The organism is Pseudomonas sp. FDAARGOS_761 (assembly GCF_013343155.1).
Taxonomy (GTDB): domain Bacteria; phylum Pseudomonadota; class Gammaproteobacteria; order Pseudomonadales; family Pseudomonadaceae; genus Pseudomonas; species Pseudomonas aeruginosa.
In genome coordinates this window covers 3,916,649-4,027,339 of record NZ_CP054572.1, presented here as the reverse complement: position 1 = coordinate 4,027,339, position 110,691 = coordinate 3,916,649, and the positions used below count along the sequence as shown (strand labels likewise).

Genomic DNA, 110,691 nt, shown 5'->3' with positions numbered 1-110,691 from the left:
CGAGGCGCTTCAGGCCCCAGTCGTTCCACATGCGCGAGTGGAGGAAGTACTGGTTGATCGCGATCAGCTCGTTGCCGAGGATCTTGTTGAGGTGCTGGATGACTTTCTTGTCGCCTTTCATGCCGAATCCTGCCGTCGTAGTGGGTGTGATTCGCCAAGTTTGGCCGCGACGAAGCAGGGTGTCAAACCTAAGTTATTGAAATATAAGGGAAAAAGAATATGAATACGAATGTTTTCTTTCCGCGTTCTGCCGCTAAGTCATTGAATTGAAGGCATAAAAAAACCGGGCGCCAGGCCCGGTTCTTCTGAAAGAGGGATAAAAAATATTTTTCAGGCAGCGACGAACGCCGTAGTCCCGAACGCCGGTACCGGCTGGGCACTCTGCAGGTCGTTGAGGGTTTCGCGTACCACCTGCTTGGCCAGGCATGCGCACTTGCCGCACTGGGTACCGACGCCGGTGGCTTCGCGAACCTCACGATAGCTGCAGCAGCCTTCGTAGATGGCATCGCGGATCTGGTTGTCGGTAACACCTTGGCAGAGGCAGACGTACATGGCGATCTGGCTACTGGGAAGTTGAGTTGGAAAAGATACTAATAATAATGAGAATGATTGTCAAAGTTCCCTGGAGCGTTTTAGTCGGGTTTTTTTCGCCCCCCGACAAATGGCTTTGTCGGACAAAGACTTAGCGCCGGCTGGGGCGGGGTGTATGATGGTTGTTTCCCGGGAACGGCGCCCCTGCCATCGAGGCTTCGCGAGGAGCCGGCAGGCTGCGGTGCCGTCCTTCAACCTTCCGCTTAAAGGAGACATGGAATGAGCGTACTCGTAGGTAAGAAAGCGCCTGACTTCAACGTTGCCGCGGTACTGGGCAATGGCGAGATCGTCGAGAGCTTCACCCTGTCCGAGGCCATCAAGGGCAAGTACGGCCTGGTGTTCTTCTATCCGCTGGACTTCACCTTCGTCTGCCCGTCCGAGCTGATCGCCCTGGACCACCGCATCCCGGAATTCCAGGCGCGCAACGTCGAGGTGATCGGCGTTTCCATCGACTCCCACTTCACCCACAACGCCTGGCGCAACACCCCGGTGGACAAGGGCGGCATCGGTGCCGTCAAGTACACCCTGGCGGCCGACACCAAGCACGAGATCGCCAAGGCCTATGACGTCGAGTCCGACGGTGGCGTGGCCTTCCGTGGCGCGTTCCTGATCGACAAGGAAGGCGTTGTGCGCTCGCAGATCGTCAACGACCTGCCGCTGGGCCGCAACATGGACGAGCTGCTGCGTCTGGTCGATGCCCTGCAGTTCCATGAGGAGCACGGTGAAGTCTGCCCGGCCAACTGGAAGAAGGGCGACAAGGGCATGACCGCATCGCCCGAAGGCGTGGCCAAGTACCTGGCCGAGAACGCCAGCAAGCTGTAAGAAGAGCCTGCTTCGCGCGTTGGAAAAAAGCCCCGCTTCGGCGGGGCTTTTTCATGGGTTCGCGGGGGCCGGCAGCCCCATCCCAGGTCACGCGCCTCGCTCCGAAGAGGGGAGATTGCCTGACCGGTCGCGTAGGACGGATAACGTCCTGGCGTTATCCGCCTAAGTGGGCCGAAGCTCAGTCGTCGTCATCCATCCAGCCGCCCATTTCCTTCCAGCGGTTGACGATGCCGCAGAACAGCTCGGCGGTCTTCTCGGTGTCGTAGCGTGCCGAGTGCGCCTCGCGGTTGTCGAACTCCATGCCGGCGGCCTGGCAGGCCTTGGCCAGGACCGTCTGGCCGTAGGCGAGGCCAGCCAGGGTGGCGGTGTCGAAGCTGGAGAAGGGATGGAACGGATTGCGCTTGATCCCGGTACGCGCCACCGCGGCATTGAGGAAACCGAGGTCGAAGCTGCTGTTGTGCCCGACCAGGATCGCCCGCTTGCAGCCATTGGCCTTCAGCGCCTTGCGGATGCCGCGGAAAATCTCGGTGAGTGCCGCTTCCTCCTGCACCGCCATGCGCAGCGGGTGGTCAAGCTTGATGCCGGTGAATTCCAGTGCGGCCGGCTCGATGTTGGCGCCTTCGAAGGGCTCGATGCGGAAGAAGTAGGTGTGTTCCGGGAACAGGAAGCCTTTCTCGTCCATGCCGACGGTGGTCGCGGCGATTTCCAGCAGCGCGTCGGTGGCCGAGTTGAAGCCGCCGGTCTCGACGTCCACCACTACCGGCAGGTAGCCGCGGAAGCGGCGCGCCATCGGATGGCGCGGGCCGCTGGGGAGGCTGCCGTCGAATTCGTCGTCGAAGTTGTCTTCGCTCATGCCCCCGCCTCCAGCAGTTTCCAGCGGAGTGTCTCGCCGGCGCGCAGCGGCACCACGTCGAAGTCGCCGAAGGGGAGGCTGGCGGGCGCCTGCCATTCCTCGCGGACCAGGGTGATCCGGTCGGTGTTGCGCGGCAGGCCATAGAAGTCCGGGCCGTGCAGGCTGGCGAAGCCTTCCAGCTTGTCCAGCGCATTGCGCTGTTCGAAGGCCTCGGCATACAGCTCGATGGCGGCGTAGGCGCTGTAGCAGCCGGCGCAACCGCAGGCGGCTTCCTTGGCGTGGCGGGCGTGCGGCGCCGAGTCGGTGCCGAGGAAGAATTTCGGATTGCCGCTCACCGCGGCGTCCAGCAGGGCTTCCTGGTGGGTGTTGCGCTTGAGGATCGGCAGGCAATAGAAATGCGGGCGGATACCGCCGACCAGCATGTGGTTGCGGTTGTACAGCAGGTGATGGGCGGTAATGGTCGCGCCGACGTTGGCCGGGGCTTCCCGGACGAACTGGGCGGCGTCGCCGGTGGTGATGTGCTCGAAGACCACTTTCAGGGTCGGGAAGCGCTCGACCACCCGGCGCAGGTGCTCGTCGATGAACTGCTTCTCGCGATCGAATACGTCGACCTCGGCGCGGGTCACCTCGCCATGCACCAGCAGCGGCATGCCGACCTCGGCCATCGCCTCGAGCGCTTCGAAGATATTGTCGATGCGGGTCACGCCAGAGTCCGAGTTGGTGGTGGCGCCTGCCGGATAGAGCTTGGCGGCATGCACGAAGCCGCTGGCCTTGGCGGTACGGATTTCCTCGGCGCTGGTGCGGTCGGTGAGGTACAGCACCATCAGCGGCTCGAAGCGGCTGGCGGCGGGACGGGCGGCGAGGATGCGCTGCCGGTAGGCGTCGGCTTCGGCGGCGTTGCGCACCGGCGGTACCAGGTTCGGCATGACGATGGCGCGGCTGAAGGTGCGGGCGGCGTCGCCGACGGTATTGGCCAGCGCGGCACCGTCACGCAGGTGAATGTGCCAGTCGTCGGGGCGCAGGAGGGTGAGACGGTCGGACATGGGGCTTCCAGGACGGGATTTCGTGGGGGGAAATGCTACCGGAAAAGGGGGGGCGGGGCACTCGCTATCAAGTTTTGTCCGGGCCGTCCGATACATCCTTCGTATTTGGACGCTTTCCCGGAGCCCGCCGTCGTGCAGCCGCGCCTTCTTCTATTGCCTTTCCTGCTCAGCAGCCTGCCGGCGCTGGCGGTGACCTTCCAGACGCGGCTGGAGAGCGTCGAGTGGAAGGTCGAAGGCGACCAGTTCGAATGCCGCCTGTCGCAGCCGGTGGCGAATTTCGGGGTCGGCGAGTTCGTCCGGCGTGCCGGCGAGCAGGCGACCTTCCGCCTGAAGCCCGAGGCCCAGTGGCTGGGGCGCGGGTCGGCGACCCTGCTGGCTGCCGCGCCGCCCTGGCGACCGGGACAGGGCGACATCAACCTTGGCCAGGTCAGCATCGGCAGCGGCGAGGTGCCGTTCAACAGCAGCCAGCAACAGGCCGGTCGGTTGCTCACCGGCCTGCTCGAGGGGCGCAGCCCGCTGGTCCGCCATCGCACCTGGCAGGGCGATCGCCTGGAGGTGCGCCTGCTGCCGGCGCGCTTCGCCAGCGTCTACAGCCAGTACCAGGCCTGCATCGCCAAGCTGCTGCCGGTGAACTTCGAGCAGGTCAAGCTGGCCCAGGTCGGCTTCCCCGACGGCGGCACGGCGCTGAACGACGTGGCGCGAGCCAAGCTGGACATCATCCTGCAACTGCTCAAGGCCGATCCGAGCATCAACCGGATCGAACTCGACGGGCACTCCGACAACAGCGGCAACCGCCTGACCAACCGCGACCTGTCGCGCCGCCGCGCGCTGGCGGTGCAGGAGTACCTGAAGAGCAACGGGGTGCCGGAAAGCCAGATCAACGTGCGCTTCTACGGCGAGCGCTACCCGCTGGTGGCCAACAACAGCGCCGCCAACCGTGCGCGCAACCGCCGGGTCACCGTGCACCTGTCGCGCGAGGCGGTGGTCGAGCCGGCGACGGAAGCGCCGAAGGCCGAGGACAAGCCGGCGCCGCCCGCGGCAGAACCTGCCGCACCGAAGCCTCCGGCCGCCTCGCTTCAGGGAAAACCCACGGTTTGAGTCGCGCAAACGATAGAATCTGTCGCTTTTGCGTCTAAAGCTGTCGCCCCTCTGTAATTTCCCGAATGCCCTGCGTAGAATTGTCGCTTTTCGTGACGACCCCCGTGGAGTGATGGCATGGCGGATGTGAAGAAGGTAGTCCTGGCGTATTCCGGCGGCCTGGATACCTCGGTAATTCTGAAGTGGTTGCAAGATACCTATAACTGCGAAGTGGTGACCTTCACCGCCGACCTCGGCCAGGGCGAGGAAGTCGAACCGGCTCGCGCCAAGGCCCGCGCGATGGGCGTCAAGGAAATCTACATCGACGACCTGCGCGAAGAATTCGTCCGCGACTTCGTCTACCCGATGTTCCGCGCCAACACCGTCTACGAAGGCGAGTACCTGCTGGGCACCTCCATCGCTCGTCCGCTGATCGCCAAGCGCCTGATCGAGATCGCCAACGAGACCGGCGCCGACGCCATCTCCCACGGCGCCACCGGCAAGGGCAACGACCAGGTCCGCTTCGAGCTGGGCGCCTACGCGCTGAAGCCCGGCGTCAAGGTGATCGCGCCCTGGCGCGAGTGGGACCTGCTGTCCCGCGAGAAGCTGATGGACTATGCCGAGAAGCACGGCATCCCGATCGAGCGCCACGGCAAGAAGAAGTCGCCGTACTCGATGGACGCCAACCTCCTGCATATCTCCTACGAAGGCGGCGTGCTGGAAGATACCTGGACCGAGCACGAAGAAGACATGTGGAAGTGGACCGCTTCCCCGGAAAACGCGCCGGACACCCCGACCTACATCGAGCTGACCTACCGCAAGGGCGACATCGTCGCCATCGACGGCAAGGACATGACCCCGGCCGAGGTGCTCACCGAGCTGAACCGCGTCGGCGGGATCAACGGCATCGGCCGCCTCGACATCGTCGAGAACCGCTATGTCGGCATGAAGTCCCGTGGCTGCTACGAGACCCCCGGCGGCACCATCATGCTCAAGGCCCACCGCGCCATCGAGTCGATCACCCTGGACCGCGAAGTGGCCCACCTGAAAGACGAGCTGATGCCCAAGTACGCCAGCCTGATCTACACCGGCTACTGGTGGAGCCCGGAGCGCCTGATGCTGCAGCAGATGATCGACGCCTCGCAGGTCAACGTGAACGGCGTAGTGCGCCTGAAGCTGTACAAGGGCAACGTCGTGGTGGTGGGCCGCAAGTCCGACGACTCGCTGTTCGACGCCAACATCGCGACCTTCGAGGAAGACGGCGGCGCCTACAACCAGGCCGATGCCGCGGGCTTCATCAAGCTCAACGCGCTGCGCATGCGCATCGCCGCGAACAAGGGCCGCACGCTGTCCTGACCGACGTGCGCCGCCTGAGATGGAACGAAGAACCCCGGCCATGAGCCGGGGTTCTTCGTTCCTGATTGCTGAAAGCGATAGCCGGGGCCGTTCAGGAAGACTTCTGGATCAGTTCGATCTTGTAGCCGTCCGGGTCGGTCACGAAGGCGATCACGGTGGTACCGTGCTTCATCGGCCCGGCTTCGCGGGTGACCTGGCCGCCGTTGTTGCGGATGTCGTCGCAGGCCTGGTAGGCGTCGTCGACCTCGATGGCGATATGGCCGTAGCCGGTGCCGATCTCGTAGGCATCCACGCCCCAGTTGTGGGTAAGCTCGATCACGGCGGAATCCGCCTCGTTGCCATAGCCGACGAAGGCCAGGGTGAACTGGCCGTCGGGATAGTCGTTCTTCCTGAGCAGGGTCATGCCTAGCACCCGGGTATAGAAATCGATCGAGCGATCGATGTTTCCGACCCGGATCATGGTATGGAGAATGCGCATTTTCATTGCCTCGAGCTTCACGGTCAAAGGCGGATTTTACCATGTGGCCGGCAACCGGCTGCGAGATCGGGATTGTCCCCGTCCCGGCGACCGGCCCTTTGCCGGACTTCCCTTCCTACGGGGCGTTTCGCCTCTTCCCTGGGCCGGCCGTCGATAGCCGGTCGGCCTGCCTCCGCCACCTTCCCGAGCTGCCCGCTGCGTCTCCGAGCGTGCCAGGCGTCCCGCCCCCGGTGACCGGCCGAAAGCTCGCTGCGCCTTCGCCATGAGGTCGGAAAAAAGGGGGGTTGACCTTGCCAAGGTGTCAAGGTCGATAACCGGCCACGGAAGCGGTTTCGTCCAGCCAGGCCACGCAGGCTCAGACCAGGAAGGCATAACAATGAATCTCAGACACTTCATCCGCATCACCGCGACGCTAGGTGTCGCGGCCCTTATCGCTGGCTGCGGGGAATCGGCGCCGCCGGGAGCGGCGAGCGCCCCGCCAAGCGTTCCCGTAGCCGAGGTGGTGGTTCGCCCGGTGACACCCTACGCCGAGTTCACCGGCTCGCTGACCGCTGTCGAGCAGGTAGAACTGCGGCCGCGCGTCGCTGGCTACATCCAGGACGTTACGGTGCCGGAAGGCCGCCTGGTAGAGAAGGGCCAGCAACTGTTCCTCATCGACCCGCGCGTGTTCAAGGCGGCGCAGGATGCCGCCAGGGCGCGCCTGCGCGAGGCCGAGGCCGCGGCGTTGCTGGCGCGCACCGAACACGAGCGAGCCGAGCTGCTGTATGCGCGGAAGGTCGTCGCCCGGGAGCGGCTCGACAGCGCCATCGCCTCGCGCAATGCCAGCAAGGCCCAGGTCGATGCGGCCAGGGCCGCCCTCGACGCGGCGCAACTGGATCTCGGCTTCACGCGGGTGACGGCACCGATCGGCGGGCGTGTCGGGCATATCCAGGTCACCGAGGGCAACTACGTCACCAATGGCGTCACCGCGCTGACCAGCATCGTCTCGGTCGATCCGCTGTACGTGTACTTCGATGTCGACGAGCGCACCTACCTGCAGGCCCTGGCGCCGACCCGCGGCAGGGAAGGCGAGCAGGCCCCCAGGGTCAAGGTGGCGTTGCTCACCGACGAGTCCTATGGACGAAGCAGTCGCCTCGATTTCCTCGCCAATGCCGCCGACCGCGGGACCGGCACGGTCCGGGTTCGGGCGGTGGTCGACAACCCGGACGGGCAACTGACGCCGGGGCTGTTCGCCAAGGTCAGGCTGGAGACCGGCAAGCCTCGCGAGCAGGTGCTGGTCGCCGACCATTCCATCGGCACCGACCAGGGCCGGCGCTATGTGCTGGTCGTCGACGAAGGCAACAAGACCCAGTACCGGCCGGTGGAACTCGGCCCGATGGTCGACGGCCTGCGGGTCGTCCGCCAGGGCCTGCAGCCGGGCGAGCGCATCGTCGTCAAGGGCCTGGTGCGGCCGGACATGCAGATCACGCCGCTCCTTGCGGAAATCGATGGCACGCCCGTCGACCTGTCGAAGACCGTGGGGGCCGCACAATGACATTCCCACGCTTCTTCATCGATAGGCCGATCTTCGCCATCGTTCTTTCGGTGCTGATGATGATCGGAGGCATCGTTTCGTTCTTCCAGTTGCCGCTGAGCGAATACCCGGCGGTGACGCCGCCGACCGTGCAGGTGACCACCGCCTATCCCGGCGCCAACCCCGACGTGATCGCGCAGACGGTGGCGACGCCGCTGGAGCAGGCGATCACCGGGGTCGAGGGGATGCTGTACATGTCCTCGCAGTCGGCCACCGACGGGCGAATGATCCTGACCATCACCTTCGACCAGCACATCGATCCCGACATGGCCCAGATCCAGGTGCAGAACCGGGTCTCGCGGGTGCTCTCGCGCCTGCCCGACGAGGTGCAGCGGCAGGGCGTGGTCACCCAGAAGACCTCGCCGGACATCCTCATGGTGGTGCACCTGCTGTCGCCGGAGCAACGCTACGACCCGCTGTACATCTCGAACTACGCCTACCTCCAGGTGCGCGACGAACTGCTGCGCCTGCCGGGGATCAGCGATGTGGTGGTGTGGGGCGCCGGCGAATACAGCATGCGCCTGTGGCTCGACCCCGACCTGATCGCCGCGCGCGGGCTGACGGCGGGCGAGGTGATCGCCGCGGTTCGCGAGCAGAACGTCCAGGTGGCGGCCGGCGCCGTCGGCCAGGCGCCGGACTCCACCGCGGCCTTCCAGGTCACGGTGAATACCCTCGGGCGCCTGAGCGACGAAGAGCAGTTCGGCGACATCATCGTCCGCACCGGCGCCGACGGCCAGGTGACGCGCCTGCGCGACGTCGCGCGGATCGAGATGGGCGGCGATGCCTATGCGCTGCGCAGCCTGCTGGACGGCGAGCCGGCGGTGGCCTTGCAGATCGTCCAGAGCCCCGGAGCCAACGCGCTGGATACCGCCGAGGCGGTGCGTGCCACCGTGGCGAGGCTCGAAGGCAACTTCCCGGCCGGCCTGAGCGCGCGCATCGCCTACGACCCGACGGTGTTCGTCCGCGCTTCGTTGCAGACCGTGGCCACCACCCTGCTGGAGGCGATCCTGCTGGTCGTGGTGGTGGTGGTGCTGTTCCTGCGTAGCTGGCGTGCTTCGCTGATTCCGCTGATGGCCGTGCCGGTCTCGCTGGTCGGCACCTTCGCCGTCATGCATCTGATGGGTTTCTCGCTGAATACCCTGTCGCTGTTCGGCCTGGTGCTGTCGATCGGCATCGTCGTCGATGACGCCATCGTGGTGGTGGAAAACGTCGAGCGCCACATCGAGAACGGCGAGCCGCCGCTCCAGGCCGCGCGGCGTGCGATGGACGAGGTCACCGGACCGATCATGGCGATCACCTCGGTGCTGGCGGCAGTGTTCATCCCCACGGCCTTTCTCAGTGGCCTGCAGGGCGAGTTCTATCGTCAGTTCGCCCTGACCATCGCCATCTCCACCATCCTGTCGGCGCTCAACTCGCTGACCCTCAGCCCGGCCCTGGCGGGCCTGCTGTTGCGTCCGCGGCCGGCCGGAGATGCGGTGGCGGGGCGCTTCCAGCGACTGCTCCAGGCCCTCGGCCGACCGTTGCGAAATGCCCCCGAGGCCTACGGCAACGCGGTGCGCAAGGTGGTGCGGGTGAGCGGCCTGGCCCTGGTGGTGTATGGGGGCCTGCTTGGCCTGACCTGGGTCGGTTTCCAGGCGGTGCCACCGGGCTTCGTGCCGATGCAGGACAAGTACTATCTGGTCGGCATCGCCCAGTTGCCGAACGGAGCGTCGCTGGAGCGTACCGATGCGGTGGTCAGGCAGATGTCCCGGATCGGCCTCGACGAGCCGGGGGTGGAGAGCGTCGTGGCCTTCCCGGGCCTGTCGGTGAACGGCTTCGTCAACGTGCCGAACGCCGCGGTCATGTTCTTCATGCTCGACCCGTTCGAATCGCGCACCTCCGCCGATCTCGGCGCGCTGGCCATCGCCGGGCGCCTGCAAGCCAAGTTCGCCAGCATTCCCGACGGCTTCCTCGGGGTCTTCCCACCGCCGCCGGTACCGGGGCTGGGAACCATCGGCGGCTTCAAGATGCAGGTCGAGGATCGCGGCGGCGCCGGGCTGGAAGCCCTGGCCAGGCAGACCCAGGTGCTGATGATGAAGGCCACTGAGTCCGGCCAGCTCGGGGGCTTGATGACCAGCTTCGATATCAATGCCCCGCAGCTCGAGGTGGTGGTCGACCGCACCAAGGTGAAGAGCCAGGGCGTTCGCCTGGCCGATGTGTTCGAGGCATTGCAGGTCTACCTCGGCTCGCTGTACATCAACGACTTCAACCGCTTCGGGCGCACCTACAAGGTCACTGCCCAGGCCGATGCGCCGCACCGCATGCAGGCCGAAGCCATCGGGCGCCTGCAGGTACGCAATGCCGCCGGGGCGATGTTGCCACTGTCCTCGTTCGTCACCGTGACGCCCAGCTCCGGTCCCGACCGGGTGATCCACTACAACGGCTATCCGTCGGCCGATATCAGCGGTGGCGCGCTTCCCGGCGTCAGTTCGGGACAGGCGGTGGCGTTGATGGAGCGCCTGGCCGGCGAAGTGCTGCCCGAGGGCATGACCTTCGAATGGACCGACCTGACCTACCAGCAGAAGCTGGCCGGTAACAGCGCGCTGTTCATCTTCCCGCTGTGCGTGCTGCTGGCCTACCTGATCCTCGCCGCGCAGTACAACAGCTGGCTGTTGCCGCTGGCGGTCCTGCTGATCGTGCCGATGTGCCTGCTCAGCGCGATCGCCGGGGTGTGGCTGGTGGGCGGCGACAACAACGTGTTCGTCCAGATCGGGCTGGTGGTGCTGGTCGGCCTGGCGGCGAAGAACGCGATCCTGATCGTCGAGTTCGCCCGCACGCTGGAGGCCGAGGGCGCCCGTGCGCTGGAGGCGGTGGTCGAGGCTTGCCGCCTGCGCCTGCGGCCGATCCTGATGACCTCGCTGGCGTTCATCGCCGGCGTGGTGCCGTTGGTCATGGCCAGCGGCGCCGGAGCGGAAATGCGCCAGGCCATGGGCGTCGCGGTATTCGCCGGGATGCTCGGGGTGACGCTGTTCGGCCTGTTCCTCACGCCAGTGTTCTACGTACTGGTACGGGCACTGGCGGCGCGCCTGGAGCGACGCGCCGGCGGCAGCCTGGCGCATCTGGAGGGAGGCCGTCCATGAAGCCATACCTGCGGTCTTCGTTGAGCGCGCTGATCCTGCTGGGCGGCTGTGCCGCGGTGGGGCCCGACTATGCGCCGCCGAGCGCGTCCGCACCGGCCAGCTTCGGCGCGATGCCGGCGGGTATCGATGGCAGTGGCGTGGAGATCGAGTGGTGGCGCGGGTTCGACGAGCCAGCCCTGGAGTCTCTGATCCAGCGGGCGCTCGCGGCGAACCTCGACATCGCCCTTGCCGGCGCGCGCCTGGACGAAGCGAAGGCGCTGCTGCGCGAGAACCGCGAGGAGTTCCTGCCGCGCGGCGGGCCGGCGTTCGATTACCAGGCCCGGCGGCGCGGCGAGGTGGAAACACCGGCCGGCCAGCAGCGCGACATCGAGACCTATCGCGGCGCGCTGGATGCTTCCTGGGAAATCGACCTGTTCGGCCGGGTGCGGCGCTCGGTGGAGGCCGCCGAGGCGCAGGCGGGTTCGCGCGAGGCCCTGCTGCGCAACGTGCAGGCGAGCGTCGCGGCTACGGTTGCCATGACCTGGTTCCAGCTACAGGGCATCGAGGCCGAACTTGCGGTGGTCCATGACATCGCCGGCAACCAGCGCGACAGCCTGGAGATGGTCGAGCGCCTGGTCAGCGCCGGCTCCGCCCACGAGTTCGACCGGTTGCGCGCCGAAGCGTTATTGCACAACGTCGAGGCGGCCGTGCCCGACCTCGAACGGCGCCGCGCCGCCACCCGCAATGCGCTGGCCGTTCTCCTCGCGGAAGCCCCGCAGGCCTTCAGCCCGCCGGTCGCCCGCGCCTCCGGGGAAAGGCTGACGCTCCGCACCCTCGGGGTCGGCGACCCGGCGGGACTGCTGGCGCGTCGCGCCGACATCGCCGCGGCCGAACGCAACCTGGCGGCCGCGACCGCACGTATCGGCGTCGAGACCGCGGGGCTGTATCCGCAGGTCGAGGTACGCGGCTCGATCGGCCTGGTCGCCGGCAATCTCGATGCTTTGGACGAGAGTGGTACGTCCTTCAACGTCCTGAACCCGGTGATTCGCTGGGCGTTACTCGACCGCGGTCGCGTGCGGGCGCGGATCGCCGCCAGCGAAGCCCGTGCGCAGGAGGCATTGATCCTCTACGACCGGACGGTACTGCGCGCCCTGCAGGAGACCGATGATGCCTTCAACGGCTATGGCGCTGCCGCTGACAGGCTCCGCCTGCGCCTGCTCGAGGCGACGGCCAATCGCGAGGCGGCGCGCCTGGCCCGGGAGCGCTTCGTCCAGGGGGACGGCGAGTACCTGGACGTGCTCGAGGCGGAACGCTCGGACTACCTCAGCCGGCGCGCATTGAGCATCGCGCGCACCGAGCAGCGCCTTGCCGTCGTGGGTATCTACAAGGCGCTGGGGGGTGGCTGGGAGGCCTGCGCGGGGGCGCGGCGCTGTGGTGTGGCTACCGACGATACCTCTCCAGGCGTGGCACGGCAGCGCGACAGTCGCTCCTGATCAGCCGCCGGCCTTCGCTCGACTGCCTGGGTCGAGGGCCGTGCGGCGCGTCCTCCGGTTATTTGGCGAACCCCGGGAGTACGGATTGCCTGGCGCGGATCACTCGTCCCTGTCCGCCTTATCGATAAGTCGGTTCCGAACTCTTTTTCGGTAGTTCATTCAGATGGATGAGTGAAGAGGGCAGATGGAAAGTATCTGCTCGGGAATTCAATGTTCAGAAGAGTGGGGAAGTATTACTTTCTCACTGTTCTTCAGGTACGTTCCGGCTGCCCGCCGTTTCTTATTGGATGAAGTCACTCCTGTGCCTCTGCGCTCGCGCCGCACGGAGAATATCGTCGAGAGGTTCCTCAATGGTGAGTGGAGCTGGCTGACGCGGTATCTCGGTTGTCGGGCGGAGTTGTTCTATATGTTCGAACTTGGCTTTGCTCGTTGTTTTAAGTTTGCGGAATAACCTCTGGAACTATTCATATGAATTTTTGAAAGTTTGGTTTACCTGAGAGATTTATGAGTTGACCTTGTCACGATGGCAGGACTCATGGTTCGCAGGAGTCAACAAACCAGGAGGTTGCGATGTTTTCTTTCCATATTCCGAACATGACCTGCGGCGGTTGTGCCAAGACTGTCACCCGTATCCTCCACGGCGTCGATCCCCAGGCGCGCGTAGAGACCGATCCCCCTCGGCGCGAGGCCAGGGTCGAGAGCACTCTGGACAAGCACGCATTCCTCGAGGCGTTGAGCGAGGCCGGTTATCCGGAGGGCCGTTGAGTGCATGGGCATGACGCAGGCGTAGGGTCGGATAGTAGCGTTTCGCCCAGTGCCGGCAATAGGAAAATGATTTTCATTGAAGTCCGCGTCCATATGCCATCAATGGCGCTTGGCTATTGTGGAAAGAACTCTTTGGAATTTGTAAATCAATATTTCAGTCGGCCGCGAGGTGACAGTTATGTGAACGGCAAGAGGCGCTGACAGGAAACCCTAAAAGTTATTCTCCGATGGATTCGCAGGCCTTTAGCTCGGGGTTTTTCGCAGCGCATAAAGTGTTATCGAAGAGCACCTTTCGGCGAACTCCGTTGTCCGCCGACAAGGCCGCTGCATTGCTTGACCTTGCCACCGTGGCAAGCTTTACGGTCGCCCCGCACAACAACAAAAACAAGGGTGATCCAAATGACTTCAAATCCGTTACAGCAATGCTGCAATTCTTCCTCCGATATGAATATCCGCCCCCAGCGGACAATGTCGGAACCTGCCCGAAATGCATCGGTTCTCCTGGCTGAAGCCTTGAAACCGGGTGCCTCCCTGGACCAGATCACGCTCGCGCTCGAGGCGATTCTCGCGGTCACGGCCAAAGGCCTGGGCGGTGATGCTTCGGCTTACGCGCAGTACCAGGCGTTGCTCCTGGAACTGCACGTAGGCAGCGATCCGCATACGGAGCCGACCCGCCGCTGGATGGCGAGCCAGGTCTACCTGGTCGAGGATCGTTTCGCTCCCGAGCCGGCCGGTTTCAGCGCCGTCCCGGTGGAGGAGTTCCGCAAGAAGGTCGACGCCGAGATCGAGGCGCGCAGCCGGGTGCGCCATCCCATGTCGGTCCACCTGTTCCAGGGCACGCCGCCGGTCGAGGACGTGCACTTCTTCCTGGAACACCATTGGGTCCGTTCCTACAACTTCTACAGTCTCCTGGCGGAGCTGGCCTTCCGCTTCGAAAACATCGAAGACGCCTCGGTGTTCTATCGCAACCTCTACGGCGAGGCCGGGGCGGAGACGCCGGAGCGCTCGCACCCCGCGTTGCTGTCCCACCTGATGACCTACTTCGACATTCCGCTGCGCATCGATTTCCCGGCGCTGCATCCGCTGGAGAAGGCCTACCTCAACAACCGTATCCGTTGCGTGCGGCACACCGATGTCGCCTGGGGCCTTGCGCTCCTGTACGCGGTCGAGTCGGTGAGCTGCGTCAACCACCGGCGCATCTACGAACTCCTGCAGCGCCTGGGCGTGCCCGAGCAACCCAGCGAGTTCCATCGCCTGCACGGCACCCAGGACGAGATCGATACCGAGGAGATGTGGGCGCTGATCGCCAAGTTCGCGCCGAGCGAAGACTTCCAGCGCAAGTTCATGCAGTCGCTGGCGCGCCACTTCGAAATCAACCGGGCCTACTTCGACCTGCTCTGGGAGCAGATGCAGGCGAATTCCCTGACCATGGCCTGATGCCTATCCAGAACAAGAACAAGGAGTACAGGATGAATACCCGCAATTTTTCCCTGCCGCAGTTGCAGAACCTGCCCATCGATGAAGCACGCATCGTTGCCGATGCGCTGGCCGTCCACGCTACTTCCCGCCAGATCGATAGCGCCGCGAGCAAGCTGGCCGCGCTGGCCGAGGCAGGGCTCAAGGGCGACCGCCAGGCCTATGCCGCGTACCAGCAGTTGCTCTACGTCCTTTCGTTGAGCGACGACGTGGCGACCGCCCAGACCCGGCGTTGGCTGGCCCGGGCGATCTATCGCGTCGAAGAGCGTTTCATGCCCGCCGCCGATCTTTCCAGGGCGCTGTCCGAGGAGGATTTCCAGAAGCGTCTCGAACAGGAAATCGCCGCGCAGTCCCGCGAGCGGCACCCGATGTCGCAGTACGTGTTCTCCGGCTCGGCCTCCCGCGCGCAGCTCCAGGTGTTCCTCCGTCACCAGTGGTTCCGCACCTTCCGCCTGTACCGCGATGCGGCCGATCTGTTGGTCAACCTGACCGATGTGGACGAGGCCGCGGCGCTCGCGCGCTACCTCTATGGCGAGTTGGGCGAGGAAGACGAAAAGGGTTCGCATCCGCGCCTGCTGGCCAAGCTGCTCGAAGCCATCGGCCTGGAGGCGGACTTCCAGGCCGTCTCGACGATGCCCGAGGAAATCGCCTACCTGAACAATCGCGCCCGTGCCTTCCGGCATGCCGAGGTCGGTTGGGGGCTGGCGGTGTTCTACATCACCGAACTGGTCGTGCCGGGGAACCACGAAAAGCTCTATCGGGCCCTGCTCCAGGCCGGCCTGAGCGAGGACCAGGCGGAGTACTACAAGGTCCACATCAGCCTCGTACCGCCGCGGGCCAAGCGCGAATGGCAACTCATCGCGCGGCGGATTCCGGACGTGCAGTTCCAGAATGCGTTCCTGACCTCGCTATCGCAGCACTTCCGTGTGGAAAGGGCCTATTACGACGCGATCTGGGAAGAGATGCAGAGCGTCAAGTGACTTCCACCGGGACAAAGCGAGCACTCGAAAATGCCAAGTCACATTACGGAATCCCGTATACACGGGGGCGCCTACTCGTCCCCGGCATTCGCCGCGATCTTTTCCGATACCAACCAGGTGCGGAGGTGGCTGGATGTCGAGCGAGCCTTGGCGGCGACCCAGGCCGAGATGGGCATCATCCCCCACGAGGCGGCGCGGGAGATCGACCGCGCCGCCCAGGTGGAGCGCTTCGACCTCACCCAACTGGGCCGCGAAAGCCTGGAGACAGGGCACCTGCTGGTGCCTACCATCCGCGCCCTGGCGAGGTCGTGCGAGGGTAGCTGGGGGGAGTACGTGCACTATGGCGTGACCACCCAGGACATCCTCGACACCGGGCTGATGCTGCAGGTCAAGGAAGCCTGGGGCCATGCGCTCGGGCTCCTGCACTCGATCCGTGGCCATCTGCTGGCGCTTGCCCTGCGCCACCAGCACACGCCGATGGTTGCACGCACCCACGGGCAGCAGGCGCTGCCCACGACCTTCGGCTACAAGGTCGCCGTCTGGGTGGATGAAATCGACCGTCACCTGGCGCGCTTCGACGAAGCGCGCGAACGCGTCCTGGTCGGCAACCTGACCGGTGCCGTGGGAACCCTGGCGTCGTTCGGCGCCCAGGGCTTCGAGCTACAGCGGCGAACCCTGGCCAGGCTTGGCCTCGGCGCGCCGTCGACCAGTTGGCACAGCGCCCGGGACCGGGTGCTGGAGGTTGCCGGGTTGCTGGTCCAGGTGTCGGTGACGCTGGGCCGGGTGGCGAACGAGATCTACCACCTGCAGCGCAGCGAAATCGACGAGGTACGCGAGGGCAGCCGGCCGGGACAGGTGGGCAGCAGCACCATGCCGCACAAGCGGAACCCGTCGTCGGTCGACCTGGTCAGCGCGCTGTCGCGGCTGGTGCGGGCGCAGATGGTGGCGCTCACCGATGCCGCGTTCCAGTTGCACGAGCGCGACGGCACCGCCTGGCGCATCGAGTGGGCGGCGTTGCCGGAGCTGTTCGTCTACGCCGGCGCCTTGCTGACCCGCATGGAGGCGGTGCTGGCCGAGGGGCTCGAGGTGCGCGAGGAACGCATGCGCACCAACCTCGACCTCCTGGGTGGGCTGATCCTGTCGGAGCGGGTCATGCTCGCGCTGGCGGGGCAGTTCGGCAAGCAGACCGCCCACGAACTGCTCCATGAGATAACCCAGGCCTCCCAGCGGCAGGGCGTTCCGTTCCGCGAGGCGCTGCTCGGGCAGCCAAGGTTGCGCGGCTGTTTCAGCGCCGAGGCGCTCGAAGAACTGCTCGACCCCGTCGGCTACGTCGGCCTCGCCGCGGAGATGGTCGACCTGGTCGCCGGCAAACCACGAACCGGCGCGTCGGGCGACAGGCCCGAAGGCGCCGCCTCTTCCCAAGGAAATACCGGTCAGTCCCAGTACGTGATGGAGGATAGGTGATGGATGCTGAATCGCTGGAAATGCTTGCCCGTTCCTCGTGCACCGCGCATCCGCAGAGCTTCGGCGGCGCACCGGCCGAGTCGTCCTGCAAGCACGAACACAGTCACATCGTTGACTCTAAAACCCATGGCGGCGGCTACGCCGGCCCGGTGAGCCGACGGATCTTCTGTAGCCACTGCCGCCTGCAACGCTGGCTCGACGTGGAAGCGGCGCTGGCGCTGGCGCAGGCCGATGTCGGCGTCATCCCGCCCGAGGCCGCGCTGGAGATCGCGAAGGCCGCCAGGCTTTCGGCCGTCGACCTGCAGCAGATCGCCGAGGGCGTGGCCAGCACCGGGCATTCGCTGATGCCCCTGCTGGGCGCGCTGCAACGGAACTGCAGCCCCAGCGCGCGCGAGTACGTGCATTTCGGCGCGACCACGCAGGATATCCAGGACACCGCGCAGTCCCTGGAAATGCGCGATGTGCTGGATGAAACGGAGCGGGCGCTGGACATCCTCCTGGACCGGCTCTCGGTGCTGGCGAGCGGGACCCGCAATGCGCTGATGGTCGCCAGGACCCACTCGATCCCGGCGTTGCCGACCACCTTCGGGCTGAAGGTGGCCGGCTGGATCGACGAGTTGCTGCGTCACCGCGAACGCCTGGGCGAGGCGCGCAAGCGGATCCTGGTGGTGCAACTGTTCGGCGGCGTGGGCACGATGGCCGCCTTCGGCGACGAGGCCATGCTCCTGCTCGAAAGCTTCGCGCGGCGGCTGTCGCTGGACGTGCCGCTGGCGGGTTGGCACGTGTCCCGCGACCGGGTTACCGAGTTCGTCAGCACCCTGGCCATGGTCACCGCGTCCCTGGCGCGGATCGCCGACGAGATCCGCACCCTGAACCGCTGGGAGATCGGCGAGCTGGAGGTGGGCTGGACGCAGCAGCAGATCGGTAGCAGCACCATGCCCCACAAGCGCAATCCGGAAGGCTGCGAGCAGGTTGTGGTGCTGGCCAGGCTGGCCAAGGCCCAGGTCCTGCTCGCGCTGGACGCCATGATCCTCGAGCACGAGCGGGACTACCGCGGCACGCGCCTGGAATGGTGTGCGGTGGCGGACGTTTCCCACTATGCGCTGATGGCGCTGTCGCTGCTGACCGACACCATCGACGGGCTCACGGTCCACGACGAGACCATGGCGCGGACGGCGAATGCATACAGCGATGCGATCTGTACCGAGGCGTTCGTCTTCGAGATGGCCAAGCAACTGGGCAAGAGCAGCGCTTACGAAATCATCTTCGAGATCACCCAGGCCTGCCAGCGCAAGCGGATTCCGATGCGCCAGGCGCTCGAGTCGGATCCGCGGGTGGGCGCCGTCATGCCGAAGGAAACCCTGGCCAGGCTGTTCGAGCCGCGGAGCCATCTCGGCATGGCCGGGACCATCGTCGACAAGGTGCTGGACAAGGTCGCCAGCCACCACTGAATCACCCGCCGCCAGAGGCGGCGGTACTGCACATCAACGGAGAACAAGAATGACAAAGGCTAACGAGATCGAAACCGCGAAGGTCAAGCAGTTTTCAGCGCGGATCATGGAGGACTACGGCAATACCCTGCGCGGCGCGATGCTCTACATCGGCGACCGCCTGGGGCTGTTCAAGGCGCTCGCCCATGGCCAATGGGTGACCCTGGAGGAGCTGGCGCAGCAGACCGGCTACACCACCCGCTACCTGCGCGAATGGCTGGGCAGCATGGTCACCGGCAACTACCTGGCCTACGATCCGCAGAGCAGGAGCTATCGGTTGCCGGCCGAGTTCGTCCCGGTGCTCGCCGACGAGGACTCGCCTTATTTCGCCGGCGGGATCATCCAGTTGAGCGTGCCCTTCGTGAGCATGGCGCCGAAGATCATCGAGGCCTTCCGCTGCGGCGGCGGTTGCCCCGAGGAATCCTTCCCGCTGGAAACCTGGGAAGGCATGGAGCGCATGACCATGCCCTGGTACAAGCACTTCCTCGTGCAGCACTGGATTCCTTCGCTGGATGGCGTCAAGGAAAAGCTCCAGGCGGGTGGCAGCGTGCTCGATTTCGGCTGCGGCAGCGGGCTGGCCGCGATCATGATGGCCAAGGCGTTCCCCGAAGCCCAGGTCTATGGCTGTGACTTCCACGCGCCGTCCATCGAACGCGCGCGGGCGAACGCCGAGGCTGCGGGGGTCGGCGACCGGGTGCGCTTCGAGGTCAGCGATTCCGATGCGCTGGCGGGCAAGAAGTTCGACTTCGTCACGACCTTCGTGGTCATCCACGACGCGACCGACCCGCAGCAGATGATGAAGGACCTGCGCGAGTCGACCGCCGACGATGGGACCTACCTGATGGTGGAACTCAACCTGTCGCAGGAACTGCACGAGAACATGAACCTGTTCGGTCGCGTGATGTACCCGCAGAGCACGCTGTATTGCATGACCTGTTCGCTGTCCCACGGCGGCGAGGGTCTCGGCGCCTTCATGGGCGAGGACCGCGCGCGGCAGATGGCCGAGGCCGCCGGCTTCAGTCGCTTCCGCAAGGTGCCTTCGGAGTGGCCGCCGCTGCCGGCGCTGTTCGAACTGCGACCCTGAGGGCGTTATCTGGGACGGCCGGGACGGCAACCGTCGGATAGCGGTTGCCGTGGCCGCCGCCCGGCGCGTGCCGGCTGGGCATGGCGGTCTCGGCTCGATCGCACTGGTGTTCAGGCCCGCTTCGGCGGGCTTTTCATGGCCGCCGGAAAAACGAAGCCCCGCCAATTGCGGGGCTTGCTTGCGGTGTGGGCGGCGCTCTCACAGGTCGAAGTCGTAGTCCGACAACTGGCGCTGCAGGCGGCGTTCTTCCAGCAGGTTGTCGATGATGCGACGCTTGGTCAGGTTGGTCTTGGCCACCTCGACGCTGGTTTCCTCGCCGTCATCCTCTTCAACGCCGGCTTCGTCGTCGATCTCGAGTTCTTCTTTGGCTTTTGCCATGACATTCACTCCAACTTATGGGGTGGTAATGGCGCACCTTATAGCGACAAAGCCGTGGCTGGTAAAAAAGATTTTTTCAATCGTAAAGATAGGATTTCGAATAGTTGATCAATCGTCTGAAGTCTTGTGCTTGTATTCGCACAGGTCCTCGATCCGGCAGCTTCCGCATTGCGGCTTGCGCGCCTTGCAGACGTAGCGGCCATGCAGGATCAGCCAGTGGTGGGCATCGAGCAGGTACTCGCGCGGCACGAACTTCAGCAGTTTCTTCTCCACTTCCAGAACGTTCTTTCCCGGTGCTATGCCGGTGCGGTTGGCGACGCGGAAGATATGCGTGTCCACCGCCATGGCCAGTTGCCGGAAGGCGGTATTGAGCACCACGTTGGCGGTCTTGCGGCCAACCCCGGGCAGGGCTTCGAGGTCCTCGCGGTTGTCGGGAACCTGGCCGCCGTGCTTTTCGATGAGGATGCGGCAGGTTTCGATGACGTTCTTCGCCTTGCTGTTGTAGAGGCCGATGGTCTTGATGTACTCCGACAGCCCCTCGACGCCGAGGGCGTGGATCGCCTCGGGGGTGTTGGCCACCGGATAGAGGCGGGCGGTGGCCTTGTTCACCCCGACGTCGGTGGCCTGGGCGGAGAGGATCACCGCGATGAGCAGTTCGAAGGGGGTGGTGTAGGCCAGTTCGGTCCTTGGCTCGGGGTTGTCTTCGTGCAGTCGGCGGAAGATATCCGCGCGCTTGGCGGCATTCATTCAATCACTCCGGTGACGCGGACGCGCTGGCGCTGGGTGGCGGGTACGTCGCCCGCCTGCACCTTGGCGCGTTCCGCCAGGCTTTCATCGATACGGTTCTTCAGGGCGATCAGCAGGCCGAGCATGATGAACGCGCCCGGCGGCAGGATCGCCAGCAGGAAGCCCTGGTACTGCGGGAACGGCTGGATCTTCCAGTCCGCCGCCGCCGGGCCGAACAGCAAGTGCATGTCGGCCAGCAGGGTACCCTGGCCGAGCAGCTCGCGCAGGCCGCCGAGGACCAGCAGGACCAGGGCGAAGCCGAGGCCCATCAGCAGTCCGTCGAAGCTGGCGCGCAGCACGCCGTTCTTCGCCGCGAAGGCCTCGGCGCGGCCGAGGATCACGCAGTTGGTGGTGATCAGCGGGATGAAGATGCCGAGGACCTGGTACAGCTCGTAGGTCCAGGCCTGCATCAGCAGTTCGATGCAGGTGGTCAGCGCGGCGATGATCATGACGAACGCCGGCAGCCGGATCGCCTCGCTCACCGCGCCGCGCACCAACGATACCGCGGCATTGGAGCAGGCCAGCACGAGCATGGTGGCCAGGCCCAGGCCGAGGGCGTTGACCGTCGAGTTGCTGGTGCCCAGCAGCGGGCACAGGCCGAGCAACTGGACCAGACCCGGGTTGTTGCGCCACAGGCCGTTGCGGGCGATCTCGCGGAAATCTTGTTCACTCATGTCCGGCAGCCTCTTCGGGGGCGAGCAGGCGTTCGCGGTTGGCGTCGAAGTAGCGCAGCGCCTTGTGCACGGCGCGGACCACGGCGCGCGGGGTGACGGTGGCGCCGGCGAACTGGTCGAACGTACCGCCGTCCTTCTTCACCGCCCAGCCGGCGTCCGCCGGATCGCCCAGGCTCTTGCCGTCGAAACCGTGCACCCAGGGACTCTTGGCCAGTTCGATGCGGTCGCCGAGGCCGGGGGTTTCCTTGTGCGCGACGACCCGTACGCCGAGCAGCCGGCCCTGGGCGGTGACCCCGACCAGTAGCTGGATGGCGCCGCTGTAGCCATCCGGCGCGCTGGCCTGGAGGATCACTGCGCTGGCCTGGCCGTGCAGGCGGGCGACATAGGCCGGACGCGGCGCATCCAGGCCGAGCAGCTTCGGCGCGAAGGTTGGCACCTGGCTGTCCAGCGGATGGTTGTCGTAGCTGCCCGGCGGCAGCAGTTCCAGCAGGGCGCGGCCGCGCGCCTCGCGCTGGGCTTCGGCGATGCGCGCTTCGGTGAATTGCTGCACCAGTGCTACCAGGCCCACTCCGACCAGGGCGAAGAGCCCGAGCAGGAGGGCGTTGCGCAGCATCGAACGGCGAGTCGCAGCGTCCATCAGTCGCCTGCCTTGAAGCCGCGCTCGGCCTTGCGATGGCCGTAGGTGCGCGGCCGGGTGTAGTAGTCGATGGTCGGCGCCGCCAGGTTCATCAGCAGCACGGCGAACGCCACGCCATCGGGATAGCCGCCCCAGGCGCGGATGACGTAGGTGAGGACGCCGACGCCGAGGCCGAAGACCAGCCGCCCGCGATTGCTGGTGGCGCCGGACACCGGGTCGGTGACGATGAAGAAGGCGCCGAGCATGGTCGCCCCGCTGAACAGATGGAACAGTGGCGAGCCATGGGAATCGGAGCCGGAACCATTCCAGAACAGCAGGCTCATGGCGAACAGGCCGGCGAGCATGCCCAGCGGCGCGTGCCAGGTGAACAGCCGGCGCCAGAGCAGGAACAGGCCGCCGAGGAGGAACGCCAGGTTGACCCACTCGCTGCCGGCGCTACCGAGGTGGCCGAAGGCCGGGTTGCCGGCGAACAGCTCGTCGACGGTCAGGCTGCGGTCGGTCTTCAGCACGTCGAGGGCGGTGGCGTGGGCCCAGGCGTCCGGCCGGCTAGCGAGGCCGAGGAATTCGCGGAGGCTGTCGGGCAGGCCGAGGGCGCTGTCCGGCGAGGGCCAGCGGGTCATTTCCAGGGGAAACGAGACCAGCGCCACGACGTAGCCGAGCATCGCCGGGTTGAACGGATTCTGTCCGAGGCCGCCGTACAGGTGCTTGCCGAATACCAGGGCGAAGAAGGTCGCCACCAGGGTCAGCCACCAGGGGGCGTAGGGCGGCAGGGCGACTGCCAGCAACAGGGCGGTGACCAGTGCGCTGCCGTCCTTGAGGAACACCCCCGGCGGACGTTTGCGCAGGGCCAGCATGGCGGCTTCGCAGGCCAGCGCGACGAGGCTGGCCCAGGCCAGGTTGAGCAGGGTGCCCGGGCCGTACAGCCAGGTCAGCGTCAGCAGGCCGGGGACGCAGGCGCCGAGCACCAGGCGCATGATCGCCGGGGTACGGTTGGAGCCGCGGGCGTGGGGCGAGGTGGGGCGGGGCAGGGCCATGGTCACTCCGTACCGTGTTCGGTCAGGGCGCGCTCGGCGGCGCTCAGGCGCGCGCGGGCGGCGGCGAGTGCGGCGGGGTCGGCGTTCGCCAGGCGTTCGAGCTTCTTCAGGGCGGCGCGGGCGTAGGCCAGCTCGGTCTTCAGCTCGCGGGTGTGCGGGTCGACCGGGCGCTTGTCGATCCGCACCAGCTCCGGCGCCGGCTTGCCGCAGGCGTCCTCGGCGGCATGCAGGTCGCGCTCGGCGGCTTGCAGCTCGCCGCGCAGGCGTTCCAGCTCGCTGTCCATCACCCCGGCCTGCTCGGCCTTCTTCAAGGCCGCGCGCTTGCCGACCAGGGCGATCTTCGCCCGCTTCAGCGCCGCCTGGCCGTCGTCGCGGGGCGCCGCGGGCTTCGGCGCGTGACGCTCGAGGCGGGCCAGGGTGGCTTCGCAACGCTCGACCTCGGCGCGCAGTTCGTCGAGGGTCGCCCGCTGTTCGGCGCCGGGCGCTTCGCCGAAGGCCTTTTCCGAGCGCTTGAGCTGGGCGCGGGCCATGGCGGCCTGGGCCTTGGCCTTCTTCAGTTCGGCTTCGTCGTCGAGCGCGGCAGGCGGTGCGCTGGGTAGGTCGCGCGGCAGGCTGGCTTCGGCATCGGCCAGGGCCTTGTCGGCGGCCTCGGCGGCGGCGCGCAGTTCCGCGACCAGGCCATGCTGTTCCGGGGTGTCGTGGCTGAGCAACTGTTTCTCGGCCTTCTTCAGGGCCACCCGCGCCATGCTCGCTTCGATCTTCAGCCGTTTCAGTCGTTCGCTGCCGCTACCGGCCTGCTTGCGCGCCCTGGCCCGCTCGATCGCCGCCTGCACCGGGTCGACCGCCGTGGCGGGGGCGGCTTCCTCGCGCTCGGCCTGGGCGGCGCGCGCCCGCGCGGCCTTCTCGGCGCGTTGGGCGCGTTCTGCGGCCCGGCGCTCCTCGTCGCGGCGCAGGCGAGCCTGGCGTTGCTCGAAACGCTCACGGGATTGTTCGGCCTTCAGCAACTTCTGCCGCTGCTCGCGGATCTCCGCCTTGGACGCGCGGTAGTACTGCACCAGGGGAATGCTCGACGGGCAGACGTAGGCGCAGGCGCCGCATTCGATGCAATCGAACAGGTTGTGGGCGAGCAATTGCTCGTGCTCGTCGCCCAGGGCGAAGAAATGCAGTTGTTGTGGCAGCAGGCTGACGGGGCAGACCTGGGCGCAGTCGCCGCAGCGGATACAGGGCATGGCCGGCACTGGTTCCGGCAGCTCCGTGGCATCGCCGGCGAGCAGGCAGTTGCAGGTCTTGATCAGCGGCACCGAGAGATCGGGCAGGGCGAAGCCCATCATCGGCCCGCCCATCAGCACGCGTTCCAGGCGTCCCTCGGCGAGGCCGGCGAACGCCAGCAGCTCGTGCACCGGCGTGCCGATCAGCGCCTCGACGTTCATCGGCCGCTCCAGGGCGCCGCCGGCGAGGGTGGTGATCCGCGAGATCAGCGGCCGACCGAGGACGACGGCATCGTGCACGGCGGCCAGGGTGCCGACGTTCTGGCACAGGATGCCGATGTCCGCCGGCAGGCCGTCCGCCGGGACTTCCCTGCCGGTGAGCAACTGGATCAACTGGCGCTCGCCGCCCGAGGGATAGCGGGTCGGCAGGGCGACGATGCGATAGGGCCGTTCACCGAGGGCGGCGCCGAGGGCGGCGATGGCTTCCGGCTTGTCGTCCTCGATGCCGACCAGCACCTCTTCGGGGCGCAGGATCTGCACCAGGATATCGATGCCGCCCAGCACCTGCGTGGCGCGCTCGCGCATGAGCAGGTCGTCGGCGCTGATGTAGGGCTCGCATTCGGCGCCGTTCACCACCAGCGTATGGATCTTTTCCGCCGGGCGCGCGGCGAGCTTGGCCGCGGTGGGGAAGCCGGCGCCGCCGAGACCGCCGATGCCGGCCGCGCGGATGCGTTCGAGCAGCGCCAGCGGGCTTTCGGCGTGGAAGTCCGGGCAGGGATGCAGCTCGGTCCAGCGCTCCAGGCCGTCGCTGGCGATGACGATGGCCGGCGCGGGAAGACCGGAGGCATGCGGATAGGGGTGTGCGCCGATCGCCACCACGGTACCCGAGGTCGGGGCATGCAGCGCGGCGCTGACGGTGCCGTCCGGGAGGGCGATGGTCTGGCCCTTGAGCACGGCCTGGCCGACTTCCACGCAAGGCCGCGCCGGCGCGCCGATGTGCTGGCCGAGCGGCACGATGTAGCGCTGCGCCAGCGGCGCCTGCTGGATCGGCAGGGCGGTGGAGCGCTCCTTGTTGGCCGGCAGGCAGAGGCCGCCGGGGAAGGCGTGCAGGGCGCTCATGCCGCTCGCTCCCGGTCACTGGCGATCAGTCGCGGCGACGGCTGCGGCCATTTCCAGTGGCGCACGTCGTCTGGGGTTTCGCGCATCTCGATGCAGTCCACCGGACAGGGCTCCAGGCACAGGTCGCAACCGGTGCATTCGTCGGCGATCACCGTGTGCATCAGCCGTGCGGCGCCGACGATGGCGTCCACCGGGCAGGCCTGGATGCACTTGGTGCAGCCGATGCATTCGGCCTCGCGGATGTAGGCTACCCGCGGCGGGGTTTCCTCGGCGGCGTCGAGCGGCTCGGGCTCCAGGTCGAGCAGGTCGGCGAGGGCGCGGATGGTCGCTTCGCCGCCCGGCGGGCACTTGTTGATCTTGTCGCCGGCGGCGATCGCCTCGGCGTAGGGCTTGCAGCCGGGGTAGCCACACTGGCCGCACTGGGTCTGCGGCAACAGGGCGTTGACCTGCTCGGCGACCGGGTCGCCCTGGACGCGGAAGCGCACCGCCGCATAGCCGAGCAGCGCACCGCCGGCCAGGCAGATCGGCAGCAGCGCGCCGATCGCCAGGAACACGCCGTTCATGGCCGGACCAACCCGCTGAAGCCCATGAACGCCAGCGACATCAGGCCGGCGGTGATCATGCCGATGGCCGCGCCGCGGAACGGCGCCGGCACGTCGGCGATGGCGATGCGCTCGCGCAGGGCGGCGAACAGCACCAGCACCAGGGAAAAGCCCAGCCCGGCGCCGAAGCCCTGGGTAGTGGCCTGGAGGAAGCCGTATTCAGCCTTGTTGGCGTTGAGCAGGGCGACGCCGAGGACGATGCAATTGGTGGTGATCAGCGGCAGGAAGATGCCGAGCACCCGGTACAGCAGCGGGCTGGTCTTCTTCACCAGCATCTCGGTGAACTGCACCACCACCGCGATCACCAGGATGAAGCCGATGGTGCGCAGGTACTCCAGGTCCAGCGGGCGCAGCACGTAGCGTTGCAGGATATGGCTGCACATCGCCGCCAGGGTCAGGACGAAGGTGGTGGCGAGGGACAGGCCGATGGCCGTCTCGATCTTCCGCGACACGCCCATGAACGGGCACAGGCCGAGGAACTGCACCAGGACAAAGTTGTTGACCAGGATGGCGCTGACCAGGATCAGGGCGAGTTCAGTCATACGCGAAGCATTCGTTGCAGGGCCGGGGCCGTCGGGGGAACCCCCCTATTATCGGGTGGGATTGCCCTGCAAGGCTAGCGCAAACACGTACGAAAGACCGGGAGACGGACTGCCGTTGCGTCTCCCGGGGTCGCGCTCACTGCAACCTGGCCCGCTCCAGCAGCGCCCAGGCCAGGGCGAAGGTCGGTTCGCCATCCTCGCTCTGCTCGCTGGTGCTGACCACGATCCACCGCGCGCCCGCCGGCTTGGCTGCCCACAGGCGGTATTCGCTGCCTGCGGAGCCGCCGTCGTCTTCCTCTACCTTGTAGCGCGCCTCGCCGTCGCCCAGGCGCCTGCTCGCCAGGTCGGTCGGGGGTGGCGCGTCTTGGCGCTGGACCTCCAGTTGGCGTGGGTTGCGCAGCTTGCCGCCTTCGTCGAAGCGGAAGCCCTCGGCGCTGCGCCGCGCGTCGAAGCCGACGGGGCGCTCCACCACCAGGCCGTTCGGGTGGGTCAGAGTCTTGTCGAAGTCCACCCCGGACTCCGCGGTGCAGGCCAGCAGGGCGAGGCTGGCGAGAATCAGGGCGACTGTCTTCATGGGAACCTCATTCCAGGGTCGAGGAAGGTGGCGTAGGCATCGTCGACGAACATCGGCCAGCCCGGCGACAGGTTGTCGTCCCAGGGCCGCGAGGTGTATTCCGAGGCCAGCGCGCGGACATTGTCCCGCGGCCAGTTGCGCGGATTGCCGGCGTAGGCGCGGAGATCGATGGAGGGAAATGCACCGCGGGTCTTCGGCAACTTGCGCAGGTCCTGTTGCGACGCCAGGTTGGCGACGTAGCGGATGTAACGGGCGGTGGCGAAGATGTTGAATTCGTCGGAAGCCAGCAGGGTGGCGACCGCCTTGCGCGACAGGCCGCGGCGCACCGGCTGGCCGAGCAGGTCGGTGAACAGCTCGTACTTGATCGCGGTGGAGACCACCACCTGGCCGAGGCCGATGGAGGTGTTGGCGCTCTTGATGCTGACTGCCGCCTGATAGTCCTTGGCGTCTTCGTCGCGGGTCTGGTCACGCTGCTCGGCGAGGATGATCGCGCCGATCAGTTGCGGCGTCAGGTCGTACTTGCGCGCAGCCGCGGACATGACCTTGGCCCGAGACGGCGGGTTGCCCGGATAGGCGTCGGGGAACAGCGTGCTGATCGGCTGGCCGACCAGCGTCTGTGCCTGGTTCAGCTTGTCTTGCGGCGACAGTTGGCTCAGGTAGGCGCCCAGGTCGCCGAGCGGGTTGCTGTACTTGGTGACGGTCGCCGGGTCCTTGTTGAGCAGCTTGAGCTGGTCGCCGAAGGCAATGGACGGCAGGTCGGTCGGATTGACGCCGGTGGCGCCGACCCCGCTGAACGGACCCTGGATCGCCTGGCTGGCCACCCCGGTGGCACCGGCCGCGGCGAAGCCCAGGCGGCCGGCGGCGTCGGCGAGGTCGGCGCAGATGTCGAAGAAGGTGATGGTGGGGAAGTAGATCCAGTTGTCGGTCTGGGTGCCCAGGGGATTGTTGACCAGGCTGCGGATCAAGGCATTGCGTGCCTGGTAGCGCTGCATGGTGGTGCGCCCGGCGATGCTGGCGACCAGCGAGCGCGCCAGTTCCGGCGGGCCCACCCGCTGGAACAGCTTGATCAGCGAGCCGCTCTTGTCGAGTGCGGCGATGGTCGCATCGGGCACGTTGTCGTTGCGGATCGCGGCGATCACCCGGCCGGCTTCCTGGCGGGTCACCTGCCAGTCGTCCCAGCTATAGGAAATCAGTGACTCGATCAGGTCGCTGGTGGCGGTCATCGGTCTTCCTCCTTGTGAGTTGCCAGGCCCGTCAGGCGGTCCTGGGCGAAAGAGCGGACCCTCCCGGTCCGCCCGTATGCCTGGGCTCAGCGCGCCTCGTTCTTGCCGGGCCGCCGCAGCCAGCGCCACAGGCCGCGCAGCAACAGGCCCAGCGGCAGCAGCACGACGAGGAACGGCAGGCTGTAGGCGAAGAACTTCATCGCGGCGATGGTGCCATCGACAAGGTCGTCGAGCAGTTGCCCGGCGGCCGTGGCGAGCTGGCCGAGGCGGCTGTCCGGCTGCGCCTCGCTGCTGAAGCTCAGGGTCAGCAGGTTGGTGGCGATGCGCCGCTGCTGCTGGGCGCCGGCCTGGGCGTTGTCGGCCAGTTGGGCTTCCACCGCGGCGATTTCCTTGGCCAGGGCCAGCAGGTCGCCGACGCTCATGTCCTTGCGCCCCTGGTATTGCTGCAGGGTCTGGTACTCGCGTTGCAGGCGCTCGCGTTGCTGGCGGGTGTCGGCGACCGCCTGGGCCAGGTCCTCGGCGCGGGTCTGCCGGCTTTCCAGCGTGCCGCCCTCGGCAGCGGCCGCGACCAGCTTCTCCACGCCGTCCGGGACGATGCGCACGGTGAGTTCGGCGTAATGGCCGATACCGCCGCGTTGTTCGATGGCGAGCACGTCGCACTGGCCGAAGCGCTCGCTGTTGCAGGCGTCGCGGCTGGCGGCGAGTTGCGCGTCGATACGCGCGGCGGGAAGGCGGATGCCGACGCGGTGTTCGTAGGCGAGGGCGGTGCCGGGTTTGCCCGTCTCGCCCTGGAAACCGGTATTGCCGGAGACGCTTTCGGCGTGTTCGGCGGAGCATCCGTAGAGCGCCGCCAGCAGGACGCCGGCGGCAAGCTTCCATGCGTTCATTCTATCGAGCCCTCCGTGGCTTCGTGGTCTGCGTTACTTGACGCGCTGGCCCGGCTTGGCACCGCTGTCCGGACTCAGCAGGTAGATCTCCTCGCCACCTGGGCCGGCGGCCAGGACCATGCCCTCGGACACCCCGAACTTCATCTTGCGCGGCGCCAGGTTGGCCACATAGAGCGTCAGGCGGCCTTCCAGGGCGCTCGGGTCGGGATACGCGCTCTTGATCCCGGAGAACACGTTACGCTTCGCGTCGCCGATGTCCAGCGACAGGCGCAGCAGCTTGTCGGCGCCTTCGACGAATTCGCACTTCTCGATCAGGGCGATGCGTAGGTCGACCGCGGCGAAAGCGTCGAAGTCGATCTCCGCGGCGATGGGTTCCTTGACCAGCTCGCCGTTGCCGGCGGGTTGGGATGCGGCGGCGAGGTCTTCCTTGGAGGCTTCGATCATGGCTTCTACTTTCGCGGGCTCGATACGGGTCATCAGGGGCTGGAACGGGTTCAGCTGGTGGTTGGCCAGCAGGGTCCGGTGGTCGGCCCAGGTCAGAGGGGCGACGTTGAGGAAGGCTTCGGCGGCGGCGGCCAGCTTCGGCAGCACCGGCTTGAGGAAGATCACCAACTGGCGGAACAGGTTGATGCCCAGGCCGCAGACGGCCTGGACCTTGTCCTGCTGGCCTTCCTGCTTGGCCAGCGCCCAGGGCGCCTGTTCGGCGATCCAGGCGTTGGCGCGGTCGGCGAGGGCCATGATCTCGCGCATGGCGCGATTGAAGTCGCGGGCCTCATAGGCCTCGGCGATGCCCGGGGCGGCCTCGCGGAAGGCGGCGAGCAGCTCCGGCGCAGGATCGGCGTCGACCAGCACGCCGGCGTTGCCCTTGTGGATGAAGCCGGCGCAGCGGCTGGCGATGTTGACGACCTTGCCGACCAGGTCGGAGTTGACCTTCTGCACGAAGTCCTCGAGGTTCAGGTCGAGGTCCTCGACGCCGCGGCCGAGCTTGGAGGCGTAGTAGTAGCGCAGGTATTCCGGGTCCAGGTGGTCGAGGTAGGTGCGCGCCTTGACGAAGGTGCCGCGCGACTTGGACATCTTCTGGCCGTTCACGGTCAGGTAGCCGTGCACGTTCAGCGCGGTCGGCTTGCGGTAGCCGGCGCCTTCGAGCATGGCCGGCCAGAACAGCGCGTGGAAGTTGACGATGTCCTTGCCGATGAAGTGGTACAGCTCGGCGCTGGAGTCCTTGCCCCAGAACGCGTCGAAGTCCAGCTCGGGACGCCGCGCGCAGAGGTTCTTGAAGCTGGCCATGTAGCCGATCGGCGCGTCCAGCCAGACGTAGAAGTACTTGCCGGGAGCGTCGGGAATCTCGAAGCCGAAGTACGGCGCGTCGCGCGAGATGTCCCACTGCTGGAGGCCGCTGTCCAGCCATTCGGCGAGCTTGTTGGCCACCGACTCCTGAAGGGCGCCGCTGCGGGTCCATTGCTTGAGCATGGCCTCGAAGTCCGGCAGCTTGAAGAAGTAGTGCAGCGATTCCTTTAGCACCGGGGTGGCGCCGGAGATCGCCGATTTCGGGTCCTTCAGTTCGGTCGGGGCGTAGGTCGCGCCGCAGGCCTCGCAGTTGTCGCCGTACTGGTCGGCGGTGCCGCACTTCGGGCAGGTGCCCTTGATGAAGCGGTCGGCGAGGAACATCTGCTTTTCCGGGTCGAAGTACTGGGTCACCGGGCGGGTGTCGATGTGCCCGGCGTCGCGCAGTTTCAGGTAGATCGCGCTGGACAGCTCGCGGTTCTCTTCCGAGTGGGTCGAGTGGTAGTTGTCGAAGTCCACCAGGAAGTCGGCGAAGTCGCCCATGTGCTCGGCGCGCACGGCGTCGATCAGTTGCTCGGAGGTGATGCCCTCGCGCTCGGCGCGGAGCATGATCGCCGAACCGTGGGCGTCGTCGGCGCAGACGTAGACGGCCTGGTTGCCACGCATCTTCTGGAAGCGCACCCACATGTCCGTCTGGATGTACTCCAGCATGTGTCCCAGGTGAATGGAACCGTTGGCGTAGGGGAGGGCGCTGGTAACGAGGATCTTGCGTGGTTCGGACATGGGTTCGGCTTATCGGCTGAGAGCTAAACGGATCGGTCACTATAAAGAAGCGGCGGTTTTTTTTCATCCGCGCGCCACTCGGGTAGGATGACCGGCATCGATTCCCCGCTTAACCCTCAGGAAATCCCCCATGTCCGCTATCACTCGCCAAACGGTGGAAGCCACCCTCCGCCAGTACCAGGACCCCTATCTGAACCAGGACCCCGTCAGCGCCGGCTGCCTGCGCGAGGTGGAGATCCAGGGCGACCGCGTGCGGGTGCGCCTGGAACTGGGGTACGCCGCCGGGCTGTTCAGGAACGGCCTGGCGCAAACCCTGCAAATGGCCCTGGAGGCGCTCGACGGCGTCGCTCGCGCCGAGGTCCGGGTCGACTGCGTGATCCAGCCGCACAAGGCGCAGCCGCAGGTCGAGGTGATGGGCAACGTGAAGAACATCGTCGCGGTGGCTTCCGGCAAGGGCGGCGTCGGCAAGTCCACCACCGCCGCCAACCTGGCCCTGGCCTTGGCCCGCGAGGGTGCGCGGGTGGGCATCCTCGACGCGGACATCTACGGACCCAGCCAGGGCATCATGTTCGGCCTGCCGGAAGGCACCCGGCCGAAGGTCCGTGAGCAGAAGTGGTTCGAGCCCCTGGAGGCGCACGGGGTGCAGGTGATGTCGATGGCCTTCCTCACCGACGACAGCACGCCGGTGGTCTGGCGCGGGCCGATGGTCTCCGGTGCCCTGATCCAACTGATCACCCAGACCGCCTGGGACAACCTCGACTACCTGGTGGTGGACATGCCGCCGGGCACCGGCGACATCCAGCTGACCCTGGCGCAGAAGGTGCCGGTGGCCGGCGCGGTGATCGTCACCACCCCGCAGGACCTGGCGCTGCTCGACGCGAAGAAGGGCGTGGAGATGTTCCGCAAGGTGAACATCCCGGTGCTCGGCGTGGTGGAGAACATGGCGGTGCATATCTGCTCCAACTGCGGCCATGCCGAGCACCTGTTCGGCGAGGGCGGCGGCGAGAAGCTGGCGGCGCAGTTCGGCGTCGAGCTGCTGGCGTCCATGCCGCTGTCGATCGCCATCCGCACCCAGGCCGACAGCGGCCGGCCGACGGTGATCGCCGACCCGGAAAGCCAATTGGCGATGCTCTACCAGGAAATCGCCCGCCATGTCGGCGCGCGCATCGTTCTCAGCGAGCGGGCCAGCGTCGGCCTGCCGAACATCAGCATCAGCGACGACTGAGGCGCTCGGGCAGCCGTCGGCGACGGCTGCCTTTGCCCTGGGGCGGCGGCCCCGGTAAGATTCGCGATCATTTTTCGCAGCTTTCGACAGGACACCCTCCATGACCATCAAATCGGACAAGTGGATTCGCCGCATGGCTCAGGAGCACGGCATGATCGAGCCGTTCGTCGAGCGCCAGGTGCGCGGCGCGGACGACAGCCGGGTGATTTCCTACGGGGTGTCCAGCTACGGCTACGACGTGCGCTGCGCCGCCGAATTCAAGGTGTTCACCAACATCCATTCGGCGGTGGTCGATCCGAAGAACTTCGACGAGAAAAGCTTCGTCGACATCAACAGCGACGTCTGCATCATCCCGCCGAACTCCTTCGCCCTGGCGCGTACTGTCGAGTACTTCCGCATCCCGCGCGACGTCCTGACCATCTGCCTGGGCAAGAGCACCTACGCGCGTTGCGGCATCATCGTCAACGTCACCCCGCTGGAGCCGGAGTGGGAAGGCCATGTGACCCTCGAGTTCTCCAATACCACCAACCTGCCGGCGAAGATCTACGCCAACGAAGGCGTGGCGCAGATGCTCTTCCTGCAATCCGACGAGGCCTGCGAAGTGTCCTATAAGGACCGTGGCGGCAAATACCAGGGCCAGCGCGGCGTGACCCTGCCAAAAGCCTGACGCCAGAGCGTTTCGACACCGGAAACCGGGCCTGGCGCCCGGTTTTTTCATGCCTTTCCGCCAACCCGTCGCTGTCCCCCGCCGGCCGCTCTGGCACGCCTTATCGCGGGCGGGCAGGGGCTTATGCGCAGGCGACCGCCCGTCCTGTGAAATCTGGCAGTTACCGTTAGCTTTCGAATTGGCTAAAAAGTGTTCATCGGCTACGCGTGAACACGGACGCCAATCGTTTGCGCAGGCCGATCTGCAAGACCCACACAAGCCCCTCGCTTGAAGGGGTACGCATCCGCCGTGGCTGGTCCGCGCGGATGGCCGCTGAGTTACTTGTCTGCCGTTCGAACAATAAGAACGAACTCTACGTAATGCCGGGATACCCGTGGCAGCGATAGCTGTTTGCCTGTTCGAAAATTTTTGGGAGGTGTGAAATGCGGCGCGAAAGTCTGTTGGTATCGGTTTGCAAGGGCCTGCGGGTACATGTCGAGCGCGTTGGGCAGGATCCCGGGCGCAGCACGGTGATGCTGGTCAACGGCGCGATGGCGACCACCGCCTCGTTCGCCCGGACCTGCAAGTGCCTGGCCGAACATTTCAACGTGGTGCTGTTCGACCTGCCCTTCGCCGGGCAGTCGCGGCAGCACAACCCGCAGCGCGGGTTGATCACCAAGGACGACGAGGTGGAAATCCTCCTGGCGCTGATCGAGCGCTTCGAGGTCAATCACCTGGTCTCCGCGTCCTGGGGCGGTATCTCCACGCTGCTGGCGCTGTCGCGCAATCCGCGCGGTATCCGCAGCTCGGTGGTGATGGCATTCGCCCCTGGACTGAACCAGGCGATGCTCGACTACGTCGGGCGGGCGCAGGCGCTGATCGAGCTGGACGACAAGTCGGCGATCGGCCATCTGCTCAACGAGACCGTCGGCAAATACCTGCCGCCGCGCCTGAAAGCCAGCAACCATCAGCACATGGCTTCGCTGGCCACCGGCGAATACGAGCAGGCGCGCTTTCACATCGACCAGGTGCTGGCGCTCAACGATCGGGGCTACCTGGCTTGCCTGGAGCGGATCCAGAGCCACGTGCATTTCATCAACGGCAGCTGGGACGAATACACCACCGCCGAGGACGCCCGCCAGTTCCGCGACTACCTGCCGCACTGCAGTTTCTCGCGGGTGGAGGGCACCGGGCATTTCCTCGACCTGGAGTCCAAGCTGGCCGCGGTACGCGTGCACCGCGCCCTGCTCGAGCACCTGCTGAAGCAACCGGAGCCGCAGCGGGCGGAACGCGCGGCGGGATTCCACGAGATGGCCATCGGCTACGCCTGAACCCTTGACCTGCGAAGACCCGGCCTGGCCGGGCTTTGCGGTTGCATAACGCACGGAGTAGCCCCATGCACGCCATCCTCATCGCCATCGGCTCGGCCGGCGACGTATTTCCCTTCATCGGCCTGGCCCGGACCCTGAAACTGCGCGGGCACCGCGTGAGCCTCTGCACCATCCCGGTGTTTCGCGACGCGGTGGAGCAGCACGGCATCGCGTTCGTCCCGCTGAGCGACGAACTGACCTACCGCCGGACCATGGGCGATCCGCGCCTGTGGGACCCCAAGACGTCCTTCGGCGTGCTCTGGCAAGCCATCGCCGGGATGATCGAGCCGGTCTACGAGTACGTCTCGGCGCAGCGCCATGACGACATCGTGGTGGTCGGCTCGCTATGGGCGCTGGGCGCACGCATCGCTCACGAGAAGTACGGGATTCCCTACCTGTCCGCGCAGGTCTCGCCATCGACCCTGTTGTCGGCGCACCTGCCGCCGGTACACCCCAAGTTCAACGTGCCCGAGCAGATGCCGCTGGCGATGCGCAAGCTGCTCTGGCGCTGCATCGAGCGCTTCAAGCTGGATCGCACCTGCGCGCCGGAGATCAACGCGGTGCGCCGCAAGGTCGGCCTGGAAACGCCGGTGAAGCGCATCTTCACCCAATGGATGCATTCGCCGCAGGGCGTGGTCTGCCTGTTCCCGGCCTGGTTCGCGCCGCCCCAGCAGGATTGGCCGCAACCCCTGCACATGACCGGCTTCCCGCTGTTCGACGGCAGTATCCCGGGAACCCCGCTCGACGACGAACTGCAACGCTTTCTCGATCAGGGCAGCCGGCCGCTGGTGTTCACCCAGGGCTCGACCGAACACCTGCAGGGCGACTTCTACGCCATGGCCCTGCGCGCGCTGGAACGCCTCGGCGCGCGTGGGATCTTCCTCACCGGCGCCGGCCAGGAACCGCTGCGCGGCTTGCCGAACCACGTGCTGCAGCGCGCCTACGCGCCACTGGGAGCCTTGCTGCCATCGTGCGCCGGGCTGGTCCATCCGGGCGGTATCGGCGCCATGAGCCTGGCCTTGGCGGCGGGGGTGCCGCAGGTGCTGCTGCCCTGTGCCCACGACCAGTTCGACAATGCTGAACGGCTGGTCCGGCTCGGCTGCGGGATGCGCCTGGGCGTGCCGTTGCGCGAGCAGGAGTTGCGCGGGGCGCTGTGGCGCTTGCTCGAGGACCCGGCCATGGCGGCGGCCTGTCGGCGTTTCATGGAATTGTCACAACCGCACAGTATCGCTTGCGGTAAAGCGGCCCAGGTGGTCGAACGTTGTCATAGGGAGGGGGATGCTCGATGGCTGAAGGCTGCGTCCTGAACGGTGCTGGCATAACAGATAGGGTTGCCATGATTTTGCCGTATCGGCAAGGCTGCGCGCTTGACAGCGTCATACCCCGGGCCAATTCTGCTGTGATGCATTTTATCGATCAGGGCTTACTGCAATGAGGAATGACGGAGGCTTTTTGCTGTGGTGGGACGGTTTGCGTAGCGAGATGCAGCCGATCCACGACAGCCAGGGCGTGTTCGCCGTCCTGGAAAAGGAAGTGCGGCGCCTGGGCTTCGATTACTACGCCTATGGCGTGCGCCACACGATTCCCTTCACCCGGCCGAAGACCGAGGTCCATGGCACCTATCCCAAGGCCTGGCTGGAGCGATACCAGATGCAGAACTACGGGGCCGTGGATCCGGCGATCCTCAACGGCCTGCGCTCCTCGGAAATGGTGGTCTGGAGCGACAGCCTGTTCGACCAGAGCCGGATGCTCTGGAACGAGGCTCGCGATTGGGGCCTCTGTGTCGGCGCGACCCTGCCGATCCGCGCGCCGAACAATTTGCTCAGCGTGCTTTCCGTGGCGCGCGACCAGCAGAACATCTCCAGCTTCGAGCGCGAGGAAATCCGCCTGCGGCTGCGTTGCATGATCGAGTTGCTGACCCAGAAGCTGACCGACCTGGAGCATCCGATGCTGATGTCCAACCCGGTCTGCCTGAGCCATCGCGAACGCGAGATCCTGCAATGGACCGCCGACGGCAAGAGTTCCGGGGAAATCGCCATCATCCTGAGCATCTCCGAGAGCACGGTGAACTTCCACCACAAGAACATCCAGAAGAAGTTCGACGCGCCGAACAAGACGCTGGCTGCTGCCTACGCCGCGGCGCTGGGCCTCATCTGAAGCGCAGGGCGCGCCGGCCGGCGCGCCCTACCAGATCTGGCAGGTTGCCTGCCGTTCATCCTCCTTTAGTCTTCCCCCTCATGTGTGTGCTGGTATGTCCTCCGACTGAGAGGGCCCAGGAGTATCAGGGTAGGGATGCCGCCTTTTTTTTCTCGGCCGGCACGACACGGGGACTTGGTCATGATCGAATTGCTCTCTGAATCGCTGGAAGGGCTTTCCGCCGCCATGATCGCCGAGCTGGGACGCTACCGGCATCAAGTCTTCATCGAGAAGCTGGGCTGGGACGTGGTCTCCACCTCCAGGGTCCGCGACCAGGAATTCGACCAGTTCGACCATCCGCAAACCCGCTACATCGTCGCCATGGGCCGCCAGGGTATCTGCGGTTGTGCCCGCCTGTTGCCGACGACCGACGCCTACCTGCTCAAGGAAGTCTTCGCCTACCTGTGCAGCGAAACCCCGCCCAGCGATCCGTCGGTATGGGAGCTTTCGCGCTACGCCGCCAGCGCGGCGGACGATCCGCAACTGGCGATGAAGATATTCTGGTCCAGCCTGCAATGCGCCTGGTACCTGGGCGCCAGTTCGGTGGTCGCGGTGACCACCACGGCCATGGAGCGCTATTTCGTTCGCAACGGCGTGATCCTCCAGCGCCTCGGCCCGCCGCAGAAGGTCAAGGGCGAGACGCTGGTCGCGATCAGCTTCCCGGCCTACCAGGAGCGCGGCCTGGAGATGCTGCTGCGCTACCACCCGGAATGGCTGCAGGGCGTACCGCTGTCGATGGCGGTGTGAGGTCGTCAGCCGTTTCGCGCACTTTTTTCCGCTTCTCCTGCCGCATGCTCGGCCCGCGCCCCGGCGTCATCGGGCGTTCCCCTGCATTCCGGGATTTGGCCGGGGCTGCGGACTTGCGTAGTCTCTCTGCGGTCCGCCATCCCGAGGAGTCGCCATGCCGAAGTCATTCCGCCATCTCGTCCAGGCCCTGGCCTGCCTTGCGCTGCTGGCCAGCGCCAGCCTCCAGGCGCAGGAGAGCCGCCTCGACCGCATCCTCGAAAGCGGCGTGCTGCGCGTCGCCACCACGGGCGACTACAAGCCCTTCAGCTACCGCACGGAAGAGGGCGGTTACGCCGGTTTCGACGTGGACATGGCGCAGCGCCTGGCCGAGAGCCTGGGGGCCAAGCTGGTAGTGGTGCCGACCAGTTGGCCGAACCTGATGCGCGATTTCGCCGACGACCGCTTCGACATCGCCATGAGCGGCATCTCGATCAACCTGGAGCGCCAGCGCCAGGCGTATTTCTCGATTCCCTACCTGCGCGACGGCAAGACGCCGATCACCCTCTGTAGCGAAGAAGCGCGTTTCCAGACCCTGGAGCAGATCGACCAGCCGGGCGTGACGGCCATCGTCAACCCCGGCGGCACCAACGAGAAGTTCGCCCGGGCGAACCTGAAGAAGGCCCGGATCCTGGTGCATCCGGACAACGTGACGATCTTTCAGCAGATCGTCGACGGCAAGGCTGACCTGATGATGACCGACGCCATCGAGGCCCGCCTGCAGTCGCGTCTGCACCCGGAACTCTGCGCCGTGCATCCGCAGCAACCCTTCGACTTCGCCGAGAAGGCCTACCTGCTGCCGCGCGACGAGGCCTTCAAGCGCTACGTCGACCAGTGGCTGCACATCGCCGAGCAGAGTGGCTTGTTGCGCCAGCGCATGGAGCACTGGCTCGAATACCGCTGGCCCACCGCGCACGGCAAGTAGTACAGGGGCGGCGAGGTTGGCCGCGGGCCCGCGCGGCCTTCCTTGGCGGCGGCAAAAACGTTATGGTCGGCGCCCCATCCTGGTGCCTGGTCCATGCGTTATCTACTGTTCGTCACCGTCCTCTGGGCGTTCTCCTTCAACCTGATCGGCGAGTACCTCGCCGGCCAGGTCGACAGCTACTTCGCCGTGCTTACCCGGGTCCTTCTCGCTGGCCTGGTGTTTCTCCCGCTGACCCGCTGGCGCGGCGTCGAACCGCGTTTCGTCGGCGGGGTGATGCTGGTCGGCGCGCTGCAGTTCGGCATCACCTACGTCTGCCTGTACCTGAGCTTCAACGTGCTGACGGTGCCCGAGGTGCTGCTGTTCACCGTGCTGACGCCGGTCCACGTGGCCCTGTTCGACGACCTGCTCAACCGCCGCTTCAACTTCTGGGCCCTGGCCGCCGCGCTGGTGGCGGTGCTGGGCGCGGCGATCATCCGCTACGACGGGATCACCGGCGAGTTCCTCCAGGGCTTCCTGCTGCTGCAACTGGCCAACGCCACCTTCGCCGCCGGCCAGGTGCTGTACAAGCGCCTGGTGCGCAAGTACCCGTCCGAGCTGCCGCAGCGCCAGCGCTTCGGTTATTTCTTCGTTGGCGCGCTGCTGGTGGCGTTGCCTGCCTGGCTGCTGTTCGGCGATCCGCAGCGCCTGCCGGCCGGCGAGCTGCAATGGGGCGTACTGGTATGGATGGGGCTGCTGGCCACCGCCCTCGGCCAGTTCTGGTGGAACAAGGGCGCCACCGAGGTGGACGCCGGTACCCTGGCGGTGATGAACAACCTGCACGTGCCGGTCGGGTTGCTGCTCAACCTGCTGATCTGGAACCAGCACGCCGACCTGCCGCGCCTGGCCCTGGGCGGCGCGGTGATCGTCGCTTCGCTGTGGGTCAACCGGCTCGGCCGGCGCGAGGTGCGTGCATGAGGATTTCCGGACAGGGCGTGCTGCTGTCGCTGGCCGCCTCGGTGCTGTTCGTTACCCTGCCGGGCTACGTCCACCTGCTGGAGCCGCTGGACAGCCTGCAGGTGGTGGCGCATCGGGTGGTCTGGTCGATCCCGATGGTATTCCTGCTGGTCGTCGCCACCCGCCAGTGGCCGACCCTGCGTGCCGCCTGGCGCCGGCTGTTCGCCGAGCCCTGGCTGCTGGCCTGCTTCCCGCTGACCGCGGCGATGATGCTGCTGCAATGGGGCATCTTCATCTGGGCGCCGTTGGCCGGGAAGACCCTCGAACTGTCGCTGGGCTACTTCCTCCTGCCGCTGGCGATGGTGCTGGTGGGGCGGGTGTTCTACGGCGAGCGCCTGACGCCGCTGCAGGCTATCGCCGTGGCCTGCGCGCTGGCCGGGGTGCTCCACGAGTTCTGGCTGACCCGCGCGTTCTCCTGGGTCTCCCTGGTCACCGCGCTGGGCTATCCCCCGTACTTCATGCTGCGGCGCAGGATGGGCGTGGACGCGCTGTCCGGGTTCGTCTTCGAGATGCTCTTCCTGCTGCCGCTGGCGCTGGCCGCGCTGTACTGGCTGGGCGACGAGAGCCAGGCCTTCCGCGAGGCGCCGCGCCTGTGGCTGCTGCTGCCGATGCTGGGGCTGATCAGCGCGCTGGCCTTCGGCGCGATGATGGCTTCCAGCCGACTGCTGCCGATGGGGCTGTTCGGGATTCTCAGCTACGTCGAACCGGTGCTGCTGTTCCTGGTGGCGGTACTGTTCCTCGGCGAGGCGTTCCGTCCCGAGCAGCTATGGACCTACGCGCCGATCTGGCTGGCGGTGCTGTTGACCGGCTGGGACAGCGCACGCCTGCTGAGGAAACAGGCGCGACGGGGCATCTGAGCGAGCCGCAGGCGCCGGAATCAGCGCTTGCGGGTGCTTTCGACCTGGGCGAGGGTGGTCGGCAGGATGCGCTTGCCGGCCAGGTAGTGGCGTTTCCAGTAGCTGCTGTTGAGGTCGGAGACGCGGACCTTCTTGCCGCGCCGCGGCGCGTGCACGAAGCGGTCGTTGCCGACGTAGATGCCGACGTGGTCGACGCTGCGGCTGCGGATCCGGAAGAACACCAGGTCGCCCGGTTGCAGCTTGCCGCGGGAGACCTTGTTGTTGTCCATGTTGTAGATGGCGCGGGCGGTCCGCGGCAGGTCGACGTCATCGACGTCCTGGAACACATAGTTGACCAGGCCGCTGCAATCGAAGCCTTTCTTCGGCGTGGTGCCGCCCCAGCGGTAGGGGGTGCCGATCATGCTGAAGGCGCGGTCGGTGACTTCGGAAGCGGCGGCCGCGATCACCGAGCGGTTGGCGGACTGGCGGGTACTGACGACCCGGCTGGGCGACAGGGTGGAATTCTTCGACGGCTTGAAGGTGTGGGTGACCTGGTTGGAAGCCAGGCTGGGCGTCGAGAGGGCGGCCAGAAGGGCCGCGAAGCCTACAGACAGGCATGTCAAAAAGGGTGAACGCATTTCGGCATGTCTTCGCGTGCGTGAATAACGGTCCAGGCTTCCGCTGGTTCGTGGTTACTCTCTGTTCATCGGAGTGTCTTCTGGGTGACCGGAACGAGCCCTCCTGACTCTTCCGACCAGGCCGTCAAACGAAACGGCCAACTGCTTCCGGGCCTGGATGCATTCAGGTTGTCCCGGCGATAACGGGCTTCACGAAGGAAAATCGGGGACTCATCGGCGTTCCCAGCGTATTCCCCTACGAAAGCGGCGGCTATTGTGACCTATTTTGACGCCAGCCTTCTGACCATTCGTCGAATGGTCGGTTCCGGATGTGACGCGCCGGTTTCGCCGTGCAAGTGGCGATACTTGCGGGTCCGGCAATGACCTGTTGTTCGCCGTGGCCTTGGAAAGCCTCTGCGCCGGGGGTATGTTCGTGGTCCCCGTACCCGAGTGAAGCCCGTAGAAGCGAGTCCAGATATGACCGAAACAGCCAAGCGTCCCTTGTACGTTCCCCATGCCGGCCCTTCGCTGCTGGAGATGCCGCTGCTGAACAAAGGCAGCGCGTTCAGTACCCAGGAACGCATCGATTTCAACCTGCAGGGCCTGCTGCCGCACAACATCGAGACCATCGAGGAGCAGACCGAGCGCGCCTACAGCCAGTACAACCTGTGCAACACCGATCTGGACCGCCACATCTTCCTGCGCTCGATCCAGGACAACAACGAGACCCTGTTCTTCCGCCTGCTCGAGGAGCACCTGGAAGAAATGATGCCGATCATCTACACCCCCACGGTCGGTCAGGCCTGCCAGGAGTTCTCGAAGATCTACCGGACCCACCGCGGCCTGTTCATCTCCTACCCGGACCGCGAGCGGATCGACGACATCCTGCGCAGCGCCACCAAGAACAACGTGAAGATCGTGGTGGTCACCGACAGCGAGCGGATCCTCGGCCTCGGCGACCAGGGCATCGGCGGGATGGGCATCCCGATCGGCAAGCTGTCGCTGTACACCGCCTGCGGCGGTATCAGCCCGGCCTACACCCTGCCGGTGGTGCTGGACGTCGGCACCAACAACCCGGACCTGCTCAACGACCCGATGTACATGGGCTGGCGCCACGAGCGGGTGAGCGGGGCGCAGTACGAGGAGTTCGTCGACCTGTTCATCCAGGCGATCAAGCGCCGCTGGCCCAACGTCCTGCTGCAATTCGAGGACTTCGCCCAGACCAATGCCATGCCGTTGCTGGAGCGCTACAAGGACGAGCTGTGCTGCTTCAACGACGACATCCAGGGCACCGCCGCGGTGGCCGTGGGCACCCTGCTGGCGGCTTGCAAGGCCAAGGGCGAGAAGCTCAGCGAGCAGACCGTGACCTTCGTCGGCGCCGGCTCCGCCGGTTGCGGCATCGCCGAACAGATCATCGCCGCCATGCAACTGGAGGGCCTGGACGAGGCCCAGGCGCGTCGGCGCATCTTCATGGTCGACCGCTGGGGCCTGCTCACCGACGACATGAGCAACCTGCTCGACTTCCAGCACCGCCTGGCGCAGAAGCGCGCCGACCTCGGTGCCTGGGGCGGCCAGCAGGGCGACGACCTGGCGTTGCTGGAAGTGATCCGCAATGCCCGGCCGACGGTGCTGATCGGCGTCTCCGGGCAGCGCGGGCTGTTTTCCGAAGAGGTCATCCGTGAGCTGCACAGCCATTGCAAGCAGCCGCTGGTGATGCCGCTGTCCAACCCGACCTCGCGGGTCGAGGCGACTCCGCAGGAAATCCTCAACTGGACCGACGGCCAGGCGCTGGTCGCCACCGGTAGCCCGTTCCAACCGGTGCAGGTGGGCGACAAGCGGATTCCCATCGCCCAGTGCAACAACGCCTATATCTTCCCCGGCATCGGCCTGGGGGTGATCGCCGCGCGGGCCAACCGGGTCACCGAAGGCATGCTGATGGCCGCGGCCAACGCCCTGGCCAACTGCTCGCCGATCGTTACCCGGGGCGAGGGCGCCGTGTTGCCGGCGCTGGGTGACATCCGCGAGGTCAGCAAGCGCATCGCCGTCGCCGTGGCCAAGCAGGCCCAGGCCGAGGGCAAGGCCCTGCATACCAGCGACGAGGTATTGAACGACGCCATCGAGGCGAACTTCTGGTTCCCGCGCTACCGTGCCTACCGCCGGACTTCGTTCTGAGGCTTAGCCGCAGGCTGCGCACAAGGGAGAGGCGTTAACCGCCGATATTCCGCGCGATCGGTGCGAGAACGCGAAAAGGCCACCCCGAGGTGGCCTTTTTCGTTGACGGTAGCGCTAGCGCTCAGCGCACATGATCGGGGCGCGTCCGGTGTTCGGCCTGGGTTTCCGGGTTTTCCGCCGCGCGCCGCGCCAGGGCCGGCAGGACATGATCGCGCAGCAGCGGCGCGAGATTGTCCGGCTGCGCTTGGCCGGGGACCAGCCAGGCCAGTTCCTCCAGCTCCGCCTGCGCACAGACGGCGTGGGGCAGGCGGGCGACGTAGATATCGGCATCGACGCGGGTGTTCGCCTCGTTGGCCGCCGGCGCCTGGAAGCTGCCGAGGTGCTCGAAGGTCGAGGCGCCCATCGGCAGGCGCAGTTCCTCCAGCAGTTCGCGCTGTAGCGCGGCGAGGGGCGTTTCGCCCGGCTCGCGCTTGCCGCCCGGGAGCATGAAGGCCTGGGTGCCGCGCTTGCGCACCAGCAGCAGGTTGCCCTGGTCGTCGAACAGGCAGGCGGCGGAAATGCTCAGCAGGTTGTCGGTCATTGCGGGTCGTCCTCGGCGATCACCTGGTAGCGCATCTGTACGATGCCGCTGTTGTAGCCATGTTGTTCCAGCAGTTGCAGGCGCCGCTCGCGGCCGCCGGCGAACAGCGGGATGCCGGCGCCGAGCAGTTGCGGAATGACGCTGACGATCACCTCGTCGAGCAGCCCGGCCGCCAGGCAACTACCGGCCAGGCTGCCGCCGCCGGCCAGCCAGATCCGCCGGCAGCCCTGTTCGCCGAGGCGCGCGAGGCCTTCCTGGGGTGTGACGTGGCGCAACTCGACGCCTTCCGCTGCGCTTTCCTGCGGGTTGCGGGTGAGTACCTGGCAGGGTTTGCCCGGATACGGCCAGTCGCCGAAGCCGCGCACGATATCGTAGGTGCCGCGGCCCATCAGCAGGCCGTCGATGCCCTGGTAGAAGCTCTTGTAGCCGTGGTCGTTGCCGCCCTCGGCGAAACGGTCGAGCCAGTCGACGCTGCCGTCGGGGCGGGCGATGAAACCGTCCAGGCTGGCGGCGACGTAGTAGGTCAGGTGCGGTTTCATGGACGGTTTTCCTCGGTTCAGGCGGTGGCTTCGTCGCTGCGGCTCGGCGCGGCCAGCGCCTCGAACGAGCGGGCCCCGGCGTCACGCCCTTCGAGCATGCCTTGCAGCCCCTGGCGCAGGTCCTGGCCGCTGGGGTGCTGGTAGGCGCCGAGGCCGAACTCCGGCATCACCGCCAGCAGGTAGTCGAACACGTCGCCCTGGATGCGCTCGTAGTCGACCCAGGCGGTGGTGCGGGTGAAGCAGTATATCTCCAGCGGGATGCCCTGGGCGGTCGGCTGCAACTGGCGGACCATGCAGGTCATGTGCGGATGGATGTCCGGGTGGTTCTGCAGGTAGGCGAGGGCGTAGGCGCGGAACGTACCGATGTTGGTCAGCCGGCGGCGGTTGGCGGCCAGCGGGGCGACCCCGCCGTTGGCGGCATTCCACTCCTGCAACTCGGTCTGCTTGCGGGCCATGTATTCGGTGAGCAGGCGCACCTGGCTCAGGCGCCGCTCTTCCTTCTCGTCGAGGAAACGCACCTGGCTGGAGTCGACGTAGATCGCCCGCTTGATCCGCCGTCCGCCGGACTGCTGCATGCCGCGCCAGTTCTTGAACGACTCCGACATCAGGCGCCAGGTCGGCACCGAGACGATGGTCTTGTCGAAGTTCTGCACCTTCACGGTGTACAGGGTGATGTCCACCACGTCGCCGTCGGCGCCGACCTGCGGCATCTCGATCCAGTCGCCGACCCGCAGCATGTCGTTGCTGGTGAGCTGCACGCTGGCGACGAAGGACATCAGGGTGTCCTTGTAGACCAGCAGGAGGACCGCCGACATCGCGCCGAGGCCGGACAGCAGCAGGAGCGGCGAGCGGTCGATGATGATCGAGACGATGATGATCGCGCCGAACACGAACACGGCGATCTTCGCCAGTTGCACGTAGCCCTTGATCGAACGGGTGCGGGCATGCTCGGTACGCGCGTAGATGTCCAGCAGGGCATTCAGCAGCGCGGTGAGGGCGAGGATCAGGAACAGCACGGTGAAGGCCAGTGCCAGGTTGCCGAGGAAGTGCGCGGCCTTGTCCGGCATCTCCGGGATCCATGGCAGGCCGAATTGCACCAGCAGCGAGGGCGTGGTCTGTGCCAGGCGCTGGAACACCTTGTTGCGGATCAGGTCGCCGAGCCAGTGCAGCGCGGGCTGGCGGGCGAGCAGGTTGGCGGCGTAGAGGACGATGTAGCGGGCCACCCGGCCGAGAATCAGGGCGCCCACCAGCAGCAGGCCGAAGGCCAGGCCGGCGTGCAGGATAGGGTGTTGGTCGAGCGCCGACCAGTACCCGGAGAGCTGGTCGAGAAGGGATGTGGAGTCCATGGACAGGCGACTTCCTTTGTTGCGGGCGGGGGGGACGGGCCGGCCCCGCGGTTGAACGGAGATCCCGACGCGGGGGCCGGGAACGCACAAAGGAACCAAGAGTGCCCCATCGGGCGCCGGATCGCATCCCCGACGTGTCTACAAAGGTTTTCCGCCGACGCGCGGGCTCAGCCGGCAAGCTCCTCCAGGGTGCGCCCGCGGGTCTCGATGCCGAAGGCCCAGACCACCAGGGCAGCGACGTCGAAACAGAGGGCGCCGAGGGTGAACACCCCGCCCTGGCCGGTGAGCGGCAGGACCAGCCCGGTGACCAGCGGGCCGAGCAGCGAGCCGATCCGCCCGACCGCCGAGGCGAAGCCCGAGCCGGTGGCGCGCGCGGAGGTCGGATAGAGTTCCGGCGTATAGGTGTAGAGCACCGCCCACATGCCGAACAGGAAGAACTGCATGGCCAGGCCGAAGCCGATCAGCAGCGCCAGGCTGCCGCCGAACACCGCGGTCTGGCCGTAGGCGTAGGCCATCGCGCCACCGCCGAGGAGCATCAGCACGCAGCTCGGCTTGCGACCCCAGCTTTCCACCAGCCAGGCCGCGCAGAGGAAGCCGGGTATCCCGGCCAGCGAGATCAGCACCGTGTAGTACACCGACTGGGTGACGGCGAAGCCGGATTGCTGGAGCAGCGCGCTGAGCCAGGAGGTCAGGCCGTAGAAACCGAGCAGGGCGAAGAACCACAGGCCCCAGACGGTCAGGGTGCGGCGCCGGTAGGCTGGCGACCAGAGTTCGGCGAAGGCGCTGAAGAAGCCCGGACGGCTGCGTTCCCGCTGCGGCTGGCGCAGCGGCGGCGGCAGCTCGGTCAGGCCCAGCGAACGCATCACCCGTGCTTCTATGTCGCGCAATACCCGGTCCGCCTGTTCGCGCCGGCCGGCCTGCTCCAGCCAGCGCGGCGACTCGGGAATCAGGAAGCGGATGGCGAGGACGAACACCGCCGGCAGCGCCAGCACCAGGAAAATGCTGCGCCAGCCGGTCAGCGGCAGGAGGAAGTAGGACAGGCAGCCGGCGGCGACGAAGCCCAGCGGCCAGAAGCCGTCCATCAGCGCAATGTACTTGCCGCGGCGGCTGGCCGGGATCATCTCCGACAGCAGCGACTGGGCGATGGGAAACTCCATCCCCATGCCGATCCCCAGCAATACCCGGTAGAAGGTCAGGCTGCCGAGGTCGCCGGCGGTGGAGCACAGGTAGCTGGCCAGGCCCCAGAGCACGATGCTGGCCTGGAATACCGGCTTGCGCCCGAAGCGGTCGGCGAGCATGCCCGACAGGGCCGCGCCGATCACCATGCCGAAGAAGCTCGAGCTGGCCAGCAGCCCGGCCTGCGCCGAGTCGAGCCCGAACTCGGCTTTGATCGAGCCGAGCAGGAAGGTCATCATCGCCAGGTCCATCGAGTCGAAGAAGAACGCCAGCGCGATGATCACGAAGATCAGTCGGTGATACGGACTCAGCGGCAGCCGTTCGAGGCGTTCGGCGGCGGATGCGGGCGCGTCGGGCATGACCTGGTTCCTCTGGGCGGCGGGCGTCGAACGAGTCTGCGATCGCCGCCCGCGCCGCGCTTGCCTGGCGGCGACCCGGCGTCGAGCCGATTGCGACGCCGGCGCTGGCCGTCGCGCCGCGCGAATAAAGCCTGCGCGCCGGCGCGGCAACCGTTAGGCTATGCACCTGTCCATTTTCACGTGCAATGCCGAGGTCTCCCTTGTTCAGCCAATTTCCCCTCCACGAACGCCTGCTGAAGGCACTGGAAAGCCTGTCCTTCAGCGAGCCGACGCCGGTCCAGGCCGCGGCCATTCCCAAGGCGCTGGAGGGGCACGACCTGCGGGTCACGGCGCAGACCGGCAGCGGCAAGACCGCGGCCTTCCTGCTGCCGCTGCTGCACCGCCTGCTGGCCGAGGACAAGCCGCGCTCCCTGGCGCGCGCGCTGATCCTCCTGCCGACCCGCGAGCTGGCCCAGCAGACCCTCAAGGAAGTCGAGCGCTTCGCCCAGTTCACCTTCATCAAGGCCTGCCTGATCACTGGCGGCGAGGACTTCAAGGTGCAGGGCGCGCGCCTGCGCAAGAACCCGGAGATCATCATCGGCACCCCCGGCCGCCTGCTCGAGCAGCGCAACGCCGGCAACCTGCCGTTGCAGGACATCGAGGTGCTGGTGCTGGACGAGGCCGACCGCATGCTCGACATGGGCTTCGCCGACGACGTGCTGGCCCTGGCCAATGCCTGCCCGGCCGAGCGCCAGACCCTGCTGTTCTCCGCCACCCACAGCGGCGCCGGGTTGAACAAGGTGATCGCCGAGGTGCTGCGCGAGCCGCAAGTGCTGCGCCTGAACCAGGTCGGCGAGCTGAACGAGAACGTCCGCCAGCAGGTCATCACCGCCGACGACGTGGCGCACAAGGAACAGTTGCTGCAATGGCTGCTGAGCAACGAGACCTACACCAAGGCCATCGTCTTCACCAATACCCGGGTCTCCGCCGATCGCCTGACCGGGCGGCTGATCGCCAACCAGCACAAGGTCTTCGTCCTGCATGGCGAGAAGGACCAGAAGGACCGCAAGCTGGCCATCGAGCGCCTGAAGCAGGGCGCGGTGAAGATCCTCGTCGCCACCGACGTCGCCGCACGCGGCCTGGACGTCGAAGGCCTGGACCTGGTGATCAACTTCGACATGCCGCGCAGCGGCGACGAGTACGTGCACCGCATCGGCCGCACCGGTCGCGCCGGCGCCGAGGGCCTGGCGATCTCGCTGATCTGCCATGGCGACTGGAACCTGATGTCGAGCGTCGAACGCTACCTCAAGCAGAACTTCGAACGACGCAACATCAAGGAACTGAAGGCCGCCTACCAGGGGCCGAAGAAACTCAAGGCCTCGGGCAAGGCCGCCGGCAGCAAGAAGAAAAAGCAGGACAGGAAGGGCGCCGCCGCCAAGCCCGCGGCCAAGCGCAAGCCCTCCGCGCGGCCGAAGGCCGGGCCGTCGGCGGTGGTCAGCGCCGACGGCATGGCGCCGCTCAAGCGCAAGAAGCCGACGGCGGAGTGATCGCGCCGGCGTTGGATTGCGGATAACGCCGCTGGCGCTGTCCGCCCCGGGGGACTGCCAGGCCCCGTTCTCAACTCCCCGCCGTCGCGCCCGCCTCGTCGTTGGCCGGCGGCGTGGCGCTCTTCACCAGCGGCGTATCGTAGCTGCTGGCCTCGTAGCTCACGCAATGGCGGATCTGCGGCGGACCGTCGCCGGCATGCAGGGCGGTGACGTTGTCGATGACGATCTTGTCGGCCAGGGTCATGCGGTCGAGCATGCGCAGGTGCTGGATCCAGTTGTCCACCAGGAACAGTTCCTGCCAGACCTCCGGGTTGCTCACGTCGCGGAACAGCGACCAGCGCTCCGCGCCGTTGCGCAGGCGCAGGCGGCGCAGCGGCTGGGCGGCGCGAACGAAGTCGCGGGTGCGCTCGGCGGGAATCCGGTATTCGATGGAGACCAGCACCATGCCCCGCCGCGTGTTGAAGACGAAGCTCGGCTGCCCGGGCATGCTCGCCGGCGCGCGGGAAATACTGGCGGCGTCCATTTCCGGCAGGCGCGAGTTGTACAGGAGGATCACCGAGGCCAGCAGCAGGCAGCCGGCGGCCAGCAGCGCACCGTGCACGGTCATGGTCTCGGCGAGATGGCCCCAGAGGAACGAACCCAGCGCCAGGCCACCGTACAGCGCGGTCTGGTACAACGCCAGGGCGCGCGCCTTGATCCAGTCGGGGACGAGGATCTGCACCGCCGAGTTGTAGGTGGCGAGGGCGCCGATCCAGCAGCCGCCGCCGAGGATCAGCACCGGGAACAGGACCCAGAGGTTGTCTACCAGGCCGAGGGTCAGCAGGATCAGCGCCAGGGTGAAGCCGGCCAGGCTGATCAGCCGGCTGCTGCCGATCCGCTGGCGCAGGCGCGAGACCTGGGTGCTGCCGAGGATCGCGCCGAGGCCGAGGGCGCCGAGCATGTAGCCGTAGATCGCCGCGTCGCCGTCCGGGTTGCGGTGCGCCAGCAGCGGCAGCAGGGCCCAGACCGCGCTGGCGGAGAGGCCGAAGGCGAAGGAGCGCATCATCACCAGGCGGGTGACGGTTGAGTACTGGGTGAAGCGCAGCGCCGCGGTGACGCCTTCGAGGATGCCTTCCGGCGGCAGGCTGCGCTTGGGCACGTCGCGCCGCCACTGCCAGATCGCCCAGATCAGGGCCATGTAGCAGAAGCTGTTGAACAGGAACACCCAGGCCGGTCCCACCGCGCTCAGCAACAGGCCGCCGAGGGCCGGGCCGGCGGCGCGGGCGACGTTGTAGTTGACGCTGTTGAGCAACACCGCGTCGCTGACCATGCGCGCCGGCACCTGCTCGTTGACCGCCGCCTGCCAGGCCGGGATGGTCACCGAGCCGCCGAGGGAGATCCAGAGGATGGAGATGATCAGCAGCACCGGGTCGAGGTAGCCGAGGAAGGCCAGCAGGGTGGCGAACATCGCCCCGGTCATCTCGAAGCTGAGTCCCCAGAGCATGATCTTGCGCCGGTCGTGGTTGTCGGCGATGACCCCGGAGAGGATCGACAGCAGCACCAGCGGCAGCGCCGCGGCGACCTGGATCATCGCCACCATCAGCGGGCTGGCGTGGGCGTCGGTGACCACCCAGGCGGCGGCCACCGACTGGGCCCAGGTGCCGAGGTTGGCGAACAGGTTGCAGATCCAGATGATGCGGAAGGCCTGGATCGAGAACGGCGCCCAGGTGCCGGTGCGTTCTGGCTTGGCCGCTTGGCCTTCGGGTTTGAGGGGCAGGTCGTGCTTGGGCGAAACGGACTGGAGCATCAGATGGGTGCCTTGTATCAGCGTGCCTGATGTCGGGAAAGTCTAGCCGCCTGGCGCCTGGGCGCCATTGATGGCGGTCATGGGGCCGGCCCGGCGTGGATAGACATTGGTCCGATGGCGCTATCGGAGAGTTCCGATGTCCAGGCAGGACAGTGCCCTGGGTGTCCCGCATTGGTAGGCTTGCCGGCACCGAGTCGAGACAAGAGCGAAAAGCCGATGAAGTTGCTGTTGCGTTGCCTGCTGCTGGGGGCGTGGGTCGTCTCGCCGAGCCTGTGGGCCTGGTCCAACCATACGGTGGGCAGCTACCTGGCATTGCGCGAGCTGGCGGCCATCCGCGAGGCGCCGGAAGTCGAGGTGGAGCCGCTGGAGGCGTTCCTCGCCGCCGAGCGCGGCGGACTGGCCGCCCTGCTGGATGAGCAGGAAGCCTACGCCCGTGCGCATATCGGCAACTACCCGGCGCGTCCGGACGCCCTGCGCTTCGCCGCCGAGGGCGAGGCCGGCGACTTGCGCCAGGCGTTCCTCGCGGCGCTGCGGGTCAACCCGGAGATCCGCCTGGCGCTGGCGATCCAGCCGCTTCCCGGGCAGGACCAGCCGCAGCGCCCGCACCTCAAGCCACAGGAGGTGCTGGTGTTCCAGAACCTCTCGCCGTGGACCGCCTGGCGTTTCATCCGCCTGGAGCCCGGCGAGCGAGTCGCGCCCCTGGCAGTGCTGGCCACCGCCGCCGACGAACCGGACTACGGCCACGACATCAACCTGTTCAGCGACAACCCCGGCGAGGCCGGCCAGCGCTACGGCTTCGGCACCCAGCCATTCGGCGACCCGCGCTTCGAGTTCAGCTCCCAGGCGCCGTTCCACATGGGCTTCTACCACGAGGCGGCGGTGATCTACAGCGGCGCGCCGTTCCTCGCCCGGGCCTGGCCGGAATGGCGCGCCTACCAGTACTTCGGCCTGTCCCGCTTCGCCTTCGCCAGCGGTCATCCCTACTGGGGCTACCGGTTCCTTGGCTGGGGCATGCACTACATCCAGGACATCACCCAGCCCTACCACTCCACGCCGCTGCCCGGTGCCAGCCTGGCGGCGATGCTACAGATGGAGGGCAAGGCATTGCTCGGCTACCCGGAGGAAAAACAGGCGGCCATCGAGCGTGTCGCGAACCGCCATACCGCGGTGGAGAAATACCAGTTCGACTGGCTGCGCCAACTGCTCCGCGACGGCCGCCCGCAGCCGATGCTCGACGCCTACGCCGACACCCGCCGCGACGGTGCCTATCCGGCCTATTCGCCGACCTACTTGCGCGAGGTGGTGGCCGCCGAGTCGAACGCCCACGCCGCGGCCTTCGACGCCGCCATCGGCGAATGGCTGGCCGCCCGCCCGGCCTCCGCCGCGCAGGACTTCAGCGAGAGCAACCAGCCACGCCCCGAGGCCCACGACAATGCGGTGCTGAACGCGCAACTGATCGAGCTGATCGGGCATTTCGGCGTGCATAGCCGGAACATCGCTAGGGCGGCGTTGGAGACGGAGGAGGGTGGGGCGAAGGAGTGAGGGGGCGGGCGGATAACCGCGAGCGGTTATTCGCCCTACGGAGCAGGGGCGCTGTCCGGCGTTTCCGGGGTGTGCAGGGCGGCGAACCCGCCCCGCCAGGCGGGTCGATGCCGCGACTCAGTCGCGCAACAGCTCCGCAGGCACCTCGCTGCGCAACATCAACTGGCACTGCTGGCTCTCCGGGTCGAACAGGATCACCGCCTCGCCCCGCCGCAAGGCATGCCGGGCGCGTTCTACACGCACGTCCAGCGGGGTCTCGTCGCCATTGTCGGTGCCTTCGCGGGTGACGAAGTCTTCCAGCAGGTTGTTCAGGGTGTCGGCTTCGAGCAGGTCGTGGGGGATCAGCATGGCGGTACTCCGGTATGGCGGCGAATGCTAGCGCGACGCATCGCGTACTGTCATGCCTGTCGCGAAGGCTGGCCGAGCAGGCGTTCGAGGGTGGCATAGAGTTCCGCCCGGTCCACCGGCTTGCCGAGGTAGGCGTCCATGCCGGCCTCGATTCCGGCCCGGCGGTGTTCGTCGAGGATGTGCGCGGTCAGGGCGACGATCGGGACGCGCGGCCAGCCCTGGGCACGCTCCTCCCGGCGGATCAGGCGGGTCGCCTCGAAGCCGTCCATTTCCGGCATCTCGCCATCCATCAGGATCAACTGGATGCCGTTCGGGTCGCGCAGGTACTCGTCCAGCGCGAGCCGTCCGTTGCCGGTCAGGCGCACCGCGTAGCCGCGCTTGGCGAGGAAGCCGCGCACCACCAGCTGGTTCACCGGGTTGTCCTCGGCGACCAGGATGCATGGGGCGTCCAGGCGTTCGTCCGGGGCCGCCTCGCTGCTCCGCCCTGGCTGTCGGCGCCGCTCCCGGTACAGTTCCAGCAGGGCTTCGCGCAGGGCCTTCACCGCCACCGGCTGGGCCAGGGCCAGCAGGCGCAGGCCTTCGTGCGGCGGCAGGTCCTGGCAGTGCTGCGGCGGGCATAGCAGGAGGATGCGCTGGCCTTGCTCCAGTTGCGCATAGAGGGTGTCCAGCCAGATCGACGGCGGGCCCGGCCAGGGCGCCGCCAGGACCAGCAGGGGCGGTGCGCTGAAGTCCTCCAGGTAGGCGTTCAGCCGTCTCGGCTGCAGGCAGCGTTCGACCCGCAGCCCCCAACGCTCCAGCAATGCCTGCAGGCAGTCCAGGGTCAGGTTGTCCTCGCTGGCCAGCAGGGCCGGACGGTGTTGCAGCAGTTGCGCCAGTTCGTCCGCTTCGCCGGCGTCGAGGGCGGGGCTGAGCGGCAGGTCGACGCTGAACCGGGTGCCCTTGCCCGGCTCGCTGCTCACCTCGATGCGCCCGCCCATCATCTGCACCAGCTCGCGGCTGATCGCCAGGCCCAGGCCGCTGCCGCCGTAGCGGCGGGTGGTGCTGGAGTCGGCCTGGGAGAAGGATTCGAACAGGGTCTTCTGCGCCTGGGCGGATATCCCGATGCCGCTGTCGCTGATGCTGTACAGCAGGCGCTCGCGTCCGCCCTCGTCGAAGCGCCGCTGCACGCGCACGGCGACATGGCCTTCGGCGGTGAACTTGAGGGCGTTGCTGAGCAGGTTCATCAGTACCTGGCGCAACCGCGTCGGGTCGCCGTTGAGGCGGCGCGGCACGCCCCTGTCCAGGCCGAGATGCAGGCGCAGGCGTTTTTCCACGGCCTGGGCGCTGAACAGCGCCAGGGTGTCGGAGAGCAGTTCCTCCAGGTCGAAGTCGATGCGCTCCAGGTGCAGCTTGCCGGACTCGATGCGAGCGTAGTCGAGGATATCGTTGATCACCGACATCAGCGCGCTGCCGGAGCTGGCGATGGTCTCCACGTAGGCCGCCTGGCCGCGATCCAGCGGGGTGTCGCGGAGCAGTTGCAGCATGCCCAGCACGCCGTTCAGCGGGGTGCGGATCTCATGGCTCATCTTCGCCAGGAAGCGGCTCTTCGCCTCGTTCTCCACCCGCGCCTGCTCGGCCGCCTGGCGCGAGCGGAAGCCTTCCTCCTTGAGCGCATTGATGCGGTCGGCGAGGCCGATGGACAGGGTCACCAGTTCCACGGTCATGCCGATCTTGACCACGCTGCTGCCGAACAGGCCGAACAGTTCGAAGCCCAGCGAGGCGGCGGTGGTGACCAGGAACGACAGCAGCAGCGCGCCCCAGGCCAGGATGTAGTAGAGGCCGTAGCGCAGGCCCTGGCGCCAGACGTGGACGCCGGCCAGCAGCAGGCTGAGGGATACCAGCATCACCGTCAGGCTGGCGAGGACGTTCCAGGCGCGCAGCCCCACCAGCGGCTCGCTGGCCAACAGGACCACGCAGGCCAGCAGCAGGCCGCGGAGGAAGCGGTCGAGGCGCGGGAAGTCGCGGCGGGTGTAGAGGTAGCCGCGGCTGAACTGGATCGACACCAGGCAGCTCAGGTACATCAGCAGGTAGATGCCGGCCGACTCCAGCGCCACGTGTCCGGGCAGCAGCTTGAACAGCAGGCCGTCGAAGCTGGCGGAAAACAGGCCGAGGCTGAGGTTGTACAGCAGGTACCAGGCGTAGGTGGCCTCGCGCAGCGAGACGAAGAGGAACAGGTTGTAGCAGAACAACCCGAACAGCACCCCGTAGAAGGCCCCGTTGAAGCCCATCAGGGTTTCCTGGCTGGCCGCGCTGGCCGCGTAGGTGCTGAAGTACAGCGGCACGTAGACGGTGCTGCTGCTCTGCACGCGCAGCAGCAGGGTGCTCTCGCCGGGCGGCAGTCGCAGCGGGAACCAGAAGTTGCGCACCTGCACCGGGCGCTGGGAGAAGGCGAACAGGTCGCCGCTCTCCTGCTGTTCGATGCGCCCATCGGCGGTTAGCAGGTAGACCTTGAGGTCGTCCAGCAGCGGGTAGTTGACCTCCAGGAAACCGGCCAGGTCGGCGCCGTTGCGGTTGTCCAGGCGCACCCTGAACCACCAGGCCGCGGCGTTCTTGCCGAAGTTCGCGTGGTCGCCGCGCAGGGCGGTGAAGGCCTGGGCCGGCAAGGCGAGGATGTCGCCCAGGCGCGCCTTGCCGCCGGCGTCGCGGTAGTACTCGGCGTATGCGCCCAGGGACAGGCGCAGGTCCTCTCCGTCCAGCGGTGCGGGCGGCTGCGCCCGGGCCGGCAGCGCGCAGCAGAGCAACAGCAGGACCAGGCAGAGTCGGGACATGCAACTACTCCATGGACACGAGTCGGCACGCATGATGCTACGGAGGAAATGAGACAGGCGAGGGAACCTGCCATCAGCCTAGCAGTTGGCTGGAGAGGAGGGCGGCCTCCCCGGGGGCGGGGAGGCCGGCGCGGGCTCAGCCCTTGTCGCTGTTGTTGCTGCTGTCGAGCACTTCGTCCACCGGCGGGACGTGGGTGCAGCTTTCCATGTGCACCGGATGCTCGAGCTGCTTGTTGAAGCGTTCCAGCGAGGTTTCCCGGGGCTTGGCGTCGCTGGCGAAGACCGGCGGGCTGAGGATGTAGGCAGTGAGCAGGCGGCTCAGCGCGGCGAGGCTGTCGATGTGCGTGCGCTCGTAGCCGTGGGTGGCGTCGCAGCCGAACGCCAGCAGCGCGGCGCGGGTGTCGTGGCCGGCGGCGATCGCCGACTGCGCGTCGCTGTGGTAGTAGCGGAACAGGTCGCGGCGCAGGGCGATGTCGTGGCGCTCGCCGAGCCGCAGCAGGTGCCGCGACAGATGGAAGTCGTAGGGCCCGCCGGAGTCCTGCATGGCCACGCTGACGCTGTGCTCGTTGGAATTCTGGCCTTCGGCCACCGGGGCGATGTCGATGCCGACGAACTCGCTGACGTCCCAGGGCAGGGCGCCGGCGGCGCCGGAGCCGACTTCCTCGGTGATGGTGAACAGCGGGTGGCAGTCGATCGGCGGCTCCTGCCCGCTTTCCTTGACCGCCTTCAGCGCCGCCAGCAGCGCCGCGACCCCGGCCTTGTCGTCCAGGTGGCGGGCGCTGATATGGCCGCTCTCGGTGAACTCCGGCAGCGGATCGAAGGCCACGTAGTCACCCACCGAGATGCCCAGGCTCTCGCTGTCGGCGCGACTGGCGGTATAGGCGTCGAGACGCAGCTCGATGTTGTCCCAGCTGATCTTCAGGTTGTCCACCTCGGTATTGAAGGCGTGGCCCGAAGCCAGCAGCGGCAGCACGCTGCCACGGAACACGCCCTGTTCGGTGAACACCGTGACCCGGCTACCCTCGGCGAAGCGGCTCGACCAGCAGCCTACCGGGGCCAGGCCGAGGCGGCCGTTGGGCTTGATCTCGCGGACCAGCGCGCCGATCGTGTCGAGGTGCGCGGAAACCGCCCGGTCGGGGGTATTCAGGCGGCCCTGGAGGGTCGCCCGGATGGTTCCCCGGCGAGTCATCTCGAAGGGCACGCCAAGTTCGTCGAGCTGCTCGGCGACATAGCGCACGATGGTATCGGTGAAGCCGGTGGGGCTGGGGATGGCGAGCATCTCCAGCAGCACCCGTTGCAGGTAGTTGAGGTCCGGTTGTGGCAGAGGGGTCATGAAGGCACCTCGCGGCTGAGGGGGAAGAGAAGATCGACGAAGCGTTCGGCGGTCGGCTGCGGCTCGTGGTTGGCCAGGCCGGCGCGCTCGTTGGCTTCGATGATCACGTAGTCGGGCTGGTCGGCGGCCTCGACCAGGAAGTCCAGGCCCACCACCGGTATTTCCAGGGCCCGCGCGGCCTGGATCGCGGCCTCGCGGAGGGCCGGATGGAGGGCGTCGGTGACGTCCTCGAGGATGCCGCCGGTGTGCAGGTTGGCGGTGCGCCGCACGGCCAGGTGTTCGCCGCTGGGCAGCACGTCGTCGTAGCCATAGCCGGCGGCCCGCAGGGTGCGCTCGGTCTCGTGGTCGAGCGGGATGCGGCTTTCCCCGCCGGTGGCGGCCTGGCGCCGGCGGCTCTGCGCCTCGATCAGCTCGCGGATGCTGTGCCGGCCGTCGCCGATCACCGCGGCGGGACGACGGATGGCGGCGGCCACCACCTCGTAGCCGATCACCAGCACGCGCAGGTCGTGGCCGGCGTGGTAGCTCTCCAGCAGCACGCGCGAATCGAAATGGCGGGCGGCCTCGATGGCCTCCTCGACCTCTTCCGCGGTGCGCAGGTCCACCGCCACGCCCTGGCCCTGCTCGCCGTCCACCGGCTTGACCACCAGCGAACCGTGCTCGGCGAGGAACGCGGCGTTTTCCTCCGCGCTGCCGGCCAGGCGCTGCTGCGGCTGGCGCAGGCCGGCGTGCTGCAGGGCGCGGTGGGTGAGGACCTTGTCCTGGCAGAGGGTCATGCTCACCGCCGTGGTCAGGTCGGAGAGCGATTCACGGCAGCGGATCTGCCGGCCGCCCTGGGTCAGGGTGAACAGGCCGCCCTCGGCGTCGTCGACGCGCACCTCGATGCCGCGCCGGTGGGCCTCGTCGACGATGATCCGGGCGTAGGGGTTGAGGTCTTCCTCCGGGCCGGGGCCGAGGAACAGCGACTGGTTGATGCCGTTCTTGCGCTTGATGGTGAAGGTCGCCAGTTCGCGGAAGCCGAGCTTGCGGTAGAGCGCCTTGGCCTGCTGGTTGTTGTGCAGCACCGAGAGGTCGAGGTAGGCCAGTTCGCGGCTCATGAAGTGCTCGACCAGGTGCCGCACCAACGCCTCGCCGACGCCCGGCCGGCTGCATTGCGGGTCCACCGCCAGGCACCAGAGGCTGGAGCCGCCCTCCGGGTCCTGGAACGCCTTGGCGTGGTTGAGGCCCATCACCGTGCCTACCGCGACGCCAGTGTCGGCGTCCTCGGCCAGCCAGTAGATCGGCCCGCCCTGGTGGCGCGGGCTGAGGCGCTCGGTCTGCACCGGAAGCATGCCGCGCGCCAGGTACAGGCGGTTGATCGCCGCCCAGTCCTCCTCGGTATGTACCCGGCGGATGCGGAAACCGCGTGGCGGACGGCGCGCCGGGCGGTAGTCGGTGAACCACAGGCGCAGGGTATCCGAGGGATCGAGGAAGAGCTGCTGCGGGGCGTGGGCCAGGACCTGCTGCGGCGCCGCCACGTAGAGCGCGATGTCGCGTTCGCCGGGGGCTTCCTGCAACAGGTCGCGGGCCAGTTCCTCGGCGTCCGGGTAGGTCTGCCCGATCAGCAGGCGGCCCCAGCCGCAGTGGATGCTCAGCGGTTTCTCGGTGGGCTCGCTGTGATCTTCGGCGAGACGCGCCTGCAGGCGTTCGTAGGTGGGCGCCTGGATACGTTGCAGGCGCTGGTTGTGCGGGTGAGGCAGATGCAAGTGGCCTTTCATGATCGCTCCTGGTTCGGGCCCCTGCGTTGGGGGCCCATTTTCAAAGTCCCTGTTCGCTGAGCCAGAGGTTGAGGGCGGCCAGCTGCCACAGCTTGGAGCCGCGCAGCGGTGTGAGGTCGCCGTCCGGATCGCTCAGCAGGCGATCGAATATCGCCGGCTGGAACAGGCCGCGGTCCTGGCTCGGGTCGAGCAGCAGTTCGCGTACCCATTCGCGGGTGCGGCCCTGCAGGTGCTTGAGACCGGGCACCGGGAAGTAGCCCTTGGGCCGGTCGATGACTTCGCTGGGAATTACCTTGCGCGCGGCGCCCTTGAGCACCTGCTTGCCGCCGTCGCCGAGCTTGAAGCGGGCGGGAATGCGCGCCGACAGCTCGGCCAGGCGGTAGTCGAGGAACGGCACGCGGGCTTCCAGGCCCCAGGCCATGGTCATGTTGTCGACCCGCTTGACCGGGTCGTCGACCAGCATGATCGTGCTGTCCAGGCGCAGCGCCTTGTCCACCGCGGCCTCGGCGCCGGGGCTGGCGAAGTGGTCGCGGACGAAGCGCCCGGCGACGTCCTCGACGCGGAAGCGCTCACCGACGGTGGCCAGGTATTCCTCGTGGTCGCGGTCGAAGAACGCCGCGCGGTACGCGGCGAAGGCGTCGTCGGCGCCATCCACCTTCGGATACCAGTGGTAGCCGGCGAACAGCTCGTCGGCGCCCTGGCCGCTCTGCACCACCTTGCAGTGCTTCGAGACTTCCCGCGCGAGCAGGTAGAAGGCGATGCAGTCGTGGCTGACCATCGGCTCGCTCATGGCGCGGAAGGCCGCCGGCAACTGCTCGATCACTTCGTGCTCGCCGATGCGCAGGCGATGGTGGCGGGTGTGATAGCGCTCGGCGATCAGGTCGGAATACTGGAACTCGTCGCCGCGCTCGCCGCCGGCATCCTCGAAGCCGATGGAGAAGGTCAGCAGGTTGTCCACCCCGGCTTCGTGCAGCAGGCCCACCAGCAGGCTCGAATCGACCCCGCCGGAGAGCAGCACGCCGACCTCGCGGGCGGCGCGCTGGCGGATCGCCACCGCTTCGCGGAGGCCGTCGAGGACGCGCTCCTGCCAGTCGTCGAGCGTCAGCTCGCGCTCGTCCGGGCGCGGGCCGTAGTCCAGCGTCCACCAGGTGCGCTGCTCGCAGCTTCCGTCGAGGTCGACGCTCATCCAGGTCGCCGGCGGCAGCTTCTTCACGCCCTCCAGCAAGGTGTGCGGGGCGGGAACCACGGCGTGGAAGTTGAGGTAGAAATTCAGCGCCTGCGGATCGAGGTCGCTGGCGATGTCGCCGCCCTTGAGCAGGGCCGGCAGGCTCGAGGCGAAGCGCAGGCGCGAGCGGTCGAGGCTGTAGTAGAGCGGCTTGATGCCGAGGCGGTCACGGGCCAGGAACAGCCGCTGGCGATCGCGCTCCCAGACGGCGAAGGCGAACATCCCATTGAGCCGGGGCAATAAATCGGCGCCCCAGGCATGGTACCCCTTCAAGAGAACTTCGGTGTCGCCGCCGGAGAAGAACCGATAGCCAAGGCTTTCCAGTTCGCCACGCAGTTCGGGGTAGTTGTAGATGGCGCCATTGAACACCATGGCCAGGCCGAGATCGGGATCGATCATCGGTTGGCCGGAAGCTTCCGCCAGGTCCATGATCTTCAGCCGTCGATGTCCGAGGGCGATCGGGCCCTGGGCGTGGAAGCCCCAGGCGTCGGGGCCGCGAGGGGCCAGGTGGTGGGTGATGCGTTCGACCGCTGCGAGGTCGGCTGCCTGGTTGTCGAAACGAAACTCTCCTGATATGCCGCACATATTCCTTACCGGTTCTCCGTTGGGGAAGTGGGTTACGTACTCCTTCCGGGTACATGACTTACCTAACAGAGGACCGTTACAGTTGGAAGGAGTTCTATACGATTTTTCCGGGCCTATCAGGACCCTTAACGAAGAATTTATTATGGTTGAAAGTAATAAGACCGCTGCCGATACCTATTCGCTCGCTATTTTCCGCGCCATCCGCCGTCTCCAGCAGGCCGCCGAAATCCACTCCAAGCGTCTCAGCCGATACGGTGGCCTGACCCCGCTGCAATTGCTGATCCTGCATGTCCTGGCGGTGGAGGGAGAACTGACCGCGACGCAACTGGCCAAGCTGGTCAGCCTGTCCCAGGCATCGCTCTCCGGCGTGCTCGACCGCCTCGAAGGACGCGGCCTGCTCTATCGTCGGCGCGACGAACAGGACCGGCGCAAGTCCTGGCTGCACCTCGACCCGGCCGGCCACGAAGCCCTGGCGGAGGCGCCGCCGCTATTGCCGGAGTACGTGATCGAGCGCTTCGCCGCGTTGCCCGAGTGGGAGCGCCACGGCCTGCTGGCCGCGCTGCTGCGCGCGGCCGACCTGTTCGGCCTGCCGGAAGAGGACGTCGAAGAAGAGTGAGGGCGCCAGGTTCGCTACGAAAGACAGTCGCGTCGGCGGTCTTTACCTGGCGAACCTGCCGATGCCTTGCCGGTGCAGGCTGGTGGACAAGCGCGTTGTACGCCATGGCGTGACCTCCGCGTAGGGCGGATAACGCCGTCGGCGTTATCCGCCGACCCAGCGATATCCGCCCGACGACATGGCATGACCGTCGAGCAGGGCGCATGACGCCGCTTCCCCGGTGCCCCGGCCGCCGAGGAAAGCTACCCGCCGTAGAGCTTCTGCGCCGCCAGGGAGAAGCTCACCGCCACCAGCATCAGCGCGAACAGGCGTTGCAGGGTCGGGCCGCCGAGGCGCTGCGCCAGCAGGTTGCCGCCGAGCACGCCGACCGCGCCGCCGGCGGCGAGGCCGCCGAGCAGCGGCAGCGGCGGGTGGGCGCCGGTCAGGTAGATCAGGAAGCCGCCGCCGGAGACCAGCGCGATCACCGCCATCGAGGTGGCGGTGGCGGCCATCATCGACAGCGGGGTGAACCAGAGCAGCCCCGGCACCACCAGGAAACCGCCGCCCACGCCCATCAATCCCGACAGCAAGCCGACCGCCAGGCCGATGCCGAGCAGCGGCAGGCTCCGTGCCTGGTCGCTGGCCTCGCGTTTCATCCCGGCGCCGCGCCACATGCGCCAGGCCGACCAGAGCACCAGCAGGCAGAAGGCGACGATCAGCACGCCTTCCGGGACGAAGCGGCCGAGCCATTGGCCGACGGCGTTGCTCGGCAGGCCGGCCAGCGCCAGGACCAGCACCGGCCGCCAGGCCACCTGGCCCTGGCGCGCGCGCGGGATGGCGCCGATCAGCGCCGACAGGGCGACCGCGCCGAGGCTCACGCCGATGGCGTCGCGCAGCGGCAGGTGCAGGCTGAGCAGCAGGGGCAGGGCGACCAGCGAGCCGCCGGCGCCGGTGAGGCCGAGCAGCAGGCCGAGAACGGCGCCGATGCCCAGGGATTCGAAGAGCAGTACATCCATCGTCGATCAACTGTTTCCGCGGGTGAGCCAGCCGGTGGTCCGGTATGGCCTGCGCGTGCGGCAGGCTCGAAGGGTAGCGCAAATCGGTGCGCCCGGGGCTTCAGCCGCGCTGCCCACGCACCAGGTCACGCAGCAGGAAGCGGTTCGGGTGGCAGGCCTCGGCCACCGCGCGCGGCAGCGGCAGCGGCTCGCCGCAGATCCACGCCGCCAGCAGTTCGCCGGACAGCGGCGCGCTGATCAGCCCGCGCGAGCCGTGGCCGCTGTTCAGGTACAGGCCTGGCAGCCAGGGGCAGGCCCGCTCCGGCACCTGGCGGGCGTCGCGGGCGAGCACCGCGTAGGCCTCGTCGAAGGCCGTGCGCTCGGCCAGCGGGCCTACCAGGGGCAGGTAGTCGGGGCTGGTGCAGCGGAATGCCGCGCGGCCTTCCAGGCGCTCCAGCGGCAGGTCGTCGGCGCCCAGGCGCTGCAGCAGGTCGGGGGATATTTCCCGCAGCAGTTCGAGGTTGCCCTGGTGTTCGGCGAGGGTCGGCGCCAGGTCTTCGTTCTTGAAGTCGAAGCTGGCGCCGAGGGTGTGTTCGTCGCCACGCGGCGGTGCGACGTAGCCCTCGGCGCAGACCACGGTGCGCAGCGCCCGGCTTTGCGGGGTGGCCGGCAGGCGGGTGACCTGCCCGCGAATGCGCTTCAGCGGCAGCTCGGCGGCGGGCGGGAAGTCGCGGATGTCGGCGGCGGTGGCGAGGATCGCGAGTGGCGCGCGGGCCAGGCATTCGTCGCCGGCGTAGGCGCACCAGTCGTCGCCCTCGCGGCGCAAGCGTACCGCCCGGCCGCTCAGCAGGGTGATCCCGGGGGTGGCGGCCAGGGCCTGGCACAGCGCGGGCGGATGGACCCAGCCGGCTTCGGGATAGAACAGGCCGCCGGCGGGCAGGGGGACGCCGGCGAGGCGCTCGGCCTGCTCGCGGTCCAGGCCGTGCAGCAGGTCGGTGGGGAAGGCTGCGGCCAGTTGCGCCTGGCGTTGCGCTTCCTTGGCGTCGAAGGCCAGTTGCAGTACGCCGCAGGCGTCCCAGTCGTGGCCGCGCCGCAGGCGTTCGAGCAGCCGGCGGGTATGGCCGAAGCCGCTGAGCACCAGGCGCGACAGCGGCGTGCCGTGGGCCGAGAGTTTCAGGTAGAGCACGCCCTGGGGGTTGCCCGAGGCTTCCCGGGCGAGGCCGGGATGGCGTTCGATCAGGGTCACCTGCCAGCCGCGCGCGGCGAGGCTGGCGGCGCTGGCGCAGCCGGCCAGGCCGCCGCCGACCACCAGTGCCGCGCGGCGCCCGGCGTGGGGCGCGGGGCGTGCGTACCAGGGCTTGCCGGCGTTCGCCGGCGGCCCCTGGTAGGTGCCGCCGAGCATCTCGCGCTTCTGCCCGTAGCCCGGTACCCGTTGCATGGCGAAACCGGCCTCGATCAGCCCGCGGCGGACGAAACCTGCGCTGGTGAAGGTGCCCAGGGTCGCCTGCGGCGCCGACAGTCGCGCCAGTTCGGCGAACAGCGCGGGCGACCACATGTCCGGGTTCTTCGCCGGGGCGAAGCCGTCGAGGAACCAGGCGTCGACCCGCGCGTCGAGCTGCGGCAGGCACTCCAGGGCATCGCCCAGCAGCAGGGTCAGGCCGACCCTTCCGCCCGCGAACGCCAGGCGCTGGAAGCCCGGATGCAGGGCGAGATACTGGTCCAGCAGGGCTTCGCTCCAGGGCGCCAGTTCCGGCCATAGCGCCAGGGCGCGGCGCAGGTCGGCGGCGGCGAGGGGGAATTTCTCCACGCTGACGAACTCCAGACGCGCGCCGGCCGGAGCAACCCGTTCGAACAATTGCCAGGCGCAGAGGAAGTTCAGTCCGGTGCCGAAGCCGGTCTCGCCGATGCACAGCACCTCGCCGTCGCCCAGCGCGGCGAAGCGCTCGGCCAGGCGGTTGGTGGCGAGGAACACATGGCGCGTCTCGTTGAGCCCGGAATGCCGGGAAAAATATACGTCGCCGAAGGCGCGGGATAGCGGCTGGCCGTTTTCGTCCCAGTCGAGCTGGGCATGCTGGAAGTCGGACATGGCAGAACCTGAAAAAGCGGATGGCGCATTTTACGGGGCTTTGCCGGCCAGCGGCGAGGCGCTGCGCGAACATGCCGCGGCGCTGCGCAGACAGCCGCACGCCGATCCGCTACCTTGAAGGACTCAGGTTAAGGGAGACCTCCATGTTCGAATCCGCGGAAGTTGGCCACAGCATCGACAAGGACACCTACGAGAAGGCCGTCATCGAGTTGCGCGAAGCGCTGCTCGAGGCGCAGTTCGAGCTCAAGCAGCAGGCGCGCTTCCCGGTGATCATCCTGATCAACGGCATCGAGGGCGCCGGCAAGGGCGAGACGGTCAAGCTGCTCAACGAGTGGATGGACCCGCGCCTGATCGAGGTGCAGAGCTTCCTCCGTCCCTCCGACGAGGAGCTGGAGCGGCCGCCGCAGTGGCGCTTCTGGCGGCGTCTGCCGCCCAAGGGGCGGACCGGTATCTTCTTCGGCAACTGGTACAGCCAGATGCTCTACGCGCGGGTCGAGGGGCATATCAAGGAGGCCAAGCTGGACCAGGCCATCGATGCCGCCGAACGCTTCGAACGCATGCTCTGCGACGAAGGCGCGCTGCTCTTCAAGTTCTGGTTCCATCTCTCCAAGAAACAGTTGAAGGAGCGTCTCAAGGCGCTGGAGAAGGATCCGCAGCACAGCTGGAAGCTCAGTCCGCTGGACTGGAAGCAGAGCGAGGTCTACGACCGCTTCGTGCATTACGGCGAGCGCGTGCTGCGCCGCACCAGCCGGGACTACGCGCCCTGGTACGTGGTGGAAGGCGCGGACGAGCGCTACCGCGCCCTGACCGTCGGCCGCATCCTCCTCGAAGGGTTGCAGGCCGCGCTGGCCACCAAGGAGCGCGCCAAGCGCCAGCCGCACGCCGCACCGCTGGTGTCGAGCCTGGACAACCGTGGCCTGCTGGACTCCCTGGACCTGGGCCAGTACCTGGACAAGGACGCCTACAAGGAGCAGCTCGCCGCCGAGCAGGCGCGCCTGGCCGGGCTGATCCGCGACAAGCGCTTCCGCCAGCATTCGCTGGTCGCGGTGTTCGAGGGCAACGACGCGGCCGGCAAGGGCGGCGCCATCCGCCGCGTTACCGACGCGCTGGACCCGCGCCAGTACCATATCGTGCCGATCGCCGCGCCGACCGAAGAGGAGCGCGCGCAGCCCTATCTCTGGCGCTTCTGGCGGCACATCCCGGCGCGCCGCCAGTTCACCATCTTCGACCGTTCCTGGTACGGCCGCGTGCTGGTGGAACGCATCGAGGGCTTCTGCGCACCGGCCGACTGGCTGCGCGCCTATGGCGAGATCAACGACTTCGAGGAGCAGCTCAGCGAGTACGGGATCATCGTGGTGAAGTTCTGGCTGGCGATCGACAAGCAGACCCAGATGGAGCGCTTCAAGGAGCGCGAGAAAACCCCCTACAAGCGCTACAAGATCACCGAGGAAGACTGGCGCAACCGCGACAAGTGGGACCAGTACGTGGACGCGGTGGGCGACATGGTCGACCGTACCAGCACCGAGATCGCGCCCTGGACCCTGGTCGAAGCCAACGACAAGCGCTTCGCCCGGGTCAAGGTGCTGCGCACCATCAACGACGCCATCGAGGCGGCGTACAAGAAGGACAAGTGAGGCCTGCCGGAATGCGGCGCCGTCCTCTCCAGGGGATGGCGACGCATACGCCGGATGAATGATCGGTGCCTCGCGCGATTGCCTCGCCTTATCCTCGCTCGATCCGGCCGCTGCCCCGGCGGCCGCCCGACAATAACAGCGAGGGTTCCCCCATGCGTGAAGTGGTGATCGTCGACAGCGTCCGGACCGGCCTGGCCAAGTCCTTCCGCGGCAAGTTCAACCTGACCCGGCCGGACGACATGGCCGCCCACTGCGTCGACGCGCTGCTGGCGCGCAACGACCTCGACCCGCTGCTGGTGGATGACTGCATCGTCGGCGCCGGCTCCAACGAAGGCGCCCAGGGCCACAACATCGGGCGCAACGTGGCGGTGCTCTCCGGCCTCGGCATCCAGGTGCCGGGGATGACCCTCAACCGCTACTGTTCCTCCGGCCTGCAGGCGATCGCCATCGCCGCCAACCAGATCGCTTCCGGTTGCAGCGAGGTGATCGTCGCCGGCGGCGTCGAGTCGATCACCCTGACCCTGAAGAGCGTCAACACCGACCACCTGGTGAACCCGCTGCTGCAAAGGGAGGTGCCGGGCATCTACTACCCCATGGGGCAGACCGCCGAGATCGTCGCCCGTCGCTACGGCATCACCCGCGAGGCCCAGGATGCCTACGCCCTGCAGAGCCAGCAGCGGATGGCGCGAGCCCAGGCGGACGGGCTGTTCGCCGACGAGATCGTGCCGATGACCACCCGCTACGCGGTGGAGGACAAGGCCAGCGGCGAGAAGCAGGTGCTCGACGGAGTGGTCGACCGCGACGACTGCAACCGCCCGGACACCACCCTCGAAGGCCTGGCCTCGCTGAAGCCGGCGTTCGCCGAGGACGGTTCGGTCACCGCCGGCAACGCCTCGCAACTCTCCGACGGCGCCTCGATGACCCTGCTGATGAGCCTGGAGAAAGCGCTGGCGCTGGGCCTGGAGCCGAAGGCCTTTTTCCGTGGCTTCACCGTGGCCGGCTGCGAGCCGGACGAAATGGGCATCGGTCCGGTGTTCTCGGTGCCGAAGCTGCTCAAGGCGAAGGAGCTGAAGATCGCCGACATCGATCTCTGGGAACTCAACGAAGCCTTCGCCTCGCAGTGCCTGTACTGCCGCGACCGGCTGGAGATCGACAACGAGAAGTACAACGTCAACGGCGGCTCCATCGCCATCGGCCACCCGTTCGGCATGACCGGCTCGCGCCAGGTCGGTCATCTGGTCCGCGAACTGCGCCGGCGCAACCTGCGCTACGGCGTGGTGACCATGTGCGTCGGCGGCGGCATGGGCGCCAGCGGGCTGTTCGAAGCCGTACGCTGAGCCTGTGCGCGACGGCGGGCCCCGCAGGCCGGGGCTCGCCTCATGGGTTTTATTTACATGACGCTCCGTGCCATCCCCGGCGACTCGCGCTAGGCTAGGCGCCTTTTTCCTTGCATAGGGATGTAGCGATGTCCACCGAGCCCAACTCGCCGTTCGTCGACGACCCGCTGAGCGCCGTCGATGCACGGATTCTCGGCAGCCTCGTCGAGAAGCAGGCGACCACCCCGGAAACCTATCCGCTGACCCTCAATGCCCTGGTCCTGGCCTGCAACCAGAAGACCAGCCGCGATCCGGTGATGAACCTCACGCCCGGCCAGGTCGGCCAGAGCCTGCGCCAGCTCGAGGGGCGCGGCCTGGTCAGGCTGGTGATGGGCAGCCGCGCCGACCGCTGGGAGCACACCCTGGGCAAGGGCCTGGAATTGGTGGCGCCACAGGTGGCGCTGCTCGGCCTGCTGTTCCTGCGTGGTCCGCAGACCCTCAACGAACTGCTCACCCGCAGCAACCGCCTGCACGATTTCGACGACGTCGAGCAGATCCGCCACCACCTGGAACGCCTCGCCGGCCGTGGCCTGGCCGTGCACCTGGAGCGTCGCGCCGGGCAGCGCGAGGAGCGCTACATGCACCTGCTCGGCAGCCAGGCCGACCTCGAGGCCGCCGTGGAGGCGATGGGCAGCGACCCGGAACGCGCCGCGCCGGCCGCTCTGTCGGCCGATGCGGAAGCGCGGATCGCCGAGCTGGAGACGCGCCTGGCGGCGCTGGAGGAGCGCCTGGCCAGGCTCGAAGGAGGGGCGTGATATCGCGGGAGGGCGCAATCGGTGACATGCAGGTTCCGGCGGATAACCGCGAGCGGTTGTTCGCCCTACGGCCCGCAGTGACTTTGTGGGCGGCGCTGCCTGTCGGGTAGGGCGAATAACGCCAGCGGCGTTATCCGCCGATGCGCCGCCCCGCAAGGCGAACGCCAACCCAAAAAAGCCCGGCTATTGCCGGGCTTTTTCATGCGCGCGCGTCGGTGGCCGATCAGGCCTCCGGCTGTACCGGCACGTGGATCAGTTGCAGGCGCTCGCTGCTCCAGGCACGGGTGCTGTTGGTCAGCTCGATGTCGTTGTTCAGCTTGCGCCCGTAAGACGGCACGATTTCCTTCAGGCGTGCCTGCCACTCGGGGGTGGCGACCTTGTCCTTGAAGGCCTTCTCCAGCACCGACAGCATGATCGGCGCGGCGGTCGAGGCGCCCGGCGAGGCGCCGAGCAGGGCGGCGACGGAGCCGTCGGCGGCGGTCACCACTTCGGTGCCGAATTGCAGTACGCCGCCTTTCTCGGCGTCCTTCTTGATGATCTGCACGCGCTGGCCGGCCTGCACCAGCTTCCAGTCCTCGTCGCGGGCTTCCGGGAAGTACTCGCGCAGCGAGGCCATGCGGTCGTCCTGGCTGAGCATCAGCTGGCCGATCAGGTACTGGCTGAGATCGAAGTTGTCGATGCCGGCGTTGAACATCGGGCCGATGTTGCTGCTGGTCACCGAGCCCGGCAGGTCCCACAGCGAGCCGTTCTTCAGGAACTTGGTGGAGAAGGTGGCGAACGGACCGAACAGCAGAACCGGCTTGCCGTCGATCATGCGGGTGTCGAGGTGCGGCACCGACATCGGCGGCGAGCCCACCGAAGCCTTGCCGTAGACCTTGGCCAGATGGCGCTTGACCACGTCCGGGTTGGTGGTGGCGAGGAACGAACCGCCCACCGGGAAGCCGGCATAGCCTTCGGCCTCGGGGATACCGGACATCTGCAGCAACTTCAGCGCGCCGCCACCGGCGCCGATGAAGACGAACCTGGCCTTGACGCTGGTTTCCTTGTCGCCGTTGGCCAGGTCGGCCATGGTCACGGTCCAGGTGTCGTCGTCGTTGCGCTTGAGGTCGCGGACCTCATGTTGCAGGCGCAGCTTGAAGGTGTCCTTGGCCGACAGCGAGCCCACCAGCTGGCGGGTGATCTCGCCGAAGTTGACGTCGGTGCCGATCGACATGCGCGTGGCGGCGATCTTCTGCCCCGGCTCGCGGCCTTCCATCACCAGCGGCACCCACTGCTTGATCTGCTCGGGGTCTTCCGAGTACTCCATGCCGCGGAACAGCGAGCTGTGCTGCAGGGCGGCGTGGCGCTTCTTGAGGAAGGCGACGTTGTCGTCGCCCCAGACGAAGCTCATGTGCGGGACGTTGTTGATGAACGACTTCGGATCGTTCAGCACCTTGCGGTCGACCTGGTAGGCCCAGAACTGCTTGGAGATCTCGAAGTTCTCGTTGATCGCCACCGCCTTGCTGATATCCATCGAGCCGTCCGCGGCCTCGCTGGTGTAGTTCAGTTCGCAGAACGCCGAGTGACCGGTGCCCGCGTTGTTCCAGCCGTTGGAGCTTTCCTCGGCGACCTTGTCCAGGCGCTCGACCATCTCGATGGTCCAGCCCGGTTCCAGTTCGTTCAGATAGGTACCCAGGGTGGCGCTCATGATGCCGCCACCGATCAGGAGCACGTCGACCGGTTTTTCCGATTCGACGCTGTTTTTGGAGCAACCCAGCACGCTGACGCACAAAAGCATCAATAAGATTTTTTTCATGGATTTACCGCTAGAAAACGTGGAGAAGCGTGGATACGCACGACGTGGCAGGTATTCACCGGGTGAATGATACTGGAACTCACCCCCGATGTGAGTGCGTTCACATGCGGTGACATTTGCCTCGGCGTTCCGCCGAGAATACTTGCCTTCCCTTTCTTGAACGTTTCAGCCGCCGGGAAATAAATTCCGCGCCTGTATCGTTTCAGTGGGAACCCGGCGCCTGGATTTCCGCCGATTGGCGCATCCTGCGGATATACGCGTCGATTTCCCGCTCCGCGTCGAAACGGGTGAAGTAGGGACCTTCCAGGGTCCCTTCGCGGGTGGAGAAGAAGTACTGGCCATTCACCGAACTTATGCGATCGCTGCGGAAGCGGGTGGCCGGGACGGGATCGGTGGAACGTTTCCCCAACATGACGGCGACTCCTGGATGGCGGGCCAAGGTGATTTCAGTGTAGGCGGGGGTTGGCCGGGCGGCAGGCCGGCGGACGAAAGGAGACGGATTTCCAGGCGAAGGGTTGGGTATTCTATTTTTGGTTATAAGAAAATCTGAATTTATTCTTTTTAACGTCGACCGGCCTTGGGCATAGTGGGTCCCAACACGAACAAGGAGTGACCCCATGAGCCTCAGACTCGGCGACATCGCCCCCGATTTCGAACAGGATTCCAGCGAAGGGCGCATCCGCCTCCACGAATGGCTGGGCGACAGCTGGGGCGTGCTGTTCTCCCACCCGGCCGACTTCACCCCGGTGTGCACCACCGAGCTGGGCTTCACCGCCAAGCTCAAGGACCAGTTCGCCCAGCGCGGGGTCAAGGTCCTGGCGCTGTCGGTGGATCCGGTGGACTCGCACCTGAAGTGGATCGACGATATCAACGAGACCCAGGACACCCGGGTCAACTTCCCGATCATCGCCGACGCCGATCGCAAGGTCTCCGAACTCTACGACCTGATCCACCCGAACGCCAACGACACGCTGACCGTGCGTTCGCTGTTCATCATCGACCCGAACAAGAAGGTGCGCCTGATCATCACCTACCCGGCGAGCACCGGGCGCAACTTCAACGAGATCCTCCGGGTGATCGATTCGCTGCAACTGACCGACGAGCACAAGGTCGCCACGCCGGCCAACTGGGAGGACGGCGACGAGGTAGTGATCGTGCCTTCGCTGAAGGACGAGGAAGAGATCAAGCGGCGTTTCCCCAAAGGCTACCGCGCGGTGAAGCCCTACCTGCGCCTGACGCCCCAGCCCAACCGCTGAGGCCGGATTCGTCCCGCCTGCATGGGCAGGCACGGCAGGCGGGACCTTTTATTCGACGGTGCGTGCCGTCATGCAACGCTGTTTAGCCACGAGCAGGGTTTTTGGCCGGTTTCGACCGGCCCTCTTTTTTATGTGCGCCAGCGCGTCGCCGCGACGCTTTCTTTCCGCCATCCGTTTCCGAAACCGGCTCTGACTTGCCCGCCAGACGGGGAGAAGGCTCGCTCATCCACCTCCTTCCAGGAGCAGACGCATGATCGCCGCTCTCCGTCGCTGCCGGGCCTGGCTGGCCCTGCTCGCCGTTCTTGCCGTGTTTCCCGCGGCCGAAGCCGCCGACGCCCCCGCTGAAATCCGTCTCGACTATGCCTACTACGCCCCCACCAGCCTGGCGCTCAGGAAGTTCGGCTGGCTGGAGAAAAGCCTGGACGGCAGCGGAACCCGGGTGCGCTGGGTGTTCAGCCAGGGCAGCAACCGTTCCCTGGAGTACCTCAACGCCGGCAGCGTCGATTTCGCCTCGACCGCCGGCCTCGCCGCGGTACTCGCGCGGGCCAACGGCAGCCCGGTACGTACCGTATACGTCGCCAGCCGCCCGGAGTGGACCGCGCTGCTGGTGCGCAAGGATTCGCCGATCCGCAGCCTCGCCGAACTCAAGGGGCGCAAGGTGGCTGCCACCAAGGGCACCGATCCCTACCTGTTCCTGCTCCGCAGCCTGCACAGCGTGGGCCTGGACAAGAACGACCTGCGTATCGTCCACCTGCAGCATCCCGACGGCCGGGTAGCCCTGGAGAAGGGCCAGGTCGACGCCTGGGCCGGGCTCGATCCGCACATGGCGGCCAGCGAGTTGCAGGCCGGCTCGCGGCTGCTCTACCGCAACCTCGGCTTCAACAGCTACGGCGTGCTCAATGTCCGCGAGGATTTCGTCGAAGGCCATCCGCAACTGATCCGCCAGGTGCTGGCGGCCTACGAGCAGGCGCGCCACTGGGTGATCGGGCATCCCGACGAGGCCGCGCAACTGCTTGCCGAGGAAGCCGGCCTGCCGCTGGAAGTGGCTCGCCTGCAACTGTCGCGCACCGATTTCAGCCAGCCGCTGCCGGGCGCCGAACAGGTCGCCGCGCTCAAGGCCGCGGCGCCGATCCTGGCGGACGAGCGCCTGGTGCGGCCGGGCGTGGACGTGCAGAAGGTGGTCGACGAACTGATCGCGCCGCAGTGGGCCGCCGAGGTCATCGGCGGTGTCCCGTTGGCGCGCACGGAGCCCTGAGCCATGGTCAGCCAGAGCCTGCGACTGGCCCGGCGAGTCTCGCGCCGGGCGTGGCGACTGCGCGTGCCGGGCGCCTGGCGGGCCTGGGCCTTGCCGCTGCTGGCGCTATCGTCGTGGGAGGCGCTGGTGCGCCTGGGCTGGCTGCCGGCCTACCAGATGCCGGCGCCGAGCGGCATCCTGCTGACCCTGGTGGAACTGGCTCGCGGCGAGCTGTGGGGGCATGTCGGCGCGAGCCTGGCGCGGGTCGCCGCCGGCTTCGCGATCGGCAGCGGCCTGGCCCTGGCGGTCGGAACCTGGGTCGGCCTCAGTCGTCGCGCCGAAGCCTACCTCGAGCCGAGCTTCCAGGCCCTGCGGGCGATCCCCAGCCTGGCCTGGGTGCCCTTGCTGCTGCTCTGGTTCGGCATCGACGAGACGCCGAAGATCGTCCTCATCGCCCTCGGCGCCTTCTTCCCGGTCTACCTCGCGCTGGTCGCCGGGGTACGCGGGGTCGATCGCAAGTGGGTGGAACTGGGGCGGCTCTACCGTTTGTCGCGCTTCGCCCTGGTCCGCCGCATCCTCCTTCCGGCGGCGCTGCCGAACCTGTTCACCGGCCTGCGCGGGGCGCTCAGCCTGAGCTGGATGTTCCTCGTCGCGGCGGAGCTGATCGCCGCCACCCAGGGCCTCGGCTATCTGCTCAGCGACGGTCGGGAAACCTCGCGTCCGGACCTGGTGATCGCCGCGATCCTGGTCCTGGCGGCCCTCGGCAAGCTCAGCGATGGCCTGCTCCGCTCGCTGGAGCGCCGGGCCCTGCGCTGGCGCGACAGCTTCGACGGGGAGGGCGGCGCATGAGCGGCCTGCTCGACCTGCTGGAGATTCGCAAGGCCTATGGCGATACGCGGGTGCTGGAGGGCGTGGCGCTGTCGCTGGCGCCCGGCGAGGTGGTCAGCCTGCTCGGCCCCAGTGGTTGCGGCAAGAGCACCCTGCTGCGGATCGCCGCCGGACTGGACGATGACTTCCAGGGCACTGTCGAACGCAACCCGATCCTCGGCTTCGGCCCGGACGGCGAGAACGGCCGCAGCGGCGGAATCGGCGTGGTGTTCCAGGAGCCGCGCCTGTTGCCCTGGCTGACGGTGGCGCAGAACGTCGGTTTCGCCGACGGCTGGCTGGAGGACGAGCACTGGGTCGAGCGCCTGCTCGCCGATGTCGGACTGGCCGGCTGCGGAGGATTGCTGCCCAAGCAACTGTCCGGCGGCATGGCGCAGCGCGCGGCGATCGCTCGCGGTCTCTACGGACGGCCGCAGGTGCTGTTGCTCGACGAGCCGTTCAGCGCGGTCGACGCCTTCACCCGCATGCGCCTCCAGGACCTGCTGCAGGACGTGGTGCAGAACTACGAGATCAGCGTCCTGCTGGTCACCCACGATCTCGACGAGGCGTTCTATCTCGCAGACCGCGTGCTGCTGATGGGCGGCCGTCCCGGACACATCCGCCGCGAGTTCCACGTACCGCTGGCGCGTCCCCGCGATCGCCGGGCGGTGGAGCTGGCCTACTTGCGCGGCGAGGCCCTGACCGAAATGCAGCGGGCACACGTGCTCTGAGGCAAGACCTCGAATCGGGTTCTTATATGCTTTATGGAATAAATAAATGAATAAAAAACATTTATTGGAATATGAGGCCGCCTGTTAAGGTCTATGCAACTTGGTTAGCAAGCCAAACGAATATTCTGTTTTCCGGTTATAAGGAATCCCCCCATGCTCGTCGTTTCCATCGCCGGAAGTCCCAGCGTACGCTCCCGCTCCGGGGTGTTGCTGGAGCGTGCCAGGGACTGGCTGAGCCGTCGCGGCGTCGAGGTGGCCAGCCACCAAGTGCTGGATTTTCCCGCCGAGGACCTGCTGCGTGCCCGCCTCGACAGTCCGCCGGTACTGGCGCTGGCCGAGCAGATCGGCCGCGCCGACGGCCTGCTGGTCGCCACCCCGGTGTACAAGGCCTCGTTTTCCGGCGCGCTGAAGGTCCTGCTCGACCTGTTGCCCGAGCGCGCCCTGGAGCACAAGGTGGTGCTGCCGTTCGCCACCGGCGGCAGCAGCGCGCACATGCTGGCCGTGGACTACGCATTGAAGCCGGTACTGGCCGCGCTCAAGGCCCAGGAGGTGCTGCACGGCGTATTCGCCGTGGACAAGCAGATCGCCTACGCCACCGAGAGCGACCCGGCGCGCCTGGAGCCGGTCCTCGAGCAGCGCCTGGAAAACGCCCTGGAAACCTTCCACCTGGCCCTCTCGCGACGGCCGCAGCCGATCGACCCGCAGTTGCTCAACGAGCGCCTGGTGAACGCCCGCTGGAGCATCTGATCCGTCCGCCGCCAGCGCACGCGCGCCGCGGCCCGATTGCACAACGCACACACGACGACCTCACTGTTCCGTCAACGGCGCGGCAGGTTCGGCACCCACAACGACAAAGGAGAGCGCCATGCGCACCATCGCTTTGCGTCGTGGACTGGCGGCCCTGCTGGTGGCGGCCCTGTCCTACGGCGTCCAGGCCGACGAGAAGTCGGCCAACACCCTGCGGATCGGTTATCAGAAATACGGCACCCTGGTCCTGCTCAAGGCCCGCGGCACCCTGGAGAAACGTCTCGCCGAAGACGGCGTGAAGGTGCAATGGACCGAGTTTCCCGGCGGCCCGCAACTGCTCGAGGGACTCAATGTCGGCAGCATCGACTTCGGCGTGACCGGGGAAACCCCGCCGGTATTCGCCCAGGCCGCCGGCGCCGACCTGCTCTACGTGGCCTACGAACCGCCGGCGCCGACCAGCGAGGCGATCCTCCTGCCGAAGGACTCGCCGATTCGTTCGGTGGCCGAGCTGAAGGGCAGGAAAGTCGCCCTGAACAAGGGCTCCAACGTGCATTACCTGTTGGTCCGCGCCCTCGAGCAGGCCGGCCTGAAGTACAGCGACATCCAACCCGTCTACCTGCCGCCGGCCGACGCCCGCGCCGCCTTCGAGCGCCACAGCGTCGATGCCTGGGTGATCTGGGACCCCTACCAGGCCGCCGCCGAGAAGCAGTTGTCCGCGCGGGTCCTGGTGGATGGTCGCGAGCTGGTCGACAACCACCAGTTCTACCTCGCCACCCGGACTTACGCGCAACGGCATCCGCAGGTGCTCGACAAGCTGGTGGACGAGATCCGCCAGGTCGGCGACTGGTCGCGGGCCAACCCGCAGCAGGTGACCGAGCAGGTCGCGCCGCTGCTCGGGTTGCCCGCCGACATCACCCTGACCGCGGTGAAGCGCCAGGGCTACGGCGCGCAGTTGATCACCCCGGCGGTGGTCGAGGCGCAGCAGAAGATCGCCGACACCTTCACCCAGCTGAAGCTGATTCCCAAACCGCTGAGCATCAAGGACGTGATCTGGACGCCGCCGGCCGGCAAGGTCGCCAGCGCCCCCTGAGCCCGTACCGCCCACATACCGACACGATCATCGCGCGGCTACGCCACGCCGGCGCGCTCACCCTGGAGTCAATTGCGATGAGCCTCGAGATTTTCTGGTTCCTTCCCACCCACGGCGACGGCCACTACCTGGGCACCACCCAGGGCGCCCGTGCCGTCGACCACGGCTACCTGCAGCAGATCGCCCAGGCCGCCGACCGCCTGGGCTTCGGCGGCGTACTGATCCCCACCGGACGTTCCTGCGAGGACTCCTGGCTGGTCGCCGCCTCGCTGATCCCGGTAACCCAGCGCCTGAAGTTCCTCGTCGCGCTGCGTCCCGGGATCATTTCGCCGACCGTGGCCGCGCGCCAGGCGGCGACCCTGGACCGGCTGTCCAACGGCCGCGCGCTGTTCAACCTGGTCACCGGCGGCGATCCCGACGAGCTGGCTGGCGACGGCCTGCACCTGAGCCACGCCGAACGCTACGAGGCCTCGGTCGAATTCACCCGCATCTGGCGTCGCGTGCTGGAGGGCGAGACCGTCGACTACGCCGGCAAGCACATCCAGGTGAAGGGCGCCAAGCTCCTCTATCCGCCGTTGCAGCAGCCGCGTCCGCCGCTGTACTTCGGCGGCTCCTCGGAGGCCGCCCAGGACCTCGCCGCCGAGCAGGTCGAGCTGTACCTGACCTGGGGCGAGCCGCCGGCGGCGGTTGCCGAGAAGATCGCCCAGGTACGCGAGAAGGCCGCCCGCCAGGGCCGCCAGGTGCGCTTCGGGATCCGCCTACACGTGATCGTCCGCGAGACCAGCGAGGAAGCCTGGCAGGCCGCCGATCGCCTGATCGCGCACCTCGACGACGACACCATCGCCCGCGCCCAGGCCTCCCTGGCGCGCTTCGACTCGGTCGGCCAGCAACGCATGGCCGCGCTGCACGGCGGTTCGCGCGACAACCTGGAAGTCAGCCCCAATCTCTGGGCCGGCGTCGGCCTGGTACGCGGCGGCGCCGGCACCGCGCTGGTCGGCGACGGACCGACGGTGGCGGCGCGGGTCAGGGAGTACGCCGAGCTGGGCATCGATACCTTCATCTTCTCCGGCTACCCGCATCTGGAAGAGTCCTACCGGGTCGCCGAACTGCTGTTCCCGCACCTCGACGTGCAGCGCCCGGCGCAGCCCGAGGGACGCGGCTATGTCAGCCCGTTCGGCGAGATGGTGGCCAACGACATCCTGCCCCGGCAGGCCGCGCAGAGTTGAGAGCGGTCGGAGCGAACGACATGAGCATTTCCAAACGACTGGCCGAGCGCCTGGCGCCCTGGGCGCTGCCGCTGGTCCTGCTGGCGGTGTGGCAGGCGGCGGTGGAGTTCGGCTGGCTGTCCAGCCGCATCCTCCCCGCGCCCAGCGCCGTGCTCGAGGCCGGCTGGGCGCTGCTGCGCAGCGGCGAGATCTGGCAGCACCTGGCGATCAGCGGCTGGCGCGCGGCGATCGGCTTTCTCATCGGCGGCACCATCGGCCTGGTGCTGGGCTTCGTCACCGGCCTGTCGAAGTGGGGCGAACGCTTCCTCGACAGTTCGGTGCAGATGATCCGCAACGTGCCGCACCTGGCGCTGATCCCGCTGGTGATCCTGTGGTTCGGCATCGACGAGTCGGCGAAGATCTTCCTGGTCGCCCTCGGCACGCTGTTCCCGATCTACCTGAACACCTACCACGGCATCCGCGGCATCGACCCCGGCCTGCTGGAGATGGCGCGCAGCTACGGGTTGTCCGGCTTCGCCCTGTTCCGCCAGGTGATCCTGCCCGGCGCGCTGCCGTCGATCCTGGTCGGGGTGCGCTTCGCCCTCGGCTTCATGTGGTTGACCCTGATCGTCGCCGAGACCATTTCCGCCAGCTCCGGCATCGGTTACCTGGCGATGAACGCCCGCGAGTTCCTGCAGACCGACGTGGTGGTCCTGGCGATCCTGCTCTATGCCGTCCTCGGCAAGCTCGCCGACCTCGCCGCCCGCGGTCTGGAACGCGTCTGGCTACGCTGGCATCCGGCCTACCAGGTCAAGGGAGGTGGCGCATGAATGCCCACAACGCCGCCCTTGGCGGCACTCCGCAGCGCCTCAAGCGCGGTATCCCGCTGGCCCTGCGCGGAGTGGCGCGGCGCTTCGGCGAGCGCGAGGTGCTCAAGGACATCGACCTGCTGGTTCCGGCCGGGCAATTCGTCGCCATCGTCGGCCGCAGCGGCTGCGGCAAGAGCACCCTGCTGCGCCTGCTGGCCGGCCTCGACCAGCCCAGCCGCGGCGAGTTGCTGGCCGGCTCGGCGGCGCTGGCCGAGGCCCGCGAGGACACCCGGCTGATGTTCCAGGACTCGCGCCTGCTGCCGTGGAAGCGGGTGATCGACAACGTCGGCCTCGGCCTGCGCGGCGACTGGCGGGCGAAGGCCCTGCAGGCGCTGCGGGCGGTCGGCCTGGCCGAGCGTGCCAACGAGTGGCCGGCGGCCCTGTCCGGCGGGCAGAAGCAACGCGTCGCGCTGGCTCGCGCGCTGATCCACGAGCCGCGCCTGCTGTTGCTCGACGAGCCGCTCGGCGCGCTCGATGCGCTGACCCGGATCGAGATGCAGCAACTGATCGAAGGACTCTGGCGCGAACACGGTTTCACCGTCCTGCTGGTCACCCACGACGTCAGCGAGGCGGTGGCGGTGGCCGACCGGGTGATCCTTATCGAGGACGGCGAGATCGGCCTCGACCTGCCGGTGGAACTGCCCCGGCCGCGCTCGCGTGGCTCGGCGCGACTGGCCGCGCTGGAAGCCGAAGTGCTCAACCGGGTGCTGGCGCAGCCGGAGCTGCCGCCGCAACCCGAACCCGTTTCACCCCTGCCCACGCAACTGCGCTGGGCGCTCTAACCAACCATGCCTCGTTCCGAATCCCCCCAGGAGAAACGCCATGACCATCAAAGCCATCAACGTTCGTAACCAGTTCAAGGGCACCGTGAAGGAAATCATCGAAGGGCCGGTGCTCTCCGAGATCGACGTGCAGACCGCCGCCGGGATCGTCACTTCGGTGATCACCACGCGTTCGGTGAAGGAACTGGAGCTGGCCATCGGTAGCGAAGTGATCGCCTTCGTCAAGTCCACCGAGGTATCCATCGCCAAGCTGTGACGCTGGCTGCGCCGCGCTTGCGGCGCCGAGAAGGGCGGGGACCCCGAGGGGGCCCCGCCTTTTTTCGTCGCGTATCGGCAAGGCCGGCCGGTGGCGACGGCTGGCGTGGGTCGCTATGGAGCGGTCGGTAGGGCGAATAACCGCTCGCGGTTATCCGCCGTGGGGGCGACCGGGACTTCTCAGCCCCGGCGCGACAGGGGCTGGCGCTCGAAATGCACGCCGGCCAGGCCGGTCTGTTGCAGGGCGCGGATGTTGGCGTGGTCGTCGCCTTCCGGGTTGTCGCGCACCGCACGGTAGTGCTCGCCGAAGGCCAGCAGGGTTTCCTCGAGGCTGAGGCCTTCGAGGATGGCGAAGCCCAGGGTCTTGCAGGAACCTTCGTTCTGCCCGGCCGGGTTGCTCACGCTGCCGTTGTCGAAGGCGCTCGGCGTGTAGCTGTAGTGCTCGGCGATGAACGCCAGGGTGTCGGTGAACAGGTGGTGTTCGCTGCGCAGACGCGCGCGGAAGTCGGTCAGGGTCATCGAAACAGGCTCATGGTGTCTGGGGCAGGGTTGGCAAGGGGCCCGGTGGCCTCAGGCGTTGCCCTGGCTCTTGGCGAAGGCGGCCTGTTGTTCCGGGCTCGCTTCTTTCTGGTACTTGGCTTTCCACTCGGCATAGGGCATGCCGTAGATCTCTTCGCGGGCCTGGTCATTGCTGACTTCCACCCCGAGGTCGTCGGCGGCGGCCTTGTACCACTTGGACAGGCAGTTGCGGCAGAAACCGGCGAGGTTCATCAGGTCGATGTTCTGCACGTCCTTGCGGGTCTGCAAATGATGGACCAGGGTGCGGAAGGCGGCGGCTTCGAGTTCCAGGCGTTGCTGTTCGGTGAGGTTGGCTGCGGTCATGGCGGTGTTTCTCGACGATGGCTCGGGGCAGGGTGAAGGCACAGGGCCAGGTCCGGCGATGATAAGAGTTGGCGCGGCCGGCGGGCAACGCTTGTGCGCGTCTTCGCGCGGTTCGCTCGTCGGCCGCCTCAGCGGTGGCCGGCGAGGGTGATCGAGACTGACTCGGCGAAGCGCAGCGCGTGCGGCTTGTCCACTTCCACCTCGGCGTAGCGCACCGCCGGGTTCTCCATCACCAGGTCGAGGATTTCCTGGGTCATCCGTTCGAGCAGGGCGAAGCGGTTCTCCTCGACGTGGCGGATGATCGCCTTGGTGATGGTGCGGTAGTTCAGCGCGTGCTCGATGTCGTTGACCTCCACGGCGTCCGCGGCCGGGTAGAGGATGGTCAGGTTGATCAGCACGTCCTGCTTGTTGAGGATTTCCTCCTCCTTGATCCCGATGAAGGTGCGCAGGCGCAGGTCCTTGACGCGGATTCGCGCCATTCCCGGTTCCAGTCGCGGCATGTCACTTGCTCCTTCCGATCAATTGCAGAAATTCCTGGCGGGTGGTGTTCGAGTCGCGGAACGCGCCGAGCATCACCGAGGTGAACATCTGCGAGTTCTGCTTCTCCACCCCGCGCATCATCATGCACATGTGCTGGGCCTCGATCACTACCGCCACGCCGGCGGCGCTGGTCACCTGGCGGACCGCCTCGGCGATCTGCCGGGTGAGGTTCTCCTGGATCTGCAGGCGGCGGGCGAACATGTCGACGATCCGCGCCACCTTCGACAGGCCGAGCACCTTGCCGGTGGGAATGTACGCCACATGAGCCTTGCCGATGAAGGGCAGGAGGTGGTGTTCGCACAGGGAGTACAGCTCGATGTCGCGGACGATGACCATTTCATCGTTGTCCGAGGCGAACAGCGCGCCGTTGACGATTTCCTCCAGGGTCTGGCCATAGCCGTGGCAGAGGTACTGCATGGCCTTGGCCGCGCGCTTCGGGGTGTCGAGCAGGCCTTCGCGCTGCGGGTCTTCGCCGAGACCGACGAGGATCTCCCGGTAATGCTGGGAAAGTGCTGGGTTCATAAGGGGTCCTTGGCGCCTCACTTGACGTGGCGGCCGCCGTTCACGGTCAGGGTGGTCCCGGTGACGTAGGGGTTGTCCAACAGGTAGCGAAGGCTCTGGTAGATGACTTCCGGCCCCGGCTCGATGCCGAGGGCGGATTTCGCCAGGGTGCGGGCGCGGTATTCGGCGTCGTCCCCGTCGTTGAACATCACCAGCGCCGGTGAAATGGCGTTGACCTTGATCCTCGGCGCGAAGCGCGCGGCGAACGACAGGGTCAGGTTGTCCAGCCCGGCCTTGCTCGCGCAGTAGGCGATGCGCCGGGCGCTGCCCTTGCGCGCCACGTCGTCGGTGAGGTGGACGATGTCGGCGGGCTGCGAGCGTTCCAGCAGCTCGGCGCAGTGCAGGTTGATCAGGTAGGGCGCGAGCATGTGCACGCTGAACAGTTGCTGGAACGCCTCGGCTTCGTGGCCGGGCGTCTCGGCGACCCAGTCCGAGGCGTTGTGGACGATCGCTCGCAGGCTGTCGGTATGCTGCCGGAGGGACCCGATGAAGGCGAAGATGCCGGCCTCGCTGGCGAAGTCGGCGTGCAGGGTCAGCGCGCCGGCCTGGCGCAGTTCGTCCAGCGCCGGGCGTTCGCTGCGGTAGCTGACGATCACCGACTCGCCGTCGGCCAGCAGGCGGCGGGCGCAATGCAGGCCGACACGCTGGCTGGCGCCGGTGATCAGGATCGGGGCTGTCGCCATGGGGCTCTCACAGCAGGCGAAGGGAATCGGATGGATGCAGGGTACCCGACTGAGCCAGTCGGGCAAAGCCTTGCGCTACGGCCCACCCCGCCGGGGTGGGCGGCAAGCCGTCAGTGCGCTTCCGGCAGGCTGGCGGCGCGCTGCGGGCGGCGGTGCAGCCAGGGGGCGAGCAGACGGCTGGAGAGAGGGATGAACCAGTAGGTCATCAACGGGGTGAGGACCAGCGTGCTGAGCAGCACCCGCGCGGCCAGCGACAGCTCGCCGAGGTAGGGGCCGGCGCCGAGGTTGAAGGCCAGCGAGACCGGGAAGAACGCCAGCCAGATCGCCACGCTCTGCTTCCAGCGCGGCGGTTTGCGGTTGTCGTCGAACCAGGCGGCGAGTCCGTGGGCGCGGTGCTCGCGCGGTTCGTCGAAGAGTCCCTGGCCGCGTTCGAGCCAGGCCTGGCGCGAGGCGGAGTGGGCCCAGGCGGCGAGGGTGGCGTCGTCGGCGAAGCGAAAGATCATCTGGAATTCGTCTCCGCCGGCGGGCGGCGCCAGCGCCCCGGAGCCGAGGTAGCCGGGGAAGTCGGCGGCGAGGGCTTCGCCTTCGCGCTGCCAGGCGAGGAAGTCGCGGTAACGGCCGGCGGCGACGCGGCGGGCCACCAGCAGGGTAACGGGAGCGGTAGACATCGTGTATCTCCTGGAACGGTTGAGCGCGCTTCGTGGGCGCCCTCGGACAACGGCGCAGCGCCGGGGGTGGTGGGCTGCGTCGGAGGACAGGCAAGGATCGTTCCCGCCGTGGTGGCGAAGGTTCGCTGCCGTGTCTACGGCAGCGCGATGACATCCCGATGACAGGGCGCGCACCGAAATGGTGCTTTTGCGGCTTGTCTGCATTGATTCGGTGCGCCCCGATCGGCGAGCGCATGCGGCATAATGCCCGGCTTACCCCTGTTGGCTTACGGAGTGTTCATGAAAGTCGCCATTCTCTCCGGCTCGGTCTACGGCACCGCCGAAGAAGTCGCCCGGCACGCCCAGAAATTGCTGTCCGCGGCCGGCCTCGAGGCCTCCCATCTGCCCCGCGCCAGCCTCGACGAACTCAAGGCCTTCGCCCCCGAGGCATTCCTGGTGGTGACGTCGACCACCGGCATGGGCGAACTGCCGGACAACCTGCAACCGCTGTACTACGCGATCCGCGACCAACTGCCGGCCTGGCACGGCCTGCCGGGTGGGGTCATCGGCCTGGGCGATTCGAGCTACGGCGACACGTTCTGCGGTGGCGGCGAGCAGGTTCGCGAACTGTTCGGCGAACTGGGCGTGCGCGAAGTGCTGCCGATGCTGCGCCTGGATGCCAGCGAAACCGTTACCCCCGAGACCGACGCCGAGCCTTGGCTGGCCGAGTTCGCCGCCGCCCTCAAGGGCTGATCCCGGGCGTACCCCGCCGAGGCGGCGGATAACCGCCCCGGGCGTTATCCGCCGAAACGTCTGCCGAGGTGGCGGATAACCGCGTAGCGGTTATTCGCCCGACACGGGGAAGGAGCAAACGGTAGGGCGAATAACGCCCCAGGCGTTATCCGCCGAAACGTCTGCCGAGGTGGCGGATAACCGCGTAGCGGTTATTCGCCCTACACGGGGAGGGAGCAAGCGGTAGGGCGGATAACGTCTCCAGGCGTTATCCGCCTAGCTTCTGCCGAGCTGGCGGTTATTCATCTTACGCCGGGCTTTCCTCCAGCGGCTGCTCGCGCAGCAGCTCCAGCCAGGCCTGCGCCGCCCGCGACAGGTAGCCGCCCCGGCGCCAGATGAAGGCGATGTCCCAGCGCAGGTCCGGCTCCCTGAGCAGGACCCGCACCACTCCTGGGCGTTCGATCTCGCGAGCGATCGCCCGTGGTAGCAGCACCACCCCCTGGTTGGCCGCGACCAGCGCGCCGAGGAAGTCGGCCTGGCCGCTGCGGCCGCCTTCGCGCGGGCTGAAGCCGGCCTCCAGGCAGGCGCGCAGCAGGCGGTCGTTGAGGGTGAAGCTCTGCTGGTAGAGCAGGAACGGGCTGTCCGCCAGTTCGCCGAGGGCGACGCTTGCGGCAGCGGCCTTGGGATGCCCGGCCGGCAGCAGCACGTCCAGCGGTTCGTTGCAGAACGGCTGGTAGTCGAAGCCGTCGTCCGCCGGGGTGAGGCTGCCGGCCAGTTCCAGCTCGCCGGCCAGCACCGCCTGCTCCATGGTCTTGCTGCCGCCTTCCACCAGGTGCACGGCGATGTTCGGATAGCGCCGCCGGTATTCGGCGAAGCGTTGGGCGAACAGCGCGTCGGCACCGAGCAACGGCAGGCCCAGGCGCAGTTCGCCGCGGTTGAGCTGGCTGAGATCGTCCAGTTCGCTGAGCAGGTCGCGGCGCAGCCGCAGCATCTCCTCGGCGCGGCGAAACACCACGGCGCCGGCGTCGGTCAGGCGCACGTGCGGCCCGTTGCGTTCCAATACCTGCACGCCGAGGCTCTGCTCCAACTGGGCGACCTGCTTGCTGATGGTCGACTGGCTGGCGTGGCGGACCTGCGCCGCCTGGGTGAAGCTGCCCTGGCGGACCACTTCGACGAAGCTGCGGAGTTGACGGAATTCCATTCTGGAATGGCTCTCATGCGGACAATTCGCTTTGGGGATGATAGGCCGGGCCTTATCCTTTCTCCATCCCCGATTTCCCAGCCAAGGCCTTTCCCATGTTGCCCCCGCTCGTCCGCCGTCTGTCCCGCCTTGCCGCCGAACTGGCGGTACTCATCGCCTTCTGGTGGGCCGGCGGCTGGCTGGCGAAGGCCATCGGCCTGCCGCTGCCGGGCGGGGTGGTCGGCCTGGCGGCGCTGTTGCTGCTGTTCGCCAGCGGCCTGCTGCGTCCGGCCTGGCTGCAGGCCGGCGCCGGCCTGTTGCTGGCGGAGATGTTGCTGTTCTTCATCCCGGCGCTGATGAGCCTGCTCGACTACGGCGCGCTGCTACGCAGCGAGGGCTGGCGCATCCTCCTGGTGATCATGCTCAGCACCCTGCTGGTGATGCTGGTCACCGCGGTGTCGGTGGAGTGGATGTGCCGCTGGAGGGCGCGCCATGAGTCTCGATAAGCAAGCCCTGTTCTGGTTGGCGGCGACCGTCGGCGGCTACCTCCTGAGCCGCCAGCTGTACCGCCGGGTGAAGTGGTACTGGCTGTCGCCCATCGTGTTCGTCCCGGTGTTGCTCTATGCCCTGGCGATTCCCACCCATACCCGCTACGCCGACTACGCCCGCGACACCAATTGGCTGGTGGCGCTGCTCGGTCCGGCGACGGTGGCCTTCGCCATCCCGATCTGGCAGCAGCGCGAGCTGCTGATGCGCCACTGGCCGGCGCTGCTGGCCGGGATGTTCGCCGGCACCGCGGTGGCCATCGGCAGCTCCTGGGCGCTGGCCCAGGCCCTGGCGCTGGACGGCCAGGTCACGCTGTCGTTGCTGCCGCGCTCGATCACCACGCCGTTCGCCATGGAGATGTCCCACGACCTGGGCGGCGTGCCGGAACTGACCGCCGCCTTCGTGATGATCACCGGGGTGTTCGGCGCGGTGATCGGCGGCACCCTGCTGCGCGTCCTGCGCTTGCGCACGCCGCTGGCCCGCGGCGCGCTGTTCGGCGTCGGCGCGCACGGCGCCGGCACCAGTCGGGCCTACGAGTTCGGCGGCGAGGAAGGTTCGGCGGCCGGTCTGCTGATGGTTCTCACCGGGCTGTTCAACCTGCTGGTCGCGCCCCTGGTCGCCCACTGCCTGTAGCCTGCGCATAGGCCGGCTGAATCCTCCGCCATTCAGCCGGCGCGCGAGTGTAAGCCCGGCGACAGTCGCCGGAGGAGGGCGGGGCTAGACTGCGGGCATCCGATAACGACAAAAGAGGATGCCGCCGTGACCGCCGTTCACTCCCTGCCCGCCGATGTGCAAGCCCAGGTCTCCGCCGCCGAATGGCAGACCCGCGTCGATCTCGCTGCCTGCTACCGGCTGGTCGCCCTGCACGGTTGGGACGACCTGATCTTCACCCACATCTCGGCCAAGGTGCCGGGCACCGAGGACTTCCTGATCAACCCGTTCGGCCTGATGTTCCACGAGATCACCGCCTCCAGCCTGGTGAAGGTGGACGCCAGCGGCAAGAAGCTGATGGACAGCCCCTACGAGATCAACCCGGCCGGCTACACCATCCATAGCGCGGTGCACGAGGTCCGCCACGACGTCGAGTGCGTGCTGCACACCCATACCGCCGCGGGGATCGCGGTGTCCTGCCAGAAGCAGGGCCTGTTGCCGCTGTCGCAGCAATCGTTGTTCGTGCTCTCCAGCCTGTCCTACCACGCCTACGAGGGCGTCGCCCTGAACCATGAGGAAAAGGCCCGCCTGCAGGCCGACCTGGGGACCAGCAACTTCCTGATCCTGCCCAACCACGGCCTGCTCACCTGCGGCGGTTCCATCGCCGATACCTTCCTCATGATGTTCACCCTGCAACGCGCCTGCGAGGTACAGGTGATGGCGCAGAGCGGCGGCGCCGAGCTGATCCACATCCCGGGGCAGATCCTCGCCGGCGCGCGCGACATGATCGCCGGGGTGATGCGCAGCAAGACCGGCATGGGCGGCCAGCTCGCCTGGCCGGCGCTGCTGCGCAAGCTCGACCAGCAGAACCCGGGCTACCGCCAGTGACCGCGGCGCTGCCCGGCATTCCCCTGGAGGCCTGGCGGAGGCGCGGCCGCACTCTGGATTTCAAGGGCTTCCCGATCCGCTACTGGGAAGCCGGGCAGGGGCGGCCGTTGCTGCTGATCCACGGTTTTCCCAGCGCCGCCTGGGACTGGCACTACCTCTGGGAGCCGCTGGCGCAGCGCTACCGCGTGCTGGTCTGCGACCTGCTCGGCTTCGGCGATTCGGCCAAGCCGCGCGCCCATCGCTACAGCCTGCTGGAGCAGGCCGACCTGCAACAGGCGCTGCTCGGCCACCTGGGAGTCGACGAGCCGCTGCACGTGCTGGCCCACGACTACGGCGACAGCGTCGCCCAGGAACTGCTCGCCCGCCATCACGAAGGCCGGCTGCGGCTCGCCTCCTGCGTGTTCCTCAATGGTGGACTGTTCCCGGAAACGCACCGCCCGGTGCTCAGCCAGAAGCTGTTGCTGAGCCCGTTGGGCGGGCTGTTCGGCCGGCTGTTCGACCGCCGCGCCCTGGCGCGCAACTTCGCCAAGGTCTTCGGCCCGCGCAGCCAGCCCGGCGAGACCGAGCTGGATGCCTTCTGGAGCCTGATCGAAAGCAACCAGGGGCAGCGGGTGATGCATCGCCTGATCCGCTACATCGTCGACCGCCGCGAGCAGCGTGAGCGCTGGGTGGCGGCGTTGCAGCACGGCGGGGTGCCGTTGCGGGTGATCGACGGAGCCGTCGACCCGATCTCCGGGGCGCACATGGTCGAGCGCTACCGGCAACTGGTCGCCAATGCCGACTGCGTGCTGCTCGATGGCATCGGCCATTATCCGCAGATCGAAGCGCCGGCGGCGGTGCTCGAACATTACCTGGCGTTTCGCGCCCGACTGGATGATTCAGAGTTTTCTTAAGCGAGTTTGAGATTGCAGCAAGTGCCATCGCGCAAGGATCGGGGCTAGGGTGCTGGCGCCTCGCTGGACGAGGCGTTTCGTCACCCATGGAGGTCTCCATGCACGATCCCGTTTCTCCCTTGCGCGTGTTCGACGAGGGCTCCTGGTTGTTCCGCCAGATGGTGCAGGCGCAGCCGTTCATCCGCCAGTCCGGGATGGTCCTCGCCGAACTCGGCCTGCTGCTGGCGCTCGGGCTCGGCTACCTGTGCTGGCAGGAAGGCAGTCGCTGGTACGCCGTCGGCGCCGGCCTCGCGTTGCTCGGCAGCCTGCTGCTGGTGGTGGTCCGGCACAACTACGACTGGTGGCTGTTCAAGCTCGGCCCGCGTGGCCGGCTGTACATTCCGTTCGATTGAAGCGGAACATCCCGCTGCCTTATCGGGCGCCATTCATGGCGGCGCGAAGCCTTGTCCCCGCCGGCGGGCTGGCCGACACTCGGGCAATCCTTCCTACTGCCCTGGAGTCCCGAACATGAGCGATGCCCTGCGTTTCGACGACCAAGTCGTGATCGTCACCGGAGCCGGCGGCGGCCTTGGCCGCGCCCACGCCCTGCTGTTCGCGAAGCATGGCGCCAGGGTGGTGGTCAACGACCTCGGCGGCAGCACCCATGGCGAAGGCGCCAGTGCCTCGGCGGCGGACAAGGTGGTGGCGGAGATCCGTGCCGCCGGCGGCACCGCGGTGGCCAACCACGACTCGGTCACGGACGGCGGCAGGATCGTGGAGAACGCGCTGGACGCCTTCGGCCGCGTCGACGTGGTGGTCAACAATGCCGGCATCCTGCGTGACAAGACCTTCCACAAGATGGAGGACGCCGACTGGGACCTGGTCTACCAGGTGCATGTCGAAGGCGCCTACAAGGTCACTCGCGCCGCCTGGCCGCACTTGCGCGAGCAGGCCTACGGGCGGGTGGTGTTCACCTCCTCGACCTCGGGCATCTACGGCAACTTCGGCCAGAGCAACTACGGCATGGCCAAGCTCGGCCTCTACGGCCTGACCCGCACCCTGGCCCTGGAAGGGCGCAAGAACAATATCCTGGTCAACGCCATCGCCCCCACCGGCGGTACGCGGATGACCGAGGGGCTGATCCCGCCGCAGGTCTTCGAGCAGCTCAAGCCGGAGCTGGTCAGCCCGCTGGTGGTCTACCTCGGCAGCTCGGCCTGCGAGGATACCTCGGGGCTCTATGAGGTCGGCGGTGGCTGGATCGGCAAGGTGCGCTGGGAGCGCAGCCTGGGCTTCGGCTTCGATCCGAAGGCCGGCTTCGATGCCGAGGACGTGGCCGCGCACTGGCAGCAGATCTGCGACTTCGAGAACGCCGCGCACCCGGCGGACAACGTCGAGGCGCTCCGTGAAATGATGGCCAACCTGCAGAAGCACGCGCTCTGAGACGCCCGGCGGATGCGGCGCGGCCGCGGGAAAAGGACTAAGGTGAAGACCGGCTGACGCCGGTCTTCTGCCATCCGGCCGGTGTCTTTTTTCGCTTTTTCCGCAGGGAGTCTGTCATGAGTGTCATCGTCGAACGCAACGGCCCGGTCACCACCCTGGTCATCGCTCGCCCGGAGCGGCGCAATGCGGTGGACCGGCCGACCGCCCAGGCCCTGGCCGACGCCCTGCGCGAGTTCGAAGCGGACGATACGGCGCGGGTCGCGGTACTCACCGGCAGCGGCGGCAATTTCTGCGCCGGCGCCGACCTGGCGGCGGTGGCCGAGGATGGCGAGCGGCGCAATCGCCTGGAGGCGGAGGGCGACGGACCGATGGGGCCGAGCCGCATGCAGCTCGGCAAGCCGCTGATCGCCGCCATCGAAGGCTATGCGGTGGCCGGCGGGCTGGAGCTGGCGCTGCTCGCCGACCTGCGGGTGATAGCCGAGGACGCCATCTGCGGAGTGTTCTGCCGGCGTTTCGGGGTGCCGCTGATCGATGGCGGCAGCGTGCGCCTGCCGCGGATCGTCGGGCAGGGCCGGGCGCTCGACCTGATCCTCACCGGGCGTCCGGTGAAGGCCGACGAAGCGTTGCAGATCGGCCTGGCCAACCGGGTGGTGCCGAGCGGTTCGGCGCGAGCCGAGGCCGAGGAGCTGGCGGCGGAACTCGCCGCCTTCCCGCAGACCTGCATGCTCGCCGACCGCGCCAGCGTATACGCGCAGTGGGAACTGTCCTTCGACGTGGCCCTGGCCAACGAATTCCAGGGCGGGCTGGCGGTGATCGAGAGCGGCGAGACCCTGGAGGGCGCGCAGCGCTTCAAGGATGGCGAGGGGCGCCACGGGCGCTTCGAGTGACGCCGTCGCGCCGCGTGGGCTAGCGGTGGATGATCACGTAGCTCTTGCGCACGGTTTCCTGCACATCCCACACGCCGAGACTGTTCTCCGGCAGCAGCAGGGCATCGCCGGCCTCGATGCGGATGGTCTCGCCGCCGTCCGGGGTGAAGGTGCAGCGGCCTTGCAGGAAGTGGCAGAACTCCTGCTCGACGATCTGCCGCCGCCAGCGTCCGGGGGTGCATTCCCAGATGCCGGTTTCCACCTGGTCGGTGCGCTCCACGGCGTAGGCGCGGGTCTGCGCGACCGGCTCGCCAAGGGGCACCGCGACCGGGCTGGCGGCGCCAAGATCGGCGCCGGCGGTATTTTTCAGAAGGGTCAGGGCCATGCGGTTTTTCCTCTGTGGGAGGTGGAGGGGATTCTCAGCGCATCAGGCTTTCCATGCCGGCCGCGAGGGTTTGCGCCAGGCTGCGGCGCCAGGGCGCGCTGTGCGGGTCGGCAAGGACCCGGTCCTCATGGACGAAACTGCGGATGATCGCGTTGTAGCCGAGCCAGCGGCAGGGTTCCGGTTCCCAGCGGGCCAGGCTGTCCAGCGGACGCTCGCCCAGCACCCAGGGCTGCCGCAGCAGCTCGCTGTCCTCACCGAGGATCAGCGCGGCCAGGGTGCGGCCGCCGAGGTTGCTGGCGCCGACCCCTTCGCCGCCGTAGCCGCCGGAGAGGGCGATGCCACTGGCGCGGTCGAGCAACATGTGCGGGCGGAAGCGCCGGGCCATGCCGAGGTTGCCGCCCCAGGTGTGGCTGATCCTGGCGTCCTTGAGCAGCGGGAAGAGCTCGCCGAACAGGTAGCGACGCAGGCCGACTTCCTCGTCGTCGAGGCTGAAGTCGCTGCGCAGCTTGCCGCCGAAGCGGTAGCCGCCCCGCGCGCCGAAGGCCAGGCGGTCGTCGGCGGTGCGCTGGCCGTAGGTGACCTGGCGGCTGAATTCGCTGAAGGCCTGGCCGCGCTCCAGGCCGATCTCCGCCCAGACCGACGACGGCAGCGGCTCGGTGGCCACCAGCAGACTCTGCACCGGCAACTGGTAGTGGCCCAGCGGCGGCAGGCTGGCGGCGTAGCCTTCCACTGCCGGTACGATCCATTCTGCGCGCAGTTCGCCGCGCTCGGTGCGCAGCAGGCCGCGTTGCCAGTGCAGCACCCGGCTCTTCTCGAACAGCCGCACGCCCAGGCGCTCCACCGCGCGGGCCAGGCCGCGCGCGAGCCTGGCCGGCTGGATGGTGGCGCAGTGCGGCGAGTGGATCGCCCCGTAGCTGCCGGGGATGCGCAACTGCTGGTCGAGTTCCTGCGGCGTCAGCCAGCGGTAATCGCTTTCGTCCAGGCCTTCGGCATAGAGATCATGCAGATAGGCGCGCAGGCGGCGTTCCTGTTCCGGGTAGCGCGCCGCGCAGTAGAGCACGCCGCCCTTGCGGTAGTCGCAGTCGATGCCTTCCTCTTGCAGCACCCGCGCGACCTCGTCGGGAATCCCGTGCAGCAGGTCGTAGCCGGCCCGGCGCCGTTCCGGCGGCAAGCCGGCGAGCAGGCCGTCCTCGCCGAGCAGGTTGCCCATCAGCCAGCCGCCGTTGCGTCCCGAGGCGCCGAAGCCGGCGGTTTCTGCCTCGACGATGGCGACGCGCAACTGCGGCGCCCGGCGCTTCAGGTAATAGGCGGTCCAGAGGCCGGTGTAGCCGGCGCCGACGATGGCCACGTCGACCTCAAGGGATTCTTCCAGGGACGGGCGCGCTTCGAGCGGATCGTCCAGTTGATTCATCCACAGGCTGAGGTGGCGCCAGGCCGACATAGAGGGCTCCATAGCGAGAGGGAAGGGGGAATGCGGCGAGAGTAGGAAGATGCCGTGCGCCTGTCGTGCGCGCGGGTCCGCTGGGAAATCTCAGCGGCGCGACGACAGGCGCTTCAGGTATTCGCGCGGAGACTGGCCGGTGTGCTGGCGGAAGCAGCGGTAGAAGGCCGACAGCGAATTGAAGCCGGCGGCGAAGGCCAGTTCGTCGACCCGTCCGGGCAGCTCGCCGGAAAGCTGGCCGAGCAGGTGTTGCAGGCGGGTCTGGTTGACGTACTGGTAGAAGCTCAGGCCGAGCACCTGGTTGAGCAGGTAGGAAATCTGGTTGCGCGTATAACCGGTGGCATTGGCCACCTGGGTCAGGTCCAGGTCCGGATCGAGATAGGGCTGGGCCTGTTGGAAGTAGTGCTCCAGGTCGCGCGCCAGCAGGCTCAGCTGCTTGGCCGAAAGCCCCAGGCGGCTGGCCGGCGGCCGGCCGTCGCCGCCGGCCTGGGCTCCGCCGCCGCTTTCGTGGACCAGCGAGGCGTATTCGTTGATGCGCCAGATCAGGCCGTCGCGCACGGTGATCGCCTCGCTGGCGCGGAACGAAGCCAGGCGGCCGCTGAGGGTCACCCGCAGGCGGTACTGGATGAAGGCGGTATCGCCGTCGAAGCGGATACGGTCGGTGTGCTCCAGCGACTCGTCGGGGCCCTTGGGCATGGTCGCCTCGACGTACTCGCGAAGATCGGCCAGGCGCATCCGGCGGTTCTGGAAGAAGTCGTTGTATTCGACCTCGGGATGATAGAGCGCCATCACCGCGTCGATGTCGCGGTGCTTCCAGCTGAGGTGATAACGCATGACCGTCTCGCGGGTGGCGTCGGCGAGGTCGCGGTCGGCGGGAATGGACTGTTCGGGCTGCATGCAGCGAAGGATGCCATCGCCGCCGCCGGCGGAACAGTGCCGCGCCGTCATCCATGCACTGGATGACGGCGTATCCATCCTGCATATGGCGTTCGCCGAGGCGCTTTCCAGGGCCCCTGTTCACTCTTTCGGGCGACAGCCGGAATACCTCCTTGGTGCGCTTACCGCCGTTCGGGTCGCTGGGTAGGGTGTAGCCACCTCGACCCTGTCAGGAGAGCCGCATGACAACAACAAAAAGGCGCGGAATCTTCCCTCTGCACGCACTCGCTGCGGCCACAGCCCTGGGTTGCGCCACCCAGGCCTCGGCCGTGTCATTCAACATCGGGGAGATCGAAGGGCAATTCGACTCGTCGCTGTCGGTGGGGGCCAGCTGGTCCATGCGTTCCGCCGACAAGGACTACATCGGCACCCGCAACGGCGGCCACGCCTCGTCGCAGACCTCCGACGACGGCCGGCTCAACTTCAAGAAGGGCGAAACCTTCTCGAAGATCTTCAAGGGCATCCACGATCTCGAACTCAAGTACGGCGACACCGGCGCGTTCTTCCGTGGCAAGTACTGGTACGACTTCGAGCTGAAGGACGAACACCGCCTGCTCTACGACATCGACGACCACAACCGCAAGGAGGGCGCCAAGTCCTCCGGGGCGCAGCTGCTCGATGCCTTCCTCTACCACAACTACAGCATCGGCGACCTGCCCGGCAGCGTGCGGGTCGGCAAGCAGGTGGTGAGCTGGGGCGAGAGCACGTTCATCCAGAACTCGATCAACAGCATCAACCCGATGGACGTCGCCGCGTTCCGCCGGCCCGGCGCGGAGATCAAGGAAGGCCTGATCCCGGTGAACATGCTCTACCTGTCCCAGGGCATCAGCGACGCGCTGACCGTCGAAGGCTTCTACCAACTGGAATGGGACCAGACGGTGATCGACAACTGCGGCACCTTCTTCTCCACCACCGACGTGGTCGCCGATGGCTGCGAGCGGATGGTCTACGCCGGCAGCGACTTCGACCCGAACCCGGCCAACGGCTACCGCTACCTGCCGCGCGCCGGCGATCGCGATGCCCGCGACAGCGGCCAGTGGGGCCTGGCCCTGCGCTGGTACGCGGCGGAGCTGAACGACACCGAGTTCGGCCTGTACGCGATGAACTACCACAGTCGCAACCCGTACTACAGCGTGATCGCCGGCAACGGCCTGGCCACCTCCGACCCGGTCACCGGGCGCTCCACCGGCTATTACTTCATCGACTATCCCGAGGACATCCGCCTCTACGGCCTGAGCTTCCAGACCAACATCGGCAGCACCTCGGTGGCCGGCGAGCTGAGCTACCGGCCGAACATGCCGCTACAAATCAACAGCACCGACATGTCGATCGCCGCGATCTACCCGACCACCCTGTTCGGCAACCCGATCTACGACAGCGGCTTCGCCACCCCGCGCGCCGGCGAGGTGATCAACGGCTACGTGCGCAAGCCGGTGACCCAGGCACAGGTGACCGTCACCCAGTTCTTCGACCGGGTACTGGCGGCCGACCGCCTGACCGTGGTCGGCGAAGTCGGCTACAACCACCTCAGCGGGGTCGACGGCGACGACCTGCGCTACGGCCGCGACGCCATCTACGGCATCGGCGAACTGCCGAACAACGCCTTGTGCACCGGCGCGCTCAACGTGGCCAACCCGCAGGAGTGCAACAGCCACGGCTTCTACACCCGCAACTCGTGGGGCTATCGCCTGCGCGGGATCCTCGAATATCCCAACGTGTTCGCCGGGGTCAACCTGAAGCCGAACCTGGCCTGGTCGCACGACGTCGAGGGCTACGGGCCGAACTTCAGCGAGGGCGCCAAGGCCGTCAGCGTCGGCCTCGATGCCGACTACCAGAACACCTATACCGCCAGCATCAGCTACACCGACTTCTTCGGCGGCAACTACAACCCGATCAACGACCGCGACTTCCTCGCGGTGAGCTTCGGGGTGAACTTCTGAGGTCCGCCGCCCCTCGGGGCGGCCGCTTTCGCGGATACGAACAAGGATAACGACGCATGAAAACAGCACGACTCCTGTCCTCCGGGGCGCTGGCCCTCAGCCTGCTGGCCGGTTCGGTGACGGCGGCGGTTTCGCCCGACGAGGCCGCCAAGCTCGGCAGCAGCCTGACCCCCATCGGCGCGCAGAAGGAAGGCAACGCCGACGGCAGCATCCCGGCCTGGACCGGCGGCCTCGCGGCCAGCGCCGGCAAGGTCGACGGCAAGGGCTTCCTTTCCGATCCCTTTGCCGACGAGAAGCCGCTGTTCACCATCACCGCGCAGAACGTCGAGCAATACAAGGACAAGCTCTCCGACGGCCAGTTGGCGATGTTCAAGCGCTACCCCGAGACCTACCGGATCCCGGTGTACAAGACCCATCGCACGGTGGCCCTGCCGGCCGAGATCGACGAGGCGGTCAAGCAGAGCGCGCTGAACGTGCAGCCGATCAACGACGGCAACGGCCTGTCGAATTTCGAGAAGAGCCGCTACTACGCCTTCCCGATCCCGAAGAACGGCGTCGAAGTGCTCTGGAACCACATCACCCGCTACCGCGGCGGCAACCTCAAGCGCACCATCGTCCAGGCCACCCCGCAGACCAACGGCAGCTTCACGCCGATCCGCTTCGAGGAGTCGGTGGCATTCCCGCAGAACATGCCCGACCTCGACCAGAGCAAGGCGGCCAACATCCTCACCTTCTTCAAGCAGCAGGTGACCGCGCCGGCGCGCCTGGCGGGCAACGTGCTGCTGGTCCACGAGACCCTCGACCAGGTCAAGGAGCCGCGCCTGGCCTGGGTCTACAACGCCGGCCAGCGCCGCGTGCGGCGCGCCCCGCAGGTGGCCTACGATGGCCCGGGCACCGCCGCCGACGGCCTGCGCACCTCGGATAACTTCGACATGTTCTCCGGCGCCCCGGACCGCTACGACTGGAAGCTGGTCGGCAAGCGCGAGATGTACATCCCCTACAATGCCTACAAGCTCAACGACCCGACCCTGAAGTACGGCGACATCATCAAGGCCGGGCACATCAACCAGGACCTGACCCGCTACGAGCTGCACCGGGTGTGGGAAGTGGTCGGCACGGTGAAGCCGGGCGAGCGGCACATCTACGCCAAGCGCCACATGTACATCGACGAGGACAGCTGGCAGATCGCCCTGGTCGACCACTACGACGGTCGCGGCCAGCTCTGGCGGGTCGGCGAGGGCCACGCGCAGTACCACTACGACCAGAAGGTCGCCGGCTACACCCTGGAGGCGCTCTACGACGTGATCGCCGGTCGCTACCTGGCGCTGGGCATGAACAACGAGGAGAAGCGCGGCTACGAGTTCGGCTTCAAGGCCTCGTCCGCCGACTACACGCCGGCCGCCCTGCGCAACGCCGGGGTACGCTGAGTCCCGGCCAGTCGCGACGAGCGTGGCGGCTTGTGCCGACGCGCTCGTTCGTTATGACGGCCCATCACCCGGCGCAATCATCGTTCAGCAGCGGGGCAGGCGCGGTCTAGGCTCCCGGCAAGGCGCTTCGACAGAACAAGAGCACTGCCATGACCGAGCCGACCGAGCTGCCCGCCGCCTTGCCGCGGCTGCCGCCGCAGCACCTGCCGCGGCCCCGTTTGCACCAGCCGCTGCTGCGCGGCGAATGCCGCCTGCGACTGCTCTGCGCGCCCGCCGGCAGCGGCAAGACCGTCCTCCTCGGAGAATGCGCGCGGCGGGCGCCGCCTGGCGTGCAGGTGGTCTGGCTGGCGCTGGGCGGGGAAGCGCTGGACCCCGCGACCTTCCGCCGCCGCCTGGCCGGCGCCCTCGGCTTGGCCGAGGACAGCGACGAAGCGCAGCTGTGCCGGCGGCTGCGTAACGCTTCCGCGCTGTGGCTGCTGCTCGACGATTACCCACGGCACCCCGACCCCGCCCTCGACGCCTGCCTCGATCGCCTGTTGAGCGCGGCCTCGCCACGGGTGGGCTGGTGGCTGGCGAGCCGGCGGCGGCCGCAGTGCAACCTGGCGCGGTTGCTGCTGGAAGGGGAGTTGCTGGAGGTCGACGGCGGCCTGCTGGCGTTCGATGCCGACGAGGTCGCCGAACTGCTCCGCCTGCACGGGCGCAGCGCCGATGCCGCTACGGCCGGGGCACTGCTGGAACGCAGCGGCGGTTGGTGCGCCGCGTTGCGCTTGCGCCTGCTGGTCGGCGAAGAGACGGCCGGACCGTTGTTGCAGGAATACCTCCAGCACGAGTTGCTCGACGAGCTGCCGCCGCCGCTGGCCGACGCCGCGCGTGCCCTGGCCTGGCTGCCGCAAGTCGGTCCGGAGCTGTTCCGCCGGCTGTTCGAGGAACTGCCCCACGGGCTGGACGACCTGTTGGCGCGGGGCTTCCCCCTGCTGGCCGATACGAACCAGCGCTACAGCCTGCCGCCGGCGATCCGCGAGGCCTGGCGCGAAGCGCCGCAGCGCCCGCAGCGGGACTTCCACCGGGAAGCCTGCGAATGGTTCGCCGAACACGGCGAGACCCGCGAGGCGGTCGACCAGGCGCTGGCCGCCGACGAACCGGAAACCGCCGCCGGATTGTTGCAGAAGCTCACCGAGGAGCAATTGCTGCACGGCCACAACATCGGCATGGTCCTGGCCCTGCGCGACGAACTGCCGGCGGCGCTGCTGGCCAGCACGCCGCGCCTGGTGATCCTGAATGCCTGGACGCTGCTCTACGCCGGACGCCTGGCCGAAGCCGAGGACTGCATCGGCCAGTTGGCGCGCTTCCTGCCGATGCCCTCGGCGTCCCGCCAGCGGGTGCTGCTGGCGCAATGGCAGGGCTTGTTCGGGATCCTCCTGCACTGCCGCGGCGAGCGCGGCGCCGCCGACTACCTGCGCGAGGCGCTGGAGCAACTGCCGGAGGATGCCTGGTCGCAGGGACTGATCTGCCGCTCGGCGCTGATGCAACTGGCGATGATCGAGGGGCGGATGGACCAGGCGCGGTTGATCGGCCGCGATGCCTTGCGCCTGGCGCGCGAGCACGACAGCCTGATCTTCGAGGCGTTGATCGAACTGGAGCGGGCGCAGTGGCTGGAGCAGCGCGGCGAACTGCTGCGCGCGGAAGGCGTCCTCGATCGCGCCCAGCGCTACCTGGAGGACCTCGGCCAGCAGGGCAGCCCGATGCTCGGCCGGATCGCCCTGCGCCGCGCGCGCCTGTGCCTGCAGCAGGGCCGCGAGGTCGAGGCCGGGCACTGGTATCGGCTGGGGCTGGAGCAGGCACGGGAGAATCTCGATCCCTGGGCGCTCTACGGCTACCTGGGACTGGCCTTGCTGGAAGCCGGGCAGGGCGACCTGGACGCGGCGTTCAACCGCCTGCTGGAGGTCGAGCGGCTGATGCAGCAGCGCCATGTCCCCGATCCGCTGTATCGCGGCGCGCTGCTGCTGGTCAGCTCCGCCCTGACCCTGCAGCAGGGAAGGCCGGCGCAGGCGCGGGAGATCCTGCTGCGGGTCCGCGCCTACTTCCAGCCGGGACGGGCGCGCCTGTCGCCGCCCTCCGAACCGGAGCTGGAAGCGCGGGTAGAGCACCAATTGGCACTGGCCGAACTCTACAGCGGCGAGGCAGCCGCCGCCGAAGCGCGGCTGCGCGGGCTGCTCGCCATTCTCGAGGCGCAGGGGCGGCAGACGCTGCTTTGCGAAGTGCGCATGGGTATCGCCGAGTGCCAGTTCCTCTCCGGACAATTGCCCCAGGCCCAGCAGACCCTGCGCAGCGGCCTGGAGCTGGCGGAGCGGCTAGGCCTGCAACTGCCGCAGCGGCGACTGCGGGATCGCCAGCCGCAACTGTTCGCCGCCCTGCCGGGGGAAGAAGAGGAGGGGCTCAGTCCGCTCAGTTGTCGGGAGCTGGCGGTGCTCGGCCTGATCGCCCAGGGCTGCTCCAACCAGGAGATCGGCGAGCAACTGTTCATTTCCCTGCACACGGTGAAGACCCACGCCCGGCGGATCAACGGCAAGCTCGGGGTGGCCCGCCGGACCCAGGCGGTGGCGCGGGCCAAGGCCCTCGGCCTGCTCGCCTGAGCGGCCTCAGTGCAGGGCGCGGCCGGTCGGCGGGGCGAGTTCGCCCAGGCGCTGGCCGAGGCGCAGTTGCTCGGTGGGATCGTCGCTGAGCAAGAGCGCGCGTTCCAGGTCGTAGCGTTCCGCCTGCGGGCAATCCAGTTGCCGATAGAGGCCGGCGCGGGCCTCGTGGTCGGCGGCGCCCACCGGGCCGAGTTCGATCACCCGCTGGGCATCCTTCAGCGCGGCCAGCGGCTCGCCGGCGGCGCTGTGCAGTTGTCGCAGGTTGCGCGACAGACGCTGGAGGATTTCCCCGGGAGAGGCCTGCTTCAGGTAGGCGGCCTGCAGCTCGCTCTTCGGCCCCTGCAGGCGCAGCAGCAGTTCGCGGCAGTCGGTGGGATAGAGGCGCCGTCCGGTGGCCGGGTCGAGCAGATGGTCGGCCTGCGGCACGCGCAGCAGGAAGCGTCCCGGGAAGTTCACTCCGACCAGCGGAATGTCCAGCCGCCGCGCCAGTTCCATGGCCACCAGCGCCAGCGACAACGGCTGTCCCTGGCGCCGCTGCAGCACCAGCGGAAGCAGGGCCGAGCGCGGTTGCAGGGGGAAGTCGTCGTCCTCGCAGAAACCCTGTTCGCTCATTCGCCGCAGCAACCCCTGGGCGCGCTCGCTGGCCGAGGCGCGGTCGTCCAGGCTCGCGCCGATCTGCCGGACGAGTTCGTCGAGCTCGCGCAGGGCGTGGGCGGGCGAATACGCCGGGAGGTGCTCCGCGGCGATCCACAGGGCCGCCTCGAACAGCGCTGGCGGTTCCTGGGCGAGACAATCGAGGCAGGCTTGACGCGGGTCCATGGCTTTCCTCCTGGTGCGCCTGGATCGCTGCGGACGGGCCGTTCGGAGCACGCCGGGGCCGGTTTCGAGCGGGCGGACCCCAAGGTTGTAACCGTCCGCCGAAGCTTCGTCCAGTACCCGGCTCGGCGAGCGCCGCCGCCTGGTCGTCGGCCTTGCGGGCGTTTCGCCGACGCCTGCCTATACTGAAGGTGCCGGGCGGCAACGACCCGGCCCGGACAACAAGCAGCAAGCAGGGGAGCCCCAGCATGTTCGACATGATGGACGCGGCCCGGCTCGAGGGTCTCCACCTCGCCCAAGACCCGGCCACGGGACTCAAGGCCATTATCGCCATCCACAGCACGCGACTCGGCCCGGCACTGGGTGGTTGTCGCTACCTGCCTTACCCCAACGACGAAGCCGCCATCGGCGACGCCATCCGCCTGGCCCAGGGCATGAGCTACAAGGCGGCCCTGGCCGGGCTGGAGCAGGGCGGCGGCAAGGCGGTGATCATCCGCCCGCCGCACCTGGACAATCGCGGCGCGCTGTTCGAGGCCTTCGGGCGCTTCATCGAAAGCCTCGGCGGACGCTACATCACTGCGGTGGACAGCGGTACCTCCAGCGCCGACATGGACTGCATCGCCCAGCAGACCCGCCACGTCACCAGCACCACCCAGGCCGGCGACCCCTCGCCGCATACCGCCCTCGGCGTGTTCGCCGGGATTCGCGCCAGCGCCCAGGCGCGCCTCGGCAGCGACGATCTGGAAGGCCTGCGGGTCGCGGTGCAGGGGCTCGGCCACGTCGGCTACGCATTGGCCGAGCAACTGGCGGCGGTCGGCGCCGAGTTGCTGGTCTGCGACCTCGATCCCGGCCGGGTGCAACTGGCCGTCGAGCAGCTCGGCGCCCATCCGCTGGCGCCGGAGGCATTGCTTTCCACCCCATGCGACATCCTCGCGCCCTGCGGCCTGGGCGGCGTGCTCACCAGCCAGAGCGTCAGCCAGTTGCGCTGCGCGGCGGTGGCGGGGGCGGCGAACAACCAGTTGGAGCGGCCGGAGGTCGCCGACGAGCTGGAGGCGCGCGGCATCCTCTATGCGCCGGACTACGTGATCAACTCCGGCGGCCTGATCTACGTCGCCCTCAAGCACCGCGGCGCCGATCCGCACAGCATCACCGCGCACCTGGCGCGGATTCCCGCGCGGCTCACCGAGATCTATGCCCATGCCCAGGCCGACCACCAGTCGCCGGCGCGGATCGCCGACCGTCTGGCGGAACGGATTCTCTACGGCCCGCAGTGACGGGCCGGCGTTTCCGGCGAGGCCGCCAGCGGGCCTCGCCAGCGGCAGTGCGGGTCACCCCCGCGGTGCCGCGCGTGCACGCCGCCACCCGCGGCGCGACCCTGAGCGGCACGCCTACCCGGCGTGCGGAGGAGGTTTGCGATGGTTCACAACCGGATCGACCCGCCTTTCACCCGCTACCTCGACAGTGACGGTCGGCCCCTCGGCGAGTTGCCCGCCTGGGCCGGCGACAGCGATGCGCTGGTCGGCCTCTACCGGCAGATGCTCCTGACCCGCCTGTTCGACCAGAAGGCGGTGGCCCTCCAGCGTACCGGGCGGATCGGCACCTATGCGCCAACCCTCGGCCAGGAAGCCATCGGCGTGGCCATTGGCAGCCAGATGCGCGCCGAGGACGTGCTGGTGCCCTATTACCGCGATACCGCGGTGCAATTGATGCGCGGCGTGCGCATGGAGGACATCCTCCTCTACTGGGGCGGCGACGAGCGCGGCAGCGACTACGCCGAACCGCTGGCGGCGCAGGACTTTCCCATCTGCGTGCCGATCGCCACCCAGGCCCTGCATGCCTGCGGGGTCGCCTCGGCGTTCCGCATCCGCGGCGAGCACCGGGTGGCGGTGACCACCTGCGGCGACGGCGCCACCAGCAAGGGCGATTTCCTCGAGGCGCTGAACGTGGCGGGCGCCTGGCAGTTGCCGGTGCTCTTCGTGGTCAACAACAACCAGTGGGCGATCTCGGTGCCGCGGCGCATCCAGTGCGGCGCGCCGACCCTGGCGGAGAAGGCGGTGGGTGCCGGCTTCCCCGGCGAACAGGTGGACGGCAACGACGTGCTGGCGGTCGCCGAACGCGTCCGCGCGGCCCTGGAGCGCGCGCGCCAGGGCAAGGGGCCGACCCTGCTGGAGTGCATCAGCTATCGCCTGTGCGACCACACCACGGCCGACGACGCCAGCCGCTACCGTTCCGCCGAGGAGGTCAACCAGGCCTGGCGCGAGGAGCCGATCAAGCGCCTGCGCGCCTTCCTCGCCGGCCGCGGCCAGTGGGACGAGGAGCGCGAGCAGGCGCTGGTGGGCGAGTGCCAGGCGCGGGTGCAGGAGGCGGTGGAGCGTTTCGAGACGTTCGCCGCGCAGGCGCCGCAGGCACTGTTCGAGCATGTCTACGCGCGCTGGCCGGCGGCCCTGGAGGAGCAGCGCGAGCAATTGCTGGAACGCGCCGCGCGGCGGCAGGGAGGGGCCGAACATGAATGAGCGCAACGGCGAAGCGAAACGCCTGGCCCTTCTGGAGGCGGTCAACCTGGCGTTGCACCGGGCCATGGCCGAGGACGAGGCGGTGGTGGTGCTGGGCGAAGACGTCGGGGTCAACGGCGGGGTGTTTCGCGCCACCCTCGGCCTGCGCGAGCGCTTCGGCTTCAAGCGGGTGCTGGATACGCCGCTGGCGGAGAACATGATCGCCGGGCTGTCCATCGGCATGGCCGCCCAGGGCCTGAAGCCGGTGATGGAGATCCAGTTCATGGGCTTCATCTACGCCGCCATGGAGCAACTGGTGTCCCATGCCAGCCGCCTGCGCAATCGCACCCGCGGCCGCCTGGCCTGCCCGTTGGTGCTGCGCACGCCGATGGGCGCGGGAATCCGCGCGCCGGAGCACCACAGCGAGGCGACCGAGGCGATGTTCGCGCACATCCCCGGCGTCCGCGTGCTGGTGCCGTCGTCGCCGGCGCGGGCCTACGGCCTGCTCCTGGCGGCGATCGACGATCCCGATCCGGTGATCTTCCTCGAACCGACCCGGCTCTACCGGATGAACCCGCAGCCGCTGGCGGACGACGCCCGGCGCCTGCCGCTGGACAGTTGCTTCACCCTCCGCGAAGGCGGCGACCTGACCCTGGTCAGCTGGGGCGCCAGCGTCCACGAGACCCTGCAGGCCGCCGAGCGCCTGGCGCAGCGCGGCATCGAGGCCGAAGTGATCGACGTCGCCTGCCTCAAGCCGCTCGACCTCGACACCCTCGAAGCTTCGGTGCGCAAGACCGGTCGCTGCGTGATCGTCCATGAGGCGCCGAAGAGCGGCGGCCTCGGCGGGGAAATCGCCGCGAGCCTCTACGAGCGCGTCCTGTTCGATCTGCGGGCGCCGATCCAGCGGGTCGCCGCGGCCGATATCCCGCCGCCGCTGTACCGCCTGGAAGCGCTGTACATGCCCGCCGTGGAGGACATCCTGGCGGCCTGCGACACCGTGCTCGGCTACGCCTGAGCCGAGGGGAGACGACCATGAAGCACTTCAAGCTGCCCGACCTGGGCGAGGGCCTGCAGGAAGCGGAAATCGTCGAATGGCACGTCAAGGCCGGCGACAGCGTGCGCGCCGACCAGCGCCTGGTCTCGGTGGAAACCGCCAAGGCGCTGGTGGACATCCCCGCGCCCTACGACGGGGTGGTGGGCAAGCTGTTCGGCGCCGAGGGCGACATCCTCCACGTCGGCGAACCGCTGGTGGGCTTCGAGGGCGAGGAGGCGGACGCCGGTACCGTGGTGGGGCGCCTGGAGGGCGGCGGTAGCGCCCTGGAGGACCGTTTCTTCATCGGCGCCGCACCGTCCACCCGCGAGCACCTGGCACCGCGCGCGACCCCGGCGGTGCGCCAGTTCGCCCGCCAGCAGGGCGTCGAGCTGGCCGGCCTGAGCGGCTCCGGCCCGGATGGCCTGATCACCCGCGGCGACGTCGAGGCCGCCGCCCAGGGCGCCCGCGAACGCTTCGGCGGCGAGCGCTTGCGCGGGGTACGGCGGAGCATGGCGCTGAACATGGCGCGCTCGCATGCCGAGGTGGTGCCGGTGACGATCTACGGCGACGCCGACCTGCATCGGTGGAAGACCGCACGCGACCCGTTGATCCGCCTGGCCCAGGCGCTGGCCGAGGCCTGTCGCGCCGAGCCGACCCTCAACGCCTGGTTCGATGGCGCCTCGTTGTCGCTGAAACTGCATGAGCGGCTCGACCTGGGGATCGCCGTGGACACCCCGGACGGCCTGTTCGTGCCGGTGCTGCGCGACGTCGGTGCGCGTTCGGCGGAGGACCTGCGCGCCGGTATGCGGCGCCTGCGCGAAGACGTCCAGGCACGCTCGATCCCACCGGCGGAAATGCTCGGCGCGACCCTGACCCTATCCAACTTCGGCACCCTGTTCGGCCGCTACGCCAACCCCGTGGTGGTGCCGCCGCAGGTGGCCATCCTCGGCGCCGGCGGCATCCGCGACGAAGTAGTGGCCTGGCGCGGCGAGATGGCGATCCACCCGATCCTGCCGCTCTCGCTGACCTTCGATCACCGCGCGGCCACCGGTGGCGAGGCGGCGCGTTTCCTCAAGGTACTGGTGAACGCCCTGGAGCAGCCCGACGGCTGATCAGCGCCGGTGCTCCAGCCACCACGCCAGCAGCGCGCCGAGGGCGTAGGCGAGCAGGTCGAAGCCGTCGGCGGTGCTGCCGAGAACGATGCGCAGCACGGGGCTGGAGAATTGCCAATGCAGTTGCGCCGCCAGGTACTGGCCCAGTTCCAGCAGCGCGCCGACGGCAAAGGCGGCGGATGCCAGCCAGGCGGCCGGCGCCCTGAGCGCGCTGCCCATCAGGTAGTAGAGCCAGACCACCGCCAGCAGGTCGCCGCCGAAGCTGCGTATCCAGCCCCAATGCCGGCCCAGGGTGGCGAGCAGGACCAGCAGGCCGAACAGCAGCAGTGCCAGCAGCAGGCTGCGCCGGTCCAGGCGCCAGCGTCGGGAGCGGACGGGAGAGGCGGGGAGAGCGGGCATGGGACCTTCCTGGTCGATGGGGCTGCCGGGCGTTGTACGGCAAGCGCCGGTTTCCGGCAAGCCGGGCGCGGGTCGGACAAGCGCCGCGCGGACTCAGCGGCGTCGCAGGCTGGCGAGCAACTGCTCGACGAAGGCGTCGCTGCCGGAGCTGTCGAGGTAGTGCACCTGGGGACCGTCGAGCAGGTAGAGCGCGTGGTAGGGCTTGCCGGCCTGGCTGCCGCGCAGGCGATAGACCTCGGTGCCGGCCACGCGGTAGCGGCTGACGCTGGCGCGCCGGTCGCACAGGCCGAGGGCCTGGCGCTGCGCCTGGAGACGCTCGCGCTCGGCGTCGGGCAGGCCGTCCAGCGGCAGGGCTCCGAAGAGCAGGCGAACCTGTCGCGGAAGGTCGAGCCGTTCGCCCTCGTCCGCGCCCATCTCGTTGCCTTCGAGCAGGCGGTGGGCGAGGTAATGACCCTCGGCGTAGCGGGCGATCAGCAGGTCGCCGCTGTGCAGCAGGGTGGCGGGGGCCCGTTGCAGGTCGAGTTGCAGTCTGCCGGTGCCGCCCAGGGCCAGGACCTGCGCGGCGCCGGCAGAGGCTGCCGGTGTCTCGGCGTCCGTGGCCCGGAACGGGCAGGCGAGGGCAGGGGTGCCGGTGAGGCCGAGGAGGACGCACAGCAGGCCGGCAAGTTGTCGCGGCATGTTTCGGCTCCTTGCGCTTTGCTTGCAGCGGCGGCTCATTCGTCCGCGGCGTTTTCCTCGAACAGTTCGTTGAGGGCGTCCGGCTGGTTCTTGAAGGCGCGGGCGAAGGCGTCGCGGTTCTTCGCCATGAAGATGCCGAGTTCTTCCACCTGTTCCTCCTTCAGCGACGGCACCGCCTTCTGCAGCACCTCGGCCAGCGTTTCCGCCAGCTCCAGCATCTTGTCGTAACGATCGGCTTCAGCCTTGTCCATGAACAAACGCTCCTGATCCCGGCTGCTGCGGTACACCACTTCGACGGCCATTCATCACCTCTGTGCCTTCTGAGTCGCAAGGTTGCTTTGACTGGTTATCCATACAGTATATGGCGTCTTGCCGTCCGTGGATAGCGCCAGGATTGCCGGCGCATTGCCGGGGCGGTCGTCGTCTGACAGAAATGTCACGCCGGGCTCATGAGCCTGACAGTCTCCGCAGCGTAGTTTCAGGCTGAACGTTCTACCAAGGAGACATCCTCATGAGAGTGATCCCGTTGGCACTTGTCGCGCTGCTCGGCCTGGCGCCGCTGGCCCAGGCGCAGCAGCAGCCCTACGGACCCAACCCGGACTCGAAATCGCTCCGCCAGCATTACGTGGAAGGGCGCCTGGACATCGCCCGGGTGATCTACAAGACCGACCTGTGGAGCGCCTGTGGGATCGTCCCGGCGCGCCTGGTCTACGAGGACTCGCAGGGCGAGCGGCATACCGTCGAGTACAAGGCCTGGGGCAGCGGTTGCAGCGGCAATTGAGCGAACCCGGCGCGGCACGGGCCGCGCCGGGTTTTCCTCGGCTCCCGCGCTTCTGCTAAGGTTGCGCGCCTGCCGCCCGTTGCGCGGCGCATACCTTCCGCCCCGCAAGGATGCCCGGCATGCAAGACCTCGGTTTCGCCCTCCTGCTCATCGGCTATGTCTGGTCCGTGGCCAGCGGCGGCCGCCGTTCGATCCCCTGCGCATTGCTCTGCCTGCTGCTGTTTCCGCTGGCGCAACTGGCCTTCGCCATCAACGACGCGCCGATGCGCCCGCCGCTGGCGCTCGCGGCCTTTGGCGCGGGCCTGGCCTACCTCGGCGGCGGCTCGGTGTTCGGCTGAGCCCGGCATCTCACAAGAATACGATTGAAAATCATTATCATAAAAAATATGCTGCTGCCCTTCTGAAAGGACGTGGGTGGATGCGCCGTTGGCGGAGCAGGATCTCAAGGCACTGTTTCTCAGGCATGCCCGGCAGTTGCAGTCGTATCTGTTGCGCAAGACCCGCGATCCGCACCTGGCGGCGGACCTGGCGCAGGAAAGCTTCCTGCGCCTGGCCGAGCAGCGGCACAAGGAGCCGATCGAGCATGTCGACGCCTATCTCTACCGCACCGCGCACAACCTCACCATCGACCATTACCGGCAGGAACGGCGGCGCCGCACCGAGACCCGCCCCAACGACGACCTCGCCGGGTTCGTCGCCGACCAGCCCGGCCCCGAGGAGTCCGCGGTGGATGCCGATGCGCTTGCCCGCCTGCGCGAGATAGTCGCCGAACTGCCGCCGCGCACCCGTGAGATCTTCCGTCTCAACCGTCTGGAGGGGCTGACCCATGCCGAGGTGGCGAGACGCCTGGAAATCTCCGATAGCTCGGTGCAGAAGCACCTGGCCCGCGCCCTGGCCCATGTGATGCAGGCACTCGAGGATTCCCGCTGAATGGATTACCGAGTCTTGCCGGTTCGCGCGTCTGAACCTCAATAACGACCAACGAGAGCCGCACGTGAACAGCCCCCAGGAACAACAGCAGATCCGCCAGCAGGCCGCCGAATGGGCGATCCGCCTGGACGGCGGCGACCTCGACCGGTCCCGGCGCGAAGCGCTGGACGGCTGGCTGGCGGCCGACCCCCGGCACCCGGCCGCGCTGGCGCTGGCGCAACGGACCTGGAAACAGCTGGGATCGCTGGCCGAACCGCGGACGATGGTTCAGACGGCGGTCGCCAGCGCGCCGCGCCGCGCCGGGGGGCGGCGCAAGGGCTGGCGCGGCTGGGCCGCGGCGGCGGCGGTGCTGCTGGCCCTGGGCAGCGCCTGGAACGAACGCGACGCCGGCGTGAGCTGGCTGGCCGACCACGCCACCGGCAAGGGCGAGGTGCGCATCCTGCGGCTGGTGGATGGCAGCGAGGTCGAGCTGGACGCACAGAGCGCCATCGATGTCGCCTACGACAGCCGCGAGCGACGGGTGCGCCTGCTCGAAGGCAGCGCGATCTTCCGCGCCGCCCCACGCGCGGGCCGGGAGACCCGGCCCTTCGTGGTGGAAAGCGCCGGCGGCAGCACTCGCGCGCTGGGCACTCGGTTCCTGGTCAGCCGCAACGACGACGGCAGCGTCCAGGTCGGGGTGCTCGAACACCGCGTCGCGGTGGCCCTGGCGCATCCGCGCACGGGGACCGTCGGACGCCGCGAGCTGGGCGAGGGCGAGAGCCTGCGCTACAGCGCGGAGGGCGGCGTCGAGGCGCCGCTGGGCGGTCGCCTCGACGACCTGACCAGTTGGCGGCGCGGCCTGCTGGTCTTCGACGAGCAGCCGCTGGGCGAGGTGGTGGCGCGCCTCAATCGCTACCGGCCGGGGCATTTGCTGGTGGCTCCCGGTGCGTTGGCGCAGCGGCGGGTCAGCGGGGTATTCCGGGTCGCCGACCTGGAGGCCTCGTTGCAGTCGATCAGCGATGAGCTGGGCGTGCGCAGCCTGGGCCTGGCGGGAGTGACGCTGCTGTACTGAGCGGCGCGATCGCTTCCGAGAGCCTCGACCACGGGCCGGGCAGTCGCCCCGCGCGCTTGTTCCGGCAGGGGCCGGGAAGCGCATTTTCGAGCCGTGGATCCCGCCGGCGAAAAATTTTCTCGATTTCCGTTACTGACTTTCCCTGCCTCCATCGTTCTCTTAACGAGACTGATTCTTATTACACAAAAACGATGGAGTGTAGGCGCTGTCATGAAACATCGTGGATGGAGTGCCGTGCGAGGCGGTCGCAAGGGGGCGCAACTGGCCCTGGGGCTGGGCCTGGTCCTGCTGGGAACGGCCGCGCTACCGCTGCATGCGCAAGACGGGGCGGACTCGGCGAGCCAGCAGCAGACCGCGTTGCGCCGGGTCCGGCTGGACATCCCGGCACAACCGCTGAACCGCGCCCTGCTGCGATTCGCCGAGCAGGCCGGGGTCCAGGTGTTCTTCGACAGCCAGCGTTTCGCCGGTCTCGGCAGCGCGGCGGTGCACGGCGAATATGTGCTGGCCGACGGCCTGAGCCAGATGCTCCAGGGCAGCCCGGTGGAATACCGCTTCTCCGGCAAGGACCAATTGAGCCTGATCCGCGTCAGCCAGGACGACCTGGTGCAGATGTCGCCCTCGGTGATCTCCGCCGCGCGTCCGGACGACTGGGTCTACCAGACGCCGCATTCGGTCAGCGTGATCGGCCGCGAGCAGATCGAGCGCAACCCGCCGCGGCATGCCGCCGACATGCTCGAGGAAACCCCCGGGGTGTACTCCTCGGTGAGCCAGCAGGACCCCGGCCTGTCGGTGAACATCCGTGGCATCCAGGACTACGGGCGGGTCAACATGTCGGTCGACGGCATGCGCCAGAACTACCAGCAGAGCGGCCACCAGCAGCGCAACGGGACGCTCTACGTCGATCCCGAGCTGCTCAGCGAGGTGGTCATCGACAAGGGCGCCAGCTCGGCCATGGGCGGCGCCGGGGTGATCGGCGGGATCGCCAACTTCCGCACCCTGGAGGCCCGCGACCTGGTCAAGCCGGGCAAGCAGGTCGGTGGCCGGGTGCGCCTCACCAGCGGCCTGGGCGGCGACGCCAACGGCACCCACTTCATCGGCAGCGCGGCCTTCGCCATCGGCACCGAGGCCTGGGACATGCTGGTCGCCGCCAGCGAGCGCCACCTGGGCGACTACGACCCGGGGACCAAGGGCAGCATCGGCGAGCTGCGCACCGGCGCCTGGTTCAATCCCGAGGCCGGGCAGCGGGTCAAGCATTCGCCGGTGGCCTACTCCGGCTACGTGATGCGCTCGCGACTGGCCAAGCTTGGCGTCGCCCTGCCGCAGGACCAGCGCCTGCAGTTCAGCTACCTGACCACCCAGGTGTCCTACGACGACGCCAACATGCTCAACACCGAGAACCAGGCGCTCTGGGAAAAGCTCGGCAGCAGCGACGTGCGTGCGCAGAACTTCGCCATCGACTACGGCTACGCGCCGGACAACCCGTTGGTGGACTTCAAGGCCAAGCTCTACTACGTCGACAACCGCAACCGCCAGCAGACCCTGCAACGCGGTATCACCCCCGGCTACTCGATCACCTACCAGACCGACACCTACGGCGCGCAGGCGCAGAACACCTCGACCTTCGCTCTCGACGATCTCTCCACGCTGCGCGCCAACTATGGCCTGGAGTTCTTCTACGACAAGGTGCGGCCGGACTCCAGCCAGCCGCGGGCGAGCACCTCGGCGGTCGGCTTCCCTGCGGCCGAAGGCATGACCCCCAAGGGCGACCGCGCCCTCGGTAGCCTGTTCGCCCGTCTCGACTACGACTACGACGACTGGCTCAACCTCAACGCCGGGCTGCGTTACGACCGCTACCGCCTGCGCGGCGACACCGGCTTCAACGCGCGCACCTTCATCCTTGGCACCACCCGGCAGACCGACATGCCGCTGCAATACGCCGTCGACCGCGAGGAGGGGCGCTTCTCGCCGACCTTCGGCCTGTCGGTCAAGCCCGGTGTCGACTGGTTGCAGCTGTTCGCCACCTACGGCAAGGGCTGGCGCCCGCCGGCGGTGACCGAGAGCCTGATCACCGGCCGCCCCCACGGCGGCGGCGCGGAAAACATGTACCCCAACCCGTTCCTCAGTCCGGAGCGCTCGAAGGCCTGGGAAGTCGGCTTCAACGTGCTGAAGGAGAACCTCTGGTTCAGCGACGACCGCCTGGGCCTGAAGGTCGCCTACTTCGACACCCGGGTCGACGACTTCATCTTCATGGGCATGGGCATGCAGCCGCCGGGCTACGGCATGGCCGGGATCGGCAACAGCGCCTACGTCAACAACCTCGACAGCACGCGCTTCCGTGGCGTCGAGTACCAGCTCGACTACGATGCCGGGCTGGCCTACGGGCAGCTCTCCTACACGCACATGATCGGCAGCAACGACTTCTGTTCGAAGACCGCCTGGCTCGGCGGCGTCACCCAGACGGTGAAGGGCAGCGGTCGCCGCCCGCCGGTGATCGACATGCGGCCGGACGAGCAGGCCAACGCCGCCACCCATTGCAGCGCGGTGCTCGGCTCCGCCGAACACATGCCGATGGACCGCGGCTCGCTGACCCTGGGCATGCGCTTCTTCGACCGCAGGCTGGACGTCGGCGCCCGTGCCCGCTACAGCGAAGGCTACTCGGTGGCTGGCGGCGCCACGGTGTCGCAGGCCGGCGTGTACCCGGCGGACTGGAAGGAATACACCGTCTACGACCTGTACGGCAGCTACCGGGTGAGCGATGAACTGACCCTGCGCCTGGCCATGGAGAACGTCACCGACCGCGCCTACCTGGTGCCGCTGGGCGACGTGCTGGCCTTCACCCTCGGTCGCGGGCGGACCCTGCAAGGCACCCTCGAATACCAGTTCTGACCCCCGTTTTGCCCAGTGAAGGGCAAAACCGGAGCGGGCATCCGTGCGCTCCGGCATTCACCACTCGTTGAATTGGAGTTTTGGCATGAGCATTTCGATTTCCTACAGCACCACCTACAGCGGCTGGACCGTAGCGGATTACCTGGCGGACTGGTCGGCCTACTTCGGCGACGTCAACCATCGTCCGGGCCAGGTGGTGGACGGCAGCAATACCGGCGGCTTCAACCCCGGTCCGTTCGACGGCAGCCAGTACGCGCTGAAGAGCACCGCCAGCGACGCGGCCTTCATCGCCGGCGGCGACCTCCACTACACCCTGTTCAGCAACCCCAGCCACACCCTGTGGGGCAAGCTGGACAGCATCGCCCTCGGCGACACCCTGACCGGCGGCGCCTCCAGCGGTGGCTACGCCCTGGACAGCCAGGAGGTGAGCTTCAGCAACCTGGGCCTGGATTCGCCGATCGCCCAGGGCCGCGACGGCACCGTGCACAAGGTGGTCTACGGCCTGATGAGCGGTGACAGCAGCGCCCTGCAGGGGCAGATCGACGCGCTGCTGAAAGCGGTCGACCCGAGCCTGTCGATCAACTCCACCTTCGACCAGTTGGCCGCGGCCGGCGTCGCCCATGCCACCCCGGCTGCGGCAGCGGCGGAAATCGGCGTGGTCGGCGTGCAGGAACTGCCGCACGACCTGGCCCTGGCGGCCTGAGCAACTGTCCACGATAGCGTTCGTGGACTGCTTGCGCTAAAGGCCGGAGAGGAGTTGGCGCTCCTCTCCGGCGCACGAACCGCCGTCGCTGCGCCTCGCACCCGTGGCGACGGCGGCCCCCGGATTGTTCCTCCGCCGGCCGTGCCCGGCAAGCGGAGACTGCCGCAATGTCCTCCGGGCCCGCTCGCGGCCCGGACACCCACAGGACCCGACTCCGATGAAGCTCCGGCCGGCCTCGCCGCGCAATG

At 67.7% G+C, this 110,691-nt stretch carries 108 protein-coding genes (2 of these 108 only partly in view); 62 read left to right on the top strand and 46 right to left on the bottom strand.

Features of this window, described 5'->3' with window-relative positions; translation table 11 throughout:
* Positions 1-121 carry the 5' portion of a bacterioferritin BfrB gene (gene bfrB / locus FOC67_RS18780; protein WP_003092078.1) on the bottom strand. Its footprint begins 356 nt before the window's first position, so 121 of the gene's 477 nt are visible here — the first part of the coding sequence; its start codon is at positions 119-121; its stop codon lies off the left edge, out of view.
* A gap of 209 nt (positions 122-330) precedes the next feature.
* Positions 331-552, bottom strand: a complete 222-nt coding sequence (locus tag FOC67_RS18775) for a bacterioferritin-associated ferredoxin (protein WP_003092075.1) — start codon at positions 550-552, stop codon at positions 331-333.
* Positions 553-810: 258 nt separating this feature from the next.
* Between FOC67_RS18775 and FOC67_RS18770 the strand changes: the two genes are divergently transcribed.
* Positions 811-1,413: a peroxiredoxin gene (locus FOC67_RS18770; protein ID WP_003092073.1), complete on the top strand. Its 603-nt coding sequence runs from the start codon at positions 811-813 to the stop codon at positions 1,411-1,413.
* Positions 1,414-1,591: 178 nt separating this feature from the next.
* On the opposite strand, the gene rnt is transcribed toward FOC67_RS18770, so the two are convergent.
* Positions 1,592-2,266, bottom strand: coding sequence for a ribonuclease T (rnt, locus tag FOC67_RS18765; RefSeq protein ID WP_003092070.1), 675 nt, complete (start codon positions 2,264-2,266; stop codon positions 1,592-1,594).
* Positions 2,263-3,309: a dihydroorotase gene (gene pyrC, locus FOC67_RS18760; RefSeq protein WP_009313611.1), complete on the bottom strand. Its 1,047-nt coding sequence runs from the start codon at positions 3,307-3,309 to the stop codon at positions 2,263-2,265. The genes rnt and pyrC overlap by 4 nt, the downstream gene beginning before the upstream one ends.
* A 132-nt stretch (positions 3,310-3,441) precedes the next feature.
* Here pyrC and motY point away from each other — a divergent pair, with 132 nt between their 5' ends.
* Together motY and FOC67_RS18750 are read left to right on the top strand one after the other, a co-directional pair.
* On the top strand, positions 3,442-4,407 hold the full coding sequence (motY, locus tag FOC67_RS18755; protein ID WP_003138116.1) for a flagellar protein MotY: 966 nt from the start codon (positions 3,442-3,444) through the stop codon (positions 4,405-4,407).
* 117 nt (positions 4,408-4,524) lie between these two features.
* Positions 4,525-5,742, top strand: a complete 1,218-nt coding sequence (locus FOC67_RS18750) for an argininosuccinate synthase (protein WP_003092065.1) — start codon at positions 4,525-4,527, stop codon at positions 5,740-5,742.
* A 91-nt stretch (positions 5,743-5,833) separates the two neighbouring features.
* On the opposite strand, the gene gloA is transcribed toward FOC67_RS18750, so the two are convergent.
* Positions 5,834-6,220: a lactoylglutathione lyase gene (gene gloA, locus FOC67_RS18745; protein WP_003110007.1), complete on the bottom strand. Its 387-nt coding sequence runs from the start codon at positions 6,218-6,220 to the stop codon at positions 5,834-5,836.
* 376 nt (positions 6,221-6,596) lie between these two features.
* Here gloA and mexP point away from each other — a divergent pair, with 376 nt between their 5' ends.
* From mexP to FOC67_RS18695, 10 genes are all read left to right on the top strand, one after another.
* Positions 6,597-7,754: a multidrug efflux RND transporter periplasmic adaptor subunit MexP gene (mexP, locus tag FOC67_RS18740; protein ID WP_003117521.1), complete on the top strand. Its 1,158-nt coding sequence runs from the start codon at positions 6,597-6,599 to the stop codon at positions 7,752-7,754.
* A complete protein-coding gene (gene mexQ, locus FOC67_RS18735; RefSeq protein ID WP_009313615.1) occupies positions 7,751-10,912 on the top strand; it encodes a multidrug efflux RND transporter permease subunit MexQ in 3,162 nt (1,053 codons plus the stop codon). Before mexP ends, mexQ begins: the two co-directional genes overlap by 4 nt.
* The gene (opmE, locus tag FOC67_RS18730) at positions 10,909-12,384 is read left to right on the top strand and encodes a multidrug efflux transporter outer membrane subunit OpmE (RefSeq protein ID WP_003122178.1); all 1,476 of its coding nucleotides are present in this window, start codon (positions 10,909-10,911) and stop codon (positions 12,382-12,384) included. The genes mexQ and opmE overlap by 4 nt, the downstream gene beginning before the upstream one ends.
* Before the next feature lie 570 nt (positions 12,385-12,954).
* The gene (locus FOC67_RS18725; RefSeq protein WP_003092060.1) at positions 12,955-13,149 is read left to right on the top strand and encodes a heavy-metal-associated domain-containing protein; all 195 of its coding nucleotides are present in this window, start codon (positions 12,955-12,957) and stop codon (positions 13,147-13,149) included.
* 227 nt (positions 13,150-13,376) lie between these two features.
* The gene (locus tag FOC67_RS18720) at positions 13,377-13,658 is read left to right on the top strand and encodes a hypothetical protein (RefSeq protein WP_174707700.1); all 282 of its coding nucleotides are present in this window, start codon (positions 13,377-13,379) and stop codon (positions 13,656-13,658) included.
* The gene (locus tag FOC67_RS18715) at positions 13,549-14,586 is read left to right on the top strand and encodes an HOASN domain-containing protein (RefSeq protein WP_009313616.1); all 1,038 of its coding nucleotides are present in this window, start codon (positions 13,549-13,551) and stop codon (positions 14,584-14,586) included. The genes FOC67_RS18720 and FOC67_RS18715 overlap by 110 nt, the downstream gene beginning before the upstream one ends.
* 32 nt (positions 14,587-14,618) lie before the next feature.
* Positions 14,619-15,605, top strand: a complete 987-nt coding sequence (locus FOC67_RS18710) for an HOASN domain-containing protein (protein WP_003110004.1) — start codon at positions 14,619-14,621, stop codon at positions 15,603-15,605.
* A gap of 30 nt (positions 15,606-15,635) precedes the next feature.
* Positions 15,636-17,069, top strand: a complete 1,434-nt coding sequence (gene purB / locus FOC67_RS18705) for an adenylosuccinate lyase (protein WP_009313617.1) — start codon at positions 15,636-15,638, stop codon at positions 17,067-17,069.
* Complete coding sequence (locus FOC67_RS18700) at positions 17,069-18,520, top strand: adenylosuccinate lyase family protein (RefSeq protein ID WP_009313618.1); 1,452 nt, start codon at positions 17,069-17,071, stop codon at positions 18,518-18,520. Before purB ends, FOC67_RS18700 begins: the two co-directional genes overlap by 1 nt.
* A 49-nt stretch (positions 18,521-18,569) precedes the next feature.
* A complete protein-coding gene (locus FOC67_RS18695; protein WP_003092054.1) occupies positions 18,570-19,643 on the top strand; it encodes a class I SAM-dependent methyltransferase in 1,074 nt (357 codons plus the stop codon).
* Between the two features lie 198 nt (positions 19,644-19,841).
* On the opposite strand, the gene FOC67_RS18690 is transcribed toward FOC67_RS18695, so the two are convergent.
* The 12 genes from FOC67_RS18690 to metG form a co-directional block, all read right to left on the bottom strand.
* Positions 19,842-20,021 carry a PA3496 family putative envelope integrity protein gene (locus FOC67_RS18690; protein WP_003092052.1) on the bottom strand — a complete coding sequence of 60 codons (180 nt, stop codon included), beginning with the start codon at positions 20,019-20,021 and terminating at the stop codon, positions 19,842-19,844.
* A 108-nt stretch (positions 20,022-20,129) separates the two neighbouring features.
* Positions 20,130-20,768, bottom strand: a complete 639-nt coding sequence (gene nth, locus FOC67_RS18685; protein WP_009313619.1) for an endonuclease III — start codon at positions 20,766-20,768, stop codon at positions 20,130-20,132.
* On the bottom strand, positions 20,765-21,481 hold the full coding sequence (locus FOC67_RS18680) for an electron transport complex subunit E (protein WP_003092049.1): 717 nt from the start codon (positions 21,479-21,481) through the stop codon (positions 20,765-20,767). Before FOC67_RS18680 ends, nth begins: the two co-directional genes overlap by 4 nt.
* Positions 21,474-22,118, bottom strand: coding sequence for an electron transport complex subunit RsxG (rsxG, locus tag FOC67_RS18675; protein WP_003092047.1), 645 nt, complete (start codon positions 22,116-22,118; stop codon positions 21,474-21,476). Before rsxG ends, FOC67_RS18680 begins: the two co-directional genes overlap by 8 nt.
* Entirely contained in the window at positions 22,118-23,152 is a 1,035-nt protein-coding gene (locus FOC67_RS18670) for an RnfABCDGE type electron transport complex subunit D (protein ID WP_009313620.1), read from the bottom strand. The genes rsxG and FOC67_RS18670 overlap by 1 nt, the downstream gene beginning before the upstream one ends.
* Positions 23,153-23,154: 2 nt before the next feature.
* Positions 23,155-25,479 (bottom strand): electron transport complex subunit RsxC, encoded by a 2,325-nt coding sequence (rsxC, locus tag FOC67_RS18665; RefSeq protein ID WP_009313621.1) that lies wholly within the window; start codon positions 25,477-25,479, stop codon positions 23,155-23,157.
* Entirely contained in the window at positions 25,476-26,042 is a 567-nt protein-coding gene (rsxB, locus tag FOC67_RS18660) for an electron transport complex subunit RsxB (protein WP_003092043.1), read from the bottom strand. Before rsxB ends, rsxC begins: the two co-directional genes overlap by 4 nt.
* The gene (gene rsxA / locus FOC67_RS18655) at positions 26,039-26,623 is read right to left on the bottom strand and encodes an electron transport complex subunit RsxA (protein WP_003092041.1); all 585 of its coding nucleotides are present in this window, start codon (positions 26,621-26,623) and stop codon (positions 26,039-26,041) included. Before rsxA ends, rsxB begins: the two co-directional genes overlap by 4 nt.
* Before the next feature lie 136 nt (positions 26,624-26,759).
* Positions 26,760-27,197 (bottom strand): T6SS effector muramidase immunity protein Tsi3, encoded by a 438-nt coding sequence (gene tsi3 / locus FOC67_RS18650; RefSeq protein WP_009313622.1) that lies wholly within the window; start codon positions 27,195-27,197, stop codon positions 26,760-26,762.
* Entirely contained in the window at positions 27,194-28,420 is a 1,227-nt protein-coding gene (tse3, locus tag FOC67_RS18645) for a type VI secretion system effector muramidase Tse3 (protein ID WP_009313623.1), read from the bottom strand. Before tse3 ends, tsi3 begins: the two co-directional genes overlap by 4 nt.
* A gap of 86 nt (positions 28,421-28,506) precedes the next feature.
* Complete coding sequence (locus tag FOC67_RS18640) at positions 28,507-29,307, bottom strand: DUF4349 domain-containing protein (RefSeq protein ID WP_003111060.1); 801 nt, start codon at positions 29,305-29,307, stop codon at positions 28,507-28,509.
* A 33-nt stretch (positions 29,308-29,340) separates the two neighbouring features.
* Positions 29,341-31,374 carry a methionine--tRNA ligase gene (metG, locus tag FOC67_RS18635; RefSeq protein ID WP_009313624.1) on the bottom strand — a complete coding sequence of 678 codons (2,034 nt, stop codon included), beginning with the start codon at positions 31,372-31,374 and terminating at the stop codon, positions 29,341-29,343.
* 130 nt (positions 31,375-31,504) lie between these two features.
* On the opposite strand from metG, the gene apbC reads away from it, so the two are divergent.
* The 9 genes from apbC (at position 31,505) to rarD (ending at position 40,369) form a co-directional block, all read left to right on the top strand.
* Positions 31,505-32,599, top strand: coding sequence for an iron-sulfur cluster carrier protein ApbC (gene apbC / locus FOC67_RS18630; RefSeq protein ID WP_003092020.1), 1,095 nt, complete (start codon positions 31,505-31,507; stop codon positions 32,597-32,599).
* 100 nt (positions 32,600-32,699) lie between these two features.
* A complete protein-coding gene (gene dcd / locus FOC67_RS18625) occupies positions 32,700-33,266 on the top strand; it encodes a dCTP deaminase (protein ID WP_003092017.1) in 567 nt (188 codons plus the stop codon).
* Positions 33,267-33,688: 422 nt separating this feature from the next.
* Positions 33,689-34,576, top strand: a complete 888-nt coding sequence (gene rhlA, locus FOC67_RS18620; RefSeq protein ID WP_003092013.1) for a 3-(3-hydroxydecanoyloxy)decanoate synthase — start codon at positions 33,689-33,691, stop codon at positions 34,574-34,576.
* 65 nt (positions 34,577-34,641) lie between these two features.
* The gene (locus FOC67_RS18615; protein ID WP_003092007.1) at positions 34,642-35,922 is read left to right on the top strand and encodes a glycosyltransferase; all 1,281 of its coding nucleotides are present in this window, start codon (positions 34,642-34,644) and stop codon (positions 35,920-35,922) included.
* A gap of 124 nt (positions 35,923-36,046) precedes the next feature.
* Positions 36,047-36,772, top strand: coding sequence for a transcriptional regulator RhlR (gene rhlR, locus FOC67_RS18610; protein WP_003119559.1), 726 nt, complete (start codon positions 36,047-36,049; stop codon positions 36,770-36,772).
* A 180-nt stretch (positions 36,773-36,952) separates the two neighbouring features.
* Positions 36,953-37,558, top strand: coding sequence for an acyl-homoserine-lactone synthase (gene rhlI, locus FOC67_RS18605; RefSeq protein ID WP_003111059.1), 606 nt, complete (start codon positions 36,953-36,955; stop codon positions 37,556-37,558).
* A 154-nt stretch (positions 37,559-37,712) separates the two neighbouring features.
* On the top strand, positions 37,713-38,519 hold the full coding sequence (gene pheC / locus FOC67_RS18600) for a cyclohexadienyl dehydratase (protein ID WP_003092003.1): 807 nt from the start codon (positions 37,713-37,715) through the stop codon (positions 38,517-38,519).
* A 93-nt stretch (positions 38,520-38,612) separates the two neighbouring features.
* Complete coding sequence (locus FOC67_RS18595; RefSeq protein WP_003092000.1) at positions 38,613-39,473, top strand: carboxylate/amino acid/amine transporter; 861 nt, start codon at positions 38,613-38,615, stop codon at positions 39,471-39,473.
* Entirely contained in the window at positions 39,470-40,369 is a 900-nt protein-coding gene (rarD, locus tag FOC67_RS18590; protein ID WP_003091995.1) for an EamA family transporter RarD, read from the top strand. The genes FOC67_RS18595 and rarD overlap by 4 nt, the downstream gene beginning before the upstream one ends.
* Positions 40,370-40,389: 20 nt before the next feature.
* Here the strand turns inward: rarD and FOC67_RS18585 are convergent, their stop codons facing one another.
* Complete coding sequence (locus tag FOC67_RS18585; RefSeq protein ID WP_009313625.1) at positions 40,390-40,986, bottom strand: C40 family peptidase; 597 nt, start codon at positions 40,984-40,986, stop codon at positions 40,390-40,392.
* Between the two features lie 456 nt (positions 40,987-41,442).
* On the opposite strand from FOC67_RS18585, the gene FOC67_RS18580 reads away from it, so the two are divergent.
* Entirely contained in the window at positions 41,443-43,137 is a 1,695-nt protein-coding gene (locus FOC67_RS18580) for an NAD-dependent malic enzyme (protein ID WP_003091987.1), read from the top strand.
* Positions 43,138-43,258: 121 nt separating this feature from the next.
* Here FOC67_RS18580 and FOC67_RS18575 read toward each other — a convergent pair whose 3' ends face one another.
* The 4 genes from FOC67_RS18575 to FOC67_RS18560 all read right to left on the bottom strand — a co-directional run bounded on the left by FOC67_RS18575 (position 43,259) and on the right by FOC67_RS18560 (position 47,137).
* Positions 43,259-43,717 (bottom strand): NUDIX domain-containing protein, encoded by a 459-nt coding sequence (locus tag FOC67_RS18575; RefSeq protein WP_003113894.1) that lies wholly within the window; start codon positions 43,715-43,717, stop codon positions 43,259-43,261.
* Entirely contained in the window at positions 43,714-44,256 is a 543-nt protein-coding gene (locus tag FOC67_RS18570) for a dihydrofolate reductase family protein (protein WP_003111057.1), read from the bottom strand. The genes FOC67_RS18575 and FOC67_RS18570 overlap by 4 nt, the downstream gene beginning before the upstream one ends.
* 17 nt (positions 44,257-44,273) lie before the next feature.
* A complete protein-coding gene (locus FOC67_RS18565) occupies positions 44,274-45,602 on the bottom strand; it encodes a mechanosensitive ion channel family protein (protein WP_009313626.1) in 1,329 nt (442 codons plus the stop codon).
* A gap of 167 nt (positions 45,603-45,769) precedes the next feature.
* Positions 45,770-47,137 carry an MFS transporter gene (locus FOC67_RS18560; protein WP_009313627.1) on the bottom strand — a complete coding sequence of 456 codons (1,368 nt, stop codon included), beginning with the start codon at positions 47,135-47,137 and terminating at the stop codon, positions 45,770-45,772.
* A gap of 185 nt (positions 47,138-47,322) precedes the next feature.
* On the opposite strand from FOC67_RS18560, the gene FOC67_RS18555 reads away from it, so the two are divergent.
* On the top strand, positions 47,323-48,663 hold the full coding sequence (locus FOC67_RS18555) for a DEAD/DEAH box helicase (protein WP_009313628.1): 1,341 nt from the start codon (positions 47,323-47,325) through the stop codon (positions 48,661-48,663).
* Positions 48,664-48,733: 70 nt separating this feature from the next.
* Here FOC67_RS18555 and FOC67_RS18550 read toward each other — a convergent pair whose 3' ends face one another.
* Positions 48,734-50,449, bottom strand: coding sequence for an MFS transporter (locus tag FOC67_RS18550; protein WP_003103747.1), 1,716 nt, complete (start codon positions 50,447-50,449; stop codon positions 48,734-48,736).
* 216 nt (positions 50,450-50,665) lie between these two features.
* Here FOC67_RS18550 and FOC67_RS18545 point away from each other — a divergent pair, with 216 nt between their 5' ends.
* Positions 50,666-51,991, top strand: a complete 1,326-nt coding sequence (locus FOC67_RS18545) for a phospholipase (RefSeq protein WP_009313629.1) — start codon at positions 50,666-50,668, stop codon at positions 51,989-51,991.
* A gap of 117 nt (positions 51,992-52,108) precedes the next feature.
* Here FOC67_RS18545 and FOC67_RS18540 read toward each other — a convergent pair whose 3' ends face one another.
* From FOC67_RS18540 to FOC67_RS18520, 5 genes are all read right to left on the bottom strand, one after another.
* On the bottom strand, positions 52,109-52,339 hold the full coding sequence (locus tag FOC67_RS18540) for a YheU family protein (RefSeq protein WP_003091959.1): 231 nt from the start codon (positions 52,337-52,339) through the stop codon (positions 52,109-52,111).
* Between the two features lie 50 nt (positions 52,340-52,389).
* Positions 52,390-55,146: a hybrid sensor histidine kinase/response regulator gene (locus FOC67_RS18535; protein ID WP_174707746.1), complete on the bottom strand. Its 2,757-nt coding sequence runs from the start codon at positions 55,144-55,146 to the stop codon at positions 52,390-52,392.
* 136 nt (positions 55,147-55,282) lie between these two features.
* Positions 55,283-56,479, bottom strand: a complete 1,197-nt coding sequence (locus FOC67_RS18530; RefSeq protein ID WP_003111432.1) for an osmoprotectant NAGGN system M42 family peptidase — start codon at positions 56,477-56,479, stop codon at positions 55,283-55,285.
* Positions 56,476-58,233 (bottom strand): N-acetylglutaminylglutamine synthetase, encoded by a 1,758-nt coding sequence (ngg, locus tag FOC67_RS18525; protein WP_003111433.1) that lies wholly within the window; start codon positions 58,231-58,233, stop codon positions 56,476-56,478. Before ngg ends, FOC67_RS18530 begins: the two co-directional genes overlap by 4 nt.
* Positions 58,234-58,273: 40 nt before the next feature.
* Positions 58,274-60,043 (bottom strand): N-acetylglutaminylglutamine amidotransferase, encoded by a 1,770-nt coding sequence (locus FOC67_RS18520; protein WP_003106635.1) that lies wholly within the window; start codon positions 60,041-60,043, stop codon positions 58,274-58,276.
* 142 nt (positions 60,044-60,185) lie between these two features.
* On the opposite strand from FOC67_RS18520, the gene FOC67_RS18515 reads away from it, so the two are divergent.
* Entirely contained in the window at positions 60,186-60,659 is a 474-nt protein-coding gene (locus FOC67_RS18515; RefSeq protein WP_003091943.1) for a MarR family winged helix-turn-helix transcriptional regulator, read from the top strand.
* 242 nt (positions 60,660-60,901) lie between these two features.
* On the opposite strand, the gene FOC67_RS18510 is transcribed toward FOC67_RS18515, so the two are convergent.
* Both FOC67_RS18510 and mnmC read right to left on the bottom strand, forming a co-directional pair.
* Positions 60,902-61,654, bottom strand: coding sequence for a sulfite exporter TauE/SafE family protein (locus tag FOC67_RS18510; RefSeq protein WP_003117537.1), 753 nt, complete (start codon positions 61,652-61,654; stop codon positions 60,902-60,904).
* Positions 61,655-61,754: 100 nt separating this feature from the next.
* The gene (gene mnmC, locus FOC67_RS18505; RefSeq protein WP_124133474.1) at positions 61,755-63,719 is read right to left on the bottom strand and encodes a bifunctional tRNA (5-methylaminomethyl-2-thiouridine)(34)-methyltransferase MnmD/FAD-dependent 5-carboxymethylaminomethyl-2-thiouridine(34) oxidoreductase MnmC; all 1,965 of its coding nucleotides are present in this window, start codon (positions 63,717-63,719) and stop codon (positions 61,755-61,757) included.
* Here mnmC and FOC67_RS18500 point away from each other — a divergent pair.
* The 4 genes from FOC67_RS18500 (at position 63,718) to FOC67_RS18485 (ending at position 67,484) form a co-directional block, all read left to right on the top strand.
* On the top strand, positions 63,718-63,837 hold the full coding sequence (locus FOC67_RS18500; RefSeq protein ID WP_083842282.1) for an amino acid oxidase: 120 nt from the start codon (positions 63,718-63,720) through the stop codon (positions 63,835-63,837). The genes mnmC and FOC67_RS18500 overlap by 2 nt on opposite strands.
* Before the next feature lie 25 nt (positions 63,838-63,862).
* Positions 63,863-65,353: a polyphosphate:AMP phosphotransferase gene (gene pap / locus FOC67_RS18495; RefSeq protein ID WP_003091935.1), complete on the top strand. Its 1,491-nt coding sequence runs from the start codon at positions 63,863-63,865 to the stop codon at positions 65,351-65,353.
* A 152-nt stretch (positions 65,354-65,505) separates the two neighbouring features.
* Positions 65,506-66,690 carry a thiolase family protein gene (locus FOC67_RS18490; RefSeq protein WP_003160799.1) on the top strand — a complete coding sequence of 395 codons (1,185 nt, stop codon included), beginning with the start codon at positions 65,506-65,508 and terminating at the stop codon, positions 66,688-66,690.
* Positions 66,691-66,818: 128 nt separating this feature from the next.
* A complete protein-coding gene (locus FOC67_RS18485; RefSeq protein WP_003091932.1) occupies positions 66,819-67,484 on the top strand; it encodes a YceH family protein in 666 nt (221 codons plus the stop codon).
* A 223-nt stretch (positions 67,485-67,707) separates the two neighbouring features.
* Here the strand turns inward: FOC67_RS18485 and FOC67_RS18480 are convergent, their stop codons facing one another.
* The gene (locus FOC67_RS18480; protein WP_009313633.1) at positions 67,708-69,279 is read right to left on the bottom strand and encodes a malate:quinone oxidoreductase; all 1,572 of its coding nucleotides are present in this window, start codon (positions 69,277-69,279) and stop codon (positions 67,708-67,710) included.
* A gap of 202 nt (positions 69,280-69,481) precedes the next feature.
* On the bottom strand, positions 69,482-69,691 hold the full coding sequence (locus FOC67_RS18475) for a DUF6316 family protein (protein WP_003091929.1): 210 nt from the start codon (positions 69,689-69,691) through the stop codon (positions 69,482-69,484).
* Positions 69,692-69,896: 205 nt separating this feature from the next.
* Here FOC67_RS18475 and FOC67_RS18470 point away from each other — a divergent pair, with 205 nt between their 5' ends.
* The 10 genes from FOC67_RS18470 (at position 69,897) to FOC67_RS18425 (ending at position 78,313) form a co-directional block, all read left to right on the top strand.
* The gene (locus FOC67_RS18470; protein WP_003091927.1) at positions 69,897-70,535 is read left to right on the top strand and encodes a peroxiredoxin; all 639 of its coding nucleotides are present in this window, start codon (positions 69,897-69,899) and stop codon (positions 70,533-70,535) included.
* A gap of 250 nt (positions 70,536-70,785) precedes the next feature.
* A complete protein-coding gene (locus FOC67_RS18465) occupies positions 70,786-71,790 on the top strand; it encodes an aliphatic sulfonate ABC transporter substrate-binding protein (RefSeq protein WP_009313634.1) in 1,005 nt (334 codons plus the stop codon).
* Positions 71,791-71,793: 3 nt separating this feature from the next.
* Entirely contained in the window at positions 71,794-72,618 is an 825-nt protein-coding gene (locus FOC67_RS18460) for an ABC transporter permease (RefSeq protein ID WP_003091924.1), read from the top strand.
* Complete coding sequence (locus FOC67_RS18455; protein WP_003091922.1) at positions 72,615-73,364, top strand: ABC transporter ATP-binding protein; 750 nt, start codon at positions 72,615-72,617, stop codon at positions 73,362-73,364. Before FOC67_RS18460 ends, FOC67_RS18455 begins: the two co-directional genes overlap by 4 nt.
* Positions 73,365-73,517: 153 nt before the next feature.
* Positions 73,518-74,111: an NADPH-dependent FMN reductase gene (ssuE, locus tag FOC67_RS18450; RefSeq protein ID WP_003091915.1), complete on the top strand. Its 594-nt coding sequence runs from the start codon at positions 73,518-73,520 to the stop codon at positions 74,109-74,111.
* A 118-nt stretch (positions 74,112-74,229) separates the two neighbouring features.
* Entirely contained in the window at positions 74,230-75,201 is a 972-nt protein-coding gene (locus FOC67_RS18445) for a sulfonate ABC transporter substrate-binding protein (RefSeq protein ID WP_003117542.1), read from the top strand.
* Between the two features lie 77 nt (positions 75,202-75,278).
* Positions 75,279-76,427, top strand: a complete 1,149-nt coding sequence (gene ssuD / locus FOC67_RS18440; protein WP_003091910.1) for an FMNH2-dependent alkanesulfonate monooxygenase — start codon at positions 75,279-75,281, stop codon at positions 76,425-76,427.
* A gap of 20 nt (positions 76,428-76,447) precedes the next feature.
* On the top strand, positions 76,448-77,236 hold the full coding sequence (gene ssuC / locus FOC67_RS18435) for an aliphatic sulfonate ABC transporter permease SsuC (protein WP_003091909.1): 789 nt from the start codon (positions 76,448-76,450) through the stop codon (positions 77,234-77,236).
* Positions 77,233-78,057: an aliphatic sulfonates ABC transporter ATP-binding protein gene (ssuB, locus tag FOC67_RS18430; protein ID WP_003102311.1), complete on the top strand. Its 825-nt coding sequence runs from the start codon at positions 77,233-77,235 to the stop codon at positions 78,055-78,057. Before ssuC ends, ssuB begins: the two co-directional genes overlap by 4 nt.
* 40 nt (positions 78,058-78,097) lie before the next feature.
* Positions 78,098-78,313, top strand: coding sequence for a molybdopterin-binding protein (locus FOC67_RS18425; protein WP_003091900.1), 216 nt, complete (start codon positions 78,098-78,100; stop codon positions 78,311-78,313).
* Between the two features lie 179 nt (positions 78,314-78,492).
* Here the strand turns inward: FOC67_RS18425 and FOC67_RS18420 are convergent, their stop codons facing one another.
* From FOC67_RS18420 to FOC67_RS18395, 6 genes are all read right to left on the bottom strand, one after another.
* Positions 78,493-78,831 (bottom strand): HopJ type III effector protein, encoded by a 339-nt coding sequence (locus tag FOC67_RS18420; RefSeq protein WP_003091899.1) that lies wholly within the window; start codon positions 78,829-78,831, stop codon positions 78,493-78,495.
* 51 nt (positions 78,832-78,882) lie between these two features.
* Positions 78,883-79,194 (bottom strand): DUF1244 domain-containing protein, encoded by a 312-nt coding sequence (locus FOC67_RS18415; protein ID WP_003091898.1) that lies wholly within the window; start codon positions 79,192-79,194, stop codon positions 78,883-78,885.
* Between the two features lie 128 nt (positions 79,195-79,322).
* The gene (gene folX / locus FOC67_RS18410; protein WP_003091897.1) at positions 79,323-79,694 is read right to left on the bottom strand and encodes a dihydroneopterin triphosphate 2'-epimerase; all 372 of its coding nucleotides are present in this window, start codon (positions 79,692-79,694) and stop codon (positions 79,323-79,325) included.
* A gap of 1 nt (position 79,695) precedes the next feature.
* Positions 79,696-80,256, bottom strand: a complete 561-nt coding sequence (gene folE, locus FOC67_RS18405) for a GTP cyclohydrolase I FolE (RefSeq protein WP_003091896.1) — start codon at positions 80,254-80,256, stop codon at positions 79,696-79,698.
* Positions 80,257-80,273: 17 nt separating this feature from the next.
* Positions 80,274-80,978 carry a dihydromonapterin reductase gene (folM, locus tag FOC67_RS18400; protein ID WP_009313635.1) on the bottom strand — a complete coding sequence of 235 codons (705 nt, stop codon included), beginning with the start codon at positions 80,976-80,978 and terminating at the stop codon, positions 80,274-80,276.
* A gap of 110 nt (positions 80,979-81,088) precedes the next feature.
* On the bottom strand, positions 81,089-81,646 hold the full coding sequence (locus tag FOC67_RS18395; RefSeq protein WP_003111015.1) for a hypothetical protein: 558 nt from the start codon (positions 81,644-81,646) through the stop codon (positions 81,089-81,091).
* Positions 81,647-81,925: 279 nt separating this feature from the next.
* Here FOC67_RS18395 and FOC67_RS18390 point away from each other — a divergent pair, with 279 nt between their 5' ends.
* Positions 81,926-82,378 carry a flavodoxin gene (locus FOC67_RS18390; protein ID WP_003102319.1) on the top strand — a complete coding sequence of 151 codons (453 nt, stop codon included), beginning with the start codon at positions 81,926-81,928 and terminating at the stop codon, positions 82,376-82,378.
* Positions 82,379-82,664: 286 nt separating this feature from the next.
* Here FOC67_RS18390 and FOC67_RS18385 read toward each other — a convergent pair whose 3' ends face one another.
* Positions 82,665-83,558, bottom strand: coding sequence for a LysR family transcriptional regulator (locus tag FOC67_RS18385; RefSeq protein ID WP_003143374.1), 894 nt, complete (start codon positions 83,556-83,558; stop codon positions 82,665-82,667).
* 95 nt (positions 83,559-83,653) lie between these two features.
* Between FOC67_RS18385 and FOC67_RS18380 the strand changes: the two genes are divergently transcribed.
* The 7 genes from FOC67_RS18380 (at position 83,654) to FOC67_RS18350 (ending at position 88,821) form a co-directional block, all read left to right on the top strand.
* A complete protein-coding gene (locus FOC67_RS18380; protein WP_003091885.1) occupies positions 83,654-84,043 on the top strand; it encodes a CidA/LrgA family protein in 390 nt (129 codons plus the stop codon).
* Positions 84,030-84,716, top strand: coding sequence for an LrgB family protein (locus tag FOC67_RS18375; RefSeq protein WP_003102323.1), 687 nt, complete (start codon positions 84,030-84,032; stop codon positions 84,714-84,716). The genes FOC67_RS18380 and FOC67_RS18375 overlap by 14 nt, the downstream gene beginning before the upstream one ends.
* A gap of 126 nt (positions 84,717-84,842) precedes the next feature.
* Positions 84,843-85,622 carry a class II aldolase/adducin family protein gene (locus tag FOC67_RS18370; protein ID WP_003091880.1) on the top strand — a complete coding sequence of 260 codons (780 nt, stop codon included), beginning with the start codon at positions 84,843-84,845 and terminating at the stop codon, positions 85,620-85,622.
* A complete protein-coding gene (locus tag FOC67_RS18365) occupies positions 85,619-86,515 on the top strand; it encodes an alpha/beta fold hydrolase (protein ID WP_009313636.1) in 897 nt (298 codons plus the stop codon). The genes FOC67_RS18370 and FOC67_RS18365 overlap by 4 nt, the downstream gene beginning before the upstream one ends.
* Positions 86,516-86,613: 98 nt before the next feature.
* Positions 86,614-86,907: a hypothetical protein gene (locus FOC67_RS18360; RefSeq protein ID WP_003111018.1), complete on the top strand. Its 294-nt coding sequence runs from the start codon at positions 86,614-86,616 to the stop codon at positions 86,905-86,907.
* A 115-nt stretch (positions 86,908-87,022) separates the two neighbouring features.
* On the top strand, positions 87,023-87,934 hold the full coding sequence (locus tag FOC67_RS18355; RefSeq protein ID WP_003111019.1) for an SDR family oxidoreductase: 912 nt from the start codon (positions 87,023-87,025) through the stop codon (positions 87,932-87,934).
* 116 nt (positions 87,935-88,050) lie between these two features.
* Entirely contained in the window at positions 88,051-88,821 is a 771-nt protein-coding gene (locus tag FOC67_RS18350) for a crotonase/enoyl-CoA hydratase family protein (RefSeq protein ID WP_009313637.1), read from the top strand.
* 19 nt (positions 88,822-88,840) lie between these two features.
* Here FOC67_RS18350 and FOC67_RS18345 read toward each other — a convergent pair whose 3' ends face one another.
* The 3 genes from FOC67_RS18345 to FOC67_RS18335 all read right to left on the bottom strand — a co-directional run bounded on the left by FOC67_RS18345 (position 88,841) and on the right by FOC67_RS18335 (position 91,460).
* Positions 88,841-89,185, bottom strand: a complete 345-nt coding sequence (locus FOC67_RS18345; RefSeq protein WP_003091873.1) for a cupin domain-containing protein — start codon at positions 89,183-89,185, stop codon at positions 88,841-88,843.
* Between the two features lie 34 nt (positions 89,186-89,219).
* Positions 89,220-90,626 (bottom strand): FAD-binding oxidoreductase, encoded by a 1,407-nt coding sequence (locus tag FOC67_RS18340; protein ID WP_003102335.1) that lies wholly within the window; start codon positions 90,624-90,626, stop codon positions 89,220-89,222.
* Positions 90,627-90,716: 90 nt separating this feature from the next.
* Entirely contained in the window at positions 90,717-91,460 is a 744-nt protein-coding gene (locus FOC67_RS18335; RefSeq protein ID WP_003119583.1) for a nuclear transport factor 2 family protein, read from the bottom strand.
* Positions 91,461-91,744: 284 nt separating this feature from the next.
* Here FOC67_RS18335 and FOC67_RS18330 point away from each other — a divergent pair, with 284 nt between their 5' ends.
* The 3 genes from FOC67_RS18330 to FOC67_RS18320 all read left to right on the top strand — a co-directional run bounded on the left by FOC67_RS18330 (position 91,745) and on the right by FOC67_RS18320 (position 97,562).
* Positions 91,745-93,502, top strand: a complete 1,758-nt coding sequence (locus FOC67_RS18330; RefSeq protein WP_003102337.1) for a DUF1302 domain-containing protein — start codon at positions 91,745-91,747, stop codon at positions 93,500-93,502.
* 56 nt (positions 93,503-93,558) lie between these two features.
* Positions 93,559-94,929 (top strand): DUF1329 domain-containing protein, encoded by a 1,371-nt coding sequence (locus FOC67_RS18325; protein WP_003102338.1) that lies wholly within the window; start codon positions 93,559-93,561, stop codon positions 94,927-94,929.
* A 149-nt stretch (positions 94,930-95,078) separates the two neighbouring features.
* The gene (locus FOC67_RS18320) at positions 95,079-97,562 is read left to right on the top strand and encodes a LuxR C-terminal-related transcriptional regulator (protein ID WP_009313639.1); all 2,484 of its coding nucleotides are present in this window, start codon (positions 95,079-95,081) and stop codon (positions 97,560-97,562) included.
* Between the two features lie 6 nt (positions 97,563-97,568).
* Here FOC67_RS18320 and FOC67_RS18315 read toward each other — a convergent pair whose 3' ends face one another.
* Positions 97,569-98,381 carry a SirB1 family protein gene (locus FOC67_RS18315; protein ID WP_003091860.1) on the bottom strand — a complete coding sequence of 271 codons (813 nt, stop codon included), beginning with the start codon at positions 98,379-98,381 and terminating at the stop codon, positions 97,569-97,571.
* Between the two features lie 245 nt (positions 98,382-98,626).
* On the opposite strand from FOC67_RS18315, the gene FOC67_RS18310 reads away from it, so the two are divergent.
* The 4 genes from FOC67_RS18310 to FOC67_RS18295 all read left to right on the top strand — a co-directional run bounded on the left by FOC67_RS18310 (position 98,627) and on the right by FOC67_RS18295 (position 103,015).
* Positions 98,627-99,652 (top strand): Glu/Leu/Phe/Val dehydrogenase, encoded by a 1,026-nt coding sequence (locus FOC67_RS18310; protein WP_003091859.1) that lies wholly within the window; start codon positions 98,627-98,629, stop codon positions 99,650-99,652.
* Positions 99,653-99,793: 141 nt separating this feature from the next.
* Positions 99,794-100,891 (top strand): pyruvate dehydrogenase (acetyl-transferring) E1 component subunit alpha, encoded by a 1,098-nt coding sequence (pdhA, locus tag FOC67_RS18305; protein WP_003091858.1) that lies wholly within the window; start codon positions 99,794-99,796, stop codon positions 100,889-100,891.
* Positions 100,884-101,885, top strand: coding sequence for an alpha-ketoacid dehydrogenase subunit beta (locus FOC67_RS18300; protein WP_003091856.1), 1,002 nt, complete (start codon positions 100,884-100,886; stop codon positions 101,883-101,885). The genes pdhA and FOC67_RS18300 overlap by 8 nt, the downstream gene beginning before the upstream one ends.
* A 17-nt stretch (positions 101,886-101,902) precedes the next feature.
* Positions 101,903-103,015, top strand: coding sequence for a dihydrolipoamide acetyltransferase family protein (locus FOC67_RS18295; protein WP_009313643.1), 1,113 nt, complete (start codon positions 101,903-101,905; stop codon positions 103,013-103,015).
* Here the strand turns inward: FOC67_RS18295 and FOC67_RS18290 are convergent, their stop codons facing one another.
* From FOC67_RS18290 to FOC67_RS18280, 3 genes are all read right to left on the bottom strand, one after another.
* The gene (locus FOC67_RS18290; RefSeq protein WP_003117551.1) at positions 103,016-103,414 is read right to left on the bottom strand and encodes a DUF2809 domain-containing protein; all 399 of its coding nucleotides are present in this window, start codon (positions 103,412-103,414) and stop codon (positions 103,016-103,018) included.
* A 93-nt stretch (positions 103,415-103,507) separates the two neighbouring features.
* Complete coding sequence (locus FOC67_RS18285; protein WP_009313645.1) at positions 103,508-104,092, bottom strand: hypothetical protein; 585 nt, start codon at positions 104,090-104,092, stop codon at positions 103,508-103,510.
* 35 nt (positions 104,093-104,127) lie between these two features.
* Positions 104,128-104,394 (bottom strand): YebG family protein, encoded by a 267-nt coding sequence (locus FOC67_RS18280; protein ID WP_003091854.1) that lies wholly within the window; start codon positions 104,392-104,394, stop codon positions 104,128-104,130.
* 209 nt (positions 104,395-104,603) lie between these two features.
* Between FOC67_RS18280 and FOC67_RS18275 the strand changes: the two genes are divergently transcribed.
* From FOC67_RS18275 to FOC67_RS18245, 7 genes are all read left to right on the top strand, one after another.
* Entirely contained in the window at positions 104,604-104,873 is a 270-nt protein-coding gene (locus FOC67_RS18275; RefSeq protein WP_003091850.1) for a DUF2790 domain-containing protein, read from the top strand.
* A gap of 119 nt (positions 104,874-104,992) precedes the next feature.
* On the top strand, positions 104,993-105,211 hold the full coding sequence (locus tag FOC67_RS18270) for a hypothetical protein (RefSeq protein ID WP_003112066.1): 219 nt from the start codon (positions 104,993-104,995) through the stop codon (positions 105,209-105,211).
* Positions 105,212-105,287: 76 nt separating this feature from the next.
* Complete coding sequence (locus tag FOC67_RS18265; protein WP_003107536.1) at positions 105,288-105,803, top strand: RNA polymerase sigma factor; 516 nt, start codon at positions 105,288-105,290, stop codon at positions 105,801-105,803.
* A 64-nt stretch (positions 105,804-105,867) separates the two neighbouring features.
* The gene (locus FOC67_RS18260; RefSeq protein ID WP_022579688.1) at positions 105,868-106,854 is read left to right on the top strand and encodes a FecR family protein; all 987 of its coding nucleotides are present in this window, start codon (positions 105,868-105,870) and stop codon (positions 106,852-106,854) included.
* Between the two features lie 210 nt (positions 106,855-107,064).
* Entirely contained in the window at positions 107,065-109,740 is a 2,676-nt protein-coding gene (gene hasR, locus FOC67_RS18255) for a heme uptake receptor HasR (RefSeq protein WP_009313657.1), read from the top strand.
* 85 nt (positions 109,741-109,825) lie between these two features.
* Positions 109,826-110,443, top strand: coding sequence for a heme acquisition protein HasA (gene hasA / locus FOC67_RS18250; RefSeq protein WP_003091842.1), 618 nt, complete (start codon positions 109,826-109,828; stop codon positions 110,441-110,443).
* 217 nt (positions 110,444-110,660) lie between these two features.
* A protein-coding gene (locus FOC67_RS18245; protein ID WP_017149245.1) for a type I secretion system permease/ATPase crosses the window boundary here: on the top strand, positions 110,661-110,691 show its start. Its footprint extends 1,760 nt past the window's final position; the window shows 31 of its 1,791 coding nt (coding positions 1-31); its start codon is at positions 110,661-110,663; its stop codon lies off the right edge, out of view.

Bases quoted from the DNA above. Each gene is read 5' to 3' on its own strand.
- rsxG (WP_003092047.1), bottom strand. From the start codon at position 22,118: ATGGACGCTGCGACTCGCCGTTCGATGCTGCGCAACGCCCTCCTGCTC.
- FOC67_RS18330 (WP_003102337.1), top strand. From the start codon at position 91,745: ATGACAACAACAAAAAGGCGCGGAATCTTCCCTCTGCACGCACTCGCT.
- FOC67_RS18360 (WP_003111018.1), top strand. From the start codon at position 86,614: ATGCACGATCCCGTTTCTCCCTTGCGCGTGTTCGACGAGGGCTCCTGG.
- ssuE (WP_003091915.1), top strand. From the start codon at position 73,518: ATGCTCGTCGTTTCCATCGCCGGAAGTCCCAGCGTACGCTCCCGCTCC.
- opmE (WP_003122178.1), top strand. From the start codon at position 10,909: ATGAAGCCATACCTGCGGTCTTCGTTGAGCGCGCTGATCCTGCTGGGC.
- FOC67_RS18280 (WP_003091854.1), bottom strand. From the start codon at position 104,394: ATGGCCGTCGAAGTGGTGTACCGCAGCAGCCGGGATCAGGAGCGTTTG.
- FOC67_RS18415 (WP_003091898.1), bottom strand. From the start codon at position 79,194: ATGACCGCAGCCAACCTCACCGAACAGCAACGCCTGGAACTCGAAGCC.
- tse3 (WP_009313623.1), bottom strand. From the start codon at position 28,420: ATGACCGCCACCAGCGACCTGATCGAGTCACTGATTTCCTATAGCTGG.
- FOC67_RS18385 (WP_003143374.1), bottom strand. From the start codon at position 83,558: ATGGAATTCCGTCAACTCCGCAGCTTCGTCGAAGTGGTCCGCCAGGGC.
- FOC67_RS18480 (WP_009313633.1), bottom strand. From the start codon at position 69,279: ATGAAAAAAATCTTATTGATGCTTTTGTGCGTCAGCGTGCTGGGTTGC.
- FOC67_RS18690 (WP_003092052.1), bottom strand. From the start codon at position 20,021: ATGGCAAAAGCCAAAGAAGAACTCGAGATCGACGACGAAGCCGGCGTT.
- FOC67_RS18350 (WP_009313637.1), top strand. From the start codon at position 88,051: ATGAGTGTCATCGTCGAACGCAACGGCCCGGTCACCACCCTGGTCATC.
- rnt (WP_003092070.1), bottom strand. From the start codon at position 2,266: ATGAGCGAAGACAACTTCGACGACGAATTCGACGGCAGCCTCCCCAGC.
- gloA (WP_003110007.1), bottom strand. From the start codon at position 6,220: ATGCGCATTCTCCATACCATGATCCGGGTCGGAAACATCGATCGCTCG.
- folM (WP_009313635.1), bottom strand. From the start codon at position 80,978: ATGGCGACAGCCCCGATCCTGATCACCGGCGCCAGCCAGCGTGTCGGC.
- pdhA (WP_003091858.1), top strand. From the start codon at position 99,794: ATGGTTCACAACCGGATCGACCCGCCTTTCACCCGCTACCTCGACAGT.
- FOC67_RS18775 (WP_003092075.1), bottom strand. From the start codon at position 552: ATGTACGTCTGCCTCTGCCAAGGTGTTACCGACAACCAGATCCGCGAT.
- FOC67_RS18585 (WP_009313625.1), bottom strand. From the start codon at position 40,986: ATGCGTTCACCCTTTTTGACATGCCTGTCTGTAGGCTTCGCGGCCCTT.
- FOC67_RS18500 (WP_083842282.1), top strand. From the start codon at position 63,718: ATGGCAGAACCTGAAAAAGCGGATGGCGCATTTTACGGGGCTTTGCCG.
- FOC67_RS18570 (WP_003111057.1), bottom strand. From the start codon at position 44,256: ATGAAACCGCACCTGACCTACTACGTCGCCGCCAGCCTGGACGGTTTC.
- FOC67_RS18395 (WP_003111015.1), bottom strand. From the start codon at position 81,646: ATGTCTACCGCTCCCGTTACCCTGCTGGTGGCCCGCCGCGTCGCCGCC.
- purB (WP_009313617.1), top strand. From the start codon at position 15,636: ATGCCAAGTCACATTACGGAATCCCGTATACACGGGGGCGCCTACTCG.
- apbC (WP_003092020.1), top strand. From the start codon at position 31,505: ATGTCCGCTATCACTCGCCAAACGGTGGAAGCCACCCTCCGCCAGTAC.
- FOC67_RS18490 (WP_003160799.1), top strand. From the start codon at position 65,506: ATGCGTGAAGTGGTGATCGTCGACAGCGTCCGGACCGGCCTGGCCAAG.
- FOC67_RS18715 (WP_009313616.1), top strand. From the start codon at position 13,549: ATGACTTCAAATCCGTTACAGCAATGCTGCAATTCTTCCTCCGATATG.
- FOC67_RS18355 (WP_003111019.1), top strand. From the start codon at position 87,023: ATGAGCGATGCCCTGCGTTTCGACGACCAAGTCGTGATCGTCACCGGA.
- dcd (WP_003092017.1), top strand. From the start codon at position 32,700: ATGACCATCAAATCGGACAAGTGGATTCGCCGCATGGCTCAGGAGCAC.
- ssuC (WP_003091909.1), top strand. From the start codon at position 76,448: ATGAGCATTTCCAAACGACTGGCCGAGCGCCTGGCGCCCTGGGCGCTG.
- FOC67_RS18290 (WP_003117551.1), bottom strand. From the start codon at position 103,414: ATGCCCGCTCTCCCCGCCTCTCCCGTCCGCTCCCGACGCTGGCGCCTG.
- FOC67_RS18520 (WP_003106635.1), bottom strand. From the start codon at position 60,043: ATGTGCGGCATATCAGGAGAGTTTCGTTTCGACAACCAGGCAGCCGAC.
- FOC67_RS18275 (WP_003091850.1), top strand. From the start codon at position 104,604: ATGAGAGTGATCCCGTTGGCACTTGTCGCGCTGCTCGGCCTGGCGCCG.
- FOC67_RS18670 (WP_009313620.1), bottom strand. From the start codon at position 23,152: ATGGCCCTGCCCCGCCCCACCTCGCCCCACGCCCGCGGCTCCAACCGT.
- mnmC (WP_124133474.1), bottom strand. From the start codon at position 63,719: ATGTCCGACTTCCAGCATGCCCAGCTCGACTGGGACGAAAACGGCCAG.
- FOC67_RS18455 (WP_003091922.1), top strand. From the start codon at position 72,615: ATGAGCGGCCTGCTCGACCTGCTGGAGATTCGCAAGGCCTATGGCGAT.
- FOC67_RS18540 (WP_003091959.1), bottom strand. From the start codon at position 52,339: ATGCTGATCCCCCACGACCTGCTCGAAGCCGACACCCTGAACAACCTG.
- mexQ (WP_009313615.1), top strand. From the start codon at position 7,751: ATGACATTCCCACGCTTCTTCATCGATAGGCCGATCTTCGCCATCGTT.
- FOC67_RS18545 (WP_009313629.1), top strand. From the start codon at position 50,666: ATGAAGTTGCTGTTGCGTTGCCTGCTGCTGGGGGCGTGGGTCGTCTCG.
- mexP (WP_003117521.1), top strand. From the start codon at position 6,597: ATGAATCTCAGACACTTCATCCGCATCACCGCGACGCTAGGTGTCGCG.
- FOC67_RS18535 (WP_174707746.1), bottom strand. From the start codon at position 55,146: ATGTCCCGACTCTGCCTGGTCCTGCTGTTGCTCTGCTGCGCGCTGCCG.
- FOC67_RS18550 (WP_003103747.1), bottom strand. From the start codon at position 50,449: ATGCTCCAGTCCGTTTCGCCCAAGCACGACCTGCCCCTCAAACCCGAA.
- folE (WP_003091896.1), bottom strand. From the start codon at position 80,256: ATGAACCCAGCACTTTCCCAGCATTACCGGGAGATCCTCGTCGGTCTC.
- FOC67_RS18420 (WP_003091899.1), bottom strand. From the start codon at position 78,831: ATGACCCTGACCGACTTCCGCGCGCGTCTGCGCAGCGAACACCACCTG.
- tsi3 (WP_009313622.1), bottom strand. From the start codon at position 27,197: ATGAAGACAGTCGCCCTGATTCTCGCCAGCCTCGCCCTGCTGGCCTGC.
- rarD (WP_003091995.1), top strand. From the start codon at position 39,470: ATGAGGATTTCCGGACAGGGCGTGCTGCTGTCGCTGGCCGCCTCGGTG.
- FOC67_RS18445 (WP_003117542.1), top strand. From the start codon at position 74,230: ATGCGCACCATCGCTTTGCGTCGTGGACTGGCGGCCCTGCTGGTGGCG.
- rhlR (WP_003119559.1), top strand. From the start codon at position 36,047: ATGAGGAATGACGGAGGCTTTTTGCTGTGGTGGGACGGTTTGCGTAGC.
- ngg (WP_003111433.1), bottom strand. From the start codon at position 58,233: ATGAAAGGCCACTTGCATCTGCCTCACCCGCACAACCAGCGCCTGCAA.
- FOC67_RS18295 (WP_009313643.1), top strand. From the start codon at position 101,903: ATGAAGCACTTCAAGCTGCCCGACCTGGGCGAGGGCCTGCAGGAAGCG.
- metG (WP_009313624.1), bottom strand. From the start codon at position 31,374: ATGTCCGAACCACGCAAGATCCTCGTTACCAGCGCCCTCCCCTACGCC.
- FOC67_RS18485 (WP_003091932.1), top strand. From the start codon at position 66,819: ATGTCCACCGAGCCCAACTCGCCGTTCGTCGACGACCCGCTGAGCGCC.
- FOC67_RS18710 (WP_003110004.1), top strand. From the start codon at position 14,619: ATGAATACCCGCAATTTTTCCCTGCCGCAGTTGCAGAACCTGCCCATC.
- FOC67_RS18615 (WP_003092007.1), top strand. From the start codon at position 34,642: ATGCACGCCATCCTCATCGCCATCGGCTCGGCCGGCGACGTATTTCCC.
- FOC67_RS18470 (WP_003091927.1), top strand. From the start codon at position 69,897: ATGAGCCTCAGACTCGGCGACATCGCCCCCGATTTCGAACAGGATTCC.
- rsxB (WP_003092043.1), bottom strand. From the start codon at position 26,042: ATGAACGGCGTGTTCCTGGCGATCGGCGCGCTGCTGCCGATCTGCCTG.
- FOC67_RS18565 (WP_009313626.1), bottom strand. From the start codon at position 45,602: ATGGACTCCACATCCCTTCTCGACCAGCTCTCCGGGTACTGGTCGGCG.
- FOC67_RS18460 (WP_003091924.1), top strand. From the start codon at position 71,794: ATGGTCAGCCAGAGCCTGCGACTGGCCCGGCGAGTCTCGCGCCGGGCG.
- FOC67_RS18530 (WP_003111432.1), bottom strand. From the start codon at position 56,479: ATGACCCCTCTGCCACAACCGGACCTCAACTACCTGCAACGGGTGCTG.
- rhlA (WP_003092013.1), top strand. From the start codon at position 33,689: ATGCGGCGCGAAAGTCTGTTGGTATCGGTTTGCAAGGGCCTGCGGGTA.
- FOC67_RS18335 (WP_003119583.1), bottom strand. From the start codon at position 91,460: ATGCGTTATCACCTCAGCTGGAAGCACCGCGACATCGACGCGGTGATG.
- FOC67_RS18515 (WP_003091943.1), top strand. From the start codon at position 60,186: ATGGTTGAAAGTAATAAGACCGCTGCCGATACCTATTCGCTCGCTATT.
- pheC (WP_003092003.1), top strand. From the start codon at position 37,713: ATGCCGAAGTCATTCCGCCATCTCGTCCAGGCCCTGGCCTGCCTTGCG.
- FOC67_RS18340 (WP_003102335.1), bottom strand. From the start codon at position 90,626: ATGTCGGCCTGGCGCCACCTCAGCCTGTGGATGAATCAACTGGACGAT.
- FOC67_RS18310 (WP_003091859.1), top strand. From the start codon at position 98,627: ATGTTCGACATGATGGACGCGGCCCGGCTCGAGGGTCTCCACCTCGCC.
- FOC67_RS18720 (WP_174707700.1), top strand. From the start codon at position 13,377: ATGGATTCGCAGGCCTTTAGCTCGGGGTTTTTCGCAGCGCATAAAGTG.
- FOC67_RS18375 (WP_003102323.1), top strand. From the start codon at position 84,030: ATGAGTCTCGATAAGCAAGCCCTGTTCTGGTTGGCGGCGACCGTCGGC.
- FOC67_RS18695 (WP_003092054.1), top strand. From the start codon at position 18,570: ATGACAAAGGCTAACGAGATCGAAACCGCGAAGGTCAAGCAGTTTTCA.
- FOC67_RS18315 (WP_003091860.1), bottom strand. From the start codon at position 98,381: ATGGACCCGCGTCAAGCCTGCCTCGATTGTCTCGCCCAGGAACCGCCA.
- pap (WP_003091935.1), top strand. From the start codon at position 63,863: ATGTTCGAATCCGCGGAAGTTGGCCACAGCATCGACAAGGACACCTAC.
- FOC67_RS18425 (WP_003091900.1), top strand. From the start codon at position 78,098: ATGACCATCAAAGCCATCAACGTTCGTAACCAGTTCAAGGGCACCGTG.
- FOC67_RS18580 (WP_003091987.1), top strand. From the start codon at position 41,443: ATGACCGAAACAGCCAAGCGTCCCTTGTACGTTCCCCATGCCGGCCCT.
- hasR (WP_009313657.1), top strand. From the start codon at position 107,065: ATGAAACATCGTGGATGGAGTGCCGTGCGAGGCGGTCGCAAGGGGGCG.
- nth (WP_009313619.1), bottom strand. From the start codon at position 20,768: ATGAATGCCGCCAAGCGCGCGGATATCTTCCGCCGACTGCACGAAGAC.
- FOC67_RS18555 (WP_009313628.1), top strand. From the start codon at position 47,323: ATGCCGAGGTCTCCCTTGTTCAGCCAATTTCCCCTCCACGAACGCCTG.
- ssuD (WP_003091910.1), top strand. From the start codon at position 75,279: ATGAGCCTCGAGATTTTCTGGTTCCTTCCCACCCACGGCGACGGCCAC.
- ssuB (WP_003102311.1), top strand. From the start codon at position 77,233: ATGAATGCCCACAACGCCGCCCTTGGCGGCACTCCGCAGCGCCTCAAG.
- FOC67_RS18640 (WP_003111060.1), bottom strand. From the start codon at position 29,307: ATGAACGCATGGAAGCTTGCCGCCGGCGTCCTGCTGGCGGCGCTCTAC.
- folX (WP_003091897.1), bottom strand. From the start codon at position 79,694: ATGCCGCGACTGGAACCGGGAATGGCGCGAATCCGCGTCAAGGACCTG.
- FOC67_RS18595 (WP_003092000.1), top strand. From the start codon at position 38,613: ATGCGTTATCTACTGTTCGTCACCGTCCTCTGGGCGTTCTCCTTCAAC.
- FOC67_RS18390 (WP_003102319.1), top strand. From the start codon at position 81,926: ATGAAAGTCGCCATTCTCTCCGGCTCGGTCTACGGCACCGCCGAAGAA.
- FOC67_RS18680 (WP_003092049.1), bottom strand. From the start codon at position 21,481: ATGAGTGAACAAGATTTCCGCGAGATCGCCCGCAACGGCCTGTGGCGC.
- hasA (WP_003091842.1), top strand. From the start codon at position 109,826: ATGAGCATTTCGATTTCCTACAGCACCACCTACAGCGGCTGGACCGTA.
- FOC67_RS18320 (WP_009313639.1), top strand. From the start codon at position 95,079: ATGACCGAGCCGACCGAGCTGCCCGCCGCCTTGCCGCGGCTGCCGCCG.
- FOC67_RS18510 (WP_003117537.1), bottom strand. From the start codon at position 61,654: ATGGATGTACTGCTCTTCGAATCCCTGGGCATCGGCGCCGTTCTCGGC.
- FOC67_RS18475 (WP_003091929.1), bottom strand. From the start codon at position 69,691: ATGTTGGGGAAACGTTCCACCGATCCCGTCCCGGCCACCCGCTTCCGC.
- FOC67_RS18325 (WP_003102338.1), top strand. From the start codon at position 93,559: ATGAAAACAGCACGACTCCTGTCCTCCGGGGCGCTGGCCCTCAGCCTG.
- FOC67_RS18575 (WP_003113894.1), bottom strand. From the start codon at position 43,717: ATGACCGACAACCTGCTGAGCATTTCCGCCGCCTGCCTGTTCGACGAC.
- FOC67_RS18285 (WP_009313645.1), bottom strand. From the start codon at position 104,092: ATGCCGCGACAACTTGCCGGCCTGCTGTGCGTCCTCCTCGGCCTCACC.
- FOC67_RS18380 (WP_003091885.1), top strand. From the start codon at position 83,654: ATGTTGCCCCCGCTCGTCCGCCGTCTGTCCCGCCTTGCCGCCGAACTG.
- rhlI (WP_003111059.1), top strand. From the start codon at position 36,953: ATGATCGAATTGCTCTCTGAATCGCTGGAAGGGCTTTCCGCCGCCATG.
- FOC67_RS18770 (WP_003092073.1), top strand. From the start codon at position 811: ATGAGCGTACTCGTAGGTAAGAAAGCGCCTGACTTCAACGTTGCCGCG.
- FOC67_RS18700 (WP_009313618.1), top strand. From the start codon at position 17,069: ATGGATGCTGAATCGCTGGAAATGCTTGCCCGTTCCTCGTGCACCGCG.
- FOC67_RS18750 (WP_003092065.1), top strand. From the start codon at position 4,525: ATGGCGGATGTGAAGAAGGTAGTCCTGGCGTATTCCGGCGGCCTGGAT.
- FOC67_RS18270 (WP_003112066.1), top strand. From the start codon at position 104,993: ATGCAAGACCTCGGTTTCGCCCTCCTGCTCATCGGCTATGTCTGGTCC.
- rsxC (WP_009313621.1), bottom strand. From the start codon at position 25,479: ATGAGCGCCCTGCACGCCTTCCCCGGCGGCCTCTGCCTGCCGGCCAAC.
- pyrC (WP_009313611.1), bottom strand. From the start codon at position 3,309: ATGTCCGACCGTCTCACCCTCCTGCGCCCCGACGACTGGCACATTCAC.
- FOC67_RS18725 (WP_003092060.1), top strand. From the start codon at position 12,955: ATGTTTTCTTTCCATATTCCGAACATGACCTGCGGCGGTTGTGCCAAG.
- FOC67_RS18465 (WP_009313634.1), top strand. From the start codon at position 70,786: ATGATCGCCGCTCTCCGTCGCTGCCGGGCCTGGCTGGCCCTGCTCGCC.
- FOC67_RS18300 (WP_003091856.1), top strand. From the start codon at position 100,884: ATGAATGAGCGCAACGGCGAAGCGAAACGCCTGGCCCTTCTGGAGGCG.
- rsxA (WP_003092041.1), bottom strand. From the start codon at position 26,623: ATGACTGAACTCGCCCTGATCCTGGTCAGCGCCATCCTGGTCAACAAC.
- FOC67_RS18345 (WP_003091873.1), bottom strand. From the start codon at position 89,185: ATGGCCCTGACCCTTCTGAAAAATACCGCCGGCGCCGATCTTGGCGCC.
- FOC67_RS18560 (WP_009313627.1), bottom strand. From the start codon at position 47,137: ATGCCCGACGCGCCCGCATCCGCCGCCGAACGCCTCGAACGGCTGCCG.